Below are 111231 nucleotides of genomic sequence, written 5' to 3' on the forward strand. Positions count from 1 at the left end.
TCGAGGAACTTGGTGATGAGGTTGAAACAGGTGGTCTTGCCCGCCCCGTTCGGCCCGATGAGGGCGTGAATCGTGTGGCGGCGGATCTTCAGATTCACGTTCTTGACGGCCGCGAACCCTTTGAATTCCTTGGTCAGACCTTCGGCTTCAACGATATAGGGCACGTCAGGGACGGTGTCCGAAATCGTCACATGGGCCTCGCTTGCGTTTCCGCCAGACCGCTGAGCAGCGCTGGCGTGGCTCCCCTTCCATGGCATCGTTCCGACGCTCATTGCGGAAACCGTAGCACGGCATGAATGGCGGTCGTCAATAGCGCTAAGGGCTAAGATATGAGCGTTAGATAGATTCCGCGTGTGCAGCTCACCCCGGCACTTCGGTTGTCCGGGCGGCGCGCACACGTCGCAGGGCTGCCGCAAGGGCGGGGGCCGTGGAATGAAAAGGCCCCGCGCACCTTCCGGTACGCGGGGCCTTTTCATTGAACCGGGATGCTCGCCCCGCTCTCCGGGACTGAGCCGCCGATCACACGTTGGTGGGGTAGTTCGGGCTCTCGCGGGTGACGATCACGTCATGCACATGGCTCTCGCGCAGGCCGGCGGAGGAGATGCGCACGAAGCGCGCCTTCTCGCGGAACTCGTCGAGATTGGCGCCGCCCACATAGCCCATGGAGGCGCGCAGGCCGCCGGCCAGCTGGTGCAGCACCGCCGCCACCGGGCCCTTGTAGGCCACCTGGCCCTCCACGCCTTCCGGCACCAGCTTCAGCGTGTCCCGCACTTCCGCCTGGAAGTAGCGGTCGGCCGAGCCGCGGGCCATGGCGCCCACCGAGCCCATGCCGCGATAGGCCTTGTAGGAGCGGCCCTGATACAGGAACACCTCGCCGGGGCTCTCTTCCGTGCCGGCGAGCAGCGAGCCCACCATGGCGCAGGAGGCGCCCGCCGCGAGCGCCTTGGCGAGGTCGCCCGAGAACTTGATGCCGCCGTCGGCGATCACCGGGGTGTTGGTGGCGTGCGCGGCTTCCACCGCGTCCAGCACGGCGGTGAGCTGGGGCACGCCCACGCCGGCCACGATGCGGGTGGTGCAGATGGAGCCGGGGCCGATGCCCACCTTCACTGCATCCGCGCCGGCGTCGATCAGCGCGCGGGTGCCCTCGGCGGTGGCCACGTTGCCGGCCAGGATCTGGGTGGTGTTGGACAGGCGCTTGATGCGCGACACCTGATCCAGAACCTTGCGCGAATGGCCGTGGGCGGTGTCCACCACCACGAGATCCACGCCCGCGTCGATCAGACGCTCGGTGCGCTCGTAGCCGTCATCGCCCACCGTGGTGGCGGCGGCGACGCGCAGGCGGCCCTGCTCGTCCTTGGCGGCGTTGGGATTGGCGACCGCCTTCTCGATGTCCTTCACGGTGATGAGGCCGACGCAGTGATAATTGCCGTCCACCACCAGCAGCTTCTCGATGCGGTGCTGGTGCAGCAGCTTCTTGGCCTCGGCCTGGCTCACGTTCTCGGTGACGGTGACGAGCTTGTCCTTGGTCATCAGCTCGGCCACCCGCTGGGTGGGGTCAGTGGCGAAGCGCACGTCGCGGTTGGTGAGCACGCCCACCAGCTTGCCCGAGCGCTCCACCACCGGAATGCCGGAGATGTTGAAGCGCTTCATCAGGTCGAGGGCGTCCTGCAGGGTCTCGTCGGGATGGACGGTGACGGGGTTCACCACCATGCCGCTCTCGAACTTCTTCACCTGCCGCACATGCTCGGCCTGCTGCTCGGGCGTGAGGTTGCGGTGGATGACGCCGATGCCGCCGGCCTGCGCCATGGCGATGGCCATGCGGGCTTCGGTGACGGTGTCCATGGCGGAGGACAGGATCGGCAGGTTGAGGGTGATGGTGTTGGTGAGGCGGCTGGTCAAAGTGACGCCGCCGGGCATCACTTCGGAGGCGCCGGGCACGAGGAGCACGTCGTCGAAGGTCAGCGCCTCGCGGAAGGGCGAGCCGTTGAGGGAATGGATGGTGTTCGACATCGCCAACTCCTGGTCGCGGGCGCGCTCTGGGCGGCCCGCCGGGACGGGTTCGAGATGGCGTGGCCGGATGCCTGTCGCCTCATCGAGTTGGCAGTGGCGGATACCATGGGCGCACGACGATTAGAAGACCTTGGCACTGAAATTGCCATGCACGGAACGCAATGGCGTGCCGTGCGCAGCGGGGGGTGACGGCACGCAATGGTGTGCCCGGTGAGACAAGGCGGCGGGGGTGAGGGGAGGGCGAGGGGGCGTGTCCACCGCGCCTTCGCCGGAAATGAGGGCGCGTGTTCCGAAGATGGGAAGGGCGGGGCACGCCCGTACACCCGCCCGATGCCGTCGCCGGCCCCGCTCTGCGCACGCGGGAGGATATGTCGCGCCCGCACCTCTGCGTCCGGCCGGTTCTGCGACATGCGGCAGCAGACGAGCGGTCGGAAGGGGCCGGAAAGGTAGCGGGACGCGGGAAAGGCGTATCCGTGGCGCCGTTATGTCTTCCCTCCGCAACAGGGCCGCACTAGGGTTCGACCACTTCTAAATCACGTACCCTGGCACTGGTGGTGGACCCAATCCATGGCGATGATGATTCTGGGCCTCGTGCTCTTCCTCGGCATCCATGTGGTCACGAGCCTGCCGGATGTGCGCGCGGCGCTGGTGGCGCAGGTGGGGGAGGGGGCCTACAAGGGGTTCTTCTCGCTGGTGGCGGTGGCGGGCCTGCTGCTCACCGCCTATGGCTACGGCCTGTGGCGCGCCAGCGGCCCGGCGATCCTCTATGATCCGCCCTTCGCCATGCGCCATGCCACCATGGGCCTGATGCTGCTGGTCTCCATCGCGCTGGTGGCCGCCTATGTGCCGAGTCACATCCGGGCGTGGCTGAAGCATCCCATGCTGGTGGGCGTGAAGCTGTGGGCGCTGGCGCATCTGCTGTCGAATGGCGATGCGGCGTCGGTGGTGCTGTTCGTGGCTGTGCTGGCGTGGGCGGTCTATGACCGCATCTCGGTGAAGCGCCGCCATCTGCCGCTGCCCGTGGCCCCCAAGGGCTGGATGGGCGACGTGGGCGCGGTGGCTGGCGGGCTGGTGCTCTACGCTTTGCTCGCCTTCGCCTTCCATCCGCTGGTGGTGGGCGTGCCGGTGATGGGGTGAGGGGTGGCGAGCGCCTGCTCGTCTGAGACCAGCCGTAGGCTCAGGGACGGGTCGACAGCAGAGTTCTGATGTCCGTCTCGTAGTGGTACCGCATCCAGCCCGCCGTGGTCGGGCAGGTTTGGCCTATGAGTGCTGCGATGAGGTCAAATTCCCGGGCGAGATCACGGTGAAAAATCGGCTCGTGATGAGCGATGCGGTTTCTCAGGCGTCGGATCGTTTCGAGGTCCGCGTACACGGCCTTGACGATGGAGCGCACTTCACACCCCGCTTGCGAGCCGGGCATCACTTGAAACAGATGGTTGTTCCAGATGCGGTGATCGTGGCGTCGCGTAAAGAGCTGCTGCCAGAAGGCGAATTTCAGATCGGATATGACGCCGCCTGTGACCGAATGTTTGTGCCGTACTATTTGTAGATCGAACTTGGGGCTGTATCCGGCTTGGGGATGGGGCAGGCTGGTTTCAAAGCCGGGCGACCAGGGCCAGCGCGGTCCGTAGACAGCTTCGATGGCATTGGCCGCGCAATTGCGCAGGACGACCTCGCAGATGTGGAGTGGCCCGAGGAATGCTGCGGACATCCGGGCATTCCAGACATAAAGTTCGAGGGCTTCTGCGCCTGCGGTGCTTGTGGCTGCTTCGTAGGTGCTCATGCGTGCTGCGGAGAGCGCAGCCTTGATGATCGTCATCCGGTCCGGATTTGACGCTGGCACAGCCCAATCCTATATAAAACGCATCCCTTGGGCCTTGTTGGCGTAAGCCTCCCCCCGAGGACAAACGACATTCGTTGGAAAAACCCCGCCCTGTGCGGGGTTTTTTCATGCGCCCAGCCTGACGGGCAGTCTAGGCGTGGCTGAAGCTTGGCTGCAATGACAGCGTGACGGTTTGTCTCGCATGTTGGGGGCCCGGATGCCCGCCGGAATCCGGCGATGCGCCACGGCAGCTGAAAGCACAGTCGGCCGGCCGGTGCAGAAACCGTTTCCGCATGGACGCATGGCGCACTAAACATCGGGGCCTGACGCCGTAGGGGGATGTCCCCCGGCCGGCCCGCGAAAAAGAACCCGAGGAAGTGCCATGTCCGTTCAAGCCGAGGCGCGCCGCATGTCGGCGCCGGAGATCCGGGCCCGCAAGGGCGGGGCGCCCATCGTCAGCCTCACCTCCTATCACGCCCACACCGCGCAGCTGCTGGACTCCCATGTGGACCTCATCCTCGTGGGCGACAGCCTCGGCATGGTGATGCACGGGCTGGAAACCACGGTGCCGGTGACGGTGGAGATGATGATCGTGCACGGTCGCGCCGTGGTGCGCGGCACGAAGCGGGCGCTGATCGTGGTGGACCTGCCCTTCGGCAGCTATGAGGCCAGCCCCGTGGAGGCCTTCCACACCGCCGCGCGCATCCTGAAGGAGACCGGCGCCGGTGCGGTGAAGCTGGAAGGCGGCGTGCGCATGGCGGAGACGGTGCGCTTCCTGGTGGATCGCGGCGTTCCGGTGATGGGCCATGTGGGCCTGACGCCGCAGGCCATCAACACGCTCGGCTCCTTCAAGGCGCGCGGCCGGGATGATGCCGAGGCCGACATCATCGTCGCCGACGCCCGCGCCGTGGCGGAAGCCGGCGCCTTCTCCGTGGTGGTGGAAGCGGTGGCCGAGCCGGTCGCCCGCCGGATCACCGAGGAGATCGCCCCGCCCACGATCGGCATCGGCGGCAGCGCGGCCTGCGATGGCCAGATCCTCGTGCTGGAGGACATGCTCGGCCTCTCGCCCCGCGTGCCCAAGTTCGTGAAGCGCTATGCCGAGCTGGGCCCGGCCATCGAGGCGGCGGTGTCGCAATATGCGGACGAGGTGCGTGCCCGCACCTTCCCGGCGGCGGAGCATGTCTATGCGCCGAAGGTCCGGAAGGTATCCTGAGGGGCAATGGAAAGGGGAATTGTCCCATTCCCTGTGCCATTTCGTGTGCCATCGGCGGATGCGCACTGGAAAAGGCTGTTGGTTCAGTGGGACAGTTCCTGTCCATAACGGGGCCAAGGGGGTGCTATCGGCTGCTGTCCCTGACCATGCGCCGATGGCACACAAGCGTTTGAGCGCGGCCGTTGAAAAAGTGGCACAATCGGGTCGATTTGCCACGAAGTGGCCGCATGGATACTTTACCGGCCCCTTGCCCAGCGCCGCCCATCCGGCGGCCGTGGGCTGCCGTGCGTTTGGACCTTGAATGACCGACATTTTTCACGAGATCGACGAAGACCTCCGGCGCGAGCGGTATACCCGGCTGTGGAACCGCTACGGCATCTATCTGATTGCGCTGGTGGTGCTCGTGATCGCCGGCACCGGGGCCTATAGCGGCTATCGCTGGTGGACCCTGAAGCAGGCCCACACGGCCAGTGCCAAGTTCGAAGCGGCGGCCAAATTGTCCAGCGATGGCAAGCATCAGGAGGCGGAAGCGGCCTTCGACGCGCTGGCCAAGGAGGCCCCCGCCGGCTACCGGACGCTGGCCCGTTTCCGCGCCGCCAGCGAGCTGGCCCAGCGCGATGCCGGTGCCGCTGTCGCCGCCTTCGATACGCTGGCCGCCGATGCCTCCCTGACCACCTCCGAGCGCGATCTGGCCCGCATCCGCGCGGGTCTGCTGCTGGTGGATACCGGTACGGTCGACGCCGTGAAGCAGCGTTTGCAACAGGTTGCGGACGGTCAGGGCGCGCTGCGCAGCGCCGCCCGCGAGCTGATCGCGCTCGCCCAGTACAAGGCCGGCGACCTGAAGGCCGCCAACGCCACCGCGACCGCCATCACGGAAGATCAGGAGGCCCCCGGTGGGGTGCGCTCGCGCGCCATGCTGCTGAAGACGCTGACCGCTCCGGTGGACGCAACGCCTTCTGCCGCCTCGTCTTCTCCCGCCGCGCCGACGCCCGCCGCCGGCTCCACCGCCACCCAATGAGGAGCGCCTCGATGCTGCGTGGCCGCGTTCGTATTGCCCTTGCCCTGATCCTCGCCCTCGGTGTCACCGGCTGCGAGAGTCTCGACAAGTTCAACCCCTTCGGCGACGGCAAGAAGCCGCTGCCGGGCACGCGCACCCCGGTCTTCCCGGGCGGCGTGCCGGGCGTCGAAAGCCGGGCGCCGCTGCTCCAGCCGAGCAATTCCAACGTCTCGCTGGGTGCCGCGCCGACCGTGCAGCCGGACTGAATCACCTGAGCGTCTGTCTCCCATGTTGCCCCCGAAACCCGGGATGGCAGAGGGTGGGCAACGTGATCTAAACTTGGATCGTGGCGACGAGTGCGGCCTCGCACGGCCGCGCCTGCCATGAAAGCCAAAGTCATGTCCTTCACCCTGGCCATCGTCGGCCGTCCCAACGTCGGCAAATCCACCCTGTTCAATCGGTTGGTGGGCAAGAAGCTCGCGCTGGTGGACGACCGCCCCGGCGTCACCCGCGACCGCCGCGAGGGCGATGCCCGCCTCGGCGACCTCGCCTTCACCATCGTGGATACCGCCGGCCTCGAGGAGGCCGACGCCGGCAGCCTCGAAGGGCGCATGCGGGCGCAGACGGAAGCCGCCATCGCGGATGCCGACGCCCTGCTGTTCATGATCGACGCCCGCATCGGCCTCACCCCCACCGACCGCGCTTTCGCGTCCTTCGTGCGCAAGTCCGGCAAGCCGACCATTCTGGTGGCCAACAAGAGCGAGGGGCGCGGTGGCGAGGCGGGGGCGATCGAGGCCTATGCGCTCGGCCTCGGCACGCCCGTGCCTTTGTCCGCCGAGCATGGCGAGGGCCTGTCCGACCTCTATGACGCCATCTGCGAGGCACTGCCGGCGCAGACCGAGCCGCAAGAAGAGGACGACGAGGACGCCGAGCGCGATCCCAACCGCCCCATCAAGGTGGCGGTGATCGGCCGTCCCAATGCCGGAAAATCCACACTCATCAATCGTTTGCTGGGAGAGGATCGCCTGCTGACCGGCCCGGAGGCCGGCATCACCCGCGATTCCATTTCGGTGGAGCTGACCTGGAACGACCGCAAGTTGGAGGTCTATGACACCGCCGGCCTGCGCAAGCGCGCCCGCATCGAGGACAAGCTGGAGAAGCTGTCCGCCTCCGACGCCTTGCGGGCGATGAAGTTCGCGGAAGTGGTGATCGTGCTCATGGACGCCACCCGCCCCTTCGAGGAGCAGGACCTGCGCATCGCTGATCTGGTGGTGCGCGAGGGCCGGGCCATCGTGCTGGGCTACAACAAGGCCGATCTCGTCAGCCCCGCCGCCTTCTCCCGCCTGCGCGAGGAGGCCGACCACTGGCTGCCGCAGATCCGGGGCGTGCCGATCGTGCCCTTGTCCGGCCTGACGGGGCGCGGCCTCGACAAGCTGGTGGAGGCCGTGGCCGAGACCTATGAGGTCTGGAATACCCGCATCGCCACCAATCCTTTGAACCGCTTCCTGCAGGAAGCCACCGATTCCCATCCGCCGCCGGCAGTTTCGGGTCGCCGGGTGAAGATCCGCTACATCACCCAGCCCAAGGCGCGCCCGCCGAGCTTCGTGGTGTTCTGCTCGCGGCCGGAAGCCATTCCGGAAAGCTATTTGCGCTACATCACCAATGGCCTGCGCGCAGCCTTCAACCTGCCCGGCGTGCCGATCCGCCTGACGCTGCGCGAGAAAGACAATCCTTACGCTACGGAGCGTTGAGGGCGGACGGTCTAACCCGGCATTTACCCGGCCGGGGGCATGCTTCCTGATCTTTGGGAGGGGGGCGTGATCGCCCCTTGCCGGCTGATCGGTCCCTGCAAAGGCGAGGAGGATGGATGTCCCGTTTCCTGCGTTTCCTCGTTCTCTCCGCTGTCCTTGCCGCGCCCTCAGGGGTTGTGGCCCAGACAGAACCAAAGCCGGCCAAGGAACTGTTCGGCGCCGTCTCCAGCCCGGCCCCCTTCGCCGCCCGCTCCATCGGCTTCTATTCCAAGGGCTGCCTTGCCGGCGGCATGGAGCTGCCGGCGGATGGTCCGGCGGCGGATGGCCGGAATCACGGCCCGCTCTGGCAGGCGATGCGACCCTCGCGGGATCGGGCCTGGGGTCATCCGGACCTGATTGCCTTTCTGGAACGCTTTGCCGTGCAGGTGCCCACGGTCTCGCGCTGGCCGGGCCTGCTGGTGGGCGACATGTCGCAGCCGCGCGGCGGCCCCATGCGTACGGGCCATGCCTCCCATCAGGTGGGCCTCGATGCCGACATCTGGCTGACCCCCAGTCCCGGCCGTGCCTTGAGCCGGGACGAGCGGGAGAAAGTGTCGGCGGTGATGATGGTGCGGCCGGATCGGTTGGACGTGGACACCCGCCTGTGGACGCCGGATCACGTGGCGGTCATCCGGGCTGCCGCCCGCGATCCACGGGTTGAACGAATCTTCGTTAACGCCGCCATCAAGAAGGCCCTGTGCCGGCAGGCGGAGGGCGACCGGAACTGGCTGTCCAAGGTGCGCCCCTATTGGGGGCACGACTATCACATGCACGTCCGCCTGTTCTGTCCCAAGGACAGCCCGGACTGCCGGCCGCAGGAGCCGCCGGCCCAGGACGACGGATGCGGGGCGGATCTGGCGTGGTGGTTCACCGACGAGGTGCTGCATCCCAAGCCCTCGCCCAAGCCGAGCAAGCCCAAGCCGCCCCTGACGCTGGCCGATCTGCCGGCTGCCTGCGGCGCGGTGCTGGAGGCCCGGTGAGGGCGGTCATCACAGGTGCGTTGCAACTGGGCAATTGCACGAAGCCCGGCTTGCCGCTATCCAGTGGAACTCTTCAAAAGCGCGCGTCGGGGCGGCGAGCGCGCACAAGGCGCGGGTCTTGATGGGCCGTCTCGATCGTTACATTTTCTCGACTGCCGCCGTCGCTTTCGTGGGTGTCACCTTGGTGCTCGCGGGAATGATCTGGGCGACGCAGGCCTTGCGCCAGCTCGATCTCGTGACGAGCCAGGGCCAGACGATCCTTGCCTTCGTCGCCATCACCTCGCTCACCATGCCGACGCTGATTCTGGTGATCGCGCCCGCGGCCCTGTTCATCTCCACCGCCTACACGCTGCTGAAGCTGAACGGCGACAGCGAGATCGTGGTCATGTCAGCGGCGGGCATGAGCCACTGGCGGGTGCTGCGGCCGTTGATCCTGCTGGCGCTGCTGGTCTCGCTGTTCTGCTCTGCGCTGGCCATTGACCTCGTGCCGGCGAGTCTGCGGGCCTTCCGCGATCAGGTGTCGCGGGTGCGCGCCGACGTGGTGTCCTTTGTCGCCCAGCCGGGGCGCTTCGTGAATCTGGCGCCGGGCCTCGTCTTCCATGTGCGCGACCGCGCCAAGAACGGCGTCATGAGCGGCGTGTTCATCAATGACGCCCGCGAAAAGGAAATATCCACCTATGTCGCCGATCGTGGGCAGATCGTCGAAACCGAGAACGGCATCTTCCTCGTGCTGGAACAGGGCTCCATCCACCGCCGCGTCCCCGGTGCCGCCAGCAACGGCTCGGTGGTGGAATTCCAGCGCTATGCCTTCGATCTCTCGGCGCTGACGCCGGGGGCGGCGAGTGGTGCGGACATTCGCCCCAATGAGCGGTCGTTCGCCTATGTGTCGAACCCGCCGAAGGAAGACCCCTATATGCTCATGCAGCCGGGGCGCTTCCGGGAGGAGTTCCACAAGCGGCTGTCGTCGGGCCTCTATCCGTTCGCCTTCTTCGCGGTCGCGGCGGCCGCGCTCGCCCGGCCGCGCACCACGCGCCAGAGCCGCGGCCTTGCCCTCACCGCCATCGTGCCGATCATGACGGCGCTGCAGATCGGCAATTTCGCCATCGCGGGGCAGTTGCGCACTGCGGCCTGGGCGGTTCCGGCCACCTATCTGCTGCCGCTGCTGACCATCCTTGTCTCCGCCATGGTGCTGCAGGGCTGGATCACCTTCGCCATGCCCGCTGCGATTTCGCGCATGCTGGACGCCATGTCCCGCCGCGTCTCCCGTCTTTCGGCGTCGTAGCCCATGATCGGTCGCACGCTCGGGTTCTATTTCGCACGCCGCTTCCTCGCGAGCGTGGCGGTGATCTTCCTCTCCTGTGTCGCCCTCATCATGCTGGTCGACTTCCTGGAGATGACCCGCCGCACGGCGGATCGCGACCAGGTGTCGGTGCTCATGGTGGCGTTGCTGACCATCTATCGCGCTCCGGCCTTCACCGAGCAGTTGCTGCCCTTTGCCGTGCTGTTCGGCGCCATGGCGACCTTCGTGACGCTCTCGCGCAAGCTGGAGCTGGTAGTTGCCAGAGCGGTAGGATTGTCTGTCTGGCAGTTCTCCTTCCCGCCGGTTGCGGTTGCCTTCCTTATCGGGGTGTTCGCCACCTGCGTCTTCAATCCCGTCTCCGCGGATTTCAAGGAGCGGGCGAACCAGATGGAGGCGGAGATTTTCAACACCTCGTCCGGCCTGTTCGCGCAAGGGTCTGCCGGATTCTGGATCCGCCAGCAGAGCGTGGACGGTCAGGCGATCATCCAGGCGGGAGCCTCCCAGCAGGGCGGCCGGGTTCTGTCGGGTGTGACGGTGTTCGAATTCGACCGCGCAGGCCTGCTCATGGAACGGGTGGAAGCCCGCTCCGCGACGCTGGGCGACGGCATATGGACCCTGAGTGATGCCCGGGTGGTGGTGCCCGGAGCGGGGGGCGAGCAGCAGACCTTCGCCACTTACCTGATCTCCACGAAGCTCGACCCGAAACAGATCCAGGAAACGCTGGTCTCCCCCGAGACCGTGTCCTTTTGGCAACTGCCGGACGCGATCAGCAGCGCCGAGCAGTCCGGCTTCGGCGCGTCGAAATATCGCTTGCAGCTCCAGAGCCTTTTGGCTCGGCCGTTCCTGCTGGTGGCAATGGTACTCATTGCCGCTGTGGTTGGCTTAAGGGTGTTTCGATTTGGCGGTGTGGGACAGACGATTCTCGGTGGCGTGCTGGCGGGCTTTCTGCTTTATCTGGGGACCAAGCTTGCCGAGGATCTCGGCGATGCTGGTGTGGTCCATCCTATTGCCGCAGCGTGGTTTCCAGCGCTGGCGGGCATCTTTCTGGGGGTATTGATCCTGTTGCATCGGGAGGACGGATGACGATCGGCTTGAGCCCTCTGGAGGCCCTGGCCGGGGTTAACCTGCGCGGCAGTCTGCGCGGGGTCGGCATTGCCGTGGCCTCTGTCCTGATGCTTGCTTCAGTATCACTTCCCGCGTCCGCACAGGCGCCGGCTGCCTCTCCCATGGGCGGCCTCGGCATGGCCTCGTCGAAGGCGGACCCCAACGCCAAGATGCTCGTGACCGCCGACCAGCTGGTCTACGACTACAAGAACGACACGGTCTCTGCCGTCGGCAACGTGCAGATGTACTATGACGGCTCCTCGGTGGAGGCGAAGAAAGTCACCTTCAACCGCAAGACCAACCGCGTGCTCGCGGAGGGCAATGTCCGGCTGAAGCAGAAGGACGGCAAGATCGTCACGGCCGACAACCTTGAGCTGTCACAGGACCTGAAGGAAGGCTTCATCAACAGCCTGCGTCTCGACACGCCGGACAAGACCCATTTCGCCGCCACGCGTGCCGATCGCACCGAGGGCAACGTCACCGTCTTCCAGAATGGTGTCTACACGGCTTGCGAGCCGTGCAAGGACAAGCCGGAAAAGCCGCCGCTGTGGCAGGTCAAGGCGACCCGGATCATCCATAACGAAGACGAGAAGATGATCTACTATAAGGACGCGACGTTCGAGTTCTTCGGAATGCCGATCGCGTACTTCCCGTATTTCTCCTCGCCCGATCCGACGGTGAAGCGCAAGACCGGCTTCCTGTTCCCGGAGTTCTACAGCGGCAGCAACATCGGCTACGGCGCCAGCGTTCCGTTCTTCTGGAACATCGCGCCTGACCGTGACATCACGCTCGACCCCATGTTCTTCAATGAGCAGGGCGTGCTGATGCGTGGCGAGTGGCGCCAGCGGCTGGATAACGGCTCCTACAGCATCCGTGCCGCCGGCATCGACCAGCAGGACAAGGAAGCTTTCTACAACAGCGGCGCTCCTCTCCCGGGATATCGGGATCAGCGCGGCCTCGTGGAGACGCACGGCCAGTTCGCGATCAACGATTACTGGACCTTCGGCTGGGACGGCTCGCTGGTCTCCGACCGCACCTTCCTGCGCGACTACGGCTTCGTGACCTCGGACATCACCGAGCGTAACTCGCAGATCTACCTGACCGGCCAGGGCGACCGCAGCTATTTCGACCTCCGGGGTATGTACTTCCTCGGCCTGTCGGTCACCGACGACCAGAACCGCCTGCCCGTGGTCGGCACGCTCGATTACAGCTACGTCTGGGGCAAGCCGGTCTTCGGCGGCGAAGCCGGCATCAACGTCAACTTCACCACCATGACCCGCGATCAGGCCGACTTCATCGGCATGTCGTCCACCACCGCCAGTGGCGGCGGCATCGGCATTCCCGCGGGCTCGTGCGCCCTCTCCAATCCCAATCCGACGCAGTGCCTGCTGCGCGGCGCGCCGGGCGATTACACCCGCCTGTCGGCCGAGGCCTATTGGAAGCGCACCATCACCGACAATCTCGGCCAGCAGTGGACGCCGTTCGCCCAGGTGCGGGTGGATGTGGCGCAGGCCAATATCTCGGCGCTGCCCAGCAGCTACACCGATGGCCCCACCACCTCCGGCCAGAACGTGCTGCAGTCCGGCAACGAGAGCCTGATCCGGGCCATGCCGGCGGTCGGCCTCGACTACAAGTATCCCTTCATCTCGGTGGAGAACTGGGGCACCCAGACCCTTACGCCGCGTGTGCAGTTCATCGCCCGGCCGAACGAGACCAGCATCGGCAAATTCCCGAACGAGGACGCCCAGAGCCTGGTGTTTGACGACACCACCCTGTTCGCGATCGACAAATACTCGGGCTATGACCGTGTGGAAGGTGGCGGCCGCCTCAACGTGGGCTTCACCTATACGGCGTCCATGAAGAGCGCCGGTGTCATCACCGCGACGGTGGGCCAGTCCTATCACCTGTTCGGCGTGAATTCGTTCGCCGAGGGCGACATGGCCAACACCGGCCTCAATTCCGGTCTCGATACCAACGTGTCGGACTATGTGGCCAGCTTCGCCTATTCGCCGACCGATCATCTCGAGTTCATCAGCCGCTACCGCTTCGCCGAGGACAATGGCTCGCTGCAGCGGCTCGAGCTGGAAGGCCGGACGTCGATCGACAAGTGGAGCTTCTCGGCCATCTACGGCCGTTATGCGCCGCAGCCCGAGCTTGGCTACTACGACAACCGCGAAGGCGTGTTCACCACGGCCAGCTACAAGTTCAACGAAAACTGGAGCGTGAGCGGCGCCGTCCGGTACAATCTCGTGGACTCCGGGTTCGACTACACCCAGATCGGCGTGAACTACATGGATGACTGCTTCACCCTGGCGGTGAACTACATCTCGGACTACTCGCTCAACGGCCCCGGCGGCTCGCCCAGCAACAGCGTGATGCTCCGCATCGGCCTGCGGACCCTCGGCGAGACCGGGATCAAGACCTCGCTCGGCAGCTCCACGTCGTCGGCCAACTGACGACGTGAGCATGCCGAACTGGCGGCACGCGGTATCTTGTTCTGGTTCGTAGCGGATTGTTGAACCCTGCGGCGCAATGCGGGGCCGCAGGTGGTTTCCTTTTGCCCCCGTCTCGCTCTATAGCCTTCCATGGGCTGCGGTTTCGCAGAGGCAGATCGCCTTTTGCGGGCCCGGCTCGGGGGTGAACGTCCGTCCGGCGGGTTCCGGGCTGTTCCGGCCCCAATACCGCCACAGCGGCGGAGAACATAACGCGCTCATCCTGACGACCTTTGCGGTGGTCGGGCGCCTTTGCGGGATGAACGATGACTGCTTGCCGACGCCTCTCCTTCCTTTTCGCCCTCGGCCTGGTGCTGATGTCGCCTGTCGCGGCCATGGCTCAGGTGCTGGTCATGGTGTCGGGGCAGCCGATCACCTCCAATGACGTGTCGCAGCGCATGAAGCTGCACCAGCTCATCGAGCGCAAATCGCCCGGCCAGAAGCAGGTGCTGGAAGAGCTGATCGACGAGAAGATCAAGATCATGCAGGCGTCCCGCTTCTCCATCGAGGTGGAGAAGAAGGAGATTGATCGGATGTTCGCCAGCGTGGCAGAGCGTTCGGGCCGCACCGCCGAGCAGCTGGAGCAGGGCTTCGCCCAGCAGGGGCTACGGGCGCAGACGTTCAAGGACAAGCTGCAGGCCGATTACGTGTGGGGCCAGTATGTGCGCGCCCGCGCGCCGGTGGTGAACGTGCGTGACTCCGACGTCTTCGCCGCGCTCAACCAGCAGGGTCAGACCCAGATGGTGGCGACCGAATACACTCTTCGGCCGATTGTGCTGGTGGTGCCGGGCGGCAGCAATGCCTATGGCGCCCGCCTCGCGGAGGCCAATGCGCTGCGCAGCCGCTTCAATGGCTGCGACGACGGCCTCACCATGGTGAAGGGCATGAAGGAAACCGTCATCCGGTCTCCGGTCAGCCGCCTGTCGTCGGAAATTCCCGAGAAGATGCGTGCCGTGCTCGACAAGACCGAGGTGGGCCGGCTGACGCCGCCGGAAGTCTCGCAGTCCGGTGTGGAGATTTTCGCCGTCTGCGCCAAGCGCGAGGTGAAGGGCGAAAGCTCAAAGAAGCGCGACGTGAAGGAAGAGCTGGCCACCGCCCAGTTCCAGGAGCAGTCCAAGCGCATGCTGGCGGAGCTCCGCAAGACCATGCTCATCCAGTACACCCGCTGATGACCGATGTGGGCGCGCGGGGAACGGGGCCTGCATCGGCGCCGCTTGCCCTGAGCCTTGGCGAGCCGGCGGGCGTTGGCCCGGATATCGTGCTCGCCGCCTGGACCGCTCGGAAGCAGGCGGACCTGCCGTCGTTTTTCGTAGTTGGTGATCCGGGCTGCCTTGCCGATCGTGCCCGCCTGCTGGGCCTTCCGGTTCCGATCCGCGAGGCGGCTCCGGACGCGGCGCTTGGCCTGTTCGATACGGCGTTTCCGGTGGTCCCCGCCGGGCCGCGCACCACGGCTGCGCCGGGTCATCCTGACGCCACAAGCGCGCCGGCGGTCATCACCAGCCTCGACCGGGCCGTGGACCTTGTTCTCGCCGGCACGGCCTCCGGCCTCGTGACTGCGCCATTGTCCAAGGCCGTGGTCTATGACGCCGGTTTTCCGTTTCCCGGGCACACCGAGTATCTCGCTGCTCGCTGCACGCCCTTGGGTGGGCCGGCGCCGCGGCCGGTCATGATGATCTGGTCGCCGTTGCTCGCGGTGGTCCCTGCCACCATTCATATCCCGCTTGCGGAAGTGCCTGCGGCCGTCACGACGGCGCTTCTGGTGGAGACCGGGCAGATCGTTGCCCGCGACATGCGGCAGCGTTTCGGCCTTGCGGCGCCGCGTCTGGCCTTCGCAGGGCTCAATCCCCATGCGGGCGAGGACGGGACGCTCGGCCGCGAGGATGAAGAGGTGGTGCGTCCGGCGGTGGCGGCGCTGCGGCAGCAGGGCATCGACGCCACCGGGCCGTTCCCGGCCGATACGCTATTCCACGCGGAAGCGCGCACCGCCTATGACGTGGTGGTGGGCATGTATCACGATCAGGTTCTGATCCCGGCCAAGACGCTCGCCTTTCACGACGGGGTCAATGTGACGCTGGGCCTTCCTATGATCCGCACCTCTCCGGATCACGGCACGGCCTTTGGCATTGCCGGTACGGGGCGGGCCAATCCATCGAGCCTGATCGCCGCAATTCGGTTGGCCGGGCGGCTGGCTGATGCGGAAGCCGGCAACGCGGGCGTTGGAGCGCGCGCCGCCGCAGGTTAGAGCCTGATAGAGCACTTTGAAGCAGCGACAAGGCGGCTCCCACGGGAAGCCTGCCATTCAGGAGATACCGGGACGTGGCCGCCATCGATGACCTGCCGCCGCTGCGCGATGTGATCCGCACGCATGGTCTTTCGGCGCAGAAATCGCTGGGCCAGAACTTCCTCCTCGACCTCAACCTCACCGCCCGCATCGCGCGAGGCTCCGGCCCGCTGGAAGGCGCGACCGTGGTGGAGGTCGGGCCGGGACCGGGTGGCCTCACCCGTGCCTTGCTGGCGCTTGGGGCAAAGCGTGTCATCGCCATCGAACGTGACCATCGCTGCATCGCAGCCCTCAATGAGATCGCCGCCGCCTATCCGGGCCGGCTGGAGATCATCGAGGGCGATGCCCTGAAGGTGGATGTGCGTCCCCTGCTGGCGGGAGCCGAGGCCCGCGTTGTGGCGAACCTGCCCTACAATGTGGGCACCCAGCTTCTGGTAGGTTGGTTGACGTCCGATCCCTGGCCGCCGTGGTTTTCCTCGCTCACGCTGATGTTCCAGCGCGAGGTTGCCGAGCGCATCGTCGCTACGCCGGACGACAAGGCCTATGGGCGGCTGGCGGTGCTCACTGGCTGGCGGGCGCAGGCCCGCATCCTGTTCGATGTGGCGCCCTCGGCCTTCGTGCCGCCGCCCAAGGTCACGTCCTCGGTGGTGCATGTGGTGCCACGTGCCAATCCCGCGCCCTGCACGCTGAAAGATCTGGAGCGGGTGACGGAGGCAGCCTTCGGCCAGCGCCGGAAGATGCTGCGGCAGTCGCTGAAATCGCTCGGGGTGGACACCGCTGCCTTGCTCGCCGGAGCCGATGTGGCTGAAACTGCGCGCGCGGAAGAGATCGAGCTTTCGGGTTTTCTGGCGCTCGCCAACACCTATGCGGACCTGAAGTCGAAGGGCGGCAGCTAAAGCCAAAGCTCAGGGCTAAAGGCCTGGCGCCATTCCTCTCGCGGAATTGCCGGATACGTCCGCGGGAACGGCACCAGCTTGAACGGGGCCGCGATCTAAGCCTAAGCTTGCGGCGATGAGACCGTGGGCGCCATGGCGTATGCGCATTTTCGCGCTCCTTCCCGATAAGCGCCGTATCCGCAGTCTGTCAGCGGGCATTCTGGCGCTGCTCCTGTGCGCCGGGCCGGCCACGGCCGAAATGGTTCTGGAGCGGGTGGTGCTGATTCAGCGGCACGGCGTGCGCGCGCCCACCCAGTCACCCGAGACACTGGCGGAATGGACCCGCCGACCCTGGCCGCAATGGCCCGTGGCCCGTGGACTGCTGACACCGCACGGAGCGCAGGTCGTGGGGTTGGTGGCCGATGCCATCCGCGCCCGTTACGTGGCTGCGGGCATCCTGCCCGCGACGGGCTGTCCCGGCACCAGTCCGGTGGTCTGGGCCGATGGCAAGGACCAGCGCACCCGCGAGAGCGGGCGCGTGCTGGCGGAGCAATTGGCGCCCGGCTGCGGTGCCACGGCCGGCCATGGTCCGGACGGGAAGGCGGATCGCCTCTTCAATGCCTTGGGCGGGGCCTGCGTGCTCGATCCCGCTGCCGGGACGCAGGCGGTCCGCGCCGCCATCGGAGCCGGGGGCGCGCTTGTGGATCCGGCCTCGGCGGAGGCGATCCGACAGACAGCGCTGCTGTTCGATCCCGCCGCGCCGCCGCTTCCGCCGAAGCCATCCGATTTCGTGGTCGAGCAAAAGCAGATCCGCATCACCGGCCCGCTCGGCCGTGCTGCGACGGCGGCAGAGGTGTTTCTGCTGGAATATGCGCAGGGCCTGCCATCACCTCAGGTGGCATGGGGTGAAGCAGCGGACGTGGGCAAGCTCGACGCCCTGCTGGCGGCGCGGGCGCGGGTCACGTCGCTGAACCGGAAGCTGCCTTACATCGCCCGGCTGCGCGGAGCCGGCATGGCGCGGACAATGCTGGCCGTGCTGCGGGGCGATCCCCGGCCGGCCGCGCCGGAAATCGGCAAGGCGGTGCGCCTCGTAGCCTTCGCCGGCCACGACACCAATCTCTCCAACATGGCCGGGGTGTTCGGCGTGGACTGGTCCCTGCCGGGCCAGCCGGACGCGACCGCACCCGCGACCGCCTTCGCGCTGGAGCGCTGGCGGGACAGCCGGAGCGGCGCGGCCATGGTGCGGGCCACGATCTTCTATGCGGAACTGGACGGCATGCGGGTGCTCGATCCGGCGAAAGTGCATGCGGTGCCGGTGCCCCTGCCGGACTGTCCGGACGGCACCTGCCCGCTGGAAGCCTTCACGGCGCGGATCCTGTCCACCCTGCCCGCCGCCTGCGGTCGCTGAAGGCTCAGAGCGCTTCCCGCAGGTCCTTCACGAAATCGGCGAGACCCGTGAGGCGGCGGCGCTTCAGCCGCTCGGCCTGCAGGATCGCCTTCAGCTTGGCGAGACTGTCGTCCACATCCTGATTGATGAGGATATAGTCGTATTCCGTGTAGTGGCTGATCTCGTCCGAGGCCTTGGACATGCGCTGGTGAACCACCTCGTCGCTGTCCTGCGCCCGCGTGCGCAGGCGCTTTTCGAGGTCGCCGGCGGTGGGCGGCAGCAGGAAGACCTTCACCAGATCCTGCTGGGCGCTTTGGTCGAGCTGCTGGGTACCCTGCCAGTCGATGTCGAACAGCACGTCGCGTCCGGCGCTCAGGGCTTCCTCCACGGCCTCGCGCGGGGTGCCGTAGAAATTGCCGAACACGGTCGCATGCTCCAGCAGCGCGCCAGTGTCCCGCATCTCCGTGAAGCGATCGGGCGTCAGGAAGAAATAGTCCTTGCCGTCCACCTCGCCGGGGCGGGGCGGGCGTGTCGTCACCGAGACCGACATGGTGATGCGGTCGTCCTCCGCCAGCAGCCGGCGCGAGAGCGTGGTCTTGCCAGCGCCCGAGGGCGAGGAGAGCACCAGCATCAGGCCGCGGCGCGCGAGGCCGGAGCGGGAGCCCGGCTTCCAGCCCGGCAGAGCGAAATGGGACGAGGTGGGTGCGGCCATGGGCAGGAACTGGTCTCTATTCGATGTTCGCGATCTGCTCGCGGAACTGATCCACCAGAAGCTTCAGGTCAAGTCCGATCTGCGTCAGCGCCACGGCATTGGACTTTGAACACAGCGTATTGGCCTCGCGATTGAACTCCTGCGCGAGGAAATCCAGCTTGCGCCCCACCGGGCCACCCTGGGCCAGCAGGTCGCGCGCGGCGGCCACATGGGCGGTCAGGCGGTCGAGTTCCTCGCGCACGTCGGCCTTGGTGGCGAGTAGCACCGCTTCCTGATGCAGGCGCTCCGGGTCGAGCCCGGCATGGCTTTCGGCCAGTGCCTTCACCTGCTCGGCGAGGCGGGCCTTGATGGCCTCCAGCTTGCGTTCCGGCAGGGTTTCGGCGGCGGCGATCAGCGCAGCGATGCCATCGAGCCGTTCGGTGAGGATGGCGCGGAGCGCGGCACCTTCAGTGAGGCGCATGGAAGAGAGATCCCGCAGCGCCTGCTCGAAACCGGTCAGCGCATCCCGCGCGATTGCCTCGCGGTCGCCCTCGCTCTGCTCGGCCTCGATCACCTCCACGATGCCCTTCACGCCCAGCAGGGCATCAAGGCTTGGCGGTGCACTGCCGAGGTCGGTGGCGGCTTCGCGGGCGGCGGCATAGAGCGTGCGCAGGGCGGGCTGGTTGATGCCCACGGAGATGCTGTCGCCTTCGCGTGTCACGGTGAAGGTGCCGGACACCGAGCCGCGCGACAGCGCCTTGGTGGCAGCGGCGCGGGCACCGGCGTCCAGCGCATCGAAGCCGTTCGGCACCCGGAGGCGCAGATCGAGGCCCTTGGCATTGACCGAGCGGATCTCCCAGGCCCAGCGCCAGGCGCCGGTGAGGCCATGGGCGCGGGCGAAGCCGGTCATGCTAGCGAGCGACATGGGGCAGGTCTTTCCAGACGGGGGCCGATAAGGCCCCGTGTCAGTTGGTGGAAGGCTTTGTGGACGGCGGGGTACCGGCTGCCGGCTCCGGCGTGGCAGGTGCCGGGCTGCTGGCAGCCGGCGGATTGGCGGCGGCCGCGGCGGCTTTCGCCTTGGCCTCGGCCTCGATCTCGCGCCAGCGGGCGACGTTACGATTATGCTGGTCCAGCGTCTCGGCGAAGATATGCCCGCCGGTGCCGTCGGCGACGAAGTAGAGATCCTTGCTCTTCATCGGATTGGCAACGGCGGCAAGCGAAGCCTTGCCGGGATTGCCGATGGGGCCGGGCGGCAGGCCGTCGATGGCGTAGGTGTTATAGGCGGTGGGCGTGTTGATGTCGGCCCGGCTGATGGGCCGGCCCAGCGAGCCCTTGCCGCCCACGATGCCGTAGATGATCGTCGGGTCGGACTGCAGCTTCATCTTGCGCGCCAGCCGGTTCACGAACACGGCGGCCACATGCGGGCGCTCGTCCGCCTTGCCGGTTTCCTTCTCCACGATGGAGGCGAGGATCACCAGTTCCTCGGGCGACTTCAGGGGCAGGTCAGGGGCGCGCTTGGCCCAGATATCGGCCACCACCTTCTGCTGGTCGGCGGTCATGCGTTTGAGCACCTCCTGCCGGTTCATCCCGCGCACGATGGCGTAGGTCTCCGGCAGCAAGGTGCCTTCCAGCGGCACGCGAATGGTGCCGGTGAGCATGTCGTTGTCGTTCAGGCGGTCCACCACCTGCTGGCTGGTGAGACCCTCGGGCAGGGTGATCTGGTGCTGGACCACGCGGCCGGCGGTCATGGTGTCCACCACGCTGGCCATGGTCACGCCCGCCTTGAAGGCGTATTCGCCCGCATGCATGGGCTCGCCGCGATGGGTGAGCTGATGGCCGGCCACGAACACCACCCAGTTGCGGATGACGCCCTCGCGCTCCAGCAGATCGGCGATGTCGCGCAGGCCCGAGCCGCGCGGGATGACGACATTCTTGTCGGAGGCGAGAGGGCCGGGGGTGCGATAGGCCCATTCGCCGTACCAGCCGGCGAGACCACCGCCAACGGCGAGGAACAGGAGCAACGTGAAGACGGCACTTCCGATCATCACGGCAGGGTGGTTCGCGCCCCGGCCGCGCCGCTTGGGCTTCGGCTTCTGCTGCTCTGTTTGCGCCATGCCGGACTTACCCTCGGACGTTGCGCGGGGCGTTCCCGCTGGACACAGTTTCACGGCCGCGGGTGAGACAGAAATGCGAATGTCCGCGCGGCAGTGTGCCAGAGGCTAGCGCGAAATATGGCGACACGGCGTCCCGCACCCGAAGGGAGGACGCCGTGTGGATCAGGCCGCGTAGCGCTTCAGCACCAGCGAGGCGTTCGTGCCGCCGAACCCGAACGAGTTCGAGAGGGCCACGTCGATCTTGCGCGGCTTGGGCTTGAGCGGCACGAGGTCGATGGGGGTCTCGATGGACGGATTGTCGAGATTGAGGGTCGGCGGGGCCACCTGGTCGCGGATCGCCAGGATGGAGAAGATGGCTTCCACCGCACCGGCCGCGCCGAGCAGATGCCCGATAGCCGACTTGGTAGAGGACATGGAGACGTTCGCCGCGGCATTGCCCAGCAGGCGCTCCACAGCCCGAAGCTCGATCTCGTCGGCCATGGTCGAGGTGCCATGGGCGTTGATGTAGTCCACCTCGCCGGGGCTGATGCCCGCGCGCTTCAAGGCGGCGGTCATGCAGCGGAAGGCGCCATCGCCGTCGGGCGTCGGGGCGGTGATGTGGAAAGCGTCGCCGGACATGCCGTAGCCGACCACTTCCGCATAGATCTTCGCGCCGCGCGCCTTGGCGTGCTCGAGTTCCTCGAGCACCACCACACCGGCGCCCTCGCCCATGAGGAAGCCGTCGCGGTCCTTGTCATAGGGGCGCGAGGCGCGGGTGGGCTCGTCATTGAACGCCGTGACCAGCGCCTTGCACGCGGCGAAGCCGGCCAGCGCGAGGCGGTTCACAGGCGATTCGGAGCCGCCGGCCACCATCACCTCGGCATCGCCGAGGGCAATGAGGCGGGCCGCATCGCCAATGGCGTGCGTGCCGGTGGAGCAGGCCGTGACCACCGCATGGTTCGGGCCCTTGAGGCCGTGCGCGATGGAGACGTAGCCGCCGGCAAGATTGATGAGACGACCGGGGATGAAGAAGGGCGACACGCGGCGCGGGCCCTTTTCCTTCAGGGTCAGCGCGGTATCCGCAATGCCTTCGATGCCGCCGATGCCGGAGCCGATGAGGACGCCGGTATTGATCTGGTCATCGTAGCTTTCGGGGTGCCAGTCCGCGTCGTCGAGGGCCTGCTTGGCAGCCGCCATGGCGAAGACGATGAACTCGTCCACCTTGCGCTGTTCCTTGGGCTCCATCCACTGATCGGGATTGTAGGTGCCCTCGCTGCCGTCGCCGCGGGGAATGTTCGCCGCAATCTTGCAGGGGAGGTCGGACACGTCGAAATGCTCGACGCGGTTTGCACCGCTTTCGCCGGCCAGCAACCGCCGCCAGGTCGGCTCGACGCCGCACGCCAGCGGCGTCACCATGCCGAGGCCGGTGACGACAACACGTCTCATGGGGAACTCCGGGACCATCATGAAGACGGCCGCAGTACGTACGTGCTGCGGCCGTGCATCAGCTTCGGACAGCCGATCAGGCGGCGTTCTTTTCCAGGAACTTGATGGCGTCGCCCACCGTCAGGATGGTCTCGGCCGCATCGTCCGGGATCTCGGTGTTGAAGGCCTCCTCGAAGGCCATCACGAGTTCCACGGTGTCGAGGCTGTCGGCGCCGAGATCATCGATGAAGCTGGCGTTCTCAGTCACCTTCTCGGGCTCGACGCCGAGATGCTCCGCGACGATCTTCTTCACCCGCTCGGCGATGTCACTCATTGATGCACCCTCGTTATCTGAAATCAGTTGCCGTACGGCGGCTGGAGGACGGCATAATGCCTTTCAGCCGCTCTGCCCAGCCCCCTGCGTGTGCTTCATTCAGCAAGCACGCAGGCGGTCCGTTCTCTCGTAGATCCAAATCCACCGCTCGGACCAGTTCGAGCGGCAAGTAACACACTTCCCCAGCCTTTGCCAGCAGGGCGGCCTCGACGGCCGAACCCGTTGAAAACGCCGGGTCGGCGCAGGATCAGATCATCGCCATGCCGCCGTTGACGTGCAAGGTCTGTCCGGTGACATAGCTGCCCGCGTCGGAGGCCAGATAGACGCAGGCTGCCGCGATATCCTCCGGCGTGCCAAGGCGCCCGGCCGGCACGGACTTGAGGATGGCTTCCCGCTGCTTCTCGTTGAGCGCGTCCGTCATCGGGGTCGAAATGAAGCCCGGGGCGATGCAGTTCACGGTCACGCCACGGCTCGCCACTTCCTGCGCGAGGGCCTTGGACATGCCGATCATGCCGGCTTTCGCTGCGGCATAATTGCCCTGGCCCGCATTGCCGGTCACGCCGACGATGGAGGTGATGGAGATGATGCGGCCGCTGCGGCGGCGCATCATGGAGCGCACCGCCGCCCGCGACAGGCGGAAGGCGGAGGTGAGGTTCACGTTGAGAACCTGCTCCCACGCCTCGTCGGTGAGACGCATGAAGATGTTGTCGCGGGTGATGCCGGCGTTGTTGACGAGAATGTCCACCACACCCATGGCCGCTTCCGCGTCCGGCACCAGCTTCTCGACCTCTTCAGCGACGCCGAGATTGCAGGGCAGGACATGCACCCGCTCCTTCAGCTCGGCCGCCAGCGCGTCCAGCGCCTCGCGGCGGGTGCCGGAGATGGCCACCGTCGCGCCCTGGGCATGCAGGGCCTTGGCGATGGCGCCGCCGAGGCCGCCCGTGGCGCCGGTGACGAGGGCGGTCTTGCCGCTCAGATCGAACATGGTTTGTCCTTGTGCAGGAAAGAGAAAGCCGCGCGGAGCACGGATTGGAAACTCAGGCCGCCGGGGCAGCGAAACTACGCCGCCGGGGCGGCCTTGGCGGCGATGAAGGCGGTGACGTCTTCGGGCGTACCCACGGAAGCGACCTGAAGATCAGCCACCTGAGCATCCTTGGCGATGCGGCGGACGAGGCCGGTGAGCACCTTGCCGGCACCCACTTCCACCGTCCTGCGGACGCCAGCGCCAGTCATGTAGACCACCGATTCGCGCCAGCGCACAGTGCCTGTCACCTGCTCCACCAGCAGGCGCACGATTTCCACCGGGTCGGTGACGGGGGAGGCGCGCACATTGGCGACCACGGGCACGCACGGCGCGTTCACCGCCACGGCGGCCAGCGCGGCTTCCATGGCTTCGGCGGCGGGTTCCATCAGGCGGCAATGGAAGGGCGCGGAGACCGGCAGCAGGATGGCGCGGGAGGCGCCCTTGGCCTTTGCGATCTCGATGGCGCGCTCCACGGCCTTCAGATGACCGGACACCACCACCTGCCCGCCGGCATTGTCGTTGGCGGCCTCGCAGACATCGCCCTGCGCCGCTTCGGCAGCGACCGCGACGGCCTGCTCATAATCGAGGCCCAGCAAGGCAGCCATGGCGCCGACACCGGCCGGAACGGCGTCCTGCATGGCCCGGCCGCGAATGCGCAGCAGGCGGGCGGCGTCCGAGATGGACAGCGTTCCGGCGGCGGCAAGGGCGGAATATTCGCCCAGCGAATGGCCGGCCACGAAGGCAGCATCTCGGGGGAGATTGAGGCCGGCTTCCGCCTCGAGCACGCGCAGGGCGGCCAGCGAGGTGGCCATCAGCGCCGGCTGGGCATTGGCGGTGAGGGTCAGGTCTTCGGACGGACCGTCCCACATCAGGCGGCTGAGGTGCTCGCCCAGGGCCGAATCCACCTCGGCGAAGACTTCGCGCGCGGCCGGAAAGCTATCCGCCAGCGCCTTGCCCATGCCGACGGCCTGGCTGCCCTGGCCGGGGAAAATAAAGGCTGTGCTCATGGCGCGCTCCCTGCGGCTCAAATTTGGCGGGGCAAAGACACCGCGACGCCGGGGAAGTCAAGGATGCAGCGCGAAACCTTCCCGTCTTTGGGATATCCGGCGCGCCTGTGGAAAAGTATCCGGCCGCTTTTACCTTTACGCTGCAAAGGGATGCGGTCGGATATTCGGATTTTGCTGTGATGTGCCATGAACATGGCGCAGCCTTTGGAGCGGCCTCCGTCTGGCCGCTTCAGTAGCGGGGCAGATCCTGGCCGATCCAGCGGCCCATGCCGTCAGGGCAGAAGCGCAGCTGGATGGCGGCTTCGCTGCGGGGCGAAGGATAAAGCTCCATGTCCCGGCAGCGCGATGAGGTGCCGTGCAGGCGCCCCCGCAGGAGGCCGCCGCCCGGCGTCCGGTCCACGATCTCGGCGCCGTCCGGCAACTGGTCCAGCGAACGGGCGAGCAGGTCCGCTGCCCGGCCATCCAGCCAACGCGCCTGCATGAGCGCGCTCTGCGGTAGGCCGACACGCTGGGCATAGGGCAGGTTTGAATAGGGCGGTCGGGGGGCGCTGGGTGCCATCGGCTGGACCTGTTGCGCCATGTCCTGTGGGGCAGGGATGGCCGGACGGGGCATGGGCAGGGGGGCGGGGACCATGGCCACCACATCCGGCGGAGATTCGGCAACTGCCGGCGCCTGCGGCACGGGCGCGGGTGTTGCCGGGGCCGGCGTCTGGGAAGCCGTCGGCGCGGATGATGCGGCGTTTGCTTCGGCCGGCTTGGGGATGGGAACAGGGGCCGGTTTGGCGGCAGGGGCCTGCGCCGTCTGCACGGGCGATGTGGGGGCAGGCGGCGGCGTGACCGGCTGGCGGAAGATCATCGCCCAGGCGCCGGCCACCGCCAGCAGCGCCAGCGTGGCGGCGATCAGGTTGAACCGGAACAGTAGGGAACGCGAGCGGCGTTCCGGCACCATGCGCTCGGGAGCAGGCATTTCCTTCGGGCCGTGGCAGAAGGGGCAGGTGCCGGGGAAATGGTCGTGGCCCGCATCGCAGCGCACGAGGCTCGCATGGGCGGCCGACAGGTCGCGTACCCATTCGGACATCTCCGGCCGGTCGCGGCTGCCGAGCGCGGCATCGAACAGGCGGCGCAGCTGGCGCGGCCACGTCACATGCAGCGAGCGTGGGTTGGGCGCGATGCGCGGATCGGCCGAAAACCCATAGGCATAAGCTTCCGCGCGGATCTTGCCGGCGGTGTCGGTGGGAAGCGGGCTGTCTTCCGGTACGATGCCGGAGAAGGGTGGCAGCCCCATGTTCAAGAGTTGGAAGGCGATGACGGCGAAGGCGAAGCGGTCCTGCGCCTCGGGATCGCGCATGGCCCGGGGATCCACTCCCTGATATTCCGGCGCCGTATAGTCCGGCGTGGCGAGCAGGGCCGGATGCACCGTTCCGCTCTCGTCGATGAAGCGCATGCCGTCGCAGTCGATCAAAGCGACGGTGGTACTTTCGCGCTCGATCAGGATATTTGCCGGCTTTAGATCCACGCACTGGATGCCGTGGGCATGCAGTGTCTCCAGTGCCTGTGCCAGATGGAAGGCGATCAGTACCCGGTAGCGGTAGGACGTGTTGACGCCGGCCCGGTTGCTCACATGGGCGTTGATCAGCGCATCAAGCCGGGTCCAGCGGTCCGGCTCCAGATAGGCCATGGAATAGCCGATGGGATGGCGCATCGCGGACTGCTCCACGATGCAGCTCTGCGGCCAGGTGAAGCGGAACGGGCGACGGGCATCCGTTGGCTGGATGGCGGATGACAGCGCCACCATATGCGCCACTTTCAGCGCGTGCTCATCCACCTGCTCGGGGTGGTAGATCTTGATGACCCGTTCGGGCTCGCCCGGATGGCGATAGAGATTGCCGGCAGCGCCGGAGGCCAGCATGGGGCCGAGCGGCGCCAGCGGTTCCGGGGCGGGGGCGCCGGGGCGGATATCCAGATAGACAGCGGCGAAACTGTCTGAGCGCGCTTCGGGAAGATTCATCTGCGGACCCGCACGGCAAGGAGCGTCTTGTCATCAGCGCTGCGGGCCCGTGCCCGCGCATCCACCAATACGCGGGCCAGCGCCAGCCCGCCCGGCTCGTCGCCGGTGAAAATGTCATCAAGGATATATTGGGCAAAAGACGGGCGGACCCCGTCGCCACGCGGGGAAGCGAAGGCGGTGACGCCGTCGCTCATGAGCAGAACGGCATCGCAGCGGGAAATGGTCGTCACGCGCAGGTGGCGCTGCCAGTCCGGCTCGGAGAAGAAATAGGTGATGTTGGCATACTCCCCGTTCTCGGGCGGGGAGACTGCCGTGGAAAGCGGGCCTTCTTCGGTCAGGGTCAAGGCCACGGCAAGGCCGTCGCCGATGTGGAACACCAGGCCGCCCTCCGGCGAGAGCGCCAGCAGGACCACGGTTGAGAGATAGTCCGTGAGGTCGTCGGAGGGGCCGTGCAGCAGGCAGTGCTCACGGGCGGCGCGGATAGCCCCTCGCACCATCTCCTCCACCCGCTGAGGCGCTTCCAGCGAGATCTCCTCCACCTGATCCTTCAGTTCGTCCACCAGATGGGCGGCGACCGTGCGGGCACCGAAGATGGCATGAGGCGCACTGCCTGCCCCGTCGCAGACGACGGCGAACAGCCAGCGGTCGGCGCCGCCCATGAGGAAGACATCCTCGCAGGGCTCGCCCTCGCGGATGTGCCGGTCTCCTTGCACACTGGCCGCGTGGGCGATGAACAAGGGCGTGACGAGGCTGGCATGGCGGATTTCGCAGCCGTCCAGCCGGCCGGTAGCGCCGCGGGGTGGGGGAATCTCGTCAGTCACGGACGATGAACAGGTCGTCCGGGGCGGTCTCCAGAGCGGGGGAGCCGGAGGCCGGGGCGGCGGGGCCTGTGGCGCGCATGCTGTCGGACAGCCAGCGGAACAGGTCGCGGAAGCGGGTTTCCTCCACTTCGAGTGCGAAGCCGTCGGGGGTGAGCTGCTTCAGCACCTCGAAATTGGCGTCCGGCCCCACCCCGATGGGCCAGAGCAGGAAAGCATCCCGTTCCTGCGCCGCCCGGCAGCGGGCGGCGGCGGCCTCCCAATTGTCGGTGGGGGTGCCGTCGGTGAGCACGAACAGCCAGGGCCGGCGGATGTTGATGCCGCGTGCCCGAAGACTCGCTTTCTCCTCGGCAATGTCCTGCATGGCCATGGCGAGGCCGGAGCCCAGCGGCGTACGGCCGCGACCGATGAGGGTAGGGGGGTGAAAGAGCGGCGCTTCGCACCAGTCGAGGATGCTCTCCGCCGCCTCGTCGCCGAAGCGGATGATCTTGGTGCGCACGGACACGGCGGCCACGGGATCGGCCATCAGATCGAGATGGAACGCGGCCAGCGCTGCGTTCAACAGGCCGATCTTGTCGCCGTCATTCATGGAGGCGCTGCCGTCCAGCAGCAGGACGCAGGGTACGCGCTCGGCGAAATTGTCGTCGGGCGTGTAAATGTCGGGAATTGGGCCCGCGCCAGAGAGGGATGGGGTGTTCGAGGAAACCGGCACGTCAGACTTCTCCGCAGCCCCCGTGCCGACACCATCATGGGTTGGAGGCGGATTCACGGCTCTGATTTCCAATCCGAGCCGATCCGGCTCCACCGGCGAATCGGATCATAAGTGAGGCGCACGGGGCACCTCAACCGGATCGCCGCTTGAGACGCGCGGATGAGCCATTTTGCTTGTGTTTGGCCGTGAAGCTGTTATATGCGCCGCTTCCGTTGCCCCGGCCGGGGGCTGAACGGACGGTTTTCTGTCGGCTCCGCGCATGCGCGAGGCAGATGGAAGATAGAGCCGAAAGGTTCGTCGTCCCGTGTCCCCGCCTTCCGAGCAGATGAGCCTTTCCTAAAGGTTCGCAAGGGCTTGGCGCCGGGGTGCGGAGAAACGAAAGGCACAAGACACATGGCGCTCTATGAGCATGTGTTCCTCGTGCGCCAGGACGTTACGGCGCAACAGGTCGAGGAACTGACCGCCCGATTCAAGGGCGTGATCGAAGCCAATGGCGGCTCCGTCGCCAAGGTTGAGGCTTGGGGTGTGAAGACCCTGACCTATCGCATCAACAAGAACCGCAAGGCGCATTTCACGCTCATGAACATCGACGCTCCGGCGGCGGCTGTTCAGGAGATGGAGCGCCAGATGGGAATCGACGAGGACGTCCTGCGCTTCCTCACCATTCGCGTCGACGCGCTGGAGGAGGGTCCCTCCGCCATGCTGCAGAAGCGTGATCGCGATGACCGTGGCGAGCGCGGTGAGCGCGGCTTCGGTGGCGGCGGCTTCGGCGGCCGTGGTGATCGTGAGGACCGCCCGCGCCGTTCGCGCGAGCGTGAAGAAGCCCCGGCTGAGGAGACCTTCTGATGGCGTTCGCTCAAGCTGGTGGTGGTGGCGGTCAGCGCCGTCCGTTCTTCCGTCGTCGCAAGACCTGCCCGTTCTCCGGCCCGAATGCGCCGAAGATCGACTACAAGGACGTGCGTCTCCTGCAGCGCTACATCTCCGAGCGCGGCAAGATCGTGCCGAGCCGCATCACTGCGGTCTCCGCCAAGAAGCAGCGCGAGCTGTCGGCCGCCATCAAGCGCTCGCGCTTCCTCGGTCTGCTGCCGTTCGTGATCCGCTGATCTCCTGAAGATCAGTCCGGCCCGCCCTTTCGGGGGCGGGCCTCTTCGTTTGAGTTCTCAGACGCGCCGTGGGGATTGTCCTCAAGGCGTTTGTTGGGGCAGGTCGAGCCTGCTTCTAACCGCACCTGCGGGACAGCTCGTCACATGGTACCGTTCATCCTGATAGGCATCGTTGCGGGCGCCGCGTCCGCACTTCTCGTCGCCGGCGTGGCGGCGGGCTCGATGCTGGCGGTCCCTCTGTTCTATCTGGCCCCCCTGCCGCTGATGATCGGCGGTCTGGCCTTCTCCCATATCGCCGCCGCCGTCGGCGTGGTCGCCGCGAGCCTCGGGCTCGGCGCCTTGTACGGCACCACCTTCCTGACCGCCTATCTGGTGGGCATCGGCCTGCCGGCCTGGGTCCTGTCCTATTGCGCGCTGCTCGCGCGGCAGGATCCGGCGGCCCGCGACGGTGTCGCCTGGTTTCCCGTTGGCGGCCTCATGATCGCCGGTGTGATCCTCGCGACCCTCAGCATCGTGGTGGCGCTTTTCTCCCTCGCGGGCAGCTATGACGCCTATGTGGATGCCGTCAGCCGGGCGTTTGAAGTCTTCATGAAGGCACAGGGCGGGGCTCCGGCCGGGGCTGCGGGCGATCCGGTCGCCATGGGCCAGACCGTGGCGATCATCCTTCCCGCCACGGCCGCTGCCGTGCTGTTCTCCACCCAGATGGGCTGTCTGTATCTGGCAGGTCGCGCGGCCCGGCTCTCCGGCCGTCTGGCCCGCCCGTGGCCCGACCTCGCAGGGCTTCGCCTGCCGGGCATGACCCCGTTGGCACTGGCCGGTCTTGTGGCGATCGCCATGACGCCGGGCCTGCTTGGCCTGTCCGCGTCGGCGGCAGGGGCGGCGCTCATTGTCTGCTACACGGCGGCGGGCTTCGCCGTGCTGCATTACGTCACCCGTGGACGGGCTGCCCGCCCGTTCATCCTCATCGGCGCCTGGGTGCTGACGTTGGCCATCGGTTGGCCGGCGCTGGTGATGGCGCTCATCGGCGTGGTCGATGCCTTGTTCGACCTGCGCCGCCGGATCGGAACCGCTGGCGGCCCGCCCGCCGCCAACGACCGCTGAAGTTCAACCAGACACTGACACTGAAATCGAGACATAGGAGATCAACATGGAAGTCATTCTTCTGGAGCGCGTGGCCAAGCTCGGCCAGATCGGCGACGTGGTGAACGTGCGCAATGGCTACGGCCGCAACTTCCTCCTGCCCAACGGCAAGGCGCTGCGCGCCACCAAGGAGAACCGCGCCCGCTTCGAGACCATGAAGTCCCAGCTCGAGGCCCGTAACCTCGAACTGAAGACCGAAGCCCAGTCGGTTGCCACCAAGCTCGACGGCCAGTCCGTGGTGATCCTGCGTCAGGCGGGCGAGACCGGCCAGCTGTACGGCTCCGTGTCCACCCGTGACATCGCCGCCGCCTTCGAGGCCGCCGGCTTCACCGTGGATCGTCAGCAGATCGTGCTGAACCACCCCATCAAGATGCTCGGCCTGCATGTCCTGCCGGTTACGCTGCATCCCGAGGTGGTGGTCAATGTGACGGTCAACGTCGCCCGCAACGCGGAAGAGGCCGAGCGCCTGGCCCGCGGTGAGGCCATCCGTCGTCCCGGCGACGAGGATGAAGACGAGGACGAGGTCGAGGCCGTCGAAGAGGCCGAAGAGGAAGCTCCCGCTGAGGAAGCTGCCGAGGGCTGATCTCTCCGCCTTCAAGCCGTATTTTCTGAAACGCCCGGCCAAAAGCCGGGCGTTTTTCTTTTCCGCATCTTACCTAAAGGTATATTGCGCCACAGCCTCGCTGGTGCTGTTATTTGTTGTGTGACCACAGTGACCTAGCGGCAGAACTGCATTTGCAGGTCACGTGCGGTTTGCATCATGCTCACACAGCAGTGGTCCAGCTGAGCTGGGCCTTTTACATTGTTTGCTCTGAGCCAATGATCCGGGCGCAGATCCGGTTCTGGAGGAAAAGCGAGGGAAATCAGATACGGAGGCTGTGATATGGAGGGGTTACTTGAAGCTGTTTTGCGCCGCGTGATGACGTGCGGCAGCTTGGGGGTCACGACTGCGTCAGGCCGCTCTTATGTGGCTGGTTCGGGTGAGCCGACGGTCAAGGTCCGCTTCACCACCGCTGCCGCCGAGCGCCGCATTCTTCTAGATCCCGAGCTTCAGCTCGGGGAAGCGGTGACGGACGGCACTCTCATTGTCGAAAAAGGCACCATTGCCGATCTGCTCGACCTCATGATGTCCCAGCCGGGCATGTTTTCGCCCACGCTGACCTCGAAGCTGCTGCTCTGGGCCCGCAAGGCCGGACGCCGGATCGCGCAGTTCAACCCGCGGGAGCGCTCCCAGCGGAATGTCGCACATCATTATGATCTCGACGGGCGCCTGTATTCGCTCTTCCTCGATTCCGACCGTCAATATTCCTGCGCCTATTTCGAGCATCCCGGGCAATCGCTCGACGACGCCCAACTGGCCAAGAAACGGCATCTGGCCGCCAAGCTGATCCTCGACCGGCCCGGCATGAAGCTGCTGGACATCGGCTGCGGCTGGGGTGGCCTCGGTCTCTACATGGCCGAGATGGGCGGTGCCGATGTCACTGGCGTCACGCTGTCGAGGGAGCAACTGGGCGTTGCCCGCTCACGCGTGACGGAACGCGGCCTCGACGGGCAAGTGGATTTCCGCCTGCAGGACTATCGCGACATTCCCGAGCGGTTCGAGCGCATCGTGTCGGTGGGCATGTTCGAGCACGTGGGCATTGCCCATTACGGCACCTTCTTCCGCAAGGCCCACGACCTGCTGACCGATGACGGGGTGATGGTGCTGCACTCCATCGGCCGCCAGGAGCCGCCGGGCATCACCAACCCCTGGATCGCCAAATATATCTTTCCAGGCGGCTACATTCCTGCCCTGTCGGAGGTGCTGCCGCAGATCGAGAAGGCTGGGCTCATCGTCACCGACGTGGAGGTGTTGCGCCTGCACTATGCGGAGACGCTCAAGGCGTGGCGGGAGCGGTTCATGGCCCATCTGGAAGAGGCCCGGCGGCTCACGGATGAGCGCTTCTGCCGGCTCTGGGAGTTCTATCTGGCCGGATCGGAAATGGCGTTCCGTCACCAGAACATGATGGTGTTCCAGATTCAGGTGACACGGAACCAGAATGCGATACCCCTGACCCGCGACTATATCGCCAAGGCGGAGGATCGCCTGCGGGCGGCGGAGTTCAACGCCAGGGCGACGATTCGCATGGCGGGGGAATAATCCACAGTCCGTCCCCCGCGCAATTTGGGGGCGGCGCGCGTTGCGGCTGAAGCACGGACAAGCCGCGCGGCGCGCCGTCCCCGTAATTCTTAAACAGGGACCGCGACGGTCCGCAGGGTCGTCCTCGCCTGTGTCGGCTGGTACATGTCGGGTTCGCACGACGAACCAGAATGTGACCGATGCTCGATCAGCCCGCGTCGAAGGAGGATGTGTCTTCCTATCGCCAGCCACCCCACAACGTGGAGGCGGAACAGGCGCTGCTAGGCGCGATCCTGGTCAATAACGAGGCCTTCTATCGCGTCTCGGACTTCCTGAAGCAGGAGCATTTCTTCGAGCCGCTGCACGGGCGCATCTACGATCTCACCAGCTCGCTGGTGCGGGCCGGCAAGATCGCCACCCCCGTCACGCTGAAGACCTTCCTGCCGCCGGAGCTGGACATCGGCGGCCTCACCGGCCCGCAGTATCTGGCGCGCCTCGCGGCTGAAGCCACGACCATCATCAATGCCGAGGATTACGGCAGGGCGATTTATGATCTGTCGGTACGGCGCGAGCTGATCCGCATCGGCGAGGAAATCGTCAACGACGCCTTCGACGCTCCGGTGGAGGCGCAGCCGCAGGATCAGATCGAGGAGGCGGAAAAGCGTCTCTACGCCATCGCCGAATCCGGCCGCTATGACGGCGGCTTCGTGCGCTTCGGCGATGCGCTGCGCGAATCGGTGGACATGGCGAGCCGCGCTTTCCAGCGCGAAGGCCATCTGTCGGGCATTTCGTCCGGGCTGGACGATCTCGATACCCAGATGGGCGGCCTGCAGCCGTCGGACTTGATCGTGCTGGCCGGACGACCGGCCATGGGCAAGACCTCGCTCGCCACCAACATCGCCTTCAACATCGCCGCCGCCTATCGCGGCGAGCAGCGGCCGGACGGATCCATCGAGGCCGTGTCGGGCGGCGTGGTGGGCTTTTTCTCGCTGGAAATGTCGTCCGAGCAGCTAGCGACCCGTATCCTCGCCGAGCAGGCCGAGATCGCCTCCTACAAGATCCGCCGCGGCGACATCTCGGAGAGCGAGTTCGCCAAGCTGGCGGCCGCCGCCCAGTCTATGCAGATCGTGCCGCTCTATATCGACGACACCGGCGGCATCTCCATCGCCCAGCTCGTGGCGCGTGCGCGTCGCCTGAAGCGCCAGCGCGGGCTGAACTTCATGGTGGTGGACTATCTTCAGCTGCTCACCGGCTCGTCCAAGACCACCGGCAACCGCGTGCAGGAAATCACCGAAATCACCACTGGCCTGAAAGCGCTGGCCAAGGAGCTTCAGGTACCGGTCATGGCGCTGTCCCAGCTCTCCCGTCAGGTGGAAAGCCGCGACGACAAGCGCCCCCAGCTCTCGGACTTGCGCGAATCGGGCTCCATCGAGCAGGACGCCGACGTGGTGATGTTCGTGTACCGCGAGGAATATTACCTCAAGAGCCGTGAGCCCAAGCCCGGCACCGAGGAATGGTTCAAGTGGGAAACGGACATGAAGGCCTGCGAGGCCACCGCCGAGATCATCATCGGTAAGCAGCGTCACGGCCCCACCGGAACGGTGAAGGTGCACTTCGAGGCGCAGTACACCCGATTCCAGAATCTGGCGCGGGACGACCGCTTCCCCGAACGCCATGAGTGATGCCCTAGAGGGGGCCGCCGTTCTCACCATCGATCTTGGTGCGCTGGCGGCCAACTGGCAGGCGATGGCCCGCCGCGTGGCGCCGGCCGCCTGTGCCGCCGTGGTCAAGGCGGATGCCTACGGGCTCGGAATCGAACGCGCCGCCCCCGCCTTGTGGGCTGCCGGTGCCCGCACCTTCTTCGTCGCCCAATTCGAGGAAGGCCGCACGCTGCGTGCCCTCCTGCCCGAGGCGGAAATCCTTGTTCTGGGCGGTCTGCTGCCGGGTCTTGCCCCGCTGTTCGCGCGCCACGCGTTGCGCCCGGTGTTGGGCAGCCTGCCCGAGGTGGCGGAGTGGGCCGCCTTCTGCCGGGCCGAAGGCGCGGACCAGCCAGCGGCGCTGCATGTGGACACCGGCATGAACCGGCTCGGCCTGACACCGGACGGCGCGCTGGTGCTCGCCGGACAGCGGGACGGGCTCGGCTTCACGCCGTGCCTGATCATGAGCCATCTGGCCTGCGCCGACGTGCCTGACCATCCGCTGACCGCGCTTCAGCTGGCACGCTTTTCCGAGGTGGCGCGTGCCTTCCCCGATGTCCGCGCGTCGCTGGCCAATTCCGCCGGCGTGCTGACGAGCCCGGCCTTCCATTTCGATCTCGTGCGTCCCGGCATCGCCGTCTATGGCGGCACGGCCATCGACGGCCAGCCGCCGCTCCGGCCAGTGGTGCGGCTGGAAGCGCCCATCATTCAGGTGCGCGACGGCGCGGCCGACGAAACGGTGGGCTATGGCGCGTCCCAGCGCCTCGCACGCGACAGTCGCATCGCCATCATCTCCATTGGCTATGCGGATGGTTTCCTGCGGGCGTTCGGTGCGTCGGATGGTGCGCCGGGGGCGGAGGCGATCGTGCGCGGACAGCGCTGCCCGCTGGTTGGCCGGGTATCCATGGATCTGGCAGCGGTTGATGTGACGGACGTGCCCGGTGTGGCGCGGGGAGACAGGGCCGTGCTGCTCGGAGACGGCATCGGCATCGATGAACTGGCGACTCACGGCCGGACCATCGGCTATGAGGTGCTCACCTCGCTGGGGCCGCGCTATGCCCGAATCTATATTGATGCGCCCGCAGAGTGAGGCGGGCACAGCGAATTATGGTCAGGTAAGCGGACGCTAACCCTCGACATGTCACCCTGATGGCAGCGATGATTCTTAAACCGCGCATTGATTCGCGGCGGGAGCGGCTGCCATGCACACCATCCCAGTCTCTTTTCCAGAGGATCCCTTCGTCTCCAGCCTCGTCGAGGCTGGGCGATATGTCGATCCCGCTGCCGTATGGCGTGCGGGCCTAACTCTTCTTGCCGCACGCGAGCGCGAGCGGGAAGATCGCGAATCGGCGCAGCTCAGCCTGCTGCACGACGTGCTTGCCCGCGAGGCGGCCCATCCGCCCATGCCGGCCCATGAACCGCAGGAACCCGCTCCGGTGGCCATTCCGCTTGCGGTGGACACTGACGCAGTGCTGAGCGAGATCGAGTTGCTGCTGAGTGCCCGCGCCCCGCGCCAGTTCCGCAAGGCGGGCTGATCCTGTCGGGGCGGCCTTGATCCGCTCCGCTGTTGGTTCATTCAACGAAAAATGCCCGCCGGGACCAGCCGGGCGGGCATCTTCGTATGCTTCAGGACGTGCGCCGGATCAGGCGGCGGCGACCTTGGCGCACTCCGGCACCGGCGTTTCCACCGGCTTGCCTGTGAAGTGCGCGTTCAGATTGCGCAGTGCCAGCGTGTTCATATTGTCCACGGCGTTGGGCGAGCGGCCGGCGCTGTGCGGCGTGATCACGAGGTTCGCCGCCTTCAGCAGGGCCGCGGGCACTACCGGCTCGCCATCCACCACGTCGAGGCCGGCACCGGCGATGCGGCCGTCGTTGAGCGCGGCGATGAGGGCATCGGTTTCCACCAGCGAACCGCGCGCGATGTTGATGAGATAGCCCTGCGGGCCGAGCGCGTTCAGCACCGCCTCATTGATCATATGGCGGGTCTGGGGGGTCGCGGGAGCTGCCACCACCAGCACGTCGCTGTCCTCGGCCAAAGCGAGCGCGCTTTCATAATAGGTGTGCGCGGTGTCGGTGGCCTTGCGGCGGCTATGATACGCCACGGTCATGGAGAAGCCGGCCTCGCAGCGGCGGGCAACTTCGCGGGCGATGGAGCCGTAGCCGATAAGGCCGAGGCGCATGCCGGTCAGTTCGGGCGAGTTCTGCCGGGCCTCATGCCACTGGCCGCTGCGCACAGCGGCGTCCTGCGAGGCGATCTGCCGGACGCTGGCCAGCATCAGGGCCAGGGTGTGGTCCGCCACCGAAATGGTGTTGGTGCCGGGGCCGTGGGTGACGATGATGTTGCGGGCGATGGCGGCCTGCACGTCGATCCGGTCATAGCCGACGCCGAAGCAGGAGATAATCTCCAGCTTGGGCATGGCGTCCATCTCGGCGGCGGTGAGGCCAGCGGTGCCGTGGGTCAGGACGGCTCGGAACTGCGGGCCCTTCGACGCGATGGCGTCGGCGCGGGACTGCGGCTCGGGCGCGTAGGTCACGTTGAAGACGGCCTCAAGCCGCGCCAGCTCGTGGGGCGGGAAGGGGATGAGAACGAGCAGGTCCACGTTAACCGGCGCCATGGCGCAGTCCTTGATTGGCTGGAAGGAAGATGTGGCAATCTATGGCGGGTGCATCCCAGCCGGAATGCACACTGCTCATGGCCGCCATGCTGCGTTTACACCCCAAGCCATGAGAATGCTATGCCGGCTTTGCGCAGTGCAGCATATGCCGCGCGACTTTGAGGATTTTGATGGCGAAGCGTGACCTGTCCTACGTCTGCCAGTCCTGCGGCGCGGTCTATGCCCGCTGGCAGGGCAAGTGCGACGCCTGTGGCGGCTGGAACACCGTGGCCGAGGAGACCAACGTCGCCGCCACCGTGCCCGCCGCTCAGCGTGCCCGGAGCAAGGGGCGTCCGGTGCAGCTTGAAACGCTGCACGGCGAGGCCAAGCCCGCGCCGCGGATGATCTCCGGCATCGGCGAGCTGGACCGGGTAGCGGGCGGCGGCTTTGTGCCGGGCTCCATCGTGCTGTTGGGCGGCGACCCCGGCATCGGCAAGTCCACTTTGCTGGTGCAGGCGTCCGCCGCGCTGGCGAATGCGGGGCACCGGGTCATTTATGTGTCCGGCGAAGAGGCGGTGGATCAGGTGCGCATGCGCGCCTCCCGCCTCGGGCTGGCGCAGGCGCAGGTCGCGCTCGCCGCCGAGACCAATACCGAGAACATCCTCGCCACGTTTGCTGCCGGCAAGGCGGTGCAGTTCGTGGTGATCGATTCCATCCAGACCCTGTGGAGCGATTCGGTGGAATCGGCGCCCGGCACGGTCACGCAGGTGCGCACCTCCGCCCAGCTTCTGGTGCGCTATGCCAAGCAGAGCGGGGCGGCAGTGATCCTCGTTGGCCATGTCACCAAGGACGGCCAGATCGCCGGTCCCCGCGTGGTGGAGCACATGGTGGACGCGGTCTTCTCCTTCGAAGGCGACGGCGCCAACCAGTTCCGCATCCTGCGCGCCCAGAAGAACCGTTTCGGACCCACGGACGAGATCGGCGTGTTCGAGATGACGGGGGCGGGCCTGTCGCAGGTGCCGAACCCGTCCGAGCTTTTCCTCTCCCATCGTGACGCGGGCGCCCCCGGCACGGCGGTGTTCGCCGGCATGGAGGGCACGCGCCCGCTGCTCATGGAAATCCAGGCGCTGGTGGCGCCGTCCAGCCTCGGCACGCCGCGCCGCGCGGTGGTGGGCTGGGATTCGGCCCGCCTCGCCATGGTGCTGGCGGTGCTCGATGCGCGCTGCGGGGTGCGGCTTGGCGGGCATGACGTCTATCTCAACGTGGCCGGCGGCCTGCGCATCAGCGAGCCGGCGGCGGACATCGCCGTGGCGGCGGCGCTGGTGTCCTCGCTCACCGGCGCGCCCTTGCCTTCAGACGCTGTTTTCTTCGGCGAGGTGAGCCTCACGGGGGCGGTGCGGCAGGTGTCGCAGGCGGCGGCGCGGCTGAAGGAAGCGGCCAAGCTCGGCTTCAACAAGGTGGTGATGCCGGCGCTGGGCGATGGCACCTCCAACGGCCTTGAGGTGGATACGGTGACATCGCTGGCCGGGCTGGTGGCGGGCATCGCCGCCCGCGCTCCACGCAGAGCAGCGATGCCGAAGCCCGAGATGTCGGAGCAAGAGGGATGATGACGGCGCGTGTCTTGCCCGCTATACGTCCCCGCTCACGGCGCTCCGCCATTTCCCCATCGGCCCGCCGGTTGCCCGTCGGCAGCCGCCTCGACGGATGCATTGACCGATGCCTGTGACGCTGCTTGATCTCATCCTGATCGGCGTAATGCTGGTTTCAGGCCTGCTGGCCATGGTTCGCGGCCTGCTGCGCGAAGTCTTCAGCATCGTCTCCTGGGTCGCCGCTGCCGGCGTGACCCTGTATTTCTATCCGCAGCTGCTGCCGCTGACGAAACAGTATGTGGCGCAGGACATGGTGGCGACCGCCGTCACCGTCGCCATCCTCTTCCTCGGCACGCTGCTGATCGTGACCATCATCGCGGCCCGCCTGTCGGATGCCGTGCTGGACAGCCGCATCGGTGCGCTCGACCGCACGCTCGGTTTTGTGTTCGGCCTCGCCCGCGGCTTTCTCGTTGTGGTGGTCGCCTTCCTGTTCTTCAACTGGCTGGTGCCGGACAAGTCGCAGCCGCCGTGGGTCCTGAACGCCAAATCCCGGCCGGTGATGCAAAATGCCGGGAACTGGATCGTCTCCTTGTTGCCGGACGACCCTGAAAACACCATCTTGAAGCGGCTAAAGAAATCGCCTGCTGGCGAAGACGGGGCCACTCCCCCGGATTCGACGAGCGGAGCGCGCTAGAACCGAGACCACTCAACGTTGAGTGGTCAATCGGTCGACAATTGAAGCAATAGAGGGTGATCCACCGACCGGTTGGAAGCAGTTTCGTTTCCATTCGGGTGGATCGCACTTTAGGCGTGGGGGGAGACCACGGTCGCTGCTGGACGAGCACCAGCACCGAAGTGATTCAGGCCGGATACCGCTGCACGTCGCGGCACGGGTTCGATCAACTGCTCGACAGCACGCGCGCCAGCGGCCGGTGAGCCGCCGAGCGGAGGCATCGATGGATTTGGACACCGCAGCCCTCAAAGGTCATGGCCTGCATCTGGAAGACCCGCATGACGTGGCGGCCCACCACGCCACGTATGAGCCTGCGGGCGCTGCCGGCGGGCGGGCGGATTTCAACGCGGACCTCGACGGCGACACGCTGCGCGAGGAATGCGGTGTGTTCGGCATCTTCAATCATCCCGATGCCGCCGCCATAACCACCATCGGCCTGCATGCGCTCCAGCATCGCGGTCAGGAAGCAGCCGGCATCGTCACCTATGACGGCCGCCGCTTCCATTCCGAGCGCCGCCTCGGTCTTGTGGGCGACACCTTCTCCGATGCCCGCATCATCGAGCGCCTGCCCGGCCATATCTCGGTCGGCCACGTGCGCTATTCGACCACCGGCGAGACCCTGCTGCGCAACGTGCAGCCCCTCTTCGCCGAGCTGGACGCGGGCGGCTTCGCGGTCGGCCACAACGGCAACCTCACCAACGGCCTGACGCTGCGCAAGCAGCTGGTGCGCGACGGCGCCATCACCCAGTCCACCACGGACACCGAGGTGATCCTGCATCTGGTGGCGCGCTCCAAGAAGAACCGCTTCATCGACCGCTTCATCGATGCCCTGCGCGCGCTGGAAGGCGCCTATGCGCTGGTGGCGGTGACGAACAACAAGCTGATCGGCGCCCGCGACCCGCTGGGCATCCGCCCGCTGGTGCTGGGCTCGCTGGACGGCGCTCCCATTCTAGCCTCGGAGACCTGCGCCCTCGACATCATCGGCGCGCGCTATGTGCGCGACGTGGAGAATGGCGAGGTCATCGTGATCGACGAGGAGGGCGTGCAGTCCTTCAAGCCGTTCCCGGAAGTGGCGCCGCGTCCCTGCCTGTTCGAGTACATCTATTTCGCCCGTCCCGACTCCGTGGTCGGTGGCCGCTCCGTCTATCAGGTGCGCCGCTCCTTCGGCGAGGTGCTGGCAGCGGAAGGCCCGGCCGAGGCCGACGTGGTGGTCCCGGTGCCTGATTCCGGCGTGCCGGCGGCCATCGGCTTCTCCCGCGCCTCGGGCATCCCCTACGAGCTGGGCATCATCCGGAACCACTATGTGGGCCGCACCTTCATCCAGCCGACGCAGACCGTGCGTGATCAGGGCGTGCGCATGAAGCATTCGGCCAACCGTTCGGTGGTCGAGGGCAAGCGCATCGTTCTGGTGGACGACAGCCTCGTGCGCGGCACCACCTCGGTGAAGATCGTGCAGATGATGCGCGAGGCCGGCGCCCGCGAGGTGCATTTCCGCATCGCTTCCCCGCCGATCACCCATCCCGACTTCTACGGCATCGACACGCCGGACCGGGACAAGCTGCTGGCCGCGACCCACGATCTGGAGAGCATGCGCCGCTATATCGGCGCCGACTCGCTGGCGTTCCTCTCGGTGGAGGGCGTGTACCGCGCGCTCGGCTGCGAGCGTGATCCGGTGCGTCCGCAGTTCTCGGATCACTATTTCACCGGCGACTACCCCACCCCGCTCACCGACAAGGCGGGCGCTGTGGCCTCCCAGCAGCTCTCGCTGCTGGCGGAAGCCAGCTGAGCCAAAGAGACGCTGTGCTAGGCAAGCTGACCGGCTGACATCAGGGCGCGGACGGGCTAGACCCGTTCGCGCCTTTTTCTTTTGTCCAGCAGCGAGATCCCCCATGACCGAGCGACCCTTCGCCGACAAGATCGCCGTCGTCACCGGAGCCACCCGTGGCGTCGGCGAGGCTGTTGCGGTGGCTCTGGCGGCCGGCGGCGCCCATGTGGTGGCGCTCGGCCGCACGGAAGGCGCACTGGAGGAGCTGGACGACAAGATCGTTGCCGCCGGCGGAACCTCGACCCTCGTGCCCATGGACGTCACTGATTACGACGCCATCGACCGGCTCGGTGCTGCGCTTTACGAGCGATACGGCCATCTCGACGTCTTCGTGGGCAATGCGGGCTTTCTCGGGCCCCTGACCCCCATGCGCGACGTGGAGCTGAAGGACTGGGACAAGGCGGTGAACATCAACCTCACCGCCAACTATCGCTTCATCCGCTCGTTCGATCCGCTGCTGCGCATGGCGACGTCCGGGCGTGCGGTGCTGGTGTCCTCGGGCGCGGCCCACAAGGATCGCGCCTATTGGGGCCCCTATGCCATCACCAAGGCGGGGCTTGAAGTGATGGGCCGTACCTGGGCGGCGGAGACTGTCACCACGCCGCTGAAGATCAACCTCTTCAATCCCGGCCCGATCCGCACCCGCATGCGCGCCAAGGCGTTCCCGGGCGAGGATCCGATGACCCTGCCCACGCCCGAGGAAGCGGCCGAGGCCATCGTGGCGCTGTGTCGCACCGATTTCATGGAGACGGGCAAGCTCTATGACTTCCCGACCCGCTCCATTCAGGCTTTCCGCGCGCCGGCCTGACGCAAGGAAACTGTCCGGTCGTTCATTTTGGAGCCTTTTGGGGCGTCTCTTGCTTCCATCGGGCCGGACAGGGCTTTAGACAGGAACAGCGGTCTAGAGCACGTCCGATTTTGATTGCTCCGCAATCGAAATCGAAAGACGTTCTCTATCAACGTTTAGAGACGTATTCACGGTTCAGATTTTCAATCTGAACCGATCCGGCTCTTGAGGAGCGGTTGATCCGCTATCCTCCCTTTTCCTGTTCTGGAGTGCTTCATGTCCGAGCCCCTGACCATTGCCTTCGCCAAGCACGGCACGGCGCCGAAGGGCGTCCTCATCGTTCTTACCGACGACGCGCTCAATTTCGGCCGCGAGACGCAGAAGGTCCTGAAGCCCGTGCACGCGCAACTGGTGCGTGCCATGGAGGCGGATCGCTTCAAGGGCAAGCTCGGCAACGCGCTGGAAATCATCGCGCCGGCAGGGCTGGATGTGGCCCGCCTCGTGGTGCTGGGCGTCGGCAAGACCATCGAGCTGAAGACCAGCGATTATCTGCGACTTGGTGGCATCGCCGCCGGCAAGATCCCCGGCGGCACCACCGCCGCCACGCTGGTGGCTGATCTGCCCAACGGCCGGCTGGTGGCCGAGGCGGCGGCGGAAATGGCGCTGGGCGCGCGGCTGCGCTCCTACGCTTTCGACCGCTACAAGACCCGCAAGAAGGAAGGCGACGCCGATCCGGTGAAGCTCACCCTGACGCTGACGGTGCCGGACGAGCCCGCAGCCAAGCGCGCCTGGGCCGAGCGCGGGCCGGTGGGCGAGGGCGTGCTGCTGGCGCGGGAGCTGGTCAACGAGCCGGCCAATGTGCTCGATCCGGAAGAATTCGCGCGCCGGGCCGAACTGCTCACCAGCGTGGGCGTCGAGGTGGAGGTGCTGGACGACGCCGCGCTCACGCGCATCGGCATGCGTGCGCTCCTCGGCGTGGCGCAGGGCTCCATCAAGGAAAGCCGCGTCGTCATCATGCGCTGGAACGGCGGCAAGGCCGGCGAGGCGCCTGTGGCCTTCATCGGCAAGGGCGTGACCTTCGACACCGGCGGCATCTCCATCAAGCCGGCCGCCGGCATGGAGGACATGAAGGGCGACATGGGCGGGGCCGCCTGCGTCACCGGCCTCATGCACGCGCTGGCCGCCCGCAAGGCGAAGGTGAATGCCGTTGGCCTCATCGGCCTCGTGGAGAACATGCCCGACGGCGCCGCCCAGCGGCCCGGTGACATCGTCACCTCGCTGTCCGGCCAGACCATCGAGATCATCAATACCGACGCCGAGGGCCGCCTCGTTCTGGCGGACGTGCTCTGGTACGCGAAGGATCGCTTCAAGCCGAAATTCATGGTGGACCTCGCCACCCTGACCGGCGCGATCATGGTGGCGCTGGGCACGGAATATGCCGGCCTGTTCTCCAATGACGACACGCTGAGCAGCCAGCTCACCGCCGCCGGGCAGGCGACGGGCGAGCGGGTGTGGCGCATGCCGCTCGGCCCGGAGTATGACAAGCTGATCGACAGCCGCTTCGCCGACATGAAGAACACCGGCGGCCGCAACGGCGGCTCGATCACGGCGGCGCAGTTCCTTCAGCGCTACGTGGACAAGACCCCCTGGGCGCATCTTGATGTCGCCGGCACGGCCATGGGGGCCGCCGCCAGCGATATCAACAAGAGCTGGGGTCCGGGCTGGGGCGTGCGCCTGCTCGACCAACTGGTGCGCGATCACTACGAGAAGTGAGCGCCATGACCACGCGCGCGCCGGATCTCATCCGCATTTCCGCAGCCGGGGCCAACCTCTGTGAGGTGATGGACCAGGTGCAGGGAACAGGCGCGCCTGTGGTTCTCACCCGAGGGGCGGCCGAGGCCGTTGTCGTGGCCCCCCTCAGTAATCGGAACGGGATGGAGGAGACGCTGCACCTGCTCTCCTCGCCTGCCGGCGCCGCGCGTCTGAATGAGGCCATCGGCGAGCTGAATGCCGGCCGCGGCCCCGTGAGCAGGCGTCCCTGATGACCGAAGTTCTCTTCTATCATCTGGAGCGAAAGCCGCTGGAAGACGCGCTACCGGCGCTGCTGGAGAAGTCGCTGGAGCGGGGCTGGCGTTGCGTGGTGCATGTGGGCTCGACCGAGCGCCGGGATGCGCTCGATTCCCATCTGTGGACCTACAATGACGCTGGCTTCCTGCCCCACGGCACCGACGCCCAGCCGCGCCCGGAACGCCAGCCCGTGCTGCTGACGGTGACGGATGCGAATCCCAACGGTGCGAACGTGCGCTTTCTGGTGGACGGCACCAGCGTGGCCGATGCCGCGTCCTATACCCGTCTCGTGCACATGTTCGACGGCCGCGACGATGCGGCGGTGTCTGCTGCCCGCGAGCGCTGGCGCGAGGCCAAGGCGGCCGGCCATGAGCTGACGTACTGGCAGCAGGACGAGAACGGCCGCTGGGTCCGCAAGGCCTGATATTTCCTGATCATACCCAAAGGCGCGACAGTCGGCTGTCCGACGGTGCGCGAGCCTGCGTGCCCGCAAATAAAAAGGCGCGGTGCACATAGGGCACCGCGCCAAGTTGACCTTCAGGGAGGACCTACAGGGAAGGTCTGTTCGTCAAAACGAACAAACCGTCATCCGTGTCGAACACAATGGCATTTAACATTACAAAGTCAATAGACTTTATAATGCACATTTTCTGAACGTTTAATCGCGCTGTGGACTTGGGCACGACTCTGCTAGAGGGAAGCCATCATCGGAGGACCGCTGCCCATGTCCCGCCGCATCGCCTACTTCTTCTCGGTCGTCAGCCCGTGGAGCTTTCTCGGCCACACGCGTTTCATGGAACTGGCCGCGACCCATGGCGCGACAGTGGACTTCCACCCGGTCGAACTCGGGCCGGTGTTCGCTGAGACAGGCGGCCTTCCGCTCGCCAAGCGCGCGCCCCAGCGGCAGCGCATGCGGCTGGTGGAATTGCAGCGCTGGCGGCTCAAGCTCGGGCTCGATTTTCACATCCAGCCGCAACACTGGCCCTTCGACGGCAGCCAGGTGGACCGAACGGTCCTCGCGGCGATCAAGGCGGGGCACCCCGTGGACGATCTGATCCGGCGCCTGTTCTCGGGCGTGTGGCAGCGGCAGGAGAACCTTGCCGATCCGGCGGTGGTGGTGGACATCCTCGACGAACTCGGCCTGCCCGGCGCCCTGCTCCTTGAGCAGGCGGACACGGAGGAGGTCCGGGCGGCCTATCTCGCCAACCGTGAGACGGCGCTCGCTGCCGATGTATTCGGCGCGCCCTCTTATGTGCTCGATGGCGAGGTGTTCTGGGGGCAGGACCGGCTGGACCTGCTGGCCGATGCCCTGGCCTCCGGCCGGCCGCCCTTCAGCGCCTGAGGCGGCAAAAGGGCGCGCGATGTCTGCGCCCCCGTTCTGCCCGCTTCTGCTGGCAGCTTGACGTTGGAGAAGGGATGGGCCCTACGGCCTCTCCCGGCGTCAGGAGGTGCGGATGCAGCGAACTCTTTTTCTTCTCGGCCTGAGCCTGCTGCCAACCCTCGCCGTGGCACAGCCGGCGCCGCCCGTGGCCTCCACGCCGGAGGCAATGGTGCCCGCCGAGGCGCGGGGCCGCTATTCCTTCCAGCCTGTCGATGGCGGCGTGCTCAAGATGGACAGCCAGACCGGCATGGTTTCCCTGTGCAGCAGGGGCGCCGGCGGCAGCTTCTCCTGTCTCGCCGTTCCGGACAGCCGCGATGCCTATGAAGCCGAGATCGCCCGCCTGCAGGCGCAGCTTGCCGGCAAGGGGCCTGCGGCGACGGTGGACAGCGGCAACAAGCTCACCGTGCCCCTGCCGTCGCAGAATGACCTCGACGCGGCCTATGCCTATGCGGCGGGCCTCTATAACCGCATGAAGAACTACATTCAGGGCACCGAGCCCTGATCCTGTTCAGGCTGTGCGCAGGAAGTCGATGATCTTCCGTTGGCCGGCATCGGCCAGCGTGCCGACGAAGCCGGTGAAGACGTGGCAGCCGCCGGGAAACACCTCCAGCGCAGCCTTGTTGCCCGCCGCCAGCCAGCGGTTGGCCATGAATACGCTGTCGTCCAGCAACGGGTCGCGGGTGCCGATGATGAACTGCGCCTTCGGCAGGCCATCGAGGCTGGCCAGCAAGGGCGATACGTCCGGCAGGTCCGCCTCTCCCTCCAGCCGCAGATAGTTGCGCACGAAGCGCTCGATGTCGGCGGTGTTGAGCACGAGCCGCTCCTCACCCCACGTGCGTGCGCTGGGGGTGAGGCGCAGGTCGTAGCAGCCGGCATGGAGGCTGGCAGCGGTGAACGGACGGAGCCCGTGCCGGTCGCGCAGCCGCAGCAGCGTAGTGACGGCGAGGTGTGCGCCCGCCGATTCGCCGCCGATGAGAAAACGCTCCGTGCCGAACAGCGAGAGCCCCTCGCGCACCAGCCAGAGTGCCACCGCCTCGCAGTCATCGGGGGCGGCGGGATAGGGCACTTCGGGGGCGAGCGCATAATCCACCGACACCACTGCAAGACCGGCGGATGCGATGGCATCGTTCAGCCCGTCTTCCTCACGGGCGGAGCCGATGGTCCAGCCGCCGCCGTGGAAATGCAGATAGACGCCCGTGGGCACGCTGTCCGGCAGATAGATGCGCACCGGCACGGGGCCGCGCGGGCCTTCGATGCTGTCCACCCGGGCGCGCTGGCTTTCCGGCGGCAGCGGAAAAGTGCCCTTGCCGGAGAGGCGCGCTTGCCGCACCACCGCCCATGGCACCAGGCCAAGGTCCGGCATCTTGGACAGCGCCTTGACGATGGCGGCATTGATCATTTTGGTGTCCGGCGCCACAGCGGCGTCAGCGAACAGCGACGGATCGAGGGACAGGCGGCTCATCGGGCTCCCTTGCGGCCGGTGCCGGGCACTGGCTGGCGGGGTGGAAGACGGTGGCAAACGTGGTCGCCTTGCCAGGCCGTGGCAAGTTGCCGATACGGCAAGGTCCATCTTGCGTTGCCCAAATGCCATAACGAGGAAAAGACACCGTGAAGCGAACGCCTGCCACCAGCGTCCCGGTCAGCCTTCAGGCCCAGAGCGTGCTGGAAGTGGAGACGCGTGGGCAAGGGTTTACGGACCTCACCCGCGAGGCGTGCGCCTTCCTTTCCGAGATTGCGGCAGGACAAGGCGTGCTGACGGTCTTTTGCCGGCACACATCCGCGTCCCTCACCATTCAGGAGAATGCGGACCCGGACGTGCAAACGGATCTGCTCACGGCGCTGGATGATCTGGCTCCGCGCAACCGGGGCTGGGTGCACGACACGGAGGGGCCGGATGACATGCCGGCCCATGTGCGCACGCTGCTGAGCGATACGGCGCTCACCATTCCTGTGGCGGACGGGCGTCCGCGACTCGGTACATGGCAGGGGCTCTATCTGATCGAGCATCGCGACCGCCCGCACCGCCGGCAGGTGATCCTGAGTTTCCTCGGAAGCGGCCGGAACGACTAGGACGATGATCGACGATCAAGCGACGACTAACGACGATCAGCGGCGACTTGCCTTGACGTGGTAGCGCCCGCCGCTTATAGGAGCGCCTTCCTGATCCTGCGGGGTTGACGTCAGCGGTTGCAGAACGCGACCGGACGGAAGCCGCGTGAAACACTAACGAACGAAGGATACTGCCATGTCCCGGCGGTGCGATCTGACCGGCAAAGCGGTCCTGACCGGCAACCTCGTGAGCCACTCGAACCGCAAGACCCGTCGCCGGTTCCTGCCGAACCTGTGCAGCGTCACGCTCCAGAGCGATGTGCTCAAGCGTTCGATCCGTCTGCGCATCAGCGCCAATGCGCTGAAGTCGGTGGATCACCGCGGTGGTCTCGATGCTTTCCTGGTGAAGGCCCGTGACGAAGAGTTGGCTCCCCGCGCACTCGAGCTGAAGCGCCAGATCGCCAAGGCGAATGCCGAGGCCGTTGCGGCCGCCTGAGGCCGTGCGCATCTTCGAAAGCGCTGTGAAATCAGAACCGCGAGCGTTCACGCTCGCGGTTTTTGCCATGTGCGCGGCGGTGCTCGGCGCCAACGTGCTGGTGCAGTATCCTTTCACGCCCTTCGGGCTGGAGGATTACCTCACCTATGGTGCCTTCACCTATCCGGTCACTTTCCTCGTCAATGATCTGACGAACCGCCGTCTCGGCCTCGCCCGGACGCGGCTGGTGATCTATGTCGGCTTCGCGCTGGCGGTGCTGCTGTCCATCGGCCTGGCGACGCCGCGTATTGCGCTGGCCTCCGGGGCCGCCTTCCTGTCCGCCCAATTGCTGGACGCCACCGTCTTCAATCGCCTGCGCCGCCGCGCGTGGTGGATGCCGCCGGCTATGGCTGGTTTCGTGTCCAGCGCGCTCGACACGGTGGTCTTCTTCTCGCTCGCCTTCGCCGGCACGGGGCTGCCCTGGACCTCGTGGGCGCTGTGCGACTACGGCGTGAAGCTGGCGATGATTCTGGTCTTCCTTGGCCCCTACAAGGCGATCATCGCCCGCATGCCTGTCTGGCAGCCGGCACCGGCCCGCGCCTGAGGGGCCGACGCTTCAGGTCTGGTCGCGCAGCAGGCGGCGGATCACCTTGCCGGTGCTGGTCAGCGGCAGCTCATCCATGAATACGATCTCGCGCGGATATTCATAGGCCGCAAGGCGCGTGCGCACGAAGGTCTGGATGTCCGCCGCCAGCTCGGGGCTCGGCTTCACGCCCGGCCGCAGCACCAGAACCGCTTTGACGATTTCGGTGCGCAGCGGATCGGGCTTGCCCACCACGGCGGCGATCTGCACGGCCGGATGGCGCAGCAGGCAATCCTCGATCTCGCTCGGGCCGATGCGATAGCCGGCCGAGGTGATGACGTCGTCATCCCGGCCCTGGAAATGCACGTAGCCGTCTTCATCGAGGCGTGCGAGGTCGCCGGTCAGCAGCAGGTCGCCGAGGAATTTGCGTTGCGTCGCCTCCGGCTGGTTCCAGTAGCGCAGGAACATCACCGGATCGGGCGCCCGCACGGCGATCTGCCCCATCTCTCCGATGTTGCAGGGCGTGCCGTCGGGGCGCACCACATGCACGTCATGCCCGGGCAGGGGCTTGCCGGTGGCGCCTGCGCGGGCGATGCCCGGCTTGGCGTTGGAGCCGATCACGTAATTGCACTCGGTCTGGCCATAGAATTCGTTCACGGCCACGCCCAGCGCCTGCCGGCCCCATTCGAACGTCTCCGCTCCCAGCGCCTCGCCGGCGGTGCCCACCGTGCGCAGATCGAAGCCGAAGCGGCCGCGTGGATCGGTGACGCCGCGCATCATCTTCAGCGCGGTGGGGGGGATGAAGACGTTGCGTACGCCGGCCGTCCGCAACAGGCGGAAGGCGGCTTCGGGATCGAACTTGCCGGGCGGCTGCACCACCACTGGCACGCCGAGAGCCAGCGAGGACAGCAGCGTGTTGAGCAGCCCGCCCGCCCATGCCCAGTCGGAGGGTGTCCACATGCGGTCGCCGGGATGAGGCATGGCGTCGTGAGTGAATTCAAGGCCGGCCACATGCCCGATCAGCACCCGGTGGCCATGTAGCGCACCCTTGGGCGCCCCGGTGGTGCCGGAGGTGTAGATCATCAGCGCGGGATCGTCCGGCCCGCTGTCGATGGCGAGCGGCTTCGGGGAGCCCTTGGCCAGTAGCGTCGAGAAATCCTCGACGCCGGTATCGGCGCCGTCCACGGAGACGATCAGCTCCAGCGCCTCCGGCCGGGTCTCGAGCTTGGCGAGGCCGGTGGCGTCGCAGACCAGAGCCTTGGCGCCGGAATCCTCAAGCCGATAGGTCAGCGCCTCGACGCCGAAGGCTGAGGCCAGCGGCACCGCGATGGCGCCCAGCTTGTAGACCGCCAGATGGGTGACGAGCACCTCGATGCCCTGCGGCAGCAGGATGGCAACTCGGTCGCCTCTGGCTATGCCGTGGGCAGCCAGCGCATGAGCGAGACGGTTGGAGGCGGTGGCGATATGGCCGTAGCTGACGGGCTCGAAGTCCGCGCCCTTCGGCACGAACAGAGCGGGCCGGTGCGGATCACGCGTCGCCCAGCTGTCGCAGGCGTGAATCGCCATGTTGTAGCGAGCGGGAAGGCGCCATTGAAAGGTGGCGCGCATCCGGTCGAAATCGCCAAGGTTTGCGAGCATACAATGTGCTTAAACCTTGGGCACACAGAATGCCAGCGCAGCTGCGAGAAAAATGACGCAGTGCGGTATCACCCTTTAGTTGGGTAACGTTAGGGCATGTTTTGGGCTCAGCGCCCGGCGTCGTCCGGGGTCGCCAGCACCAGAGCCCAATACACCTTGTACTTGGAGCGCGGGTTGAAGGCGGTGGCGATGCCCATGCGGGTGACACCGGTGGTCAGCATGTTCTTGTTGTGGGGCGGGCTGTCACGCCAGCCGGAGAAGGCTTCGGCCAGGGTGTGGTAGCCGGCGCCCACATTCTCCACCGCCACCTTCGGTTTGTAGCCGGAGGCGTTCATGCGCTGCACGAAGGTGCGGCCTCCCACTTCATGGGAGAGCGTGTCGGCCCGCGCCATGGCGTCGGCCTGATCCTGAGCCACCCGGCTCAGAGCCGGATCGAGCGTGACCGGGTTGAGGCCCTTGGTGATGCGATAGTCGGAGAAGACGGAGGCTGCGGCCTCGGCGTTCACCGGCTGCCCACTCTTGGCGAGGTTCTCGTAGAAGGCGGGCTGCTTGGGCGCCTCGATATCCGCCGTGCCACAGCCGGCAAGGGCGAGCGTCGCCAGAAGCGCGAAGGGCACGGCGCGGCGCGCGCGGGAAGACTGCGCCGCCGGGCGGCGGCCCGTGGAAGGGAAGGAACCGAGATCGCTCATGCGGCTGTTCTGCGCCCAAGAGGGTTGAGGAAGCGTTATCGGTCGGCGGTGTTCTAATGCCGTCGACCCAATGGGATCATCCCGTGGAAGCACCGATGGAACCGCCACCCTTGCGGGGCGGCGTGACGGATGCCTCGGGTGCGGCCTGCGGCTCGGGTGCGGCTTCCGGCTCCGGTTCATGGGCCGGTGCGGCGGCGGCCCACGGCTGGCTGGCCATGACCACACCCCTCTGGCGGAAGCGGCGCAGGATGGAGAAGTGCAGGTCGCTCTTCACGGTGAGCGAGTAATCCACGTTCGCCACCACGCAGCGCAGCTCGAACAGGATGCCGGCATCCGCGAACTTTGTGATGAAGACACGCGGTGGGGGACTCTGGAGCACCTGCGGATGGTCGCAGGCACAGGCCACCAGAATGTCGCGCACCTCTTCCACGTCCGAGTCGTAGGTGACGTTGAGCGCCACGATGACCCGGCCCGTGGTGTTGGAGTGGGTCCAGTTCTTCACCATGCCGGTGATGAGGTCCGAGTTCGGGACGATGACGGTGGCCCGCTCGAAGGTCTCGATCTCGGTGGAACGCACGCTGATGCGGCGGACGTAGCCTTCCTCGCCCTTCACATTGATGGTGTCGCCCACGCGGATGGGGCGCTCGGTGAGCAGGATGAGGCCGGACACGAAGTTGGAGATGATGGCCTGAAGGCCGAAACCGATACCGACCGACAGGGCACCGGCGACGAGGGCGATGTTCTCGAGATTGAGACCGATCTGACCCATCGCGATCATGATCGCGAAGATGATGCCCACATAGCCGATGATGGTGGAGATGGAGGTCTGGAGGCTCGCCTCCATGCCCGTGCCCGGCAGCAGCTTGGACGACACCCATTTCTGCAGTCCGCGTGCCAGCAGGATGCCAACGATGAGCAGCGCCACCGCATAGAGCACGTTCCACAGCGTGATGGTGGTGGTGCCGATATGGACGCCGAAGGAGACGCGGTCGATGGTCTCCATGATGTCGGCGGACGAGGTGCCCCAACTGCCCGCCATCACCAGCGCGGCGACCACGAACAGGAACAGCTTCAGCAGGCCCGAGATGAGGGTGGCGATGACCTCCAGGCTCTTGGTGCGCAGGCCGAGCGTCTTGGAGAGCATGCGGGAGCGGTGGGTGTCCGCGGCCAGGCCCTCGCCGAAGAAGGCGTCGATGAGGCTGTAGAGGATGTAGAGCGCCGCCAGCACCGCCGCAGCGACCAGAATGCGGGCGCCGAGGAAGCTGGCGAAGCTGACATAGCCGGCGACCAGAGCACCGACCATCACCGCGATCACCAGCCATAGGACCGTGCGCACGCGGGACAGCGAGGAGCTCTCGATGGAGGGGGGCTCGCTGTCGCCGCCGCTCTCGGCGAGCGAGATGGCGCGGGCCTCTTCTTCCTCCGCGATGCGGCCGATGGACACCAGCATCAGGCCGATGAACACGCTGATGAACACGACCCCGATGCCGGAGGCGAGCACGGTGAGGGCCACGGGCGTGAACAGCGCCCGGTTGAGTGCATTGACGAAGGAGGCGACGGCCAGCACCGTCACCGACCAGGAGTAATAGCGGAAGATCGCCGAGGCTGTGGCATCCGAGAATGCCGGCAACCGCCGCCAGGGCTGCCCCGGCGCCAGCAGCGACTTGGCCAGGGCACGGCCCACCGAATGGATGAAGACCGCCACCACCAGCCCGTGCAGGATCTCGGCAGCGCGGGGCGGCACGATGTCGAAGCCGGTCAGGAAATTGACCGCGGCGATTGTCGCCAGCGGGCCGACGAGGCTTTCGAACACCGCCACCTTGATGGCTTCGCGCACGGCGCGCAGGCGTGGCAGGGCAACGCCATCGGCCGGCTGCCCGCCGCTGAGGCGCCGGCGCAGCGCCCGGCCGAGGAAGACGATGATCCCCACGATGGCCAGCACGCCGAACGACAATGCGGCAAGGGTGAGCAGGTCCTGTCGTTGGCGGGCGTAGCTGAAGGAGTCCGTCACCAACAGCGACAGGCTGCGATATCCGGCCTGCAGGGCAGTGGCGCCCGTGGCCCAGAGGCTGGGATCCACGATGCTGATGGAGCGCTCGAACAACTGGCCCGTGAAGAGCTCTCGCCGACGGGTGCTGATGCGCTCCGACAGCTGATCTGCCCGTGCGGCCAGGGCGCGGTTCTGCTTCACGAGGCCGTCGATATCGGCGGTCAGCGCCTTCAGATGCTCGCGATCGGCGGTGACGCTGGCATCCTCGGGAGCCGCACCGGCGGCGGGGGGCGCGCCGAGTTCCTCAAGGCGCATCTTGGCGTCGGCGGCACGGGGCGTCAGGATTTCGCCACGAGTCTGAAGATCGCGGCGCACCGGATCAAGGCGGGTGCGCAGATCATCGAGATCGGGTGCGCGCAGGCCCTCCACGCCGAGCGCGGCGTCAAGGGCATCAAGGGCGGAGCGGTTGGCTTCCAGCCGTTCGCGTGCGGTCGCGATGGCGGGATCGGTGGGCGGCGCCGCCTGCACCGCCGGCGCCGCCAGCATGCACAGGATAAGGGCCAGCAAACTCGCGATCCGCACCACAGTACGCCGCATCAGGAAACCTCCGGGGAAAGGCAAGGCAGGCCCGTTGGCCTGCCGATCTTGAGTTCGCAGCATTCGCGCCGGGGCGTGAAAAGCAAGGCCGGCCGGGACGCAAATGCCGCGTGATCCTCAGGTCTTCAAGGAATCGCACAGGATGGATGGACGGCTCCCATAGGTTGCGAAGGCGGCAGCCTCGTGGCGGCGTGCGGCTGAAAAAGCCATTGACGGGCTGCCCTTGTCGGGCGAGGCAGGGCCTCCCGCGCGCTCTGAAACGCGCAACCGGTTCCGGATTTTCGCTCATGACGACTGCCGCCGCCCCCGCTGCCAAGCTTGCCGAAGATGCGCTCGCCTATGCGCGGGCGCTGATCCGTGCGCCGTCCGTTACCCCCGACGCGACGGGCGCGCTGGACGTGGTGGCGGATCTGCTGCGACAGGCGGGCTACCGGGTGGAGCGCCTCGTCTCCGACACCGGCGGCGTGGCGGTGGACAATCTCTATGCCCGCATCGGCACCACCTCGCCGAACCTGTGCTTTGCCGGCCATGTGGATGTGGTGCCGCCGGGCGCGGAAGACGCTTGGCGTCATCCGCCCTTTTCCGGAGCACTGGAGGACGGCGTGCTCTACGGACGGGGCGCCGTGGACATGAAGGGCGCGGTCGGCGCCTTTCTGGCGGCGGCCCTCCATCATGGCGCGCCGGCCCATGGCAGCATTTCCTTCCTCATCACCGGCGATGAGGAAGGCCCGGCGCTGGATGGCACGGTGAAGGTGGTGGAATGGCTCGCGGCTACCGGCGAGGTGATCGACCATTGCGTGGTGGGCGAGCCCACCAATCCCGAGGCGCTGGGCGACATGGTGAAGATCGGCCGGCGTGGCAGCCTGTCCGGCGTCATCACCGTGACAGGCAAGCAGGGGCACGTGGCCTATCCGCACCGGGCCGACAATCCCATTCCTCGCCTCGTGCGGCTGCTCAGCGCCCTGACGGCGGAGCCGCTGGATGCGGGCTCCGACCATTTCCCGCCCTCCAATCTGGAAGTGGTCAGCGTGGACGTGGGCAATCCGGCCTTCAACGTCATTCCCGCCGTGGCGACGGCGCGCTTCAATGTCCGCTACAACGACCTTTATTCGCTCGCCACCTTGAAGGCCGAGATCGAGCGGCGGCTGGGCACCGCGGGCGAAGCCTATGATCTGGTCTTCCAGCGTGGCGCCAGCGAGAGCTTCCTCACCGCGCCCGGCACTTTCGTGGAAACGGTGCTGGATGCGGTGGAGGACGTGACCGGGCGGCGGCCGGAAATGTCCACCACGGGCGGCACCTCGGACGCCCGCTTCATCAAGGCGCTGTGCCCGGTGCTGGAATTCGGCCTCGTGGGCCAGACCATGCATATGGTGGACGAGCAGACGCCCGTCGCCGATCTCGTCGCGCTGGCCGCCATCTATGAGCGGCTCATCGTGCGCTATTTCGCGACCTTCGCCGCCTGAAGTCCCTGCCGGAAGGATCGATCATGACCGAAGAAACCCAGACCCTCTCCGTCGACGGCCAGTCAATCGCGGTGCGGCGCATCCCCGGCCGTGGTCCCGGCGTGATCTGGCTGGGCGGGTTCAAGTCCGACATGACGGGCACCAAGGCGCAGGCGCTGGCGGATTGGGCCGAGCAGCGCGGGCAAGGTTTCCTGCGCTTCGATTATTCCGGCCATGGCGCGTCGTCCGGCGCGTTCGAGGACGGCACCATCTCCCAATGGGCGAAGGAAGCGCGGGCGGTGCTCGATGCCACCGAGGGGCCGCAGGTGCTGGTGGGCTCCTCCATGGGGGGGTGGATTTCCCTGCTGCTGGCCCGCGCGCTGGCGGCGGAGGGCGCCAAACGCCTCGCCGGCATGGTCCTGATCGCGCCCGCGCCGGATTTCACCCATGAGCTGATGTGGGAGAGTTTTCCCGAGGCGGTGAAGGAGGAAATTCTCGCCAAGGGCTCCTATGCGCGGCCGTCCGACTATGGCGACCCCTATGTGATCACCCGCGCGCTGATCGAAGACGGGCGCAAGAATCTGGTGCTCGGCTCGCCCTTCGCGGTGGGCTGCCCGGTGCGCATCCTGCAGGGCGCCCATGACGTGGATGTGCCGTGGCGCCATGCCATGCGGCTCGTCACCTGCCTTGCCGAGGACGACGTGGTGTTCACCCTGATCAAGGATGGCGACCATCGTCTGTCGCGGCCGCAGGACATCGAACGCCTGACTGCCACGCTGGATCGCTTCCTGGGCGAGATTTCGCCCGGCGCCTGAAGCGCCGGGCGGACGGGGTCAGACCCTCACGATGGTGCGTCCACGCACCTTGCCGGCCAGGATGGCGTCGGCGAGGCCGGGCACGTCCTCCAGCGCCACTTCCTGCGTGAGGCTGGCGAGATCGGCCTCGGTCAGCTCGCGGGCCAGACGGCTCCAGGCCTCCTCCCGGCGGGCCTTTGAGGCATCCACGGAATTGACGCCCATCAGGCACACGCCGCGCAGGATGAAGGGGAAGACACTGGTGGGCAGGTCCGTGCCCCCGGCCAGCCCGCAGGCGGCGACCGCCCCCTCCGAAGCCGTGGCGGCGATGGCATTGGCGAGGATCGTGCCCCCCACGGTGTCCACCACGCCGGCCCAGCGCTCCGATTGCAGCGGCTTGCCCGCCTCCTGCATCACGGCGCGGTCCATGATTTCGGTGGCGCCGAGGGCAGTGAGGAAATCGGCCTCCTGCGGCCGCCCGGTCAAAGCCACCACCCGGTAGCCGAGGCGTGAGAGCAGCCGCACGGCGATACTGCCCACCCCGCCGGCCGCACCCGTGACGAGCACTTCGCCGCCCTTGGTGATGCCGTGGCGCTCCAGCGCCATCACGCACAGCATGGCGGTGAACCCCGCTGTGCCGATGGCCATGGCAAGACGGGGCGTGAGCGGAGCCGGCAGTTTCACCAGCCAGTCGCCCTTCACCCGCGCGCGTTCGGAAAAGCCGCCGGACCAGTTCTCCCCGACGCCCCAGCCGGTGAGGACCACCGCGTCGCCCGGTGCGAAGGCCGGGTTCTCGCTGGCGCGCACCGTGCCGGCGAAATCGATGCCGGGTGCCATGGGAAAGGTGCGCAGGATGCGGCCAAGGCCTTTCAGGGCAAGGCCATCCTTATAGTTCAGCGTGGAATAGGCGACATCCACCGTGACGTCGGCGGCGGGCAGGAAGCTGTTGTCCACCTGCTCCAGCGCAATGGTCTGCCCGCTTTCGGTCTTGCGGGCCACGATGGCCTTGAAAGTCTCGCTGCTCATGGTCCGCTCGTCCTCACTTGGCTGCGAATTCGGCCGCGAGCGTCTCAGCGCTGCGGGTCAGCAGATGGAAGTCGATGGCCACCGAGGTGAACAGGCTGCCGGCGGCGATGTAGCGACGGGCGAGAGCGGGATCCGGTGTCAGGATGCCGGGCCGGTTGCCGGCGGCGACGATGCGCCGGAGGGTCTTCTCGATGAGTTCGACCATCTCCGGTTCACCCTGGCCGCCGAGGTGGCCGAGGCTGGCTGTCAGGTCGCCGGGGCCGATGAAGACGCCATCGATACCCTCGACGGCGCAGATGGCTTCGAGCTCGTCCAGCGCGGCGGCAGTTTCGATCTGCACCAAAACGCAGATCTCCTCATGGGCCTGCTGATGATAATCGGCGATGCGCCCGAATCGGGTGGCGCGGGTACCGCCCGCGAAACCACGGATGCCGTGTGGCGGATAACGCGTGGCGGCGACCGCCTGCCGGGCTTCCTCGGCGGTCTGCACCATGGGGATGAGCAGGCTTTGCGCGCCGGCATCGAGGAAGCGCTTGATGGCGACGGAGTCATTCCAGGGCACGCGGACTACGGGATGGGCCTTGCCGGCCGCTGCGGCCTGAAGCTCGGCATAGATTTGCGGCAGGTCGGCGGGGGTATGCTCGGTATCCACCAGCAGCCAGTCGTAACCGGCACCCGCGAGCATCTCAATGGTGAAGGGGGAGGGGATGGCGCACCACATGCCGATCTGCTGCTGGCCGGCATACAGGGCACGGCGGAACGTGTTGAGCGGCAAGGTTTCCGTTGGCATGGCGTTTCCGGATTGTTGTTGGCCGATTACGCCGACGATCCTAGAGCGTTTCCGTGTTTCATGGAAACACAGAAACACTCCAACTCATTGATAGAGAATGTCTTTCGGCTTGGGTTGCGAAGCAGGCAAAGCCGGACATGCTGCGAAAGCAGGCTTCCCAGCGCCTGCAACGCTCTCGCTATGGCAAGTCGCAACGGTATCAATATCTTGGATGGAATGTTGCGGGACCTGCAGCCCGCGTGGGGGCGCGCAGGCAATAAAAAACCCCTCGCTGGTGCGAGGGGTTTTTTATTACGGAGCAATCGCAACGCAGGAGAAAATCCCGCGCTGACGTCAAGCCGAACTCAGGCCTTGCCGGTCTTACGGCGGAGGCGGACGACCACGTCCACGCGGGCCACTTCGAAGCCTTCGGGGGCTTCGGGCAGGCGATCGACCGTGACCGAGCTATGCGGAATATCCACCAGCTCGTTCTGGCCTTCCACGTAGAAGTGGTGATGGTCCGAGGCGTTGGTGTCGAAATAGGTCTTGGAGCCGTCCACGGCCACTTCGCGCAGGAGCGTCACTTCCGTGAACTGATGCAGCGTATTGTAGACGGTGGCCAGCGAGACCGGGAAGCGCGCACGGATGGCTTCCTCGTGCAGCATTTCCGCCGTCACATGACGGTCGCCCTTGGCGAATAGAAGCCAGCCGAGGGCCAGACGCTGGCGAGTCGGGCGCAGCCCCACTTCACGCAGCATCTCGCGCACGTCATGGAAAGGGCAGCCAGTGCGGCGTGCCGAATTCACGTCGCGAAGCTGGGCCACGGGAAGAACGGCTTCCTCATGCTCCACCTGGATACGGGTGGTGCCGGTGCCGAGGCTCGTGCGGATACGGGTCATCTCGTTCATGGGCGGCTAGCAATCTCGTGCAGTCAAGGTCTGCGGATGGGGCGGACCGTCAAGCGACCGCTTATCAATCTCATATACCCGATCCAAATGCTTATTGCCACTATTACAGATTGGACATGGACTAATGTAAGCCAAGGCGCAGCAATGCCTTTTTCGTGACGAGACGGCACATGGACAGGGGCCTGCCCGCGGGTTATCCGCATGTCAGCCTACCGGTGGCAAACCCTTGATGTACCTGACGTAAGGTGCATCATTGAGGCGTGCATCGGATGTTTCAACCAGCAGGGTGCTTGCGTGACCCATCCGCGTTCTTCCGGCCTCGCCGGGTCTGTCTCCGCTCTTCTAGGCTCTCCAGTGCTGGTGGCGCTTCTGATTGCTTTGGGGGCGGCGTTCGCGCTCGCATCCGCCTGGTATTTCCAGCTGGTGGTCGGGCTCGCGCCCTGTCCGCTCTGCCTCGATCAGCGTCTGCCTTACTATGCTGCCGTTCCCATTGGACTCATTCTCGCACTGGTCGGGCGTACCCGGCCTGGCGTGGCACGTTGGGGGCTCTGGATTCTGGCGGCGCTGATGGCGGTCGATGCGGGCATCGCCATTTATCACGCGGGCGTCGAATGGCGCTTTTGGGAAGGGCCGACCACCTGCACCGGAACAGCGCCGCAAGTGGTTACAGATATCATGGCGGCGATAAAAACCACCCGCGTCCCCCGCTGTGACGAGGCTGCATGGCGCCTATTCGGAATTTCAATGGCTGGCTGGAATGCCCTCATCGCCCTGGCCCTCGCCGCCATAGCGGTCAAGGGCGCCACAGCCCGCCGCTGAGGGGCAGGAGGAGGGGACGGGTTTACGGATCCAGCTCGGTGTCCCAGTAGAGGTAATCCATCCAGCTCTCATGCAGATAGTTCGGCGGGAAATGCCGGCCGTTCTGGTGCAGGTCATGGACGGACGGATGATAGGGCGTCTGCGCGGGCCACATGTGGCAGGCGTCGGGCATCATGCTGCCCTTGCGCAGATTGCAGGGCGAGCAGGCCGCCACCACATTTTCCCATGTGGTCTGGCCGCCGCGGGCTCGCGGAACCACGTGATCGAAGGTGAGGTCGTCGCGACTGCCGCAATATTGGCAGGTGAAACGGTCGCGCAGAAAGACGTTGAAGCGGGTGAAGGCGGGCTGACGGGTCGGCTTCACGAAACTGCGCAGCGAAACCACACTGGGGAGCCGAAGCTCGAACCCGGGACTTCGCACCGCCTTGTCGTAATATTCGACGATGTTCACGCGGTCGAGGAAGACCGCTTTTATCGCGTCCTGCCAGCACCATACTGACAAGGGATAGTAGCTCAGCGGGCGATAGTCCGCATTCAGCACAAGTGCTGGCCACGCGCCTGGTGATAAAGCAGCGGTCAAGGATCGTGCTCCTCGCCCTCCATCCCACCCGAATCGAGCAGGCCCAATCTGTACGCGCGGATACTCTATAGGCTCCGTGTCAGCCTTGTGAAGGGCGCAGAAGATTCTCCGCCAAGTGACGGATGGACGCGCGGGCAAGAGAAATGAGCTGGCTATTCTTTTATTTGGCGGCGGCGAGTCGCCGGGCGATGAAGTGTCCGGCGTGAAACAGCCCGGCCTCGTCCAACCCATGCCCCAAACCATGGCTCAGATGCCATTCCACCGGCAGGCCGCCGCCGTTCAAACCTTGCGCGGAGGCGAACATGGCTTCGGCTGGGATGAGGTCATCATCGCTGCCGTGCATCAGCAGCACGGGCGACACGCTGCGTGCGGGATCGCCCCCCGTGAGCGGCGGATAGAGGCCCGAGGCGCCCACCACGGCACCGAGGGCCTCCGGGCTGGCTACCGCGAAGGACAGCGCCATCATGGCCCCCTGGCTGAAGCCGAACAGGGACAGCCGGTTCCACGGCAATCCAAGCACCGACAATTCCTCCGCGAGGAAGCGTGAGAGGCCCGGTAGCGCGCCGGCAGTTCCGCGCGCCAGTTCGCGCGGGTCGTTGAGCGACAGGGGAAACCACTGACGGCCCACCGGGGCTTCCGCGCACGGCTCCGGTGCATGGGGCGCGACGAAGGCCGCGTCCGGCAGCAGTCCGGCCCAGCTCCCGCCAATGTCGATCAGGTCGCGTCCGTCGGCGCCATAGCCGTGCAGCAGCACCACCAGGGCATCGGCCGGACGGCCGGAAGCCGGGGCGATGCGGGGACCGTCGATAAGGGGCATGCAGGGTTTCCGTCAGGTGGGTACGCCGGTGCGGGCGCGGCGGGCGCCATAATAGGCCCACAGCACCTGCGCCGCCACGCCGCGATAGGGGCGCCAGTCCTCGGCAATGGCCGCAAGCCCCATGGCCGTGGCTCGCCCGGGCAGGCCAAACGCATCCCCGGCCGCCACCTGCAGAGCGAGGTCGCCATGGGGAAAGGCATCACTGCGGCCGAGGCAGAACAGGAGATAGATGTCCGCCGTCCAGAGGCCGATGCCCGGCAGCCGGGTCAGATAGGCGGCGGCGGCATCGGCTTCCATGTCGGTCACATGGGCGAGGTCCACTTCGCCGGCCTCGAGCGCACGGGCGATGCCGGTCAGGGTGCGGATCTTGGGGGCGGACAGGCCCGCCGCGCGCAGAGCCTCGGGTGTGGCCGCGAGCAGGCTGTCCACGGTGGGCGCGCCGCCCAGCGCCGTGTGCAGGCGGGCGGAGATGGCACGGGCGGCGGCCACCGACAATTGCTGGGCCACGACCACGGCAGTCAGTCCGGCGAAGTCGGGTTCCCGCCGCCGCAGGGTGGGACGGCCCGCTTCTGCCACCAGCGGCACCAGCCTGGGATCGAGGGCCAGCAATGCGTCGAGGGCCTGCTCGAAGGTCTCCTGATCGGCGAGTTGCACCTCGCCTGTTGGCAGTTGGCCGCTCATGCTCCCTCTCCCTCGCTCTTGCCGTTCCGACGTGCCATGACTGCACGGATCTTCACGTTTCGTCCCCTGCCGCCAGCTCATCGCCATCGCAGACCGCGACATGACCCTGAACAGCAGCTCCTTCACCTGCCGCTTCGCACCCAGCCCCAACGGCCCGTTGCATCTCGGCCATGCCTATTCGGCCCTGGTGAACCACGCGGCGGCAGAGATGGCGTCGGGTCGTTTCCTGTTGCGCATGGAAGACATCGACACCACCCGATGTCGCCCGGAATTCGAAACCGGCATCGCGCAGGATCTGGCATGGCTGGGCATTCTTCCCTCTGAACCGCCCCGGCGCCAGAGCCAGCATTTCGATGATTACGAGGCTGCACTCCAGCGGCTCGACGCTCTCGGTCTGCTCTATGCGAGTTTCGAAAGCCGGGCCGAGATCGCCCGCGCCGTGCTGGCGCAGGAGGCGGGCGGCGGTGCGTGGCCCCGCGATCCCGACGGCGCGCCGCTCTACCCTTTCTCACGCGAAAGCGTACCGGACGGCGTGCGCCATCGCCGCAAGCTGGCGGGTGAGCCATATGTGCTGCGGCTCGACATGGAGCGGGCCTGCGATCTGGCGGGTCAACCGCTGTCGTGGCAGGAGGCGCCCGGCACCGCATTGGCGACGCCTCAACGCGTTCCGGCCGATCCGGCCCGCTGGGGCGACGTGGTGCTGGCGCGCAAGGATGTGCCGGCCAGCTATCATCTGGCTGTGGTGGTGGATGATCAGTTGCAGGCCATCACCCACGTGATCCGGGGGCGTGATCTCTTCGCGGCCACCGAGATCCACCGGCTGTTGCAGACCCTGCTCGGGCTGCCGGAGCCCATCTATCACCATCATGCGCTGGTGCTGGATGCAGACAGGCGAAAGCTCTCCAAGAGCACGGGCGCGGCCAGCCTCGCCGCCTTGCGTGCGGCGGGGGCCTCTCCGGACGAGGTGAAGGCGCTGATCGACCGAGGTCTGGAGCAGGCTCAGCCGACGCCGAGCACGTAGAGCCAGAAAGTGATGGTTACGAGCCCGAGCACGGTGGAGAGCGAAACCGCGCTGGAACTGGTGCCGACGCCCACGCCATAGCGTTGCGCCAGCAGATAGGCGTTGATGCCGCAGGGCATGGCGGCGAACAGCACAGCCACGCCCGCCCACACCGGCGGCATGGGCAGGATGCGGGTGAGCCCCAGCACCAGCAGCGGATGCACCATCAGCTTGAGGAAGCAGATCACCATGGTGGGGCGCAGGTCGCCCGACACGCCATACCGCTTGAGAGCGAGGCCAAGCGAGACGAGGGCGCAAGGGGTGGCGGAGGCTGCCATCATGTCCAGCACCTGTTTCGGCACCCCATGCGCTTCGAAGCCCACCACGCGTCCGATGCCGCCAGCATAGATGCCGAGCAGGATGGGGTTGAAGGCCAGCGAGCGGAACAGACGCTTTGCCGTGGCGGCCGAGAAGCCGGAGCCGCCCTCGACCGCGATGGTGGCGGCGATCAGCATGATCGGCAGATGCACGGCGATGAGCAGGAAGAGCGGCACCGCGCCTTCCTCGCCATAGGCCTTCAGGATCAGCGGCACGCCGACGAACACGGTATTGGCCTGTCCGGCGGAGAAGCCCTGGATGACCGCCTCCGTATGGCTGCGGCCGAACACCTTGCGGGCGACGAGGGTGGCGATGGCGAACACCGCGAACGCGCCGGTGAAATAGGCGATCCAGTAGCCCCAGGGCTGGGCGTCGGGCAGCTTGCTCTCGCTCAGCGTCTTGAAGATGAGGATCGGCACGGCGAGGCCGAAGACATATTCGGCCAGGCCGTCCGAGGCCGTGTCGCTGATCAGCTTTGTCTTGGCGGCCCCATATCCGAGCCCGACAATCCCGAAGACCGGAAGAACGATGAGAGCGAGGTCCGCGAGAATGCCGAGCATGGAGACGTGTCAGGCAGCGACTGTGAGCGCCGCGCTCCCGTGGGGATGGCCTTCGCCGAGGCACACCATGGCGACGTCGGACACCGGCACCATGGCGCGCAGGCGGCCTTCCAGCCGCGCGGCGAGATCCGGCGATGCGGTGATTTCCAGCTCCACGGCAAGGGAATTGTCGCAATGGGCGACGTCGATGCGGTGGGGCAGGACATCATGGATCACGAACGGCTCAAGCAGGCGCAGCAGCACGTTGGGATCAGGCATGGCTTCGACGACAAGACGATAGGAGGCGCCGGCGGGCACCAGAGACAGATTGGACATGGCTGTTATCCGGAAAAGCGAGACGGAGATGCGATTCAGCGAACCCGGCCGACAAGGTCGACCGGGCGGAGAATTCGCAGCGCGCCTACGAGCGGGCGCCGGGTCTCGGATCCGGAGATGCACATGAAATTGAGGTTAGGCGGCTGCGCATGCCGCGTCAACGCTTTCAGCCTTGCGTTTACCTCATGCGCGCTCGCGGCAAGTTGCTTCCAGCGCGGCACCTGTTGGCGCTAAAGTTGGCTGTGACCATATGAATGGGCGCGCAGGCGCGCATTTGACGTCAGGTGGAGATCGGGAAGCAAAGGATGCAGGTGGAGGCACAGAATGCTCCGGCAGAACGGCCGGCTGCGGCGGGAGGAACTTCCGCCTGGCGTCTGCATGCGCTCACCGGTGGGCTTGTGGCGGTTGTCGTGCTGCTTCTGGGCGGTGCCGGTCTGCTGTGGGCGCGCCACGGCACCGCCATCTTCTTCGACACGGTGGCTGCCGGCATCGCCACATGCTTCTGACCTCCTGATCTTCTCCCTTCCATAAAGCTGGATACCTCTCTCCCATGGCCGCCTTGTCGTCCCGCACGAAGATCATTGCCCTGTTCTGCGCCTTCGCGGCGGGAGCGCTTGTTCTGGTGGCGGGGGCCACGATGCTGATGCCGAGCCGCCCGGCGGGAACCGCGTCCCTAGTGGGTGGGCCGTTCCAGTTGGTGGATCAGGATGCCAAGCCGGTCAGCGAGTCCGCACTCAAGGGGCATCCGACGCTGGTTTTCTTCGGTTTCACCCATTGCCCGGACGTGTGCCCAACCGCGCTGTTCGAAATCTCGGAAATCTTCCGCAGTCTGGGCCCGGACGCGGATAAGGCGCGGGCGGTTTTCATCACCGTGGACCCGGAACGCGACACGCCCGAAGTGATGAAGTCCTACATCTCCAGCTTCGCGCCCCAGCTTCGCGGCTATACCGGCACGCCCGCGCAGGTGGAGACGGTGAAGAAGGCCTATCGGGTCTTCTCGCGCAAAGTGCCGCTGGATGGGGGTGACTACACCATGGACCACACGGCGGTGATCTATCTGATGGACAAGGACGGCAGCTTCATCGCCCCGTTCAACACCAAGCGGGCGCCGGCCGAAGCTGCGGCCGAACTCAAGCGCTACCTCTGAGATGATCCCGTTGTAGAGGCGGATTCACGGGGCGGATGGCTTCATCCGGGCCCGATCCGGCTCCGTGCGCCGGCCGCAGCCGGCGTCGGCGGCTGACGCCATGCTCCGTCTTGTCCCACCAGTGCGGCCGGACGACCAGTTCGATGATGGCCCGCCAGGCGGCAAGCGATATGAGTGGCCAGTAGAAGAGCAATGAGAGCAGGATGGGTGCGAGACCGAGGCGTCCGCGCCGATGCAGGCCCAGGCTGCAACTGATGCCGGCGACCAGATAGCCCACAACCAGATTGGTGTACGACAGCGCGGATGCGGCCACTCCCAGCAGGCTGCTGCCGGGTGCGAGAAACACGCCGCTGATGATATCCGCAAACAGCACCGCCAGGCACATGGGATGCAGCAGGGCCGAGACGAAAGGGCCTGCCGTCAGCAATCCCAGAGCGATGGCGTTGCCGGCTCCCAGATCACGGACCAGTTCCACGGGATGGGAGCCGTGGACCAGAAGCGTCTGCGCCCAGCCCTTCATCCAGCGCGTGCGCTGACGCATCCATGCGCGCCGGGTGATGGGCGCTTCCTCGTCCGTGGACGCCGAGATGACCGTGGTGCCCCAGCCGGCGCGGGCAAGACGGACGCCGAGGTCCGCATCCTCCGTGACGTTGTAGGGATCCCAGCCGCCGATCGCCTCCAGAATGTCGCGCCGGAAGTGATTGGATGTGCCGCCAAGCAATATGGGGAGCCGCAGGCTCGCCAATGCAGGCAGGAGCACGTCGAACTGTCCAGCATACTCGGCAGCGAAATGGGCGCTGATCCAGCTTTCGTCCGCGTTGCCGATGGCGAGGCGCGCCTGCACGCAGGCTGTGCTGGAACCGGCGGCCCGGAAGGCGGCAAGCGCATGCCGCAACTGGCCGGGTTCGGGAATGTCCTCGGCATCGAACACCGCCACGTAGCTGCCCCGCGCGAAGCAGAGCGCTGCATTGAGGGCCTTGGGCTTGGTGCGTGGGCCGATGGCGGGCGCCGTCACCACCTCGAACCAGGGCGGCAGCCGCATCCGTCGCAGCCGGTTTCGCGTGGCAAAATCGTCCGGCTCGATGACGAGTTTGATGTCCAGCTTTTCCGGCGGATAGTCCAAGCGCTTCAGGGCTTCGATCAACTGCGGAAGGACTCTGACCTCGCGATAGAGCGGCACCAGCAGGCTATAGAGCGGCAGCGCACCGTCTTCGAGGCCAAGCGGGACATCCCGCGGCGCAGGGATGAAGCAGGCGCCGAGCTTGAGTACCGCGCCGGACAGGAAAATGGCGGAGAGCAGGATTTCCACGCAGAGGAATGTGGCGCGCGGCGCAAGCCAGGCGAAAATCGCTGTCATCATCGCGAGCAGCAGCACCGGCAGCAGCCGCCGTGACACATTGAGCGACGCGGCCGACAGATGCGGGCGGGTGGTGTGCAACTCATAGGCCGCCATTCGGCCGATATCCCGCGCCCCAATGCTGCCGATGACCGCATGAAGCCGTTCGGGTGAAACAAGGCGTGCCCGCGCCGTGAGCGTGTCGTCGCGCTTCAGGAGTGCGGCGAGGCGGCGCACGCCGATGCCACGCGCGGCGAAAGTGTAGTTCAGCGTCCCGCTGTCTTCATCGAAGGCGACGAACGTGCCCTTGCGCAGGATCTCGGGGGTGTCCTCCGCTCGGACCTGCACGCCGGTGAGCGGGTCTGTGGCGAGGCCGAAATGGTGGGCGCTCAGTCGGGTCGCCGTTTCGGCCGAAACATGGCCGGAGCAGATCAACACCTCGTCGCCTCCCACCCGCAGTGCTCGCGCGCGCCGATGCGCCCAGTCCAGAAGCCTTGCCGGCAGCAACCCGCGAAACGGAGCCAGTTCCACCGGCAGAGCAGGGGATGGCGGGGCGAGATGTGCATATCGCCGCACAGGTGGAGCGGCGTATCGGGGAGAGGGCGGTGGATGCGTGGGCACAACGCGTCCTGCCGGCGCCGCCTGCAAGGGCGTGGCCGGCTCGACAGGTTCCGGCCGCTTGCGGATAGGCGCAGGCTCGCCCACCATGATCCCGTCCCCCCGGGGAGATCTGTGCACGCCATAGTAGTAAGCGGAGCAATCGGGTGCTTGCGTCGAATCGTCTCACGGGCAGGTTGAAGGTGGCCGGCATGGCCATCGTGATGCTTGCCAGCCTTTTGTTTGCGAGCGATCTTTCGGCGCAGGACGGCGCGTCCGTCAGGTCCGGCCCGAAGTCTCTCGGCGCGCCGTCGGTGCCCGGCGCGGTTGTGCCGAGTTTCTGGAATGCCTCCCGCCGCCTGGAGCGCCCGGACGTTTCGCGCCTGCCGACATCCATCCGTTTCCTGACCACGGACGACTATCCCCCGTTCAATTTTTCCGGGGCAGATGGGGCCCTGATGGGGTTCAATCTCGATCTGGCCCGGGCCATCTGCGCAGAGTTGGCCGTGACCTGCACCATGCAGGCGGTGGCCTTCGATACGCTGCTGGAGGCGCTGGATCAGAACAAGGGCGACGCGGTGATCGCCGGTGTCTCTGCCGCAGCCTTCAATCGCGGCAAGGCGGACTTCTCCGAGCGTTACCTCGGAACGCCGGCCCGCTTCGTGGGGCGCGCCGGCCTAGGCCTCACCTCCGTCGCGCCGGCGGATGTAGGGGCCCGCAAGGTGGCAGTGGTGGCGGGCACCGCGCACGAAGCCTATCTGAAGGCCTTCTTCCCCGAGGCGTCCCTGCGTCCCTATCCCGATGCGGCGGCAGCGCGACAGGCACTCACCTCTGGCGAGGTGGACCTGCTGTTCGGCGATGGCATCGGGCTGTCGCTCTGGCTCAATGGCGCGCAGGCGGCGGGGTGCTGCCGGTTCGTGGGCGGCCCCTTCACAGAGAGCCGTTATTTCGGCGACGGCATGAGCGTGGCGGTGAAGCCCGGCAACGACCAACTGCGCCGTGCTATCGACTATGCCCTGCAGCGGGTGTGGGAGAAGGGCGTCTATACGGATCTCTATCTGCGCTGGTTCCCCGTGGGCATCTACTGAAACCTGACGCTGCGAGAGGCCGGATGGTCTCGCAAACGTGTGTGGCGTATGGGGCCGGAGGCGCTGAGATGGGCGTTGCCGTCCGCTGGGATTCATCGCGTTCCGGAGCCTCTGACATGCGTCTGCGCCTTCTTGCCCCGTTGGCTCTCGCAGCCTCTCTCATCGGCGCCATCCCTGCCATGGCGCAGGGCACTCCGGCCCCGACAACCACTTTGCGCGGCGTCGTCGCTTCGGTGGAGGGCTCGCTGCTGACCGTCACCACCCGATCCGGGCAGAGCGTGAAGGTGAAGCTTGCGGACAAGCCGTCGGTTACGGGGCTGGTGCGCATTTCGCTCGCCGATATTCCCACCGACGCCTATGTGGGCGTGGCAGCCGTGCCGCAGGCGGGCGCTGCGCCCGGCGCCCCGGAGAAAGCGGTGTCGGTGCATGTGTTCATGGCGAACCAGCGCGGCGTCGGGGAGGGCACGCACCCTTATGACGTGGCTCCCACCTCCAGCATGACCAACGGCGCGCTGGCGCAGAAGATGGTGGAGAAGGACGGGCAGCTTCTGACCATCGCCTATCAGGGCGGGGAGAAGAAGGTTCTGGTGACACCGGACACCTCGCTCGTGCGGTTCGAGGCCGGCACGGCCGACGAGCTGAAGCCCGGTGCGCAGGTGCTGATGCGCACGACCGCAGGCGCCGATGGCCTGCCGCAGGCCGCCCGTGTGCTGGTGGGCCGCGATGGTGTGGTGCCGGCGCTGTAGGCCGGCTGGTGTTGGTCATCGTCCGGATTGTCGGTCGCACCCTTCAACTTTTGCCATACATGGACTAGAGCAGAGGCGCGCGATGTCCCGATGCGGGGCCGCGCGATCCCAACGCGAGCTGCGCCGTCGTGAGGTCTTCCGTGCCTTGCAGGCTGGCCGCGTAGCCATCCAGGCTCGCCTGCAGGCGCCCTGACCGGAGACTTAGATGACCACGGACGCCCCGATCGAAGACCTCGCCGCCGAACTGCGCAGCCTCGCGGAAACCGCGGGTGCCTGGCCGTTCGAGGAAGCGCGCAAGATCGTCGAGCGTCTCAAGCGCAAACCGAAGGATGAAGTGCTGTTCGAGACCGGCTACGGCCCCTCGGGCCTGCCGCACATCGGCACCTTCGGCGAAGTGGCCCGCACCACCATGGTGCGCCACGCCTTCCGCATCCTCACCGGGGACAGCGTGAAGACCCGCCTCGTCGCCTTCTCGGACGACATGGACGGCCTGCGCAAGGTGCCGGACAATGTGCCGAACAAGGAACTGCTGGCCGCCAATCTCGGCAAGCCGCTGACCGTGGTGCCTGATCCGTTCGGCACGCATCCGAGCTTCGGGGCGCACAACAATGCTCGTCTGCGCGCCTTTCTCGACGCCTTCGGCTTCGAGTACGAGTTCCTCTCCGCCACCGACTGCTACAAGTCCGGCCGCTTCGACGCCACGCTGCTGAAGGTGCTGGAGAAGTATCAGGAGGTCATGGACGTGATGCTGCCCTCGCTGCGCGAGGAGCGGGCCGCATCCTATTCGCCTTTCCTGCCCATCGACTCGAAGACCGGCATCGTGTTGCAGGTGCCCATTCTCTCGCACGATGTGGCGGCCGGCACGATCACCTATGAGGACCCGGAAACCAAGGCGCCGGTGAGTGTCCCGGTGACGGGGGGCGCCTGCAAACTCCAGTGGAAGCCGGATTGGGCCATGCGCTGGGTGGCCATGGCGGTGGATTACGAAATGGCAGGCAAGGATCTGATCGACAGCGTGAAGCTGTCCGGCCAGATCGCCCGCGTGCTCGGCGCCGAGCCGCCGGAAGGCTTCAATTACGAGCTGTTCCTCGACGAGAAGGGGCAGAAGATCTCGAAGTCCAAGGGCAACGGCCTGTCCATCGAGGATTGGCTGACCTATGCGAGCCCGGAAAGCCTGGCGCTGTTCATGTTCCAGTCGCCGCGCTCGGGCAAGCGGCTCTATTTCGATGTCATTCCGCGCACGGTGGACGACTATTTCAACTTCCTCGCCAAGTATGAGACGCAGGCCTGGAAAGAGCGCCTGAACAATCCGGTGTGGCACATCCACGCGGGCAACCCGCCCAAGGTGGACATGCCGGTGTCCTTCACCATGCTGCTGAACCTCGCCTCGGCCTCCAACACCGAGGATGAGAGCGTGCTGTGGGGCTTCCTGCGCCGCCATGTGCCGGGAGTCTCTGCCGAGACCCATCCCAAGCTCGCCGAGCTGGTGGGCTATGCGGTGAAGTATTTCAACGACTTCGTGCGCCCCAACAAGCAATTCCGTGCCCCCGACGATGTGGAGCGCGGGGCGCTGGAGGCGCTGGACGCGGCGCTCGCCGCCCTGCCGCCTTCGCCCAGCGCGGAGGATGTGCAGAACGCCCTCTACGACGTGGCCCGCCCGATCCCGCGCTATCAGGACTTCAAGGCCAAGGGGGCGACGGCAGAGAAGCCGGGCGTCTCCATCGAGTGGTTCAACACCATCTATCAGGTGCTGATCGGGCAGGAGCGCGGCCCGCGCTTCGGCTCGTTCGTGGCGATCTATGGCGTGGCCGAGACCCGTGCCCTGATCGCCAAGGCGCTGGCGGGCGAACTGGCGGCCTGAACGAGACCTGCGACCGATGGTTGGGGACGGGCTGCGCATGCACCCCGTCCCCTTTTTGTTTCCCTAATGTCATTGGTCGGGTGTATGATTGAATTTAGTCACATTTAATTATTGTGATTTTGGAGAAAGAGCATGACGCTGCGTCTGGGGGACACGGTCCCCGACTTCACCGCGGAGACCACCGAAGGCCCGGTGAGCTTCCATGAATGGCTTGGCAACAGCTGGGGCATCCTGTTCTCGCACCCCAAGAATTTCACGCCCGTGTGCACCACCGAGCTTGGTCAGGTGGCGCATCTGAAGGGGGAGTTCGACAAACGGAACGTGAAGGTTCTGGGCCTGTCCGTCGACAGCCTCGACAACCATCCGGCCTGGGTCGATGACATCAAGCTCGCCACCGGCGCGCAGCTGAACTTCCCGCTCATCGCGGACAAGGACCGGAAAGTCTCCGATCTCTATGACCTGATCCACCCGAACGCGAGCGACACCGCCACGGTGCGTTCCGTGTTCGTCATCGGGCCGGACAAGAAGCTGAAGCTTACGCTCACCTATCCGGCGAGCACGGGCCGCAACTTCCAGGAAATCCTGCGCGTGGTGGATTCGCTCCAGCTCACCGCGCAGCATTCGGTCGCCACCCCGGCGGACTGGAAGCAGGGCGAGGACGTGATCATCGTCCCCTCCGTCTCCGACGAGGCGGCCAAGGAGAAGTTCCCGGCCGGCTGGAAGACCGTGAAGCCCTATCTGCGCATCGTCGCCCAGCCGGGCACCGCTGCGGCGGAATGAGGATTGCGTCCGGCGTTCCCGGACGTATCTGATTCCGGACGGCCGTGGTCGCTGTAGAAGCGACTACGGCCGTGCTGTTTTTGAGCCCTCAGTCCGGCCGGATGATGCCGATATTACGGCTGTGCATGAGGCGGCGAACCAGACGGCGGTGGTCCGCGATTTCCTGTTTAAGCCAGCGTAGCGGACGTGTGGTGGGAGATGTGCGCGAGGGATGTTCGGAGGTCGTTGCAGCCTTGAGCGGATCGCGGTCGAAACGCATGCGCGCATAGAAAGCGGCATAGCGCTCCAGAAACGCAGCCTGCATGTGGGCGGGCATTTCCGCAGCCCGGTCGGGCCGGCCGATGTTGAACTGGCCGATCATGCGCGTGTTGCGGAACGGCGCCAGAATGCGTGCGGGATCCACCGACGTGCCGATCTGCCGCGCCAGCCGCCGGATCGTGGCCTCGGTGTCGAAGCAGATCTCATTGTAGGTGAAGACCTCCGTCTGCGGCACGCCGGCCCAGCGGGTGAAGATCTCGATCTGCATGTCGAGAGCGAACAGCGCCTCCGTGGGATCGAAGACTTCGGCGAAAGCCTGCTCGCCGTTCGCCCGCGCCCGCCTGCCATGGTCCACCATGGACAGCGCGATCTCGCGCGGGTCGCGGATGGAGGCGCTGGCGAGAACCTCTCCGGCGGCGATCATGTCCGCCACGCCGGGATGCAGGGCGCCGTGGGTCTTCAGGACGACAGGCCGTTCACCCGCGCTCTCCGCAATGCGCGTGATCAGCGAGGGGTCTATGGTGTCGTAATGGTTGGACATCTGGAGAGGGCCGTCGTGTGACAGCCGGCAGAAGCCGAGCCCGCTGGCGGAGAAAATCTCTTCCGTGATCTGATATAAAAAGGTACTGGCGGATTTCGTCACGCCATAGCAAAGGTAGATCATTCGATCCCAAATATTCGAATGTACCCACCACGACCGGGATGTTCCTCGCCGCGGGCGCGGGTGTCAAGGCGCGTGAGCCTGAGGCGTGCTCGGCCTTGACATATGTCGTGCCGGTTCTAGTTTGCAGCGCGCGGTATCCGTCCCCTGCAAGGTTGGCATGATCTATATCTGTTATGGCGTAACCAAGTCCGCCAGCACGTATCTGTATCAGCTGACTGAGGAAATACTGTGCCTGTCCGGCATGGGCATCGGCCGTATCCGGCGCAGGAGCAGCCGGAAGCTTGAGAATTACTATGATTATGTAACCGCTCCCTTGCTGGAGCGGGTGCAGCGTGTGGCGCGCGGCCGGCCTGTCGTTCTGAAGACCCATGGCGCGCTGCTGCCCGAGGTGGCGCAGATGATCGCCGCCGGAGAGGTTCTCGCCAGCGCCTCCATCCGCGACCCGCGCGAGATGGCGCTGTCCATGGCCGACAATGGCCGCCGGGCGCGCGATCTGGGCATATTGCCGTTCGCCGAGGTGCACACGCCAGTGGACGCGCTGCCGTCCATTGACATGCAGATGGCCTTCTTCGAGCAGTGGTCCGCCATCCCGCAGGTGGAGCTGTTCACCTACAATGAGATCTGCTTCGACAGCGAGGCGGCCATCACGCGCGTGGCGCGGCACCTCGGCGTGACGGTGGACGCCGCGCGCGTGCTCGCGCCGTTCCGCGATGGGGCGCTGATCGGCCAGTTCAACGTCGGCCGGCCCCAGCGCTATCGGGAAATGGATCCGGCGACACAGGCGCTGTTCCTCGGGCGTTATGCGGCACTCTATGCCCGGTTCGATTTCGAGACGGCCGCCCCCTCCACGCCGGCCCGCCCCTTGCCGCCGCGCGGCGCACTGGGGCATCGGATGGAAAGCACGCGCCGTTTCCTGCGCCGTTTCTTTCAGGCTCGCAGCCTTGGCATCGTCGAGCCAGACTGACCTCCAGCTTGCCGCCGTGTTTCTGCCCGGGCGGACGCCATGCTAGAGCCATGCCGATCCGCTCAGGTGGCACTGGGGGCGCAAAGCGCGGACCAAGCGCGCGACAGATCGAGGCGACAACGACATGGCAGACGGCAATTCCCAGCTTTCCCGCTTCCTCGGCGGCTCGCCGGTGTCGGTGCTGTTGCGCCTTGTGATCCTCTGCCTTGTGGTCGGTGTGATCCTGGCGGCGCTGGGCCTTGATCCGGCAAACCTTCTCGCCAGTCTGCGCCGCATGGTCGAAAGCCTCTTCTCCCTCGGCTTCGATACGGTAGAGCGCCTGTGGCGCTATTTCCTGCTGGGTGCGCTGATCGTCATCCCGCTCTGGCTGCTCTCGCGGATTTTCCGGATGGGCAAATAAGGCTGCGGGTTGGGCTGCGCGCATGGGCCATCACGGGCAGGCGGGCTTGAGGCCGGTCACGCATCGCAGCGTGCTCGCCATCGCCGCGCCCATGACGCTCGCCCACCTCACAACGCCGCTGCTGGGGCTGGTGGCGACGACAGTGGTGGGACGGCTCGGGGATGCGGCCGCGCTGGGCGGCGTGGCGCTGGGCGCCGTGGTGTTCGATTTCCTGTTCTGGGGCTTCGGCTTCCTGCGCATGGGAACGGTGGGCCTTGTGGCGCAGGCGCTGGGGCGCCGCGACGGCATCGAGCAGAAGGCCGTGCTGGCGCGTGCCGTTCTGCTCGCCGTGGCCTGCGGGCTGGTTCTCGTTCTGCTGCAGAAGCCCATTGGTTATCTGGCGCTCAAGATGGCCGGCGCCAGCCCGGCCGTGGATACGGCACTGGCCACCTATTATGGCGTGCGCATCTGGGCCGCGCCCATGAGCCTGGCCAACTACGCTTTGCTCGGCTGGCTCACCGGCCTCGGCCGCACCGGCCATGCGCTGGTGCTGCAGGCTGGCATCAACGGTCTGAACATCGTGCTCTGCGCGCTGCTGGTGCTGTGGTTCGATGAGGGCGTTGCCGGTGCGGCCGAGGCGGCTGTCTGGGCCGAGGGCGTCGGCATGCTTGCGGGCCTGCTGCTCTGCGCCCGCCTGATCGGCTTCCGCTTCGAGGTGCCCCGCTCCGTGGTGCTGGAGCGGGCGCGCATGATGGAGATGATGGCGCTCAATCGCGACATCCTCATCCGTTCGGCGGCACTGCTGGGTGGTCTGGCCTTCTTCGCCGCTCAGGGCGCGCGGATGGGCGATACGACGCTGGCCGCCAATGCGCTGCTCAACACCATGTCCATGCTCACCGTGTATTTCCTCGACGGCTTCGCCACTGCCGCCGAGCAATTGTGCGGAGCTGCGGCCGGCGCGCGTGACCGCACGACCTTTTCCGCCGCCCTGCGGCTGGTTTTCCTGTGGGGCTACGGCTTCGCGCTGGCGGCGGCGGGCCTGCTGTTCGGGAGCGGGCCATGGGTGCTGCAGCTCATGAGCACCAATGCGGAGGTGGTGGCGGAAGCGATCGCCTATCTGCCTTTTGCCGCGCTGGTGCCGCTGGCCGGCGTCGCCGCCTATGCCTATGACGGCATCTATGTGGGGGCCATGTGGTCCCGCGACATGCGCAATCTCATGCTGGCATCGCTGGCGGTCTATCTACTCGCCTGGTTCGTGCTGCGTCCGTTCGGCAATGCCGGCCTCTGGATGGCGCTGCTGGTCTTCCTGATGGCGCGCGGCGGCTTCCAGGCGCTGCGACTGCCGGCGCTGGTGCGGCGGACCTTTCCGGCCTGAGCCCTCAGGGCAGGGGAAACTGGTGGTGTCCGTCCGGGCCGAGTGGCAGCGGCTTGGCCCACAGCACTTCGGACATGGTGAGCGGCGCGTAGAGATGAGGGAACAGCGCGCCACCGCGCGAGGGCTCCCACTTCAGGCGCGGCAAAGTGGTGGCATCCACCGCCACCAGCACCAGATCGTCCTGCCCGGCGAAATGCCTCGCGGCGGTCTCGCGCACCTGCTCAATGGCCGAGAAATGGATATAGCCATCGGCGAGATCGACGGGAGCGCCCTCGAACTGGCCGATGGCCTGCGCCGCTTCCCAAAGCGGGCGCGGGCAAATCTTGTAGATGATGCAATGTGAGGCGGTCATGGGTGGGGTTTACTGCCGATTACACCGCGAAGCCAGAGCGGGATCTGATTTGATGGTATCAAAATAGTATCAATGAGGGTTCCAGGCGTCTCTTTTTGCCATATTCAATTACCGGAGGACTTGATTCCTTCCGCTATTTTGCGTCATACATATTTTCCTACCTCTTTGCGTGCGAGGATCCGATGCTGACCCATGGGCAGATCTGGAGCGCCATTGACCGTCTCGCGGCGGAACACGGCCTGTCGGCTTCCGCGCTCGCCAAGCGCTCCGGCCTCGACGCAACCGCCTTCAACCGCTCCAAGCGCATCACGGCGGATGGTCATGCCCGCTGGCCATCGACGGAGAGTCTGGCCAAGGTGCTGGCCGCCACCGGGGCGAGCGTCGAGGAGTTCATGGCCTTGCTGACGCCGGCAGGCGCCGGCAGCCGGCACAGCAGCGAGGGGCGTCAGGCTGCCGGGCACGGCCCTCGCGCCGTGCGCCCGATCCCCCATATCGGCCTCGTGCAGGCGGGTGGGGGCGGTTTCTTCGACGACGCCGGGTTTCCGGTCGGCGGTGGATGGGATGAGATCCTCTTTCCCGAAGTCGAGGACGAGCACGCCTATGCGCTGGAGATTTCCGGCGACTCCATGCGTCCGGTCTATCGGCCCGGCGATCTGGTGGTGGTGTCGCCCGCCGCCTCGGTTCGCAAGGGCGACCGGGTGGTGGTGAAGACGCGGGAGGGGGAGGTGCTGGCGAAGGAGCTTGTCCGCCAGACCAACAAGACCGTCGAACTGCGTTCGCTGAACCCCGAGTATGAGGACCGATCCTTCGCGACAGCCGACGTGCTCTGGGTGGCGCGGATCGTTTGGGCCAGCCAATAGTCAACCATGGCCGGCGACCGGCGCCTCCAGCGCCAGGGCCGCGACGAGGCGGTCGAGCTTGTCCGGATTGCGGGTGATGTAGATCTCGCTGATGCGGCCCTCGGTGATGGCCAGCGCCGTGGTTTGCACGACGCCGCCGCGCTCGCGGCTGATGAAGCCGGGCAGGCCGTCGATGGTGGCGAAGCGCAGCAGACCATCGTCCTGATGGGGATGTTTGGTGGCGAGCCGCCCGAACAGGCGCGCCACTTTCTGCAGGCCGAGGATCGGATTGCGGAAGGCCAGCACGCGCCCGCCGCCGTCCGAGCGCAGCACCACGTCCTGCGCCAGAAGCTCACCCAGCGCGGCGACATCGCCGCTGCGGCTGGCGGCGAAGAAGGCTTGAGCGAGGCGACTGCCCTCATCCTCCGCCACGGGATAGCGGGGGCGGGCATCGCGCACATGCTGACGGGCGCGAACAGCCAGTTGCCGCACCGAGGCGGGTGCGCGCTCCAGCGTGGTGGCCACGTCGTCCAGCGGCACGCCAAACACATCGTGCAGCAGGAAGGCGGCGCGCTCCAGCGGCGACAAGCGTTCCAGCGCCATCATCAGGGTCAAGGTGAGATCGTCGGCGTCCGGTGCCTCGTCGGTCATGGAGAGGCCCTCGACCAGAGGCTCGGGCAGCCACGGCCCCACATAGGTTTCCCGCCGTGCCCGCGCCGACTTCATCACATCGAGGCAGAGCCGGGTGACGATGCGCGAGAGATAGGAGCCGGGCGCATCCACGCCGGCAAGCTCCACCCTCTGCCAGCGTAGCCATGCGTCCTGCACCACATCCTCGGCCTCGCTGAGCGAGCCGAGCATGCGATAGGCGAGGCGCACCAGCCGGGGGCGGTGCGCCTCGAACAGCCGGGTGGCCTCAGCCTGCGGCACGGACGGGCTCGATGGCGGGTGTGACGCGGAAGCCGATCTGCAGGCGGTTCCAGGTGTTGATGGCGCCGATCAGAAGCGTGAGCTGCACCTGTTCCTCCGCGCTGAAGACGGCGCTGAGCTGAGCATAGTCCGCATCGGGGGCGCCCGTCTCGGCAATGCGCGTCAGAGCCTCGGTCCAGGCGAGGGCGGCGCGTTCGCGATCCGTATAGAACGGTGCCTCCCGCCATCCGGCGAGCAGATGCAGACGCATCTCGCTTTCGCCCTGCTTGCGGGCGTCGGCCGCATGCATGTGCAGGCAGAAGGCGCAGCCGTTGATTTGCGAGGCGCGCATCTTCACCAGTTCGCGCAAAGCGGGCTCCAGCGTGGTGCGGCTGAAGCTGGCTTCCAGCGCCATCATGGCCTTGATGGCTTCCGGGGCCAGCTTGAAGGGGGCGTCGATCCTTGCGGTCATGTCTCGTCTCCATCCGTGCGGAACGCACGTTCGCAGACAAGACGAGATGGCCCTCGTGCCGTGTGACATGGGACGTGACATGGCCCCCGAATTTTTTCGCGCCGCCCCTCTGCCCGGATTCTCACGGTCAAGGTGGCGCTTGCGCACTCTCGTCACATTCCTCGCCAGAATTTCCGCATCATCGCCGGGGGGCGGCATCCAGAACAAGCGGGGGAGGACGAGGAGCGCGGCGTGCGAGGCTTCTTCCGGCATCTCTGGGCCATGCGCGGCTCCTTTCTGGCTGCCATCGGCGCGGTGGTCCTCGCCATCGTCAGCTTCGGCTATTCCAGCTTCCTCGTTTATCTGCCGGCCTCTCCGGTGCTGCGTCTGTTCTGGCCGCCCATCTGGCAGGCCAAGGGGCCATGGCTGTGGCCGGTGCTGGTGGCGGCCGGCATCCTCTGGCCGGTTTCCTTCCTCGCAGCCGGTATTCTCGACGAAATCCTGAAAAGCCGGGGTCGATCTCGCGGCTTGCGGCGTTTGGCCTATGTGGCGGTGCTCTGGCTTGGCGCCGTGGCGGCATGGGGCTTCCTGCTTCACGTCAACGCCGCACCCGATGGCTTTCGCGCCTGAGGTGTCTGGAGCCGGCCCGTTGGGGGGCGGCGGTTCGCAAGGAGTATTCCGTGAGACAGGCTTTTCGCTTCTTCCTCGGTGTCGCCTTGCTGCTTGGGTTCATTTCGCTCCCGGCGGCGGCCGCGACCGTGATCGACTATGCGAAGGTTCGCAATTACGAGAAGGCGATGCCCGCTTCCCCGGTGTCCAAGACGGCCGAGTCGGAAGTGATGGCGGCGCTGGCGCAGCAGCCTGCCTCCGTGCGCGATCCTTTGGGCCGCAAGCCGCTGATCCTCGGCAGCTCCACTGGCGCCTTCACCGCGGCGGGTGCAAGGGAGACCGCCTACCTCCTCTCGGCCGGGAAGCCTTCGGCCACCGATCTCAACACCACTATTCCGCAGCTGGTTCTGGTGCTGGAGGGCCAGCGAGCCACCGGAGCCTATGTCCTGCCGGCCACTGGCGGCTATCAGGCCATCGTCGGTGCGGTCGCGGGGGCGGATGGCAAGCGGGATCTGCTGCTGGAAGGCAGCTTCATGAACATGGGGCAGATGGTGGTTTCGCTCGATGTGTTGCGCCTCGGGCCGGATGCGTCCACCTCTGTTCAGCGTACGCTCAAGGAGGTCTATTACGACGGCTGCGGCAATCCGCGCGGGGCGCGCGAGAAACGGGCAGCCACGATCCGCATTGCCGACGATGGTCAGATGGCGGTGAGCTGGCATGAACTGAAGTGCAGCAACTAGGATGGCGTATGGCAAGCCGGCTGCATCGCCACCCGGCCCATCGACCGACATCATCGAAAGCTCCATTCCCGCCCGGCTGGACCGTCTGCCGTGGCGACGTTTTCATTGGCTGGTGGTAGTGGCGCTGGGCATCACCTGGATCCTCGACGGGCTGGAGGTGACGCTGGCCGGCTCGCTGGCCGGTGCGCTCAAGGACAGCCCGGTGCTGAAGTTCACACCGGCAGAGGTGGGACTGGCGGGCAGCGCCTATCTGGCGGGGGCTGTGACGGGCTCGCTGCTGTTCGGCTGGCTGGCGGATCGCTTCGGCCGCAAGACGCTCTTCAATGTCACGCTGCTGGTTTATCTGGTGGCGACCGCTCTCACGGCCGTATCCTGGGATCTGGCGAGTTTCGCTCTCTTCCGTTTCCTCACCGGGGCGGGCATCGGCGGGGAATACAGCGCCATCAATTCGGCCATTCAGGAGTTGATCCCCGCGCGGCGGCGTGGCTGGACTGATCTTGTGATCAATGGAAGCTTCTGGGTGGGCGCCGCCCTGGGCGGGGTGGGCACCATCTTCCTGCTGGACCCGGCCCTGATCGACCCGGAGATCGGCTGGCGATTGGCCTTCTTCCTCGGTGCGGTTCTGGGGCTCGTGATCCTCTATCTGCGCCGCTTCATTCCCGAGAGCCCGCGCTGGCTGATGACCCATGGCCGGCACGCGGAAGCCGAGGACGTGATGGCGGATATCGAGGCACAGGTGGCGCGGAACGGAGAGGTGTTGCCCGAACCTGGCGGCAGCATCCGTGTGCGCTCCCATGCGACGCCCGATTTCGCAACCGTGCTGCATGTGCTGCTGCGCCTCTATCCCCGGCGCACACTTCTGGGCGTCGTGCTGATGACGGCACAGGCCTTTTTCTACAACGCCATCTTCTTCTCCTACGCCATGATCCTCGGCACCTTCTACGGCGTGCCGAACGCGCAGGTGGGCTGGTATGTGCTGCCCTTCGCGGCGGGCAATGTGCTGGGGCCGCTGCTGCTGGGGCGACTGTTCGATACCCTCGGCCGCAAGCCGATGATCGCCTTCACCTATGCCATGTCGGGCGGCTTGATCATCGCTACCGGCGTGCTGTTCGAGCGGGAGATGCTGGATGCGACGACGCAGGTGCTGGCGTGGTCCTGTGCCTTCTTCTTCGCCTCAGCGGCGGCGTCTTCCGCCTATCTCACTGTGGCGGAGAGCTTTCCGCTGGAGATACGGGCACTCGCCATCGCGCTCTTCTATGCGTTCGGAACTGGTATTGGTGGAGTGGTGGCGCCCTGGCTGTTCGGCGTGCTCATCGGCTCCGGTGCGCGGGCCGACGTGCTTCTGGGGTATATGCTGGCGGGTGGCCTGATGCTGCTGGCTGCGCTGGTGACTTTGTGGCTCGGCATCCGCGCCGAGCGTCAGCCTCTGGAGCAGGTGGCACGTCCACTGTCCGCCGTGGACTGAGACGCGACGGGGCGGGCGGATCGCTCCGCCCGCCCCGTTCGGGGACTAACTCAGGACAATGTCACAGGCGGGAGGGCGTGCCCTCCATGGCCGGGCCCCAGTGCGGGTCGGCAGCGGGGGCCTGGATGGCGCCCTGCGGGGCGAACCGCACGGTGGCCTGCGCATTAGCCGGCAGCAGAGACTGGCTGGCAGCGGCAGCGCCAGGGAAGTGGCCCTGTGCGCTCAACGCGTAATTATCGCGGTTGGCCTGCGAGATATATTCGTCCGCAGAAGCGGCGCCCGAGAAGGCAAGGCCGGCGGCAAGGGCGAGGGCGGCATAAGTCATGGTACGCATGGGAGGTCTCCTTGATTTTCAGCGGTGCGTCGTTGGTGGCGCCCCGTTTCGAGAGAAGAGATAGCTCCGCAGCGGCTTCGGGATAATACGGATGTTGCGCGATTGATTGTGCCGGAACGCGCATCAATAGATCGGCTGCATCCCGGGCGGGACAGGCATGTCCGAAGTTTCGCGTTTGCCTCTCGGCGCAATGCAGCAAGGTCTGCTAAAAGGCCCGCGCATTCCCCCCAACGCAGGCGTCGCGGACAGGCATGATCAGGCTCGACAACATCAGCAAGCAGAACGGCAAGCAGATCGTCTTCATCGAGGCATCCGCCGCTTTGCTGAAGGGCGAGAAGATCGGCCTCGTCGGTCCCAATGGCGCGGGCAAGACCACGCTGTTCCGCATGATCACCGGCCAGGAGCCGCCCGATGAGGGCCAGGTCTCCGCCGATCGCGGCATCACCATCGGCTATTTCAATCAGGACGTGGGCGAGATGTCCGGCCAGAGCGCGCTCGCGGCCGTGATGGACGGCGCCGGCCCGGTGAGCGTGGTGGCGGCCGAGCTGAAGGAGATCGAGATCGCTCTCGGTGATCCCGACCGCGCCGACGAGATGGAAGCGCTGGTCGAGCGGTATGGCGAGGTGCAGGGCCGGTTCGAGGAACTGGGCGGCTATGCGCTGGAGGGCCGCGCCTCGGAGGTGCTGGACGGCCTCGGCTTCAGCCAGGAGATGATGGACGGCGACGTCGGCAAGCTCTCCGGCGGCTGGAAGATGCGCGTGGCGCTGGGCCGCATCCTGCTCATGCGCCCCGACGTGATGCTGCTCGACGAGCCGAGCAACCATCTCGACATCGAAAGCCTGATCTGGCTGGAAGATTTCCTGCGCGGCTATGACGGCGCGCTGATGATGACCGCGCATGATCGCGCCTTCATGAACCGCATCGTCAACAAGGTGGTGGAGATCGACAGCGGCACGCTCACCTCCTACACCGGCAATTACGAATTCTACGCCGAGCAGCGGGCGCTGGCGGACAAGCAGCAGCAGGCACAGTTCGAGCGCCAGCAGGCCATGCTCGCCAAGGAAATCGCCTTCATTGAGCGCTTCAAGGCACGCGCCTCCCATGCCGCGCAGGTGCAGAGCCGGGTGAAGAAGCTGGACAAGATCGACCGCGTGGAGCCGCCGCGCCGTCGCCAGACCGTGACCTTCGAATTCCAGCCCGCGCCGCGCTCCGGCGAGGACGTGGTGACGCTGAGCGGCGTCAACAAGGCCTATGGCTCCAAGGTCATCTATGACGGGCTCGATTTCTCGATCCGCCGCAAGGAGCGCTGGTGTGTGATGGGGGTGAACGGCGCGGGCAAGTCCACGCTGCTCAAGCTGGTCACTGGCTCAACCAATCCCGACACCGGCATCGTCAAGCTGGGCGGCAGCGTGAAGCTCGGCTATTTCGCGCAGCACGCCATGGAAGTTCTGGACGGCGAGCGCACCGTGTTCGAATCGCTGGAGGACGCCTTCCCGCAGGCGGGGCAGGGCTCCCTGCGCTCGCTGGCCGGCTGCTTCGGCTTCTCGGGCGACGACGTGGAGAAGCGCTGCCGCGTGCTGTCCGGCGGCGAGAAGGCCCGGCTCGTGATGGCCATGATGCTGTTCGATCCGCCGAACTTCCTGGTTCTGGACGAGCCCACCAACCATCTCGACATCGCCACCAAGGAAATGCTGATCGACGCTCTGGCGAATTACGAGGGCACCATGCTCTTCGTCTCGCATGATCGCCATTTCCTCGCCGCGCTGTCCAACCGCACGCTGGAACTGACGCCGGATGGCATTCACCAATATGGCGGCGGCTATACGGAATATGTGGCCCGTACCGGACAGGAAGCGCCGGGCCTGCGGCACTGAGGGCTGAAAGCTCTCACCCCTCAGCCTTCAGCAGCGCCTCCAGCGCTTCCAGCCGATCCGCTTCGCGGGGCGGCTTGTCCCAGCGCAGGCGGGCGATGCGGGGAAAGCGCATGGCGACGCCCGAGCGGTGCCGGGTTGAGCGCGCCAAACCTTCGAAGGCGACTTCCAGCACCAGCCCTTCGTCTGGTTCGTGCACCACTTCGCGCACCGGGCCGAAGCGGTTGATGGTGGAGCGGCGCACGAACTTGTCGATCTCGATGAGCTCCTGATCTGTAAAGCCGAAATAGGCCTTACCGACAGGCACCAGAACATCGCCGCCTTCCTCGCCCTTGGTCCAGACGCCGAAGGTATAGTCGGAATAGAAGGAAGAGCGCTTGCCGTGGCCGCGCTGGGCATACATCAGCACGGCATCCACCGTGTGCGGATCGCGCTTCCATTTCCACCACGGCCCCTTGGGGCGGCCGGGCAGATAGGCGCTGTCCCACGCCTTCAGCATCACCCCTTCGACCGCGGCCGCATCCTCGCCCGCTCCGGCGGATGACGGGTCCGCACGGGCGGCGGTGAGCTGTTCCCAGGTGTCGAAGGGTACCATGGGGGAGAGGTCCATGCGATCGTGGCCTTCTGCCATCAACCGGGCGGCCAGCGCCTCCAGCTTGGCGCGGCGGGCGCGGAAGGGCAGGGGGCGCAGGTCTTCGCCATCCTCTGCCAGAAGGTCATAGGCGCGAATATGGGCGGGGAATTCCGCCAGCATCTTCGCCGTCACGCTCTTGCGGTTGAGCCGTTGCTGAAGAACGTTGAAGGACTGCACGCGGGTGTGGCGCATCACCAGCAGTTCGCCGTCGATGGCGCCGTCGAAATCCAGTGCCTCCATGAGATCCGGAAAGGCGCCGGAAATATCCTCGCCGGTGCGGCTGTAGAGGCGGCCAACGCGCTTGCCCTCTGCATCCCGCCCGCAGACGGCCTGCACGCGTATGCCGTCCCACTTCCATTCGGCGGCGTAAGCATCGGCTTCAAGCGCACTGAAACTCTCGTCCTCCACCGCATGGGCCAGCATTACCGGCCGGAACGGCACCGGATCCAGCGTCTCGGGGCGTTCGGCCTTCCCTTCGACCCAGGCGAACAGTTCGCGATAAGGCATGGCGAGGCCGGGCCACACCAGTTCCACTTCGTCGGGTGGAATGTCGCCCAGCGAAGCCACCGCCGTCTTGGCGAGGCGGGCGGAGGCGCCCACGCGCAGTGATCCTGTGATCAGCTTCAGCAGCGCCCAGCGGCCGGTCTCGTCCAGTCCGTCGAGCCACATGCTGAGCTGGCGCGGCAGATCGCGCTTGGGCAGCGTCTCCAGACCTTCCACGATCTCGGAGAGGAAGGGCGGGTGGTTGGCATTGGCGGCCTCCGCCTCCTTCGGGATGGGCCACATGAGGGCGACGGTCTCCGAGAGGTCGCCCACATAGTCGTAGGACATTTCGAACAGCACCGGGTCCGTGCGCTCGGCGATCAGCGCGCGGATGAGCGCCGGCTTGGCATTGGTGAAGGATAGTTTTCCGGTGAGCGCCGCCAGCGCCACCCCGCGCTCCGGATCGGGCGTCATGCGGAAATAGTCCGCCATCAGGCGGATCTTGGCGTTGCGGCGCGGTTCGTAGGAGAGGCGGTCCAGCAGTTCGGCGAATTCGTTCATGACGCGCCATCCTGTGGCGCCGCATCCGGCCCGGCCTCGGCCTCGGCCACCGCCTCGCCCTCCGCCGCCTCGTCTTCCTCCGTATAGCCCACCATGTGCAGCGGTTTGGCGCGCAGGCCCCGCGTGCCGGCCCAATGCACGAGGGCGTCCTCGGCGCCGTGTGTCACCCACAGCTCCTCGCAGCCGGTCGCGGTGACGCTGGCCATCAGCCCGTCCCAGTCCGCATGGTCGGAGACGACGAGCGGCAGCTCGATGCCGCGTTGCCGGGCGCGGGCACGCACCCGCATCCAGCCCGAGGCGAAGGCGGTGACGGGATCGGGGAAGTTGCGGGTCCAGATGTCGGTGATGGCGGACGGAGGGGCTATGATGATGGCACCGGCCAGATCCGCCTTCTTCACCCCCTTCACGTGCCGCACCTCGCCGAGCGGCACGCCGGCTTGTTCGTAATAGGCCGAGATGGCGGTCAGTGCGCCGTGCACATAGAGCGGAGCCGAGTGCCCCGCCTGTCGGATCAGCGCCATCATGCGCTGGGCCTTGCCGAGCGAATAGGCGCCGAGCACATGGGCGCGCTCGGGAAACAGCGCCACCGATTTCATCAACTTGGCGGTCTCGTGCGACGCGTCCGGATGACGGAATACCGGCAGGCCGAAGGTGGCTTCCGAGATGAATACGTGGCAGCGCACCGGCACGAAGGGGGCGCAGGTGGGATCGTGTGCATCCTTGTAGTCGCCGGACGCCACGATGGTGAGCCCGCGCCAGTCCAATGCCATCTGCGCCGAGCCCAGTACATGGCCGGCGGGATGGGCGGTGATACGCACGCCGTTCACATCCACGCTCTCGCCATAGGCAATCGCCTGCGTCTCGCCAGCGAAGTCCGCGCCATAGCGCAGGGCCATGATGCTCAGCGTCTCGCGGGTGGCGAGCACCTTCCCGTGGCCGCGTCGGGCATGATCGGAATGGCCGTGCGTGATCACTGCGCGGGCCACAGGGCGCGTCGGGTCCACGTAGAAATCGCCGGCCGGGGAATAAAGGCCCTTGGGCGAGGGGCAGAGAAGCTCTTCCGGGCGCATGGTCAAAAGCTATATGGGAAGCATTCCTCAATCCCGCGAGGCCCGCGTGGTTCCCGATCATCGTCCCCAGACCCAGCCTTTGTTCGCCTCATCCGGCAACCCAGCCCTCGACCGCAGGCTCGACTGGGCGCGGGCAGACCTCGAGGCGGGCGATGCCGCGGCCGCCGCCGAGCTTCTGACGGACACGGTGGGCGAAGCTCCGGGCTTCGTCGCGGCATGGTTCCTGCTCGGCGAAGCGCGGCAGGCGGCGGGCGACACTGCGGGTGCGGCGGACGCCTTCAGGCAGGCGCGCGATCGCGATCCGGCGGATGCGCTGGGCGCGGGCCTGCGGCTCGCCCAGCTTGGTGCCACGGCAGCGGAAGATGCCATGTCGCCGGACTATGTGCGCACGCTGTTCGATCAATATGCGCCGCGCTTCGATACGGCGCTGCGGGACAAGCTCGCCTATCGGGGGCCGGAGGTGTTGGCGGCGGCTGTGGATGCCGTGTGCGCCGCGCGCGGCCGCCCGGCGCGGTTCGCGCGCGCGCTGGATCTCGGCTGCGGCACCGGCCTTGCCGCGCCGCTGTTCGCGGACAAGGTAGAGGTACTGGATGGCGTCGATCTCTCCCCCGCCATGGTGGAACGGGCCGAGGCACTCGGCCTCTATGCCCGGCTTGAGGTGGGCGAGATGGGCGCGGCGCTGGAGGCGGTGACGCCCGGCAGTCTGGATCTGGTGCTGGCGGCGGATGCGCTCTGCTATGTGGGGGATCTCGGCCCCATATTCCGCGCCGCGCAGATCGCCATGGCCTCGCAGGCTCTCTTCGCCTTCACGGTGGAGACGCATGCGGGAGAAGGCCTGCTCCTGCGCGAGACCCTGCGCTACGCGCATGCAGAGGCGCTGGTGCGTTCTGAAGCCTCGGCAGCCGGCCTTGCCGTGCTCACGCTGGAACCACGCTCCACCCGCACCGAGAAAGGCGCGCCCGTGCCGGGGCTGGTGGCGGTGCTTGCCCGTTCAGTCGATCTGTAGGGCGAAGGGCTCGCCCTCGAAGGCATCAGCCCCGCGCCCGATGGAGGCGATGGCTTTTACCATGCGCCCCTCGCGGTGAAGTGCCGTGTCGCCCAGAGCCACGAGGCGGGCATTGGGCGTGGCGCTTGGCGATGCCTGCCGCAGGCGGAGCGCCAGTTCCATCTCGTCGCGCTCGGGCATCAGGGCGCAGAGCGTCGTGTAGGCCGCCGCCGTCGAGCGCGAGATGCCCGCATAGCAATGAATGACGAGCGGCGCCTCGCGCGGCCACAGGGTCACAAAGTCCAGCAGGTCGCGCATGTGGGCACCGCCGGGGGCCACCAGTCCTTCCGCTTCCTCGACGATGTCGTTGATGCCGAGGAAGAGATGATGGGTGGGGTCCACATTGTTCGGCCGCGTCACCGCCGTGCCCCCGTTGATGAGGGTGATGACGTGGCGGGCGCCGGTGCGCTCCACGGTCTCGTGGAGGCGGGAGAGGGAGCAGACGTGGATCATCGGACGATTTCCTCGAACCGCGCCAGGAACTTCTGTTTGGCCTCCTGTGCGCTCCATGGAGAGAGATAGGATGCCTCCACGTCCGCGTCGAGACCGGGGGCGCGACCGAAGAACTTTTGCGCTTCCGTGTGCGAGAAGCCGGCGAGGCGCGTGGCTTCCAGATAGGCGGCGGCCCGATCAGCGGCCTTGGTGATCTTGTGCAGCGCGGTCGGCCATTTCGGCGGCAGGCCGAAGCGCAGGCTGATGGCGGCCAGAAGGCGCTCCTCCACCGGCTTGTAGCCGCCCCCGATCATGGCCTTGAGCGGCGAGATCATGTCGCCGATCACATATTCCGGGGCATCGTGCAGCAGCACCGCGAGGCGCCAGGCGCGGTCAAGGTCGTGGCTCGCCTCGCGGGCAAGCCGTTCCACCAGCAGGGAATGCTGGGCGACGGAGAAGATATGGTCGCCGCTGGTCTGCCCGTTCCAGCGGGCGACGCGGGCGAGGCCGTGAGCGATGTCCTCGATCTCGATGTCCAGCGGCGAGGGGTCCAGCAGATCCAGCCGGCGGCCGGAGAGCATGCGCTGCCAGGCGCGGGGGCGTGGGGCGCCGCGGCCACTCGACTTTGCCGTTTCGCCTGTTGCTGTCACGCGCGGTCTGCCTGTGCTGATTCTTGATCTGTTCTCCTGATAGCCTGCGTCAGGCCCGCGAGAAAGACCCGCGCACCTGCGAAGCCTGCTAGGAAAGGGCGCGTTTCCTGGGAGCCCAGCGCCGATCATGACCGACCTCGTTCGACCGACCCTTGCCGCCAGTGCCGCCGTGTTCCGCAATGGCCGTGTCCTGCTCGCCCGCCGGGGCAAGGGGCCGGGCGAGGGGCTGTGGAGCTTGCCGGGCGGCCGGGTCGAGCCGGGCGAGACGCTGGCGGAAGCCGCCGCCCGCGAGGTGATGGAGGAGGTGCAGGTGGAGGCGGAGATCCTTGCCGTCGCCGCCGCGCGCGACATCATCGTCCGGGCTCCGGACGGCGCCTTGCGTTCGCATTTCGTGGTTATCGCCCACCTCGCCCGCTGGCGTTCCGGCGAGCCGATGACGGGTGAGGAGGCGCTGGAAGTGGGCTGGTTCACGCCGGAGGAGGTGGCGGGCCTTGCCACCACCGACGGCCTTTCCGACGTGGTGTTCGCCGCCGCGCGGCTGCGGGCAGTGGAGGCGGCCTCTTGACGGCGGCCCTGACCGGAGCGACGAAAGCGGCCATGGTCCAGATGCGCCCGTTTGCCGCCGCCCTCACCCTGACCGTCACCTTGTGCGCCGGTCCCCTAGGCGTGGGGCAGGCTCTGGCGGCCGCCTCGGAAGGCTCCACCCCGCCCTATGAGCAGGATCTGATGCGTATCGCCGAGCTGCTCGGCTCGCTGCATTACCTCCGTCCGCTCTGTGGTGCGTCGGGGGAAGGACAGCGCTGGCGCAGCGAGATGCAGACCCTTCTGGATGCGGAACAGCCTTCCGATACCCGCAAGGGCAAGCTGGTGGCCTCCTTCAATGCCGGCTATTCCAGCTATGCGGCGGTCTACCGCACCTGTACCCCGGCTGCCGCGCTCGCCGTGCAGCGACAGATGGACGAGGGGGCGAAGCTGGCGCACGAAATCGTGGTGCGGTTTGGCGGAAACTGAGCGTTCAGAAGCTGTTGTGCGCGTCGTGCCGACGTCGTGTGGGGATTGCCGGGGACGGATTAACCTTTCGTTCAGAACTTCCGTGACGGAGCCGCATGGCGTGCTACTTCTTCCTCGCCGCACAAATTGGTGGGGCGGCGCGGAGGTCGATCTTGTCCAGCACGTCCAATTTCGCCTCCCATCCGCTTCATGTGTCCGAGCCCGCCTCGGATGAGCGGCATGTGGCGCTCTCCTACCTGGAAGACGCCTGGACGGAAGCGTTGCGGGATGGCCTCGACGAGGACTGCCTGGTGCAGGCGGCACTATTCAGCGCCCTGCGCACGCTGGTGGACATCTATGGTGAGCAGCCGACCGCCGAATATCTGGAAAGCCTCGCCGGGCGCGTGCGCGCTGGCGAATACACGCTGATCGGCCAGCGTCAGTAAGGCGCGCCGCAGCCTCGGAATCAAAAAGCGCCCCGCCGGTGATCCGGCGGGGCGCTTTTCGTTTGGCTTGAGCTTCTGCCTCAGGCCTTCGGCAGGCACTCCAGGAAGGAGATGGGCTCGCCCTGCGCAGGCGTGGTCAGTTCGCCTTCCCACATCACCTTGCGGCCGCGCACGAAGGTGCCCACGGGCCAGCCGGTGACTTCCACGCCGTCATAGGGCGTCCACTTGGAGCGGGAGGCGATCCAGTCCGCCGTGATGGTGGCGCGGCGCTTCAGGTCCACCACGGTGAAGTCGGCGTCATAGCCCACCGCGATGCGACCCTTGCGGGCGATGTTGAACAGGCGGGCCGGGCCGGCACTGGTCAGATCCACGAAGCGCAGCAGCGAGAGCTTGCCCTTGTTCACATGGTCCAGCATCAGCGGCACCAGCGTCTGCACGCCGGTCATGCCCGAAGGGCTGTCCGGATAGGGCTTGGCCTTCTCTTCCAGCGTGTGGGGCGCATGGTCGGAGCCAATGACGTCCACGATGCCGGCCGAGATGGCGCGCCACAGTGCGTCACGGTGATGGGCATCGCGCACCGGCGGGTTCATCTGCGCCAGCGTACCGAGCCGCTCGTAGCACTCCGGGGCCGCCATGGTCAGGTGGTGGGGCGTCACTTCCACCGAAGCCACGTCACGGGCGTCCGCCAGGAAGTCCATCTCCTCGGCGGTGGTGATGTGCAGCACGTGCACGCGGGCCCCCACCTCGCGGGCGAGGTTGACGAGACGCTTCGTCGCCGTGAGGGCGGCGATTTCGTCGCGCCACACCGGGTGCGAAGTCGGATCACCGGGCACGCGCAGCGGCTTGCGCTCGATGAGACGCGGCTCGTCCTCGCAATGGAAGGCGGCGCGGCGGCGGATGACCTTGAGGATCTCCTTGACGCCCGCGTCGTCCGCCACCAGCAGCGAACCGGTGGACGAGCCGATGAACACCTTCACACCGGCCGCGCCCGGCAGGCGCTCCAGCTCGGGCAGGTCCGCGACGTTGTCATGCGTGCCGCCCACATAGAAGGCGAAGTCGCAGTGCATGCGATGGGTGCCGCGGCGGATCTTGTCCTCGAAGGCGGCGGTATTGGTGGTCTGGGGATTGGTGTTCGGCATCTCGAACACGCCGGTCACGCCACCCATGACAGCGGCGAGCGATCCGGTCTCCAGGTCTTCCTTCTGTTCCAGCCCGGGCTCGCGGAAATGGACCTGGGTGTCGATGACGCCCGGCAGGATGTGCAGGCCGGTGGCGTCCACCACTTCGCCGGCGCTGGCGGCACCGAGATTGCCCAACGCCCGGATACGACCACCGCTCACGGCAATGTCGGTCTTCACCTCGCCTTCCGGCGTTACGGCGTGCGCGCCCTTCAGTATAAGATCGTAGCTATCGGCCATGGCATGTCGCTCGCTTGCTGGGGGACGTGCCGGTGGCTTTAGGTCTCCAAGAGCCTCCTGACAAGGATCAGCAGGCTCCGGACAAGGACAAGGCCATGCCCATTGCCCATCTCGCGGACCGCGCCGTCGTCACCGTGACCGGCCCGGACGCACGCGCTTTCCTGCATAATGTCGTTACCTGCAACGTGAACACGCTGAAGGAAGGCGGCGCCCGTTATGGTGCGCTTTTGATGCCTCAGGGCAAGATCATCAGCGACTTCCTGATCTATGCCCCCAAGGCGCAGCCGGACACTTTCCTGCTGGATGCGCCCCGCACCGTTGCGCCCGATCTCGTCAAGCGCCTCACCATGTACCGTCTGCGGTCCAAGGTGGAGGTGGCGCTGGAGGATGCGCGCGCCGTCGTCGCCGTGTGGGGCGAGGAGGTGGCGCCGGCCGGGTCGGAAGCATTCGAGGATCCCCGGCTTGAAGACCTCGGCTTGCGCTGCGTGATGTTCGCTTCCGATGCGCAGGCGCTCGGGGGCGACCCCGATGCCTATGCGGCCCATCGCATCGCGCTCGGCATTCCGCAGGGCGGGGCGGACTTCGTCTATGGCGATGCCTTCCCGCACGAGGCGGACATGGACCAGCTCGGCGGCGTGGATTTCAAGAAGGGCTGCTATATCGGCCAGGAAGTGGTCTCGCGCACCCAGCATCGCGGCATCGCCCGCACCCGTGCGGTGGAGGCGCTGTTCACCTCCGCGCCGGAGGAGGGGGCCGAGATTCGCGCCGGCGAGAAGACCGTGGGCCGTATGGGCTCGTCGGCCGCTGCTTCCGGTCGCGGCATCGCACTGGTGCGGCTTGACCGAGTGGCGGATGCCAAGGCCTCTGGCCTGCCGCTGGTGGCGGGCGGCGTGGAACTGGCCCTGAAGGTGCCCGACTGGGCCAGCTTCGAAATGGGGGACGCGTGAGCACCGTTTCCACCGACGTCGCGCCGGCTCCGCATACGGGCCTGCGCAACCATCTGGACGGCAAGTGCCGTTGCGCCTGGTGCGGCATCGATCCGCTCTATACCGCCTATCACGACACCGAATGGGGCGTGCCGGAGCGCGATTCGCGGGCGCTGTTCGAGAAGCTGGTCCTCGACGGCTTTCAGGCCGGCCTCGCCTGGATCACCATCCTGCGCAAGCGGGACAATTTCCGCCGCGCCTTCGACGGCTTCGAGCCGGAGGTGATGGCGCGCTATGACGCGCAGAAGCAGGCGGCGCTGATGGCGGATGCCGGCATCGTGCGCAACCGCGCCAAGATCGAGGGCGCGGTGCTCTCGGCTCGTGCCTATCTCGAGCTGCGCGAGAAGGGCGTCGATTTCTCCGCCTTCATGTGGGAGGCGGTGGATGGCGAGGTGCTGGTGAACCGGCCCCGCAAGCCCGGCGACGTTCCGGCGGAGACGCCGGCCTCACGGGTGCTGTCCAAGAAGCTGAAGGCTGCGGGCTTCAAGTTCTGCGGCCCCACCATCGTCTATGCCGCCATGCAGGCCTGCGGCCTCGTGGACGATCATTACGCGGGGTGCTGGCGGGGCCATTGATGCGAGTCAGCCGGTAGACGTGACGCTGGCGAGCCCGGTCGGCCGAGGCCGCCGGCCGCGCAACACGAGAAGCGCTCCGAGACAGAGCGCGGCACCGCAGGTGGCGAGCGCCAGCAGCGTATCCGGTCCCGGTCCGAGCAGCAGCATCATGAACAGCGGCGGGGAGAGGCCACAGGCGATGTTCAATGGCAGCGCGATATTCGACAGCGCACGGGCATAGGCGGCCTGATCATAGAACACCATTGGAATGGTGTTGCGGGCGACCGTGAACGCGCCGCTGCCGAGGCCATAGACCACCACGAATAGACCGATGATTGGCAGGGAAGCGCCGCCCAGCATCACCACCAGCGGGGCGGCCGCGATGAAGGTGCCGCCCCACAGGCCGGTGGTGAGGCCGTCCCAGCGTCCACCGCCGAGAAAATCCACCACCCGCGCGCTCACCTGCAAAACGCCGAGCGCGGAACCTATCGCGACCGCAAGATCGATACGGACACCCTGCACCTTCAGCAGTTCGATGATGACCGCATTGAAGCCGAAGGTGACGAAGCCGTTGAGGGCGATGGCGGCCATCATCAGCAGGAAGGTGCTGCGAGTGGTCACGCTCGGCTTGGCCGGGCTCGCCGGGGATGCGTCCGGGAGCGGGGATGGTGCGAGGACCGGCTTCTGCGCGGGCAGGGCAAAGGCGAGCAGCGGCAGCAGCACGACCAGCGGCAAGGCGGCATAGATGGCGCAGGTGATCCGCCAGCCGAACAGGTCCGCCAGCACGGCGGTGGCCGGCCAGAACAGGCTGTTGGAGAGGCCGGTGGCCAGCAGCAGCGCGCCCATGGCCCGTTGCGCCTGCACGCCGGCCCGTTCATGGATCAGGATGGCGGCGGCGGTGGCCAACAAGGTGGCGCCGCTGGCTCCAATGAGCACCCAGGCTGCGAAGAAGCTGAACGGCCCTTGCGCGACGGCAAGCAGCAGATAGCCGGGCGCCGCCACCAGCGTGCCCACCATCATCACCCTTCGTGCGCCATGGCGAACGAAGGAGCGGCCGAGCAGGGGACTGCACAGGCCCATCATGCAGTAGAAGACCGTGTTGCCTGCGAACACGGTCGGCACGTCCATGCGCAGCTCTTCGGCGATGGTCACGCCGACGATGGCCAGAAGGCTCGACGTTCCCCAGCCGATGAGCTGGATTACGGCCGTAATGAACAGAACTCGGAAAAGGGCGGCGTCCATGGCGGGGGCGTTGGCGTCTTGATTCTATGGTTGGCCGATTATTGGCGAGCCATCTATTGCTCCTGTCCTGCGCCGCTGTCACGCCCCTTCGTAGATCCTCTGAGCCGCAAGCAGGGCGGCATCCAATGGGGTGCCTTCGGCATAGACCTTCAGTGGATCCGGAACCGGAATGCCGGCGGGTACGTGGGGACTGGTCTCCGTCGTGCCGATGACCGTGCGCACGGGGATGACACCGGCCCAGATGGGCAGGTTCAGGTCCTCCTCGTCATCGCCCACGCCCTTGGCGCGCACCTTGGCCGAGGCCTCGTCGATCTCCATGGCGATCACCGTGGTGGCCTTGATTTCCTGCGCGGTGGATGGGCGCAGCGTCGCGTCACGACCGGGGAAGAACCGGTCCACCAGTGCGGTGAGGGCGGCCGCTTTCTCGTCCGGATCTTCCACCAGACGCGCGATGCCGAAGCACATGGCAGAGCGATAGTTGGCGGAATGGTTGAAGCCGCAGCGCGCCAGCACCAGCCCATCCAGATGCGCGACCGTGAGACAGGCGGGCATGCCCGCCTTCAGATGTCGCAGCATGCGGCTGGCGGACGAGCCGTGCCAATAGAGCGTGTCGCCCTCGCGCCAGTGGATGGTGGGGGTGGCGAAGGGCTGGCCGTCGATCACATAGGAGACGTGGCACAGGAAGGCGGCATCGAGGATCGGATAGATCACCGCGCGGTCATAGGAGCCGCGCTCGTGCATCCGCTTCACCTTGTTGCGCGGGGTGACGGGGAACTGGGTCTCGGTGTCCGGCCGGGTGAGGGTGTCCTGTGTCATCTCGCCAAAAATCCCTGATCGGTGTGGCTTGCGTTCACGCGCTGGCTGCCTCACACCTACGGTTCCGATTGGCCCTCAGATAGGTCCAATATGAAGCCTTCTGATCGAACCAATTTATCTGATGCACCGGATTGGTCGGCCCTGATTCCGGTTCTGCCGCTGGCCGGTCCGCGCCCGGCGGCGCTCTACGGCGAACTGCGCCGGCTGATCGAAAGCGGAGTACCGCCCGGCACCAAGCTGCCACCGACGCGGGAACTGGCCACCCGGCTCGGTGTCTCGCGCGGAGCTGCGGTGGCGGCGTTCGAGATGCTGCTGGCGGAAGGTTTTGCGGAAGCCCGCGTGGGTGCGGGCACCTATGTGGCGCAGGCGGTGCCGCAGATGCTACCGATTCCGGCTGCTCCCACAGCCGACGTGGTGCTCGCCCCGGCACTGCCCGGCGGGCTTGGCATCGCGGCACCGGATACGCGCACATTCCAGCTCCTGCGCGGGCTGCTGGCCCGGCAACTGGCGGCACCGGCGCGGGCGCATTTCGCCTATGGCGATCCTCGTGGAAACCTCGCCTTGCGGCAGGAGGTGGCAGCTTATCTGCGGGCCGCGCGGGGCGTCCGCTGCCATGCGGAGCAGATCGTGCTCACCTCCGGTTCACAGCAGGCACTGGACCTTGTGATCCGTGCGGCGCTCAAGCCGGGCGATCCGGTGTGGATCGAGGACCCCTGCTATCCCATGGCGCGCGCAGCCTTTACCGGGGCGGGGATGCAACTGGTAGGGGTGCCGGTGGATGGCGAGGGGCTCGATCCCGCGGCAGGGGAGGAGCGGGCCTCCGAGGCGAAGGCGGTCTATGTCACCCCCTCGCACCAGTTTCCGCTTGGCGTGACGCTGACCATGGCCCGCCGCCTCGCGCTCATCGACTGGGCGCGACGGGCGGGGGCCTGGATCATCGAGGACGATTACGACAGCGAGTTCCGCTACGCGGGCCCGCCGCTCACCGCCATGCAGGGCATGGATCCGGCCGGGCGGGTGATCTACGTCGGCACCTTCTCCAAGGCGCTCTTTCCCGGCCTGCGCATGGGCTATGTGGTGGTGCCGGAGCCGCTGCTGGCGGCCGTGATCGACGTGCGCAACCGGGCCGATCGCTATCCGCCGACGCTCATGGAGCAGCCGCTGGCGGATTTTCTCCATGGCGGGCATTTCTCCGCCCATCTGCGTCGCGCCCGCCGGAGAGCGCGGGACGCGCGGGACGCGCTGCTGGCGACCTTGTCGGAGGCGGGCCTGCCGGTGCTCGCGCCCGACCAGGGCCTGCACCTGCTGCTGACCCGGCCGGACTGGGCGGACGACACCGTGCTCGTACGCCGCGCCCATGCGGTGGGGTTTGGCCCGCGCGCTTTGTCGGCGCTGCATGTGGATGCGCCCCGGCGTCAGGGGCTTGTCATCGGCTTCTCCGGCTTCCCGCCGGAAGAACTGGCAGCCGCCGCGCGCCGCTGGGCGGCCGCGCGCGAGGGGTAGGGGAGGTCAGTCCGCGCCGTCGAGACGGCGGGAGAAGACGGTGCGGGGCTCGTCCTGATAGCCGAGCGCATCATAGAAGCCGCGTACCTTCTCATTGTCCGGCCGCACCAGCAGCATCACCTTCGGCACGCCGCGCGCCCGCAGCCAGTCCTCGGCGGCGGCTACCAGAATGCGGCCGAGGCCCTTGCGCTGATGAGCGGGGGATACGGCGAGGTAATACATCCAGCCCCGGTGGCCGTCGTGGCCCACCATCACCGAGCCGGCCAGCGTCGCGCCGTCGCGGGCTACGAGGATGGTGGAGTGCGGCCCGCGCTTGGCGAGTGTGATGTCTGCATGGGGATCGTTCCACGGGCGCGTCAGCTCGCAGGCCTGCCACAGCGCGATGAGCGCCTCGGTTTCCTCGGGAGACACGTGGCCGATGGGAAAGGCGCTCGGGCTGGTCATGGTTCGATGTCCTTGGGGCGGGGCGCCGCGGCACGGCCGAGACGGTCGGCGATGGCTTCACCGAGGCCCTCGCGAGGAAGGGGGACGACGGCGATGCCGGCGGCGCTTTGGGCGTCCACGGTCCGGAGTGTGCCGTAGAGATTGGCTGCGGCCTCGGCGAGATCGCCGGTGGGCGAAAGATCGATCACCAGCGCGGCGCGCTCATGGCCGGGAGGCAGCACGCCGTCGAAGGTGATCAGCGCTTCGCCGGGGCGCACGTCGGCGGCCTCCAGCCGGACGGGCGCGTTCGGCGCGTAGTGCGAGGCCAGCCGTCCGGGCGCGGATGGCTTCGCCGCATCGCCATGGGCGGCGTCGGGCAGGGGACGGCCCAGCACCGCCTCGATGGCGGCGCGGGTGAGGCCGCCGGGCCGCAGCAGGCGGGGCTCGGGGCCGGAGCAATCGACGATTGTGGACTCGACGCCCACCGGGGTCGCGCCCGCATCCAGCACCGCGTCGATGCGGCCGCGCAGATCCGCCAGCACATGGGCGGCGGTGGTGGGCGAGACATGGCCGGAGCGGTTGGCGCTCGGCCCCACCACCGGACGGCCGGCCGCGGCGAGAAAGGCGAGGGCGGCTGGATGGTCCGGTACGCGCAGGGCCGTGGTCTCCAGCCCGGCGCGGGCGAGATCGCAGATGGCATCCGTGTCGCGGCAGGGCACGACCAGCGTGAGCGGACCGGGCCAGAAGGCGGCGGCGAGCTTCTGCGCATCCGCGTTGAGATCGCCCAGCCGGGCGGCGGCGGCGACATCCGGCACGTGGGAGATGAGCGGGTTGAAAGCTGGGCGGCCCTTGGCGGCGTAGACGCCGGCCACCGCGCGCGGATTGCCTGCGTCCGCCCCCAGTCCGTACACCGTCTCGGTAGGGAAGGCGACCAGCCCGCCCTCCGCGATCACGCGTGCGGCCGTCACGCCGGCGAACTTCGCCCGGGCGGGCGTGGCGGCGGGCAGCAGCTGGGTGTCGCGGTCGGCAGGGGGCAGGTGAGGGGTCATGGGAATCGGGCGCCACGGAAGGCTGTCTGGGCCGCACGCCGGATCGGACGATGGGCCGGCGCATGCGGGGCATAAAGGCCGTCCCGTGCGCCGGGTCAAGGCGTCATGGCGGGGTCCCGTTGCGTAGGCCCGTGGCGCCGGCCGGGTTCAGCGGCCCGGCAGTACCATGATGGTCGGCTTGCGCGGCAGGGTCTCGCGGGAAAGCACCACGCTTGGGCTCTCCGCCCGTGTCACCTCATAATTCTTGCCCAGATGGGACAGGAAGCGGTCCAGCCCCCAGGTGGAGAAATAGTGCATGGGTATGACGAGGGGGGCGTTGATGCCCTTCAGCGTCTCCAGCATGCCCTCGATGTCCAGCGTGTAGGAGCCGTCCACTGGCGCCAGCACCACGTCGATGCGGCCAAGCGCTTCCAGATGGTCCTGCGTCAACACGTGATGCAGGTGGCCGAGGTGGGCGATGCACAGGCCGGCCACCTCGAACACGAAGATGGAATTGCCGTCATAGCGGGTGGCGGCGCCTTGCCGGATGTTGGTGGGGACATTGTGGATCCACACGTCGTCCACGGTCAGGTCGTAATGGACCGGGCTGCCGTCCTCGCTCCAGCCGCGCAGAATGTGCTCGATGCCGGCGGGTGGATTGTTGGTGTAGTGGGTATCGTGCGCCCGGTTCATGGTGACGATCTGCGGCAGGATGTCCGGGCGGACATAATCATTATAGTCGGTGGCGATGGTGACGCCGCGCGGGCTCTCCATCAGAAAAGTGGCGTGCCCCACGAAGGTCAGGCGCACCTGCCGGTCGGTTTCGCCGGCGGCCAGCCGGAAGGCGGCAGGGATGATGCGGGACGGCCGCTCGGCCACCATGCGGGGGCATTTTTCAGGCTCTGCCCGCGCCGGCGCGGCGGCCAGGAGCATGCTGCATAGCGAGAGCAAGGCGAACAGGGCCTGCCCCGGCGGCATTCGGACCGGCAGGAGGCTCCGGAAACTCACCGGTGAGTTTTTTTGAGGTGCCGCATAATCCGCCGAAGCCATAGCCGCCTCCCGCTGGATGACATCCGCAGCCTGATGTGCGGACCCTTTGAAATCACCGCATACCTGCTGCTGTGCAGCAATCGTGGTTGATCCTCTCGGGGATCACAGCGGCGTGAACTTCCGGTGGCATTGGCGGCCGGAGGTGGCTAGAAGGGCGGAACCAGAGACGCCCTTTCCCTCTTTCTAGCGTGAGCGCAGCCGCTGCGAGCCTGATAGGAGAGCCGCGAAATGACCTTCGACCTCGTGATGATCCAGCCGATCGTGGCTCTCGTGGCGGGAATCCTGATCCTGCTCGTTCCCCGTCTTCTGAATATCCTGGTGGCGATCTACCTCATCGTGGTCGGTATCATCGGCCTCGTGCCGCACTGAAAGTTGCGAATTCCCGTCGGCCGCCCTCAGGGTGGCCGCTCCGTGCAGTTGAAGCTTGTCGTTTCGCAAGCTAAAGCAACCGCGCCGTCAGCCACGACGGGCGCGCTACCCTAAGGGGATCTCCGAGATGACGAAATGGGTCTACTCCTTCGGCGACGGCAAGGCCGAGGGTAAATCCGAGATGCGGAATCTGCTCGGCGGCAAGGGTGCGAACCTTGCCGAGATGGCCAACCTTGGCCTGCCCGTTCCTCCCGGCTTCACGCTCCCCACGGAAGTCTGCACCTATTACTACGCCCACGGCGAGACCTATCCGGCCGAGCTGAAGGGCGATGTGGAGGCCGCGCTGGCCAAGGTCGGCGCGCTGACCGGCAAGACTTTCGGCGACCCCGCCAACCCGCTGCTCGTTTCCGTGCGCTCCGGCGCCCGCGCCTCCATGCCCGGCATGATGGACACGGTGCTGAACCTCGGCCTGAACGACGAGACCGTCGAGGCCGTGGCCAAGCTCGCCAATGACCGGCGCTTCGCCTTCGACAGCTACCGCCGTTTCATCACCATGTATTCCGACGTGGTGCTCGGCGTGGACCACCACCATTTCGAGGAGATCCTCGAGCACTACAAGTCCCAGCACGGCCACACGCTGGACACCGACCTTTCGGCGGACGACTGGGCGAAGCTCGTCGTCGAGTACAAGGCCAAGGTGCAGCAGGAGCTGGGCAAGCCCTTCCCGCAGGATCCGCAGGATCAGCTCTGGGGCGCCATCGGTGCCGTGTTCGGCTCCTGGATGAACCAGCGCGCCATCACCTACCGTCGCCTGCATTCCATTCCGGAGAGCTGGGGCACGGCGGTGAACGTGCAGGCCATGGTGTTCGGCAACATGGGCGAAACCTCCGCCACCGGCGTTGCCTTCACCCGCAACCCCTCCACCGGCGAGAAGGCGCTCTATGGCGAGTTCCTGGTGAACGCGCAGGGCGAGGACGTGGTGGCGGGCATCCGCACCCCGCAGGATCTGACCGAGCGCGCCCGCAAGGCCGCTGGCTCCGACAAGCCCTCCATGGAGAGCGCCCTGCCGGAGGCCTTCAAGGAGTTCGAGCGCATCTCGAACGCCCTTGAGACCCACTATCGCGACATGCAGGACCTCGAGTTCACGGTCGAGAAGGGCAAGCTCTGGATGCTCCAGACCCGTTCCGGCAAGCGCACCGCCAAGGCGTCGCTGCGGATCGCGGTCGAGCTCGCCAACGAGGGCCTGATCTCGCAGGAAGAGGCGGTCGGTCGCGTCGATCCCGCCTCCCTCGACCAGCTCCTGCACCCGGCCATCGACCCGAAGGCCGAGCGCAAGGTGGTGGCCACCGGCCTGCCGGCTTCGCCCGGCGCGGCTGCCGGCTCCATCGTGTTCTCGGCGGACGAGGCCGAGACCCTGAAGGCGCAGGGCACCAAGGTGATCCTGGTGCGCGTGGAAACCTCGCCTGAGGACATCCACGGCATGCATGCGGCCGAGGGCATCCTGACCTCGCGCGGTGGCATGACTTCGCACGCCGCCGTGGTGGCGCGCGGCATGGGCAAGCCCTGCGTGTCCGGCGCCGGCGCGCTGCGCATCGACTACAATGCGCAGACGCTGACCGTAAATGGCCAGACCTTCAAGAAGGGCGACATTCTCACCATCGACGGCTCCACCGGTCAGGTGCTCGCCGGCCTTGTGCCGATGCAGCAGCCGGAGCTGTCCGGCGAGTTCGCCACCCTGATGGGCTGGGCGGACAAGGTGCGCCGTCTGAAGATCCGCGCCAATGCGGAGACCCCGGCGGACGCCCGCATGGCTCGCTCGTTCGGCGCCGAAGGCATCGGCCTGTCGCGCACGGAGCACATGTTCTTCGACGCGGGCCGCATCCTCGCGGTGCGCGAGATGATCCTGTCCGACGACGAGGCCGGCCGTCGCGCCGCGCTCGCCAAGCTGCTGCCCATGCAGCGGGACGATTTCGTCGAGCTGTTCGAGATCATGAAGGGCCTGCCCGTCACGATCCGTCTGCTGGATCCGCCACTGCACGAGTTCCTGCCGCACACGGACGCCGAAGTGGCTGATGTGGCCAAGAGCCTCGGCGTTGACGTGGAGCGCATCGAGCGCCGCCAGAAGGAACTGCATGAGGTCAACCCCATGCTCGGCTTCCGTGGCTGCCGCATCGCCATCGCCTTCCCGGAGATCGCCGAGATGCAGGCCCGCGCCATCTTCGAGGCGGCGGTCATTGCCGCCAAGAAGACCGGCGAGGCCGTGGTGCCGGAAGTGATGGTGCCGCTCATCGCCACCAAGGCGGAGTTCGACATCGTCAACGCCGTCATCCAGAAGGCGGCCAAGGCGGTGGAAGAAGAGACCGGCGCCAAGCTCACCTTCCAGGTGGGCACCATGATCGAGCTGCCGCGCGCTGCCCTGCGCGCCAAGGAGATCGCGGAGACGGCGGAGTTCTTCTCCTTCGGCACCAACGACCTCACCCAGACCTGCTACGGCGTCTCGCGCGACGACGCGGGCACCTTCCTCGGTCCCTATGTGCAGAAGGGCATCATCGAGGTGGACCCGTTCGTCTCCATCGACGTGGACGGCGTGGGCGAGCTGGTGAAGATCGGTGTGGAGCGTGGCCGCCAGTCGCGCCCGAACATCAAGCTCGGCATCTGCGGCGAGCATGGTGGTGATCCGGCTTCGGTGGCCTTCTGCGATCAGGTCGGTCTCGACTACGTGTCGTGCTCGCCGTTCCGCGTGCCGATCGCCCGCCTTGCCGCCGCGCAGGCCGCGCTGGGCCGTAAGGCCGCCAGCCAGGCGTGAGCCTTCGCCGGTTCTGAAACGAGACGGGCGCCCCAAGAGATGGTTCTTGGGGCGCCCGTTTTCATTTGGGCCTACTCAGGCCAGCATGTCCCGCACCATGGGGATGACCTTGGTGCCGTAGAGCTCGATGCAACGCATCTGCCTGGCGTGGGGGATGGGGCCGCCGGAATATTTGAGGTCGAAGCGGTCGATGCCGATGGCTTTGACGGTGGCGGCGATCTTCGTGGCGACCGTTTCGGGCGAGCCCACATAAAGCGAGCCGTGGGTGATCTCGCGCTCGAACTCGGCCCGCTCCATGGGCGGCCAGCCGCGCTCACGGCCGATGCAGTCGCGCATGGTCTTGTAGGGGCCGAACAGCTCCTCGCGTGCGGCCTCGTCCGTATCCGCCACATAGCCCGGCGAGTGCACGCCGATGGGCTGCGGCGCCTTGCCGAATTCGTTCAGCGCCCGGCGATAGAGTTCGGCGAAGGGGCGGAAGCGGGAGGGCTGGCCGCCGATGATGGCAAGGATCATGGGCAGGCCGTAGCGGGCCGCGCGTACCACCGATTCTGGCGTGCCGCCGACGCCGATCCAGGTCTTCAGCCGTCCGGTCTCGATGGGCGGAAAGACGCGCTGATCCTTGAGGGGCGGGCGATAGGCGCCCTGCCATGTGACCGGCTCATTGGTAAGAAGGGCGGCGAACAGGTCCAGCTTCTCGCTGAACAGCGTATCGTAATCCTGCAGGTCGAAGCCGAACAGCGGGAAGCTCTCGGTAAAGGAACCGCGCCCGAGGATCACCTCGGCCCGGCCGTTGGAGAGGGCGTCCGCGGTGGAGAAGCGCTGGTAGACGCGGATCGGATCGTCCGAGGACAGAACCGTGACCGCCGATCCCATGCGGATGCGTCGGGTGCGCGCGGCGATGGCGGCCATCACCACGTCGGGCGCGGAGACAGCGAAATCGGAGCGGTGATGTTCGCCGATGCCGATGAAATCGACCCCCACCTCATCCGCCAGCACGGCCTCGTCCACGAGGTCGCGGATGACCTGCGCATGGGGCAGGAGCGTTCCATCCGGCGCTGCGGTCACGTCGCCGAACGTATCGAGCCCGAGTTCGAGAATGGCCAAGGCAGGTTCCTTCCTGTGATGCCGGGGCAACCAGCAGCCTGATAAAGGAGAGCCCGCCTTCTGTCCTTCCCAGTCGCGTTAGCGCGCGTGAAATGATGCGTTCCGAGAAGGGCTCCAAACATCTCTGGTGCAAAGGCTGGGCTCTGGCATAAGGTATGTCAGCGAGGAAACGCCGAAGAAAAGGGCCAAAGGCCATGTCCACCCTGCTCATCACCCATCCTGCGGGGCTTGCCCACGCAACGCCGACCGGCCATCCGGAACGGGCGGACCGGCTGCGGGCGCTCGATCGCATTTTTGAGCAGGAGCGCTTCTCCACCCTGCTACGTGATCAGGCGCCCATGGGAGAGCGGGAGGACGTGATCCGCGTCCATCCGGGCGACTTCGTGGATGGACTTGAGGCCGCCACCCCGGACGAGGGCGTGGTGCGCATTGATTCCGACACCATCCTGTCGCCCGGCTCATGGGAGGCGGTAATGCGCGCGGTGGGCGGGGCCTGCTTCGCGGTGGACGAGGTGATGGAAAAGCGCGTCGCCAACGCCTTCGTCGCCATGCGCCCGCCGGGCCATCATTGCGAGACACGCCGCCCCATGGGCTTCTGCCTGCTCAATCAGGCCGCCATTGCCGCCCGCCATGCGCAGGCGAAATACGGCATCGCCCGCGTGGCCATAGTCGATTTCGACGTGCATCACGGCAATGGCACGCAGGAGATCTTCTGGGCCGACGACAGCGTGCTCTATGCCTCCACCCACGAGATGCCGCTCTATCCCGGCACCGGCGCGGTGACTGAGACGGGCGCGGTGGGCACCATCGTGAATGCGCCCTTGCGCTCGGGGGATGCGGGCGACAAGTTTCAGGACGCATTCGAGAACCGCATCCTGCCGCGCCTGCAGAATTTCCAGCCTGAGCTGCTGATCATTTCCGCTGGCTTCGACGCCCACAAGAATGATCCGCTGGCCTCACTGCGGCTGGTGGATACGGACTTCGGCTGGGTGACGAAGCGCCTCATGGACGTAGCGGACAAGCATGCGGAAGGCCGCGTGGTCTCCATCCTCGAGGGGGGCTACGACCTTGAGGGCCTTGCCACCTCGGCCGCTGCGCATGTCACCGCGCTGATGCACGGCTGACGTTTCCGCCAGCCGTGCTCCCGCTCAGCCCTTCTGCTGCGGCAGATAGGGTTCGATGGCGTGGGCGAGTTTGGAGGGAGTGAGCGTCTGCAGCCACACCTTGCCCGGCCCGGTGAGTTGGGCGAGGAACAGGCCGTCGCCACCGAACATGATGTTGCGCACGCCGCGCATCATGGTGATGTCGAAGCCGACACTCTCCTCGAACATGCCCACGTGGCCGGGATGCACCAGCAACTGCTGGCCGGGCGCGAGATCATAGCTGATGATCTCGCCGCCCAGTTCGATGAAGGCGGTGCCATTGCCGGCGATGCGCTGGAGCACGAAGCCGTTGCCGCCGAACACGCCGGCCCCGAGGCTCTGCTGGAAGCCCACCGAAATCTCGATGCCCTGCGCGCCGGCAAGGAAACCGTGGCGATGGGCCATGTAGCCCCGCCCCGGAGACACCTCGATCTGCGTGATGTGCCCCGGCACGGTGGCGGCGAACGCCACCAGTCCTTCGCCGCCCTGCGCGGTGAACTCGGTCATGAACAGGCCGCCGCCTGAGATGGCGCGGCCGATGGCGCCGAAGAAGCCGCCTCCGCCGCCGGCTCCCGTGGTGGTGTGCAGGGCGATGTTGTTGGTCATCCACGACATGCGGTCGGTTTCCGCCAGCATCGTTTCGCCGGCCTCCAGCGTGACCTGGAGCACGGGAAGAGTGGTGCCGGAGATCTGGTGGCGCATGGCGGGTGTCTCCTTGTGGGATGGGAGCCGCAGAGTGCGGACAAGAGAAGGGTGACTGCAAGTGGCGTTACATGCGCGAGCATCAAGCTGCCCGCTGTGTCCCATGTGCATAGGCTATGAGGCTTATGGCAGGCTGTGCGGATCCGGCTCATAGTCTACGCAAGGCGCCCGATATCGGCGACCTGCCAAGGGGCGTGTGAGCGTGGAAAGTAAGAGCATGGAGCCATCAAAGCCTATGTCCCAGTCACCGCGCCTTGCCACGCCGGAGGATCGTCCTGTCGTGGAAGCGCTGGTGCATGCGGCCTACGCGCCCTACGTGCTCCGCAATGGCCTCATTCCCGGGCCGATGCGGGATGATTATGGCGCGCTGATCGACGACGGACGCGTGCATGTGGTGGAGCGGGACGGGAAGATCGGCGGCCTGATCGTGCTGCTGCCGCAGGCTGGCATCATGCTGCTGGACAATGTGGCGGTGGACCCGGCGCTGCACGGAACGGGGCTTGGCCGCCAGCTTCTGATCTTCGCGGAAGAGGCTGCGCGCGCCAGCGGTTATGGAGCCATCCGGCTTTATACGCAGGAGATCATGATCGAGAACATCGCCCTCTACATACGCATCGGCTATCGCGAGACGCACCGGGTCGAGGAGAAGGGCCTGAAGCGCATCTACATGCTCAAGGTGCTCTGAGCCCGAGCAGAGCGAGAACGGAGGACGAGATGACGCCAGCCCGGAACCGCGCGCTAAGGGCCCTGTCCGGCCTTTCTGGCCTCCTTCTTGCGGCGGGTGCCGCGCAGGGGCAGACCGCTGCGCCGGATTATGCCGCCGCTGGTGGCACGGTGGTGCTGCCCTTCCTCAATGCGCCGCTGGCGGGCCAGGCGACCACCCGTCCGCCCAGTCTCTCCGTCCGCTTTCCCGGCGGACGGGAGTATCGGGCCACTCTGGACACCGGCTCCACCGGTGTGGTGGTCTCGGCCACCTCCATTCCCGATTTCGCTCAGCTGCCGCAGATCGGGCCGGGCACCCTCACCTATTCCAGCTCGGGACGCATCGAGAAGGGCGTGTGGGTGGTGACACCGCTCACCATCTCTGGCACCGGCGGCGCCCGCGTGACCACCCGTCCCATGCCGGTGCTGGCCGTGACCGAGATCGCCTGCCTGCGGACGGCGCGCAACTGCCAACCCCGGCTCAATCCCAAGGGCATCGGCATGATCGGCATCGGCTTCGCCCGTCAGCAGGATGCGCAGTCGCAGGGCACGCCGGATCATAATCCCCTGCTCAATGTGCAGGGCATGGGCACGGCAGAGCAGCCGGGCAGCATGCGGCGCGGCTACGTGCTCTCCCGGACAAGCGTGCAGGTGGGATTGGATGCGGCGGGGACGAAGGGCTTCAGTTATGTGAAGCTGGAGAAAAGCCCGACCTATCCGGACTGGGCGGCGGCGCCAGTGTGCATTTCGGTGGCAGGGAAAACGCCCCCCGCCTGCGGCACCATGCTGATGGATACGGGCGTGACCACCATGTTCCTGCGCATGCCACCGGAGCAGCTGGAGGGCCAGACAACCCCCAATGAGCGTGGCGCGCCGGTGCTCAACACGGGAACCGGCATCGCGCTGGAGATGCCCGGCGCGGCGGGCGTCGGTTACAGCTTCAATGTGGGCGATACGGCCAATCCGGTGGCGCCGCTCTCCGTGATCCTGGTGCGCGCCGATAGAAATCCCGGTGCGTTCGTGAACACGTCTGTCCGCTTCCTGAACCGCTTCGATTATCTCTATGACGCGGATGGCGGCTATGTCGCTTTCCGCCCGCGTCCGGAATGACAGGCGGGGGCGAGCCCCCCGCCTTAGAGCATGTTCGGCTTTGATTGCTTCGCAATCCAAGCGACAAGACATTCTCTATCAATGAGTTGGAGCGTTTCCGTGTTTCCATGAAACACGGAAACGCTCCAGGCGGATCACGAGCCGATGGTCTGCCGGTTGAAGGGCAGATTGAGCATCGGCTTGCCGGTGGCGGCGAACAGGGCGTTCGCTACCGCAGGCGCGATGGGCGGCACGCCGGGCTCGCCGATACCCGTGGGGGCTTCTGTCGATGGGACGATGTGCACCTCCACGTTCGGCATCTGCGACATGCGCAGCGGTTCGAACGTGTCGAAGTTCGCCTGATCAACAGCGCCGTCGGTGAGGGTTATGGCCGCCTGCATGGCGTGGCCGAGGCCGAAGCCGACGCCGCCTTCCACCTGTGCCCGCACCACGTCGGGATTGACCACCACGCCGCAGTCCACCGCCGCCACCACGCGATCCACCTTGTAGCCCTTATCGAGCATGGTGATTTCCGCGATCTCGGCCACGTAAGTGTTGAAGCTCTTGTGGGCAGCGACGCCACGGAAGCGTCCCTTCTCCAGCGGCTTGCCCCAGTCCGCCTTTTCGGCGGCAAGGGCCAGCACAGCCTTCAGGCGGGGATCCTTGATCAGCTCCATGCGGAAGGCGACCGGATCCCTGCCGGCGGCCTTGGCCAGCTGGTCGATCATGGTCTCCACCGCATAGGCGGTGTGGGTGTGGCCCACGGAGCGCCACCAGAGCACGGGCACGCCCACCTTGGTGCTGGTCAGCTCCACCAGCCGGTTGGGAATGGCGTAGCCCATCTCGGCGGCGCCCTCGACGGAGGTGGCGTCCACGCCATCCTTCACCATGGCGCCTTCGAAGGCTGTGCCGGTGATCAGCGACTGACCGACCACATGGTGTTTCCACGCCACCGGCTTGCCCGAGGCGTCCACTGCTGCCTTCACCCGGTGCATGTACATGGGGCGGTAGGAGCCCGCCTTCATGTCGTCTTCGCGGGTCCACACCAGCTTCACCGGCACGCCCTTGCCATGCGCCTTGGCGATGGCCACCGCTTCGGCCACGTAATCGGCGGTGGAGGACGCACGGCGACCGAAGCTGCCGCCTGCCCACAGGCCGTTGATCTTCACCTTGTCGGGGGTCGTGCCCGCCACCGCGGCGGCCGTGGGGGTGTCGATGGCCGGGAACTGGGAGGCATTCCAGATCTCGACCTTATCGCCGGTGATCTGCACCACGCAGTTCATGGGCTCCATGGGGGCGTGGGCGAGGAAGGGGAACTCGAAATCCGCTTCCACGATCTTCACGCCCTGCTGGGCGAAGGCGGCCTCCACCTGGCCTTCGGTCTCGGCGGTGGTCCCCTTCTTACCGAGAGCAGCCTTGTATTCCGCGCGAAGCGCATCGGTGCCGCGCTTCTCGGCGGCCGCCTCATCCCACTCCACGTTCAGCGCATCGCGCCCCTTCATGGCGGCATAGGTGCTGCGGGCGAGGACCGCCACACCCTGCGGCACGGTGACGACGCCCTCGACACCCTTCACAGCCTTGGCTGCGGCATCGTCCACCTTGGCCACCCTGGCGCCGAAGCGCGGCGGATGGGCCACCACGGCCACCAGCATGCCGGGCAGCTTAATGTCCTGCGTATAGATGGCCTTGCCGGTGGTCTTCAGCACATTGTCGGTGCGCGGCAGCTTGTCCTTGCCCACCAGCGCGAAGTCCCGGCTTGCCTTCAGGGGCGGATCCTGCGGCATGGGCTCCTTCGCCGCCGCTTCGGCCACTTCGCCGAAGGTCAGCGTTTTTGAGCCGGAGGTCAGTTTTCCGCCAGCGACGGTGATCGTGCGCGCCGGCACGTTCATCGCCTTGGCGGCTGCGGCCACCAGCATGGCGCGTGCCGAGGCGCCGGCCTTGCGATAGACGTCGAAGCTCGCCGCGATGGCGGTGGAGCCGCCGGTGCCCTGCGCGCCGCCGAAGATCTTGTTGCCATAGCGCGAGGCGTCGTTGGGCGCGAAATCGGTGCGCATCTGCGCCCAGTCGGCATCCATCTCTTCCGCCACCAGCGTGGTGAGGCCGGTGGTCGTGCCCTGGCCGAGGTCCAGATGCTTGATGATGACCGTGACCGTTCCATCCGGCGCGATGCGCACGAACGGGTTGATGTCGGCAGTGGCGGTCTCGGCCGCCTGCGCGGCGCCCCCGGACAGGCTGAGGTCAGCGCCGATGACGAGGCCGATGCCGACGCCACCCATGGCGCGCAGGATGGTGCGGCGGGACACGCCGGCGGGGGGAGAGGCGAGGCCGGGGGCCTTGAAGAAGACGTTCATGGCTCAGGCCTCCAGCCGGCGGGCCGCATCATGGATGGCGGCGCGGATGCGGTGATAGGTGGCACATCGACAGACGTTGCCATCCATGGCGGAGTCGATGTCGGAATCCGTGGGTTTCTTGTTGTCGGTGAGCAGGGCGACCGCCGACATGATCTGGCCGGACTGACAGTAGCCGCACTGCACGACGTTCAGGTCTTGCCAGGCGGCCTGCACAGCCTTCGCCTCGCGACTGCCGATGCCTTCAATGGTGACGACCTTGCTCTCGCCGATGTCACCCACGGCGGTCTGGCAGGAGCGCACGGCCATGCCGTCCACATGGACCGTGCAGGCGCCACAGAGCGCCTGGCCGCAGCCGAACTTGGTGCCGACGAGATCGAGTTCGTCACGCAGCACCCACAGCAGCGGGGTGTCGGGTTCGGCCTCGACCGTGCGGGCCTGGCCGTTGATGGAAAGGGTGATGGGCATAAACGGGCTCCATATCCCGCCGGGGCGCGGCGAGCTGAAAAACCCAGTTCAGCTAATCATTGATTTGAATGGTTCCAGTGTGGATTCAGAAAAGCTGCATTCACACATTCTGCCCAAGGCTCGGCTCAGACCAGCGCGCGGGCGCCGCCGGAGGGCATGCCCGTCAGGGGCGTAGCTGCCCCGACAACGGAGCCGCTTCGGACGTCGAAGGCAGCGCGGGCACTTTCCACCGCCTGCATGTGTGCCTCGGCCCAGCGCGACAGCGGGCTGAGGGTAATGGCCAACGAGCGGCCCAGCGGCGTGAGGGCGTACTCCACCGTCACCGGCACGGTCGGAAAGGCGGTGCGGGTGACGAAGCCATCCCGCTCCAGCGTTTTCAGCGTCTGCGACAGCACCTTCTGGGACAGGCCCTGGATCTCTCGCCGCAAGGCGTTGAAGCGGCGAGGCTCCCTCTCCAGCAACTGAAGGATCAGCACCGTCCACTTGTCCGCGATCCGATCGAGAATCTGGCGGGTTGGGCAGTCGGCCGCATAGGTGTTGGGCGTCAGGTCCATGGCAGTTCCTCGGGCAGTCCCGCTTTCGGCCCCCAGTTTCCCACCGGTGACCTGATGACTTCAAGGTGCGTTCTTTACAGCAGGTAACAAAAATAGCATCTGGTTTCTATCAGAAACCGACAGGGCTTCCCATCATGAAGATCGCAGTTGTCGGCGCCTCCGGAAACGCTGGTGCCTCCATCACCGCCGAACTCTCCCGCCGGGGCCACCAGGTCACGGCCATTGCCCGCAATCCCGAAAAGATCGCCCAGTTGCCCGGCGTCACGCCGGTGAAGGGCGATGCGGGCGACAAGGCCGCTTTGGCCGCGCTCATTGCTGGCCACGATGCGGTGGTCAGCTCCATCCATTTCATGCAGAGCGATGCCGACGTACTGATCGGCGCCGTCAAGCAGGCGGGCGTGCCGCGCTATCTGGTGGTGGGCGGTGCCGGCAGCCTCGAAGTGGCACCGGGCGTGAAGCTGTTCGACGTGCCGGACTTCCCGGCCATCTATCTGGACGAGGCCAAGGCCGGCGGCGTGTTCCTGGACAGGCTCAAGGCCGAGCCGCAGCTCGACTGGACCTTCCTCTCGCCGTCCGCCTTGTTCTTCCATGGGCCGCGCACCGGCACCTTCCGCCTTGGCGGCAATGCGCTGCTGACGGCGGCGGACGGCAACAGCTCGATCTCGTTCGAGGATTATGCCATCGCTCTTGCCAACGAGATCGAGACGCCGCGTCACGCCCGCGCGCGCTTCACGGTCGGCTACTGAAGCAGGATCACGCCCATGACCATCCGCCTGCACTATGTTCATGACCCGCTGTGCGGATGGTGCTACGCGGCGGCCCCGCTGGTGGCCGCCGCCATGGCGCAGCCCGATGTGGAACTGGTGCTGCACGGTGGGGGCCTGTTCCCCCAGCCGATGCAGCTTCCCGCCGCCAAGCGCGCGTACATTCGCGAAGCGGATGCGCGCATCGCGCAGATGACCGGACAGGTGTTCGGCCCTGCCTATCTGGACGGCCTTCTGCCTGATCCGGCCTTCACCCTCTATTCCCTGCCGCCCATCGCCGCCATTCTCGCGGCGGAGGAACTGCGCGCAGGGGCGGGGCCGGAGATGCTGAAGGCCATCCAGAGTGCGCATTATGTGGAGGGGCGGCGGGTGATCGAGGCGGAGGTTCTCGTCGCGATCGCGTCGGGCCTCGGCCTTGATGGCGGGGCGTTCGCCAGCGCTCTGCCCCGCCAGCCGGTGGAGGCGCATCTTGTCGATACGCGGCAACTCATGACGCGTTTCGGCCTCGGCGGCTTTCCCGGCTTCGTGCGCGAGCGCGCGGGGGAGTGGCGGGTGGTGCCGCACGGCGTTTTCTATGGGCAGCCGGCGGCGTTCGTCGAAAGCCTGCGCGCCGGTTGAGCCGACAGTCACCTTGTAACCTCCATCTGTCGCGCCACGAGACAACCGATGTGCTCATGAGCGCAGAGTGGCGCAATGCCGCGCGGCGCAAAGGCATGTCGGAGGGGGAAACTTGCATTGCTGACTGTTTATTCGCCGCGTCGTCAGGTGGGCGCGGCGAATTTCCCGTTATGCCTCCGGCACTCAGCGCTAGTGAGATGCAGGAGCGGGAGTGGGGCAGGCGAAAAGCCTTACGCCACAACGCGCATTTCATTTTTATAGTCGTTCCAAAGTGATTGATCCACGTCAAGGAGGCCCGCCTCCCGCTGCGTGAGCGTGACGTCCACTCCGCTGCTTTCAAGGAGAACGTCATGAAGTCGATCGTGGCTGGAATTGCGATACTTCTGTCGGTGCAGGCCGTCTCGGCCGCGGATCTGCGCACCGATGCCCTCACCCAGTTCAAGCCCATTCCCGCAGAGGCCCCGGACGTGAAGGGCAATCCCTTCACACCGGCCAAGGTGGATCTCGGGCGTAAGCTGTTCTTCGATCCCCGCCTGTCTGCTAGTCAGGCGCTCAGCTGTAATTCATGCCATAATCTCGGTACGGGTGGCGTGGATGCCGGCCCCACCTCCGTGGGTCACGGCTGGCAGCGTGGACCGCGGCGGGCCCCGACTGTACTCAACGCGGTGTTCAACACCTCCCAGTTCTGGGATGGGCGCGCGGAGGATCTGAAGGCGCAGGCCAAGGGGCCCATGCAGAACCCCATCGAGATGAACGCCACACCTGAGCTTGTGCTGAAGACGCTGAAGTCCATGCCTGCCTATGTGGACGCGTTCAAGCAGGCCTTCCCCGGCGAAAGCGAGCCGCTGTCCTTCGACAATGTCGCCAAGGCGATTGAGGTGTTCGAGGTCACGCTGATCACGCCGCGCTCGCGCTTCGATCAGTTCCTCAACGGTGATGACAAGGCGCTCAGCACCACCGA

Annotated in this window: 113 protein-coding genes (1 of these 113 only partly in view); 66 read left to right on the forward strand and 47 right to left on the reverse strand. The window is 66.6% G+C overall.

Annotation, left to right across the window (positions count from 1 at the left end; translation table 11 throughout):
- A partial coding sequence (locus tag IEW24_RS26555; protein WP_244644694.1) for an ATP-binding cassette domain-containing protein occupies positions 1-272 on the reverse strand: 272 nt, incomplete at its 3' end.
- Between the two features lie 247 nt (positions 273-519).
- Entirely contained in the window at positions 520-2010 is a 1491-nt protein-coding gene (gene guaB / locus IEW24_RS26560) for an IMP dehydrogenase (RefSeq protein WP_188583942.1), read from the reverse strand.
- A 567-nt stretch (positions 2011-2577) separates the two neighbouring features.
- Between guaB and IEW24_RS26565 the strand changes: the two genes are divergently transcribed.
- A complete protein-coding gene (locus IEW24_RS26565; RefSeq protein WP_188583943.1) occupies positions 2578-3147 on the forward strand; it encodes an NnrU family protein in 570 nt (189 codons plus the stop codon).
- 40 nt (positions 3148-3187) lie between these two features.
- On the opposite strand, the gene IEW24_RS26570 is transcribed toward IEW24_RS26565, so the two are convergent.
- Positions 3188-3829 (reverse strand): hypothetical protein, encoded by a 642-nt coding sequence (locus IEW24_RS26570; protein ID WP_188583944.1) that lies wholly within the window; start codon positions 3827-3829, stop codon positions 3188-3190.
- A gap of 385 nt (positions 3830-4214) precedes the next feature.
- On the opposite strand from IEW24_RS26570, the gene panB reads away from it, so the two are divergent.
- The 12 genes from panB to IEW24_RS26630 all read left to right on the forward strand — a co-directional run bounded on the left by panB (position 4215) and on the right by IEW24_RS26630 (position 18272).
- Complete coding sequence (panB, locus tag IEW24_RS26575) at positions 4215-5045, forward strand: 3-methyl-2-oxobutanoate hydroxymethyltransferase (protein WP_188583945.1); 831 nt, start codon at positions 4215-4217, stop codon at positions 5043-5045.
- A gap of 301 nt (positions 5046-5346) precedes the next feature.
- Positions 5347-6063 carry a tetratricopeptide repeat protein gene (locus IEW24_RS26580; RefSeq protein WP_188583946.1) on the forward strand — a complete coding sequence of 239 codons (717 nt, stop codon included), beginning with the start codon at positions 5347-5349 and terminating at the stop codon, positions 6061-6063.
- An 11-nt stretch (positions 6064-6074) separates the two neighbouring features.
- Positions 6075-6308 (forward strand): hypothetical protein, encoded by a 234-nt coding sequence (locus IEW24_RS26585; RefSeq protein WP_188583947.1) that lies wholly within the window; start codon positions 6075-6077, stop codon positions 6306-6308.
- A 132-nt stretch (positions 6309-6440) separates the two neighbouring features.
- Complete coding sequence (gene der / locus IEW24_RS26590) at positions 6441-7793, forward strand: ribosome biogenesis GTPase Der (protein ID WP_188583948.1); 1353 nt, start codon at positions 6441-6443, stop codon at positions 7791-7793.
- A gap of 116 nt (positions 7794-7909) precedes the next feature.
- Positions 7910-8812: a penicillin-insensitive murein endopeptidase gene (mepA, locus tag IEW24_RS26595; protein ID WP_188583949.1), complete on the forward strand. Its 903-nt coding sequence runs from the start codon at positions 7910-7912 to the stop codon at positions 8810-8812.
- A gap of 121 nt (positions 8813-8933) precedes the next feature.
- Positions 8934-10094, forward strand: coding sequence for an LPS export ABC transporter permease LptF (gene lptF / locus IEW24_RS26600; RefSeq protein ID WP_188583950.1), 1161 nt, complete (start codon positions 8934-8936; stop codon positions 10092-10094).
- Positions 10095-10097: 3 nt separating this feature from the next.
- Positions 10098-11195 carry an LPS export ABC transporter permease LptG gene (lptG, locus tag IEW24_RS26605; RefSeq protein ID WP_188583951.1) on the forward strand — a complete coding sequence of 366 codons (1098 nt, stop codon included), beginning with the start codon at positions 10098-10100 and terminating at the stop codon, positions 11193-11195.
- Positions 11192-13672: an LPS-assembly protein LptD gene (locus tag IEW24_RS26610; protein WP_188583952.1), complete on the forward strand. Its 2481-nt coding sequence runs from the start codon at positions 11192-11194 to the stop codon at positions 13670-13672. The genes lptG and IEW24_RS26610 overlap by 4 nt, the downstream gene beginning before the upstream one ends.
- 302 nt (positions 13673-13974) lie before the next feature.
- A complete protein-coding gene (locus IEW24_RS26615) occupies positions 13975-14877 on the forward strand; it encodes a SurA N-terminal domain-containing protein (RefSeq protein ID WP_188583953.1) in 903 nt (300 codons plus the stop codon).
- A complete protein-coding gene (gene pdxA, locus IEW24_RS26620) occupies positions 14877-15950 on the forward strand; it encodes a 4-hydroxythreonine-4-phosphate dehydrogenase PdxA (protein WP_188583954.1) in 1074 nt (357 codons plus the stop codon). Before IEW24_RS26615 ends, pdxA begins: the two co-directional genes overlap by 1 nt.
- A 74-nt stretch (positions 15951-16024) precedes the next feature.
- Positions 16025-16885 (forward strand): 16S rRNA (adenine(1518)-N(6)/adenine(1519)-N(6))-dimethyltransferase RsmA, encoded by an 861-nt coding sequence (rsmA, locus tag IEW24_RS26625; protein ID WP_188583955.1) that lies wholly within the window; start codon positions 16025-16027, stop codon positions 16883-16885.
- Between the two features lie 139 nt (positions 16886-17024).
- A complete protein-coding gene (locus IEW24_RS26630) occupies positions 17025-18272 on the forward strand; it encodes a histidine-type phosphatase (protein ID WP_188583956.1) in 1248 nt (415 codons plus the stop codon).
- 4 nt (positions 18273-18276) lie between these two features.
- Here IEW24_RS26630 and gmk read toward each other — a convergent pair whose 3' ends face one another.
- The 10 genes from gmk to IEW24_RS26680 form a co-directional block, all read right to left on the reverse strand.
- The gene (gene gmk / locus IEW24_RS26635) at positions 18277-18963 is read right to left on the reverse strand and encodes a guanylate kinase (protein ID WP_188583957.1); all 687 of its coding nucleotides are present in this window, start codon (positions 18961-18963) and stop codon (positions 18277-18279) included.
- Positions 18964-18979: 16 nt separating this feature from the next.
- The gene (locus tag IEW24_RS26640) at positions 18980-19867 is read right to left on the reverse strand and encodes a YicC/YloC family endoribonuclease (RefSeq protein ID WP_188583958.1); all 888 of its coding nucleotides are present in this window, start codon (positions 19865-19867) and stop codon (positions 18980-18982) included.
- A 40-nt stretch (positions 19868-19907) separates the two neighbouring features.
- Positions 19908-21056, reverse strand: coding sequence for an endolytic transglycosylase MltG (gene mltG / locus IEW24_RS26645; protein WP_188583959.1), 1149 nt, complete (start codon positions 21054-21056; stop codon positions 19908-19910).
- A gap of 162 nt (positions 21057-21218) precedes the next feature.
- Complete coding sequence (gene fabF / locus IEW24_RS26650; RefSeq protein WP_188583960.1) at positions 21219-22481, reverse strand: beta-ketoacyl-ACP synthase II; 1263 nt, start codon at positions 22479-22481, stop codon at positions 21219-21221.
- Positions 22482-22557: 76 nt separating this feature from the next.
- Complete coding sequence (locus tag IEW24_RS26655) at positions 22558-22794, reverse strand: acyl carrier protein (RefSeq protein WP_029003376.1); 237 nt, start codon at positions 22792-22794, stop codon at positions 22558-22560.
- Positions 22795-23041: 247 nt separating this feature from the next.
- Positions 23042-23779, reverse strand: a complete 738-nt coding sequence (fabG, locus tag IEW24_RS26660) for a 3-oxoacyl-[acyl-carrier-protein] reductase (protein ID WP_188583961.1) — start codon at positions 23777-23779, stop codon at positions 23042-23044.
- A 74-nt stretch (positions 23780-23853) separates the two neighbouring features.
- The gene (gene fabD / locus IEW24_RS26665) at positions 23854-24825 is read right to left on the reverse strand and encodes an ACP S-malonyltransferase (protein ID WP_188583962.1); all 972 of its coding nucleotides are present in this window, start codon (positions 24823-24825) and stop codon (positions 23854-23856) included.
- A gap of 229 nt (positions 24826-25054) precedes the next feature.
- Positions 25055-26833: a protein kinase domain-containing protein gene (locus tag IEW24_RS26670; RefSeq protein WP_188583963.1), complete on the reverse strand. Its 1779-nt coding sequence runs from the start codon at positions 26831-26833 to the stop codon at positions 25055-25057.
- A complete protein-coding gene (locus IEW24_RS26675) occupies positions 26830-27654 on the reverse strand; it encodes a PP2C family serine/threonine-protein phosphatase (RefSeq protein ID WP_188583964.1) in 825 nt (274 codons plus the stop codon). The genes IEW24_RS26670 and IEW24_RS26675 overlap by 4 nt, the downstream gene beginning before the upstream one ends.
- A complete protein-coding gene (locus IEW24_RS26680; protein ID WP_188583965.1) occupies positions 27647-28420 on the reverse strand; it encodes a vWA domain-containing protein in 774 nt (257 codons plus the stop codon). The genes IEW24_RS26675 and IEW24_RS26680 overlap by 8 nt, the downstream gene beginning before the upstream one ends.
- A gap of 336 nt (positions 28421-28756) precedes the next feature.
- Between IEW24_RS26680 and rpsF the strand changes: the two genes are divergently transcribed.
- From rpsF to IEW24_RS26720, 8 genes are all read left to right on the forward strand, one after another.
- Positions 28757-29209: a 30S ribosomal protein S6 gene (rpsF, locus tag IEW24_RS26685; RefSeq protein ID WP_188583966.1), complete on the forward strand. Its 453-nt coding sequence runs from the start codon at positions 28757-28759 to the stop codon at positions 29207-29209.
- Positions 29209-29466 carry a 30S ribosomal protein S18 gene (gene rpsR, locus IEW24_RS26690; protein ID WP_188583967.1) on the forward strand — a complete coding sequence of 86 codons (258 nt, stop codon included), beginning with the start codon at positions 29209-29211 and terminating at the stop codon, positions 29464-29466. The genes rpsF and rpsR overlap by 1 nt, the downstream gene beginning before the upstream one ends.
- A gap of 144 nt (positions 29467-29610) precedes the next feature.
- Positions 29611-30567 carry a DUF2232 domain-containing protein gene (locus IEW24_RS26695; RefSeq protein WP_188583968.1) on the forward strand — a complete coding sequence of 319 codons (957 nt, stop codon included), beginning with the start codon at positions 29611-29613 and terminating at the stop codon, positions 30565-30567.
- A gap of 46 nt (positions 30568-30613) precedes the next feature.
- Positions 30614-31189, forward strand: a complete 576-nt coding sequence (gene rplI / locus IEW24_RS26700) for a 50S ribosomal protein L9 (RefSeq protein WP_188583969.1) — start codon at positions 30614-30616, stop codon at positions 31187-31189.
- A 300-nt stretch (positions 31190-31489) separates the two neighbouring features.
- Entirely contained in the window at positions 31490-32746 is a 1257-nt protein-coding gene (locus tag IEW24_RS26705; RefSeq protein WP_188583970.1) for a cyclopropane fatty acid synthase, read from the forward strand.
- Positions 32747-32925: 179 nt separating this feature from the next.
- Entirely contained in the window at positions 32926-34407 is a 1482-nt protein-coding gene (locus IEW24_RS26710; protein WP_188583971.1) for a replicative DNA helicase, read from the forward strand.
- Positions 34400-35512: an alanine racemase gene (gene alr / locus IEW24_RS26715; RefSeq protein ID WP_188583972.1), complete on the forward strand. Its 1113-nt coding sequence runs from the start codon at positions 34400-34402 to the stop codon at positions 35510-35512. Before IEW24_RS26710 ends, alr begins: the two co-directional genes overlap by 8 nt.
- Before the next feature lie 112 nt (positions 35513-35624).
- Complete coding sequence (locus tag IEW24_RS26720) at positions 35625-35957, forward strand: hypothetical protein (protein ID WP_188583973.1); 333 nt, start codon at positions 35625-35627, stop codon at positions 35955-35957.
- A 108-nt stretch (positions 35958-36065) separates the two neighbouring features.
- Here the strand turns inward: IEW24_RS26720 and IEW24_RS26725 are convergent, their stop codons facing one another.
- Entirely contained in the window at positions 36066-37037 is a 972-nt protein-coding gene (locus IEW24_RS26725; protein ID WP_188583974.1) for a 2-hydroxyacid dehydrogenase, read from the reverse strand.
- A gap of 170 nt (positions 37038-37207) precedes the next feature.
- Between IEW24_RS26725 and radA the strand changes: the two genes are divergently transcribed.
- From radA to IEW24_RS26770, 9 genes are all read left to right on the forward strand, one after another.
- A complete protein-coding gene (radA, locus tag IEW24_RS26730) occupies positions 37208-38623 on the forward strand; it encodes a DNA repair protein RadA (RefSeq protein WP_188583975.1) in 1416 nt (471 codons plus the stop codon).
- A gap of 109 nt (positions 38624-38732) precedes the next feature.
- Entirely contained in the window at positions 38733-39299 is a 567-nt protein-coding gene (locus IEW24_RS26735) for a CvpA family protein (protein WP_188583976.1), read from the forward strand.
- A gap of 262 nt (positions 39300-39561) precedes the next feature.
- Complete coding sequence (gene purF, locus IEW24_RS26740; RefSeq protein WP_188583977.1) at positions 39562-41124, forward strand: amidophosphoribosyltransferase; 1563 nt, start codon at positions 39562-39564, stop codon at positions 41122-41124.
- Positions 41125-41227: 103 nt separating this feature from the next.
- Positions 41228-41971 (forward strand): SDR family NAD(P)-dependent oxidoreductase, encoded by a 744-nt coding sequence (locus tag IEW24_RS26745; RefSeq protein ID WP_188583978.1) that lies wholly within the window; start codon positions 41228-41230, stop codon positions 41969-41971.
- A 255-nt stretch (positions 41972-42226) separates the two neighbouring features.
- Positions 42227-43723 (forward strand): leucyl aminopeptidase, encoded by a 1497-nt coding sequence (locus tag IEW24_RS26750; protein WP_188583979.1) that lies wholly within the window; start codon positions 42227-42229, stop codon positions 43721-43723.
- Between the two features lie 5 nt (positions 43724-43728).
- Positions 43729-43992 carry a type II toxin-antitoxin system Phd/YefM family antitoxin gene (locus tag IEW24_RS26755; RefSeq protein WP_188583980.1) on the forward strand — a complete coding sequence of 88 codons (264 nt, stop codon included), beginning with the start codon at positions 43729-43731 and terminating at the stop codon, positions 43990-43992.
- Positions 43992-44441: a DNA polymerase III subunit chi gene (locus IEW24_RS26760; RefSeq protein ID WP_188583981.1), complete on the forward strand. Its 450-nt coding sequence runs from the start codon at positions 43992-43994 to the stop codon at positions 44439-44441. The genes IEW24_RS26755 and IEW24_RS26760 overlap by 1 nt, the downstream gene beginning before the upstream one ends.
- Positions 44442-44741: 300 nt before the next feature.
- Positions 44742-45359: a 2-hydroxychromene-2-carboxylate isomerase gene (locus tag IEW24_RS26765; RefSeq protein ID WP_188583982.1), complete on the forward strand. Its 618-nt coding sequence runs from the start codon at positions 44742-44744 to the stop codon at positions 45357-45359.
- Between the two features lie 112 nt (positions 45360-45471).
- Positions 45472-45900 carry a hypothetical protein gene (locus tag IEW24_RS26770; RefSeq protein WP_188583983.1) on the forward strand — a complete coding sequence of 143 codons (429 nt, stop codon included), beginning with the start codon at positions 45472-45474 and terminating at the stop codon, positions 45898-45900.
- 6 nt (positions 45901-45906) lie between these two features.
- Here the strand turns inward: IEW24_RS26770 and IEW24_RS26775 are convergent, their stop codons facing one another.
- Positions 45907-46860 carry an alpha/beta hydrolase gene (locus tag IEW24_RS26775; protein WP_188583984.1) on the reverse strand — a complete coding sequence of 318 codons (954 nt, stop codon included), beginning with the start codon at positions 46858-46860 and terminating at the stop codon, positions 45907-45909.
- Positions 46861-47006: 146 nt separating this feature from the next.
- Here IEW24_RS26775 and IEW24_RS26780 point away from each other — a divergent pair, with 146 nt between their 5' ends.
- From IEW24_RS26780 to IEW24_RS26790, 3 genes are all read left to right on the forward strand, one after another.
- The gene (locus IEW24_RS26780) at positions 47007-47468 is read left to right on the forward strand and encodes a secondary thiamine-phosphate synthase enzyme YjbQ (protein ID WP_188583985.1); all 462 of its coding nucleotides are present in this window, start codon (positions 47007-47009) and stop codon (positions 47466-47468) included.
- Positions 47469-47643: 175 nt separating this feature from the next.
- Positions 47644-47943: a 50S ribosomal protein L28 gene (gene rpmB, locus IEW24_RS26785; protein ID WP_188583986.1), complete on the forward strand. Its 300-nt coding sequence runs from the start codon at positions 47644-47646 to the stop codon at positions 47941-47943.
- A 67-nt stretch (positions 47944-48010) separates the two neighbouring features.
- Positions 48011-48526, forward strand: a complete 516-nt coding sequence (locus IEW24_RS26790) for a queuosine precursor transporter (RefSeq protein ID WP_210324297.1) — start codon at positions 48011-48013, stop codon at positions 48524-48526.
- A 12-nt stretch (positions 48527-48538) separates the two neighbouring features.
- Here the strand turns inward: IEW24_RS26790 and IEW24_RS26795 are convergent, their stop codons facing one another.
- From IEW24_RS26795 to IEW24_RS26805, 3 genes are all read right to left on the reverse strand, one after another.
- Positions 48539-50143 (reverse strand): AMP-binding protein, encoded by a 1605-nt coding sequence (locus IEW24_RS26795; RefSeq protein WP_188583988.1) that lies wholly within the window; start codon positions 50141-50143, stop codon positions 48539-48541.
- 107 nt (positions 50144-50250) lie between these two features.
- Positions 50251-50832, reverse strand: coding sequence for a CAP domain-containing protein (locus tag IEW24_RS26800; protein ID WP_188583989.1), 582 nt, complete (start codon positions 50830-50832; stop codon positions 50251-50253).
- A gap of 76 nt (positions 50833-50908) precedes the next feature.
- Positions 50909-53419: a DUF3772 domain-containing protein gene (locus tag IEW24_RS26805; protein ID WP_244644695.1), complete on the reverse strand. Its 2511-nt coding sequence runs from the start codon at positions 53417-53419 to the stop codon at positions 50909-50911.
- A 287-nt stretch (positions 53420-53706) separates the two neighbouring features.
- Between IEW24_RS26805 and dapE the strand changes: the two genes are divergently transcribed.
- Complete coding sequence (gene dapE / locus IEW24_RS26810; RefSeq protein WP_188583991.1) at positions 53707-54882, forward strand: succinyl-diaminopimelate desuccinylase; 1176 nt, start codon at positions 53707-53709, stop codon at positions 54880-54882.
- 23 nt (positions 54883-54905) lie between these two features.
- Positions 54906-55676, forward strand: a complete 771-nt coding sequence (locus IEW24_RS26815; RefSeq protein WP_188583992.1) for an alpha/beta hydrolase — start codon at positions 54906-54908, stop codon at positions 55674-55676.
- 18 nt (positions 55677-55694) lie between these two features.
- Here IEW24_RS26815 and acuI read toward each other — a convergent pair whose 3' ends face one another.
- From acuI to irrA, 3 genes are all read right to left on the reverse strand, one after another.
- Complete coding sequence (acuI, locus tag IEW24_RS26820) at positions 55695-56681, reverse strand: acrylyl-CoA reductase (NADPH) (RefSeq protein ID WP_188583993.1); 987 nt, start codon at positions 56679-56681, stop codon at positions 55695-55697.
- A gap of 13 nt (positions 56682-56694) precedes the next feature.
- Positions 56695-57471, reverse strand: coding sequence for an HpcH/HpaI aldolase family protein (locus tag IEW24_RS26825; protein WP_188583994.1), 777 nt, complete (start codon positions 57469-57471; stop codon positions 56695-56697).
- Between the two features lie 344 nt (positions 57472-57815).
- Positions 57816-58358 carry an iron response transcriptional regulator IrrA gene (gene irrA, locus IEW24_RS26830; protein ID WP_373870146.1) on the reverse strand — a complete coding sequence of 181 codons (543 nt, stop codon included), beginning with the start codon at positions 58356-58358 and terminating at the stop codon, positions 57816-57818.
- A gap of 360 nt (positions 58359-58718) precedes the next feature.
- Between irrA and IEW24_RS26835 the strand changes: the two genes are divergently transcribed.
- Positions 58719-59177 carry a disulfide bond formation protein B gene (locus tag IEW24_RS26835; protein ID WP_244644696.1) on the forward strand — a complete coding sequence of 153 codons (459 nt, stop codon included), beginning with the start codon at positions 58719-58721 and terminating at the stop codon, positions 59175-59177.
- 22 nt (positions 59178-59199) lie between these two features.
- Here IEW24_RS26835 and IEW24_RS26840 read toward each other — a convergent pair whose 3' ends face one another.
- The 3 genes from IEW24_RS26840 to IEW24_RS26850 form a co-directional block, all read right to left on the reverse strand.
- Positions 59200-59757 carry an HNH endonuclease gene (locus tag IEW24_RS26840; protein ID WP_188583996.1) on the reverse strand — a complete coding sequence of 186 codons (558 nt, stop codon included), beginning with the start codon at positions 59755-59757 and terminating at the stop codon, positions 59200-59202.
- Between the two features lie 160 nt (positions 59758-59917).
- Positions 59918-60574, reverse strand: a complete 657-nt coding sequence (locus IEW24_RS26845) for an alpha/beta hydrolase (protein ID WP_188583997.1) — start codon at positions 60572-60574, stop codon at positions 59918-59920.
- A 12-nt stretch (positions 60575-60586) separates the two neighbouring features.
- Positions 60587-61255: a DNA-3-methyladenine glycosylase family protein gene (locus IEW24_RS26850; RefSeq protein WP_188583998.1), complete on the reverse strand. Its 669-nt coding sequence runs from the start codon at positions 61253-61255 to the stop codon at positions 60587-60589.
- A gap of 100 nt (positions 61256-61355) precedes the next feature.
- On the opposite strand from IEW24_RS26850, the gene gluQRS reads away from it, so the two are divergent.
- Positions 61356-62276, forward strand: coding sequence for a tRNA glutamyl-Q(34) synthetase GluQRS (gene gluQRS, locus IEW24_RS26855; RefSeq protein WP_188583999.1), 921 nt, complete (start codon positions 61356-61358; stop codon positions 62274-62276).
- Here the strand turns inward: gluQRS and IEW24_RS26860 are convergent.
- Both IEW24_RS26860 and IEW24_RS26865 read right to left on the reverse strand, forming a co-directional pair.
- Complete coding sequence (locus IEW24_RS26860) at positions 62255-63193, reverse strand: AEC family transporter (RefSeq protein ID WP_188584000.1); 939 nt, start codon at positions 63191-63193, stop codon at positions 62255-62257. The genes gluQRS and IEW24_RS26860 overlap by 22 nt on opposite strands.
- A 9-nt stretch (positions 63194-63202) precedes the next feature.
- The gene (locus IEW24_RS26865) at positions 63203-63508 is read right to left on the reverse strand and encodes an ACT-like domain-containing protein (RefSeq protein ID WP_188584001.1); all 306 of its coding nucleotides are present in this window, start codon (positions 63506-63508) and stop codon (positions 63203-63205) included.
- A 305-nt stretch (positions 63509-63813) separates the two neighbouring features.
- On the opposite strand from IEW24_RS26865, the gene IEW24_RS26870 reads away from it, so the two are divergent.
- Both IEW24_RS26870 and IEW24_RS26875 read left to right on the forward strand, forming a co-directional pair.
- The gene (locus tag IEW24_RS26870) at positions 63814-64014 is read left to right on the forward strand and encodes a hypothetical protein (protein WP_188584100.1); all 201 of its coding nucleotides are present in this window, start codon (positions 63814-63816) and stop codon (positions 64012-64014) included.
- 53 nt (positions 64015-64067) lie between these two features.
- On the forward strand, positions 64068-64655 hold the full coding sequence (locus tag IEW24_RS26875; protein ID WP_373870153.1) for an SCO family protein: 588 nt from the start codon (positions 64068-64070) through the stop codon (positions 64653-64655).
- Here IEW24_RS26875 and IEW24_RS26880 read toward each other — a convergent pair.
- Positions 64639-66699 (reverse strand): glycosyltransferase, encoded by a 2061-nt coding sequence (locus IEW24_RS26880; RefSeq protein WP_188584003.1) that lies wholly within the window; start codon positions 66697-66699, stop codon positions 64639-64641. The genes IEW24_RS26875 and IEW24_RS26880 overlap by 17 nt on opposite strands.
- Before the next feature lie 101 nt (positions 66700-66800).
- Between IEW24_RS26880 and IEW24_RS26885 the strand changes: the two genes are divergently transcribed.
- From IEW24_RS26885 to IEW24_RS26900, 4 genes are all read left to right on the forward strand, one after another.
- Positions 66801-67676: a transporter substrate-binding domain-containing protein gene (locus tag IEW24_RS26885; RefSeq protein WP_188584004.1), complete on the forward strand. Its 876-nt coding sequence runs from the start codon at positions 66801-66803 to the stop codon at positions 67674-67676.
- Between the two features lie 116 nt (positions 67677-67792).
- A complete protein-coding gene (locus IEW24_RS26890) occupies positions 67793-68422 on the forward strand; it encodes a hypothetical protein (protein ID WP_188584005.1) in 630 nt (209 codons plus the stop codon).
- 205 nt (positions 68423-68627) lie between these two features.
- Positions 68628-70283: a lysine--tRNA ligase gene (locus IEW24_RS26895; RefSeq protein WP_188584006.1), complete on the forward strand. Its 1656-nt coding sequence runs from the start codon at positions 68628-68630 to the stop codon at positions 70281-70283.
- A 132-nt stretch (positions 70284-70415) separates the two neighbouring features.
- A complete protein-coding gene (locus tag IEW24_RS26900; RefSeq protein ID WP_188584007.1) occupies positions 70416-71063 on the forward strand; it encodes a peroxiredoxin in 648 nt (215 codons plus the stop codon).
- 88 nt (positions 71064-71151) lie between these two features.
- Here the strand turns inward: IEW24_RS26900 and IEW24_RS26905 are convergent, their stop codons facing one another.
- Positions 71152-71985, reverse strand: coding sequence for a hypothetical protein (locus IEW24_RS26905; RefSeq protein WP_188584008.1), 834 nt, complete (start codon positions 71983-71985; stop codon positions 71152-71154).
- A 157-nt stretch (positions 71986-72142) separates the two neighbouring features.
- Between IEW24_RS26905 and IEW24_RS26910 the strand changes: the two genes are divergently transcribed.
- The 3 genes from IEW24_RS26910 (at position 72143) to IEW24_RS26920 (ending at position 74703) form a co-directional block, all read left to right on the forward strand.
- Positions 72143-72949: a hypothetical protein gene (locus IEW24_RS26910; protein WP_188584009.1), complete on the forward strand. Its 807-nt coding sequence runs from the start codon at positions 72143-72145 to the stop codon at positions 72947-72949.
- Positions 72950-73073: 124 nt separating this feature from the next.
- On the forward strand, positions 73074-73349 hold the full coding sequence (locus tag IEW24_RS26915) for a DUF6460 domain-containing protein (protein ID WP_188584010.1): 276 nt from the start codon (positions 73074-73076) through the stop codon (positions 73347-73349).
- A 46-nt stretch (positions 73350-73395) separates the two neighbouring features.
- The gene (locus tag IEW24_RS26920; protein WP_244644697.1) at positions 73396-74703 is read left to right on the forward strand and encodes an MATE family efflux transporter; all 1308 of its coding nucleotides are present in this window, start codon (positions 73396-73398) and stop codon (positions 74701-74703) included.
- Positions 74704-74707: 4 nt separating this feature from the next.
- Here IEW24_RS26920 and IEW24_RS26925 read toward each other — a convergent pair whose 3' ends face one another.
- On the reverse strand, positions 74708-75055 hold the full coding sequence (locus tag IEW24_RS26925; RefSeq protein ID WP_188584012.1) for a DUF952 domain-containing protein: 348 nt from the start codon (positions 75053-75055) through the stop codon (positions 74708-74710).
- 182 nt (positions 75056-75237) lie between these two features.
- Here IEW24_RS26925 and IEW24_RS26930 point away from each other — a divergent pair, with 182 nt between their 5' ends.
- Positions 75238-75915: a S24 family peptidase gene (locus tag IEW24_RS26930; RefSeq protein WP_188584013.1), complete on the forward strand. Its 678-nt coding sequence runs from the start codon at positions 75238-75240 to the stop codon at positions 75913-75915.
- Here IEW24_RS26930 and IEW24_RS26935 read toward each other — a convergent pair whose 3' ends face one another.
- Positions 75916-76824 (reverse strand): sigma-70 family RNA polymerase sigma factor, encoded by a 909-nt coding sequence (locus tag IEW24_RS26935; RefSeq protein WP_188584014.1) that lies wholly within the window; start codon positions 76822-76824, stop codon positions 75916-75918.
- Positions 76811-77275, reverse strand: coding sequence for a carboxymuconolactone decarboxylase family protein (locus tag IEW24_RS26940; RefSeq protein WP_188584015.1), 465 nt, complete (start codon positions 77273-77275; stop codon positions 76811-76813). The genes IEW24_RS26935 and IEW24_RS26940 overlap by 14 nt, the downstream gene beginning before the upstream one ends.
- A gap of 231 nt (positions 77276-77506) precedes the next feature.
- Here IEW24_RS26940 and IEW24_RS26945 point away from each other — a divergent pair, with 231 nt between their 5' ends.
- From IEW24_RS26945 to IEW24_RS26955, 3 genes are read left to right on the forward strand one after another with little or no spacing between them, the layout of a single operon-like run.
- Complete coding sequence (locus IEW24_RS26945; protein WP_188584016.1) at positions 77507-77884, forward strand: hypothetical protein; 378 nt, start codon at positions 77507-77509, stop codon at positions 77882-77884.
- Between the two features lie 50 nt (positions 77885-77934).
- On the forward strand, positions 77935-78603 hold the full coding sequence (locus IEW24_RS26950; protein ID WP_188584017.1) for a hypothetical protein: 669 nt from the start codon (positions 77935-77937) through the stop codon (positions 78601-78603).
- 1 nt (position 78604) lies between these two features.
- The gene (locus IEW24_RS26955) at positions 78605-80068 is read left to right on the forward strand and encodes an MFS transporter (protein WP_188584018.1); all 1464 of its coding nucleotides are present in this window, start codon (positions 78605-78607) and stop codon (positions 80066-80068) included.
- Positions 80069-80129: 61 nt separating this feature from the next.
- Here the strand turns inward: IEW24_RS26955 and IEW24_RS26960 are convergent, their stop codons facing one another.
- Positions 80130-80402 (reverse strand): hypothetical protein, encoded by a 273-nt coding sequence (locus tag IEW24_RS26960; RefSeq protein WP_188584019.1) that lies wholly within the window; start codon positions 80400-80402, stop codon positions 80130-80132.
- A gap of 251 nt (positions 80403-80653) precedes the next feature.
- On the opposite strand from IEW24_RS26960, the gene IEW24_RS26965 reads away from it, so the two are divergent.
- The gene (locus IEW24_RS26965; RefSeq protein WP_188584020.1) at positions 80654-82276 is read left to right on the forward strand and encodes an ABC-F family ATP-binding cassette domain-containing protein; all 1623 of its coding nucleotides are present in this window, start codon (positions 80654-80656) and stop codon (positions 82274-82276) included.
- Between the two features lie 13 nt (positions 82277-82289).
- Here IEW24_RS26965 and IEW24_RS26970 read toward each other — a convergent pair whose 3' ends face one another.
- Both IEW24_RS26970 and IEW24_RS26975 read right to left on the reverse strand, forming a co-directional pair.
- The gene (locus IEW24_RS26970) at positions 82290-83951 is read right to left on the reverse strand and encodes a cisplatin damage response ATP-dependent DNA ligase (RefSeq protein ID WP_188584021.1); all 1662 of its coding nucleotides are present in this window, start codon (positions 83949-83951) and stop codon (positions 82290-82292) included.
- Positions 83948-85021 carry a ligase-associated DNA damage response exonuclease gene (locus IEW24_RS26975; RefSeq protein WP_188584022.1) on the reverse strand — a complete coding sequence of 358 codons (1074 nt, stop codon included), beginning with the start codon at positions 85019-85021 and terminating at the stop codon, positions 83948-83950. Before IEW24_RS26975 ends, IEW24_RS26970 begins: the two co-directional genes overlap by 4 nt.
- Before the next feature lie 46 nt (positions 85022-85067).
- Between IEW24_RS26975 and IEW24_RS26980 the strand changes: the two genes are divergently transcribed.
- The gene (locus tag IEW24_RS26980) at positions 85068-86027 is read left to right on the forward strand and encodes a class I SAM-dependent DNA methyltransferase (protein WP_244644698.1); all 960 of its coding nucleotides are present in this window, start codon (positions 85068-85070) and stop codon (positions 86025-86027) included.
- On the opposite strand, the gene IEW24_RS26985 is transcribed toward IEW24_RS26980, so the two are convergent.
- Positions 86013-86519 carry a tyrosine phosphatase family protein gene (locus IEW24_RS26985; protein WP_188584024.1) on the reverse strand — a complete coding sequence of 169 codons (507 nt, stop codon included), beginning with the start codon at positions 86517-86519 and terminating at the stop codon, positions 86013-86015. The two genes, IEW24_RS26980 and IEW24_RS26985, sit on opposite strands and share 15 nt — an antisense overlap.
- On the reverse strand, positions 86516-87079 hold the full coding sequence (locus IEW24_RS26990; RefSeq protein WP_188584091.1) for an HD domain-containing protein: 564 nt from the start codon (positions 87077-87079) through the stop codon (positions 86516-86518). Before IEW24_RS26990 ends, IEW24_RS26985 begins: the two co-directional genes overlap by 4 nt.
- Positions 87080-87275: 196 nt before the next feature.
- On the opposite strand from IEW24_RS26990, the gene IEW24_RS26995 reads away from it, so the two are divergent.
- The 3 genes from IEW24_RS26995 (at position 87276) to IEW24_RS27005 (ending at position 88584) form a co-directional block, all read left to right on the forward strand.
- Positions 87276-87713, forward strand: coding sequence for an NUDIX hydrolase (locus IEW24_RS26995; RefSeq protein ID WP_188584025.1), 438 nt, complete (start codon positions 87276-87278; stop codon positions 87711-87713).
- Positions 87710-88159, forward strand: coding sequence for a TIGR02301 family protein (locus tag IEW24_RS27000; protein ID WP_244644699.1), 450 nt, complete (start codon positions 87710-87712; stop codon positions 88157-88159). Before IEW24_RS26995 ends, IEW24_RS27000 begins: the two co-directional genes overlap by 4 nt.
- A 152-nt stretch (positions 88160-88311) precedes the next feature.
- A complete protein-coding gene (locus tag IEW24_RS27005) occupies positions 88312-88584 on the forward strand; it encodes a hypothetical protein (RefSeq protein ID WP_188584026.1) in 273 nt (90 codons plus the stop codon).
- 80 nt (positions 88585-88664) lie between these two features.
- On the opposite strand, the gene IEW24_RS27010 is transcribed toward IEW24_RS27005, so the two are convergent.
- Positions 88665-90002: a dihydroorotase gene (locus IEW24_RS27010; protein ID WP_188584027.1), complete on the reverse strand. Its 1338-nt coding sequence runs from the start codon at positions 90000-90002 to the stop codon at positions 88665-88667.
- 95 nt (positions 90003-90097) lie between these two features.
- Between IEW24_RS27010 and ygfZ the strand changes: the two genes are divergently transcribed.
- Together ygfZ and IEW24_RS27020 are read left to right on the forward strand one after the other, a co-directional pair.
- Positions 90098-90949: a CAF17-like 4Fe-4S cluster assembly/insertion protein YgfZ gene (gene ygfZ, locus IEW24_RS27015; protein ID WP_188584028.1), complete on the forward strand. Its 852-nt coding sequence runs from the start codon at positions 90098-90100 to the stop codon at positions 90947-90949.
- The gene (locus IEW24_RS27020) at positions 90946-91563 is read left to right on the forward strand and encodes a DNA-3-methyladenine glycosylase I (protein WP_373870148.1); all 618 of its coding nucleotides are present in this window, start codon (positions 90946-90948) and stop codon (positions 91561-91563) included. The genes ygfZ and IEW24_RS27020 overlap by 4 nt, the downstream gene beginning before the upstream one ends.
- A 6-nt stretch (positions 91564-91569) precedes the next feature.
- Here the strand turns inward: IEW24_RS27020 and IEW24_RS27025 are convergent, their stop codons facing one another.
- Complete coding sequence (locus IEW24_RS27025) at positions 91570-92784, reverse strand: MFS transporter (protein ID WP_188584029.1); 1215 nt, start codon at positions 92782-92784, stop codon at positions 91570-91572.
- Between the two features lie 78 nt (positions 92785-92862).
- Positions 92863-93600, reverse strand: coding sequence for a pyridoxamine 5'-phosphate oxidase family protein (locus tag IEW24_RS27030; RefSeq protein WP_188584030.1), 738 nt, complete (start codon positions 93598-93600; stop codon positions 92863-92865).
- A 90-nt stretch (positions 93601-93690) separates the two neighbouring features.
- Between IEW24_RS27030 and pdxR the strand changes: the two genes are divergently transcribed.
- A complete protein-coding gene (gene pdxR, locus IEW24_RS27035; protein ID WP_188584031.1) occupies positions 93691-95103 on the forward strand; it encodes a MocR-like pyridoxine biosynthesis transcription factor PdxR in 1413 nt (470 codons plus the stop codon).
- Positions 95104-95109: 6 nt separating this feature from the next.
- Here pdxR and IEW24_RS27040 read toward each other — a convergent pair whose 3' ends face one another.
- The 3 genes from IEW24_RS27040 to IEW24_RS27050 form a co-directional block, all read right to left on the reverse strand.
- Positions 95110-95547 (reverse strand): GNAT family acetyltransferase, encoded by a 438-nt coding sequence (locus tag IEW24_RS27040; protein WP_188584032.1) that lies wholly within the window; start codon positions 95545-95547, stop codon positions 95110-95112.
- Positions 95544-96575: an L-threonylcarbamoyladenylate synthase gene (locus IEW24_RS27045; RefSeq protein WP_188584033.1), complete on the reverse strand. Its 1032-nt coding sequence runs from the start codon at positions 96573-96575 to the stop codon at positions 95544-95546. Before IEW24_RS27045 ends, IEW24_RS27040 begins: the two co-directional genes overlap by 4 nt.
- Positions 96576-96722: 147 nt before the next feature.
- Complete coding sequence (locus IEW24_RS27050) at positions 96723-97562, reverse strand: MBL fold metallo-hydrolase (RefSeq protein WP_244644700.1); 840 nt, start codon at positions 97560-97562, stop codon at positions 96723-96725.
- Positions 97563-97832: 270 nt separating this feature from the next.
- On the opposite strand from IEW24_RS27050, the gene IEW24_RS27055 reads away from it, so the two are divergent.
- On the forward strand, positions 97833-97973 hold the full coding sequence (locus IEW24_RS27055) for a DUF3096 domain-containing protein (protein WP_188584034.1): 141 nt from the start codon (positions 97833-97835) through the stop codon (positions 97971-97973).
- A gap of 127 nt (positions 97974-98100) precedes the next feature.
- Positions 98101-100779, forward strand: coding sequence for a pyruvate, phosphate dikinase (gene ppdK / locus IEW24_RS27060; RefSeq protein WP_188584035.1), 2679 nt, complete (start codon positions 98101-98103; stop codon positions 100777-100779).
- A 75-nt stretch (positions 100780-100854) separates the two neighbouring features.
- On the opposite strand, the gene IEW24_RS27065 is transcribed toward ppdK, so the two are convergent.
- Positions 100855-101883: an LLM class flavin-dependent oxidoreductase gene (locus IEW24_RS27065; RefSeq protein WP_188584036.1), complete on the reverse strand. Its 1029-nt coding sequence runs from the start codon at positions 101881-101883 to the stop codon at positions 100855-100857.
- A 194-nt stretch (positions 101884-102077) separates the two neighbouring features.
- Between IEW24_RS27065 and IEW24_RS27070 the strand changes: the two genes are divergently transcribed.
- Positions 102078-103007: a histone deacetylase family protein gene (locus IEW24_RS27070; RefSeq protein ID WP_188584037.1), complete on the forward strand. Its 930-nt coding sequence runs from the start codon at positions 102078-102080 to the stop codon at positions 103005-103007.
- 24 nt (positions 103008-103031) lie between these two features.
- On the opposite strand, the gene IEW24_RS27075 is transcribed toward IEW24_RS27070, so the two are convergent.
- Positions 103032-103727 (reverse strand): TIGR00266 family protein, encoded by a 696-nt coding sequence (locus IEW24_RS27075; protein WP_188584038.1) that lies wholly within the window; start codon positions 103725-103727, stop codon positions 103032-103034.
- Positions 103728-103962: 235 nt separating this feature from the next.
- On the opposite strand from IEW24_RS27075, the gene IEW24_RS27080 reads away from it, so the two are divergent.
- Both IEW24_RS27080 and IEW24_RS27085 read left to right on the forward strand, forming a co-directional pair.
- Positions 103963-104412 carry a GNAT family N-acetyltransferase gene (locus IEW24_RS27080; protein ID WP_188584039.1) on the forward strand — a complete coding sequence of 150 codons (450 nt, stop codon included), beginning with the start codon at positions 103963-103965 and terminating at the stop codon, positions 104410-104412.
- A 29-nt stretch (positions 104413-104441) separates the two neighbouring features.
- Positions 104442-105539 (forward strand): hypothetical protein, encoded by a 1098-nt coding sequence (locus IEW24_RS27085; RefSeq protein WP_188584040.1) that lies wholly within the window; start codon positions 104442-104444, stop codon positions 105537-105539.
- Positions 105540-105673: 134 nt separating this feature from the next.
- Here IEW24_RS27085 and IEW24_RS27090 read toward each other — a convergent pair whose 3' ends face one another.
- From IEW24_RS27090 to IEW24_RS27100, 3 genes are all read right to left on the reverse strand, one after another.
- Positions 105674-107869, reverse strand: a complete 2196-nt coding sequence (locus IEW24_RS27090; protein ID WP_188584041.1) for a xanthine dehydrogenase family protein molybdopterin-binding subunit — start codon at positions 107867-107869, stop codon at positions 105674-105676.
- 3 nt (positions 107870-107872) lie between these two features.
- Positions 107873-108334: a (2Fe-2S)-binding protein gene (locus IEW24_RS27095; protein WP_188584042.1), complete on the reverse strand. Its 462-nt coding sequence runs from the start codon at positions 108332-108334 to the stop codon at positions 107873-107875.
- 125 nt (positions 108335-108459) lie between these two features.
- Entirely contained in the window at positions 108460-108888 is a 429-nt protein-coding gene (locus IEW24_RS27100) for a winged helix-turn-helix transcriptional regulator (RefSeq protein WP_188584043.1), read from the reverse strand.
- Positions 108889-109022: 134 nt separating this feature from the next.
- On the opposite strand from IEW24_RS27100, the gene IEW24_RS27105 reads away from it, so the two are divergent.
- The 3 genes from IEW24_RS27105 to IEW24_RS27115 all read left to right on the forward strand — a co-directional run.
- Positions 109023-109634, forward strand: a complete 612-nt coding sequence (locus IEW24_RS27105; RefSeq protein ID WP_188584044.1) for an NAD(P)-dependent oxidoreductase — start codon at positions 109023-109025, stop codon at positions 109632-109634.
- A 15-nt stretch (positions 109635-109649) separates the two neighbouring features.
- The gene (locus IEW24_RS27110) at positions 109650-110270 is read left to right on the forward strand and encodes a DsbA family protein (protein ID WP_188584045.1); all 621 of its coding nucleotides are present in this window, start codon (positions 109650-109652) and stop codon (positions 110268-110270) included.
- A 350-nt stretch (positions 110271-110620) separates the two neighbouring features.
- Positions 110621-111231, forward strand: partial view of a cytochrome-c peroxidase gene (locus IEW24_RS27115; protein ID WP_188584046.1) — the 5' portion only. It continues 415 nt past the right edge of the window; 611 of the gene's 1026 nt are visible here — the first part of the coding sequence; its start codon is at positions 110621-110623; its stop codon lies off the right edge, out of view.

It is taken from the genome of Azorhizobium oxalatiphilum, assembly GCF_014635325.1.
GTDB classification, from domain to species: Bacteria; Pseudomonadota; Alphaproteobacteria; order Rhizobiales; family Xanthobacteraceae; genus Azorhizobium; species Azorhizobium oxalatiphilum.

Bases quoted from the DNA above. Each gene is read 5' to 3' on its own strand.
- guaB (WP_188583942.1), bottom strand. From the start codon at position 2,010: ATGTCGAACACCATCCATTCCCTCAACGGCTCGCCCTTCCGCGAGGCG.
- IEW24_RS26565 (WP_188583943.1), top strand. From the start codon at position 2,578: ATGGCGATGATGATTCTGGGCCTCGTGCTCTTCCTCGGCATCCATGTG.
- IEW24_RS26570 (WP_188583944.1), bottom strand. From the start codon at position 3,829: ATGACGATCATCAAGGCTGCGCTCTCCGCAGCACGCATGAGCACCTAC.
- panB (WP_188583945.1), top strand. From the start codon at position 4,215: ATGTCCGTTCAAGCCGAGGCGCGCCGCATGTCGGCGCCGGAGATCCGG.
- IEW24_RS26580 (WP_188583946.1), top strand. From the start codon at position 5,347: ATGACCGACATTTTTCACGAGATCGACGAAGACCTCCGGCGCGAGCGG.
- IEW24_RS26585 (WP_188583947.1), top strand. From the start codon at position 6,075: ATGCTGCGTGGCCGCGTTCGTATTGCCCTTGCCCTGATCCTCGCCCTC.
- der (WP_188583948.1), top strand. From the start codon at position 6,441: ATGTCCTTCACCCTGGCCATCGTCGGCCGTCCCAACGTCGGCAAATCC.
- mepA (WP_188583949.1), top strand. From the start codon at position 7,910: ATGTCCCGTTTCCTGCGTTTCCTCGTTCTCTCCGCTGTCCTTGCCGCG.
- lptF (WP_188583950.1), top strand. From the start codon at position 8,934: ATGGGCCGTCTCGATCGTTACATTTTCTCGACTGCCGCCGTCGCTTTC.
- lptG (WP_188583951.1), top strand. From the start codon at position 10,098: ATGATCGGTCGCACGCTCGGGTTCTATTTCGCACGCCGCTTCCTCGCG.
- IEW24_RS26610 (WP_188583952.1), top strand. From the start codon at position 11,192: ATGACGATCGGCTTGAGCCCTCTGGAGGCCCTGGCCGGGGTTAACCTG.
- IEW24_RS26615 (WP_188583953.1), top strand. From the start codon at position 13,975: ATGACTGCTTGCCGACGCCTCTCCTTCCTTTTCGCCCTCGGCCTGGTG.
- pdxA (WP_188583954.1), top strand. From the start codon at position 14,877: ATGACCGATGTGGGCGCGCGGGGAACGGGGCCTGCATCGGCGCCGCTT.
- IEW24_RS26630 (WP_188583956.1), top strand. From the start codon at position 17,025: ATGCGCATTTTCGCGCTCCTTCCCGATAAGCGCCGTATCCGCAGTCTG.
- gmk (WP_188583957.1), bottom strand. From the start codon at position 18,963: ATGGCCGCACCCACCTCGTCCCATTTCGCTCTGCCGGGCTGGAAGCCG.
- IEW24_RS26640 (WP_188583958.1), bottom strand. From the start codon at position 19,867: ATGTCGCTCGCTAGCATGACCGGCTTCGCCCGCGCCCATGGCCTCACC.
- mltG (WP_188583959.1), bottom strand. From the start codon at position 21,056: ATGGCGCAAACAGAGCAGCAGAAGCCGAAGCCCAAGCGGCGCGGCCGG.
- fabF (WP_188583960.1), bottom strand. From the start codon at position 22,481: ATGAGACGTGTTGTCGTCACCGGCCTCGGCATGGTGACGCCGCTGGCG.
- IEW24_RS26655 (WP_029003376.1), bottom strand. From the start codon at position 22,794: ATGAGTGACATCGCCGAGCGGGTGAAGAAGATCGTCGCGGAGCATCTC.
- fabG (WP_188583961.1), bottom strand. From the start codon at position 23,779: ATGTTCGATCTGAGCGGCAAGACCGCCCTCGTCACCGGCGCCACGGGC.
- fabD (WP_188583962.1), bottom strand. From the start codon at position 24,825: ATGAGCACAGCCTTTATTTTCCCCGGCCAGGGCAGCCAGGCCGTCGGC.
- IEW24_RS26670 (WP_188583963.1), bottom strand. From the start codon at position 26,833: ATGAATCTTCCCGAAGCGCGCTCAGACAGTTTCGCCGCTGTCTATCTG.
- rpsF (WP_188583966.1), top strand. From the start codon at position 28,757: ATGGCGCTCTATGAGCATGTGTTCCTCGTGCGCCAGGACGTTACGGCG.
- rpsR (WP_188583967.1), top strand. From the start codon at position 29,209: ATGGCGTTCGCTCAAGCTGGTGGTGGTGGCGGTCAGCGCCGTCCGTTC.
- IEW24_RS26695 (WP_188583968.1), top strand. From the start codon at position 29,611: ATGGTACCGTTCATCCTGATAGGCATCGTTGCGGGCGCCGCGTCCGCA.
- rplI (WP_188583969.1), top strand. From the start codon at position 30,614: ATGGAAGTCATTCTTCTGGAGCGCGTGGCCAAGCTCGGCCAGATCGGC.
- IEW24_RS26705 (WP_188583970.1), top strand. From the start codon at position 31,490: ATGGAGGGGTTACTTGAAGCTGTTTTGCGCCGCGTGATGACGTGCGGC.
- IEW24_RS26710 (WP_188583971.1), top strand. From the start codon at position 32,926: ATGCTCGATCAGCCCGCGTCGAAGGAGGATGTGTCTTCCTATCGCCAG.
- alr (WP_188583972.1), top strand. From the start codon at position 34,400: ATGAGTGATGCCCTAGAGGGGGCCGCCGTTCTCACCATCGATCTTGGT.
- IEW24_RS26720 (WP_188583973.1), top strand. From the start codon at position 35,625: ATGCACACCATCCCAGTCTCTTTTCCAGAGGATCCCTTCGTCTCCAGC.
- IEW24_RS26725 (WP_188583974.1), bottom strand. From the start codon at position 37,037: ATGGCGCCGGTTAACGTGGACCTGCTCGTTCTCATCCCCTTCCCGCCC.
- radA (WP_188583975.1), top strand. From the start codon at position 37,208: ATGGCGAAGCGTGACCTGTCCTACGTCTGCCAGTCCTGCGGCGCGGTC.
- IEW24_RS26735 (WP_188583976.1), top strand. From the start codon at position 38,733: ATGCCTGTGACGCTGCTTGATCTCATCCTGATCGGCGTAATGCTGGTT.
- purF (WP_188583977.1), top strand. From the start codon at position 39,562: ATGGATTTGGACACCGCAGCCCTCAAAGGTCATGGCCTGCATCTGGAA.
- IEW24_RS26745 (WP_188583978.1), top strand. From the start codon at position 41,228: ATGACCGAGCGACCCTTCGCCGACAAGATCGCCGTCGTCACCGGAGCC.
- IEW24_RS26750 (WP_188583979.1), top strand. From the start codon at position 42,227: ATGTCCGAGCCCCTGACCATTGCCTTCGCCAAGCACGGCACGGCGCCG.
- IEW24_RS26755 (WP_188583980.1), top strand. From the start codon at position 43,729: ATGACCACGCGCGCGCCGGATCTCATCCGCATTTCCGCAGCCGGGGCC.
- IEW24_RS26760 (WP_188583981.1), top strand. From the start codon at position 43,992: ATGACCGAAGTTCTCTTCTATCATCTGGAGCGAAAGCCGCTGGAAGAC.
- IEW24_RS26765 (WP_188583982.1), top strand. From the start codon at position 44,742: ATGTCCCGCCGCATCGCCTACTTCTTCTCGGTCGTCAGCCCGTGGAGC.
- IEW24_RS26770 (WP_188583983.1), top strand. From the start codon at position 45,472: ATGCAGCGAACTCTTTTTCTTCTCGGCCTGAGCCTGCTGCCAACCCTC.
- IEW24_RS26775 (WP_188583984.1), bottom strand. From the start codon at position 46,860: ATGAGCCGCCTGTCCCTCGATCCGTCGCTGTTCGCTGACGCCGCTGTG.
- rpmB (WP_188583986.1), top strand. From the start codon at position 47,644: ATGTCCCGGCGGTGCGATCTGACCGGCAAAGCGGTCCTGACCGGCAAC.
- IEW24_RS26790 (WP_210324297.1), top strand. From the start codon at position 48,011: ATGTGCGCGGCGGTGCTCGGCGCCAACGTGCTGGTGCAGTATCCTTTC.
- IEW24_RS26795 (WP_188583988.1), bottom strand. From the start codon at position 50,143: ATGCTCGCAAACCTTGGCGATTTCGACCGGATGCGCGCCACCTTTCAA.
- IEW24_RS26800 (WP_188583989.1), bottom strand. From the start codon at position 50,832: ATGAGCGATCTCGGTTCCTTCCCTTCCACGGGCCGCCGCCCGGCGGCG.
- IEW24_RS26805 (WP_244644695.1), bottom strand. From the start codon at position 53,419: ATGCGGCGTACTGTGGTGCGGATCGCGAGTTTGCTGGCCCTTATCCTG.
- dapE (WP_188583991.1), top strand. From the start codon at position 53,707: ATGACGACTGCCGCCGCCCCCGCTGCCAAGCTTGCCGAAGATGCGCTC.
- IEW24_RS26815 (WP_188583992.1), top strand. From the start codon at position 54,906: ATGACCGAAGAAACCCAGACCCTCTCCGTCGACGGCCAGTCAATCGCG.
- acuI (WP_188583993.1), bottom strand. From the start codon at position 56,681: ATGAGCAGCGAGACTTTCAAGGCCATCGTGGCCCGCAAGACCGAAAGC.
- IEW24_RS26825 (WP_188583994.1), bottom strand. From the start codon at position 57,471: ATGCCAACGGAAACCTTGCCGCTCAACACGTTCCGCCGTGCCCTGTAT.
- irrA (WP_373870146.1), bottom strand. From the start codon at position 58,358: ATGAACGAGATGACCCGTATCCGCACGAGCCTCGGCACCGGCACCACC.
- IEW24_RS26845 (WP_188583997.1), bottom strand. From the start codon at position 60,574: ATGCCCCTTATCGACGGTCCCCGCATCGCCCCGGCTTCCGGCCGTCCG.
- IEW24_RS26850 (WP_188583998.1), bottom strand. From the start codon at position 61,255: ATGAGCGGCCAACTGCCAACAGGCGAGGTGCAACTCGCCGATCAGGAG.
- gluQRS (WP_188583999.1), top strand. From the start codon at position 61,356: ATGACCCTGAACAGCAGCTCCTTCACCTGCCGCTTCGCACCCAGCCCC.
- IEW24_RS26860 (WP_188584000.1), bottom strand. From the start codon at position 63,193: ATGCTCGGCATTCTCGCGGACCTCGCTCTCATCGTTCTTCCGGTCTTC.
- IEW24_RS26865 (WP_188584001.1), bottom strand. From the start codon at position 63,508: ATGTCCAATCTGTCTCTGGTGCCCGCCGGCGCCTCCTATCGTCTTGTC.
- IEW24_RS26870 (WP_188584100.1), top strand. From the start codon at position 63,814: ATGCAGGTGGAGGCACAGAATGCTCCGGCAGAACGGCCGGCTGCGGCG.
- IEW24_RS26880 (WP_188584003.1), bottom strand. From the start codon at position 66,699: ATGGTGGGCGAGCCTGCGCCTATCCGCAAGCGGCCGGAACCTGTCGAG.
- IEW24_RS26885 (WP_188584004.1), top strand. From the start codon at position 66,801: ATGGCCATCGTGATGCTTGCCAGCCTTTTGTTTGCGAGCGATCTTTCG.
- IEW24_RS26890 (WP_188584005.1), top strand. From the start codon at position 67,793: ATGCGTCTGCGCCTTCTTGCCCCGTTGGCTCTCGCAGCCTCTCTCATC.
- IEW24_RS26895 (WP_188584006.1), top strand. From the start codon at position 68,628: ATGACCACGGACGCCCCGATCGAAGACCTCGCCGCCGAACTGCGCAGC.
- IEW24_RS26900 (WP_188584007.1), top strand. From the start codon at position 70,416: ATGACGCTGCGTCTGGGGGACACGGTCCCCGACTTCACCGCGGAGACC.
- IEW24_RS26905 (WP_188584008.1), bottom strand. From the start codon at position 71,985: ATGATCTACCTTTGCTATGGCGTGACGAAATCCGCCAGTACCTTTTTA.
- IEW24_RS26910 (WP_188584009.1), top strand. From the start codon at position 72,143: ATGATCTATATCTGTTATGGCGTAACCAAGTCCGCCAGCACGTATCTG.
- IEW24_RS26915 (WP_188584010.1), top strand. From the start codon at position 73,074: ATGGCAGACGGCAATTCCCAGCTTTCCCGCTTCCTCGGCGGCTCGCCG.
- IEW24_RS26925 (WP_188584012.1), bottom strand. From the start codon at position 75,055: ATGACCGCCTCACATTGCATCATCTACAAGATTTGCCCGCGCCCGCTT.
- IEW24_RS26930 (WP_188584013.1), top strand. From the start codon at position 75,238: ATGCTGACCCATGGGCAGATCTGGAGCGCCATTGACCGTCTCGCGGCG.
- IEW24_RS26940 (WP_188584015.1), bottom strand. From the start codon at position 77,275: ATGACCGCAAGGATCGACGCCCCCTTCAAGCTGGCCCCGGAAGCCATC.
- IEW24_RS26955 (WP_188584018.1), top strand. From the start codon at position 78,605: ATGGCGTATGGCAAGCCGGCTGCATCGCCACCCGGCCCATCGACCGAC.
- IEW24_RS26960 (WP_188584019.1), bottom strand. From the start codon at position 80,402: ATGCGTACCATGACTTATGCCGCCCTCGCCCTTGCCGCCGGCCTTGCC.
- IEW24_RS26965 (WP_188584020.1), top strand. From the start codon at position 80,654: ATGATCAGGCTCGACAACATCAGCAAGCAGAACGGCAAGCAGATCGTC.
- IEW24_RS26970 (WP_188584021.1), bottom strand. From the start codon at position 83,951: ATGAACGAATTCGCCGAACTGCTGGACCGCCTCTCCTACGAACCGCGC.
- IEW24_RS26975 (WP_188584022.1), bottom strand. From the start codon at position 85,021: ATGCGCCCGGAAGAGCTTCTCTGCCCCTCGCCCAAGGGCCTTTATTCC.
- IEW24_RS26985 (WP_188584024.1), bottom strand. From the start codon at position 86,519: ATGATCCACGTCTGCTCCCTCTCCCGCCTCCACGAGACCGTGGAGCGC.
- IEW24_RS26990 (WP_188584091.1), bottom strand. From the start codon at position 87,079: ATGCTCTCCGGCCGCCGGCTGGATCTGCTGGACCCCTCGCCGCTGGAC.
- IEW24_RS26995 (WP_188584025.1), top strand. From the start codon at position 87,276: ATGACCGACCTCGTTCGACCGACCCTTGCCGCCAGTGCCGCCGTGTTC.
- IEW24_RS27010 (WP_188584027.1), bottom strand. From the start codon at position 90,002: ATGGCCGATAGCTACGATCTTATACTGAAGGGCGCGCACGCCGTAACG.
- ygfZ (WP_188584028.1), top strand. From the start codon at position 90,098: ATGCCCATTGCCCATCTCGCGGACCGCGCCGTCGTCACCGTGACCGGC.
- IEW24_RS27025 (WP_188584029.1), bottom strand. From the start codon at position 92,784: ATGGACGCCGCCCTTTTCCGAGTTCTGTTCATTACGGCCGTAATCCAG.
- IEW24_RS27030 (WP_188584030.1), bottom strand. From the start codon at position 93,600: ATGACACAGGACACCCTCACCCGGCCGGACACCGAGACCCAGTTCCCC.
- pdxR (WP_188584031.1), top strand. From the start codon at position 93,691: ATGAAGCCTTCTGATCGAACCAATTTATCTGATGCACCGGATTGGTCG.
- IEW24_RS27040 (WP_188584032.1), bottom strand. From the start codon at position 95,547: ATGACCAGCCCGAGCGCCTTTCCCATCGGCCACGTGTCTCCCGAGGAA.
- IEW24_RS27045 (WP_188584033.1), bottom strand. From the start codon at position 96,575: ATGACCCCTCACCTGCCCCCTGCCGACCGCGACACCCAGCTGCTGCCC.
- IEW24_RS27055 (WP_188584034.1), top strand. From the start codon at position 97,833: ATGACCTTCGACCTCGTGATGATCCAGCCGATCGTGGCTCTCGTGGCG.
- ppdK (WP_188584035.1), top strand. From the start codon at position 98,101: ATGACGAAATGGGTCTACTCCTTCGGCGACGGCAAGGCCGAGGGTAAA.
- IEW24_RS27070 (WP_188584037.1), top strand. From the start codon at position 102,078: ATGTCCACCCTGCTCATCACCCATCCTGCGGGGCTTGCCCACGCAACG.
- IEW24_RS27075 (WP_188584038.1), bottom strand. From the start codon at position 103,727: ATGCGCCACCAGATCTCCGGCACCACTCTTCCCGTGCTCCAGGTCACG.
- IEW24_RS27080 (WP_188584039.1), top strand. From the start codon at position 103,963: ATGTCCCAGTCACCGCGCCTTGCCACGCCGGAGGATCGTCCTGTCGTG.
- IEW24_RS27085 (WP_188584040.1), top strand. From the start codon at position 104,442: ATGACGCCAGCCCGGAACCGCGCGCTAAGGGCCCTGTCCGGCCTTTCT.
- IEW24_RS27090 (WP_188584041.1), bottom strand. From the start codon at position 107,869: ATGAACGTCTTCTTCAAGGCCCCCGGCCTCGCCTCTCCCCCCGCCGGC.
- IEW24_RS27095 (WP_188584042.1), bottom strand. From the start codon at position 108,334: ATGCCCATCACCCTTTCCATCAACGGCCAGGCCCGCACGGTCGAGGCC.
- IEW24_RS27100 (WP_188584043.1), bottom strand. From the start codon at position 108,888: ATGGACCTGACGCCCAACACCTATGCGGCCGACTGCCCAACCCGCCAG.
- IEW24_RS27105 (WP_188584044.1), top strand. From the start codon at position 109,023: ATGAAGATCGCAGTTGTCGGCGCCTCCGGAAACGCTGGTGCCTCCATC.
- IEW24_RS27110 (WP_188584045.1), top strand. From the start codon at position 109,650: ATGACCATCCGCCTGCACTATGTTCATGACCCGCTGTGCGGATGGTGC.